This is a genomic window from Aliidiomarina shirensis, assembly GCF_003987345.1.
Lineage (GTDB): Bacteria > Pseudomonadota > Gammaproteobacteria > Enterobacterales > Alteromonadaceae > Aliidiomarina > Aliidiomarina shirensis.
This window is the reverse complement of record NZ_PIPP01000001.1, coordinates 633,090-748,432: the sequence shown is the minus strand read 5'-3', so window position 1 is coordinate 748,432 and position 115,343 is coordinate 633,090. Positions and strand designations below refer to the sequence as shown.

118 protein-coding genes, 5 tRNA genes and 2 pseudogenes (1 of these 125 only partly in view) are annotated in these 115,343 nt (G+C 46.0%); 77 read left to right on the top strand and 48 right to left on the bottom strand.

What is annotated here, in order from left to right; translation table 11 throughout:
• From mltB to CWE13_RS03450, 16 genes are all read right to left on the bottom strand, one after another.
• Positions 1-976 carry the 5' portion of a lytic murein transglycosylase B gene (gene mltB, locus CWE13_RS03525; RefSeq protein ID WP_126805946.1) on the bottom strand. The gene continues 29 nt to the left of window position 1, outside the view, so only the first 976 of its 1,005 coding nucleotides appear in the window; it begins with the start codon at positions 974-976; its stop codon lies off the left edge, out of view.
• 17 nt (positions 977-993) lie between these two features.
• Positions 994-2,115 (bottom strand): rod shape-determining protein RodA, encoded by a 1,122-nt coding sequence (rodA, locus tag CWE13_RS03520; protein WP_126805945.1) that lies wholly within the window; start codon positions 2,113-2,115, stop codon positions 994-996.
• Positions 2,102-4,015, bottom strand: a complete 1,914-nt coding sequence (mrdA, locus tag CWE13_RS03515; RefSeq protein ID WP_126805943.1) for a penicillin-binding protein 2 — start codon at positions 4,013-4,015, stop codon at positions 2,102-2,104. The genes rodA and mrdA overlap by 14 nt, the downstream gene beginning before the upstream one ends.
• A 7-nt stretch (positions 4,016-4,022) precedes the next feature.
• A complete protein-coding gene (gene rlmH / locus CWE13_RS03510) occupies positions 4,023-4,493 on the bottom strand; it encodes a 23S rRNA (pseudouridine(1915)-N(3))-methyltransferase RlmH (protein ID WP_126805941.1) in 471 nt (156 codons plus the stop codon).
• A gap of 9 nt (positions 4,494-4,502) precedes the next feature.
• Positions 4,503-4,820, bottom strand: coding sequence for a ribosome silencing factor (gene rsfS / locus CWE13_RS03505; protein ID WP_126805939.1), 318 nt, complete (start codon positions 4,818-4,820; stop codon positions 4,503-4,505).
• A gap of 71 nt (positions 4,821-4,891) precedes the next feature.
• Positions 4,892-5,533, bottom strand: a complete 642-nt coding sequence (gene nadD / locus CWE13_RS03500; protein WP_126805938.1) for a nicotinate-nucleotide adenylyltransferase — start codon at positions 5,531-5,533, stop codon at positions 4,892-4,894.
• A gap of 3 nt (positions 5,534-5,536) precedes the next feature.
• Positions 5,537-6,595: a DNA polymerase III subunit delta gene (gene holA, locus CWE13_RS03495; protein WP_157980927.1), complete on the bottom strand. Its 1,059-nt coding sequence runs from the start codon at positions 6,593-6,595 to the stop codon at positions 5,537-5,539.
• Positions 6,596-6,610: 15 nt separating this feature from the next.
• Positions 6,611-7,123 carry an LPS-assembly lipoprotein LptE gene (locus CWE13_RS03490; protein WP_126805936.1) on the bottom strand — a complete coding sequence of 171 codons (513 nt, stop codon included), beginning with the start codon at positions 7,121-7,123 and terminating at the stop codon, positions 6,611-6,613.
• A gap of 38 nt (positions 7,124-7,161) precedes the next feature.
• Complete coding sequence (leuS, locus tag CWE13_RS03485; RefSeq protein WP_126806167.1) at positions 7,162-9,741, bottom strand: leucine--tRNA ligase; 2,580 nt, start codon at positions 9,739-9,741, stop codon at positions 7,162-7,164.
• A 41-nt stretch (positions 9,742-9,782) separates the two neighbouring features.
• Positions 9,783-9,992: a hypothetical protein gene (locus tag CWE13_RS03480; RefSeq protein ID WP_126805935.1), complete on the bottom strand. Its 210-nt coding sequence runs from the start codon at positions 9,990-9,992 to the stop codon at positions 9,783-9,785.
• A gap of 72 nt (positions 9,993-10,064) precedes the next feature.
• Complete coding sequence (lnt, locus tag CWE13_RS03475) at positions 10,065-11,639, bottom strand: apolipoprotein N-acyltransferase (protein ID WP_241973619.1); 1,575 nt, start codon at positions 11,637-11,639, stop codon at positions 10,065-10,067.
• Positions 11,640-11,669: 30 nt separating this feature from the next.
• Positions 11,670-12,527, bottom strand: a complete 858-nt coding sequence (gene corC, locus CWE13_RS03470) for a CNNM family magnesium/cobalt transport protein CorC (protein ID WP_126805934.1) — start codon at positions 12,525-12,527, stop codon at positions 11,670-11,672.
• A gap of 6 nt (positions 12,528-12,533) precedes the next feature.
• Positions 12,534-13,043 carry an rRNA maturation RNase YbeY gene (gene ybeY, locus CWE13_RS03465; protein ID WP_126805933.1) on the bottom strand — a complete coding sequence of 170 codons (510 nt, stop codon included), beginning with the start codon at positions 13,041-13,043 and terminating at the stop codon, positions 12,534-12,536.
• Positions 13,044-13,047: 4 nt separating this feature from the next.
• Positions 13,048-14,121, bottom strand: a complete 1,074-nt coding sequence (locus tag CWE13_RS03460; RefSeq protein WP_126805932.1) for a PhoH family protein — start codon at positions 14,119-14,121, stop codon at positions 13,048-13,050.
• Between the two features lie 49 nt (positions 14,122-14,170).
• Positions 14,171-15,613 (bottom strand): tRNA (N6-isopentenyl adenosine(37)-C2)-methylthiotransferase MiaB, encoded by a 1,443-nt coding sequence (gene miaB, locus CWE13_RS03455; RefSeq protein WP_126805931.1) that lies wholly within the window; start codon positions 15,611-15,613, stop codon positions 14,171-14,173.
• Positions 15,614-15,760: 147 nt separating this feature from the next.
• Positions 15,761-16,681: a DMT family transporter gene (locus CWE13_RS03450; RefSeq protein ID WP_126805930.1), complete on the bottom strand. Its 921-nt coding sequence runs from the start codon at positions 16,679-16,681 to the stop codon at positions 15,761-15,763.
• A 159-nt stretch (positions 16,682-16,840) separates the two neighbouring features.
• Between CWE13_RS03450 and CWE13_RS03445 the strand changes: the two genes are divergently transcribed.
• The gene (locus CWE13_RS03445; protein ID WP_126805929.1) at positions 16,841-18,079 is read left to right on the top strand and encodes an FAD-dependent monooxygenase; all 1,239 of its coding nucleotides are present in this window, start codon (positions 16,841-16,843) and stop codon (positions 18,077-18,079) included.
• A 91-nt stretch (positions 18,080-18,170) separates the two neighbouring features.
• Here the strand turns inward: CWE13_RS03445 and CWE13_RS03440 are convergent.
• From CWE13_RS03440 to CWE13_RS03410, 7 genes are all read right to left on the bottom strand, one after another.
• Positions 18,171-18,257 (bottom strand) — tRNA-Leu (locus CWE13_RS03440).
• 21 nt (positions 18,258-18,278) lie between these two features.
• Positions 18,279-18,353 (bottom strand) — tRNA-Gln (locus CWE13_RS03435).
• A gap of 48 nt (positions 18,354-18,401) precedes the next feature.
• Positions 18,402-18,476 (bottom strand) — tRNA-Gln (locus CWE13_RS03430).
• A gap of 27 nt (positions 18,477-18,503) precedes the next feature.
• Positions 18,504-18,588 (bottom strand) — tRNA-Leu (locus tag CWE13_RS03425).
• An 11-nt stretch (positions 18,589-18,599) separates the two neighbouring features.
• Positions 18,600-18,676: transfer RNA gene (locus tag CWE13_RS03420), tRNA-Met, on the bottom strand.
• Positions 18,677-18,950: 274 nt separating this feature from the next.
• Entirely contained in the window at positions 18,951-19,619 is a 669-nt protein-coding gene (locus CWE13_RS03415; RefSeq protein WP_126805928.1) for an SDR family oxidoreductase, read from the bottom strand.
• Positions 19,616-21,001: a class II fumarate hydratase gene (locus CWE13_RS03410; protein ID WP_126805927.1), complete on the bottom strand. Its 1,386-nt coding sequence runs from the start codon at positions 20,999-21,001 to the stop codon at positions 19,616-19,618. The genes CWE13_RS03415 and CWE13_RS03410 overlap by 4 nt, the downstream gene beginning before the upstream one ends.
• A gap of 428 nt (positions 21,002-21,429) precedes the next feature.
• Here CWE13_RS03410 and CWE13_RS03405 point away from each other — a divergent pair, with 428 nt between their 5' ends.
• Genes CWE13_RS03405 through CWE13_RS03390 form a run of 4 tightly spaced genes read left to right on the top strand, consistent with a single transcriptional unit; the run spans position 21,430 to position 25,667 of the window.
• Positions 21,430-22,035 (top strand): methylamine utilization protein, encoded by a 606-nt coding sequence (locus CWE13_RS03405; protein WP_126805926.1) that lies wholly within the window; start codon positions 21,430-21,432, stop codon positions 22,033-22,035.
• Positions 22,025-24,376: a bifunctional diguanylate cyclase/phosphodiesterase gene (locus tag CWE13_RS03400; protein ID WP_126805925.1), complete on the top strand. Its 2,352-nt coding sequence runs from the start codon at positions 22,025-22,027 to the stop codon at positions 24,374-24,376. The genes CWE13_RS03405 and CWE13_RS03400 overlap by 11 nt, the downstream gene beginning before the upstream one ends.
• 10 nt (positions 24,377-24,386) lie before the next feature.
• Complete coding sequence (locus tag CWE13_RS03395; protein ID WP_126805924.1) at positions 24,387-25,226, top strand: DUF3034 family protein; 840 nt, start codon at positions 24,387-24,389, stop codon at positions 25,224-25,226.
• A gap of 12 nt (positions 25,227-25,238) precedes the next feature.
• The gene (locus tag CWE13_RS03390; RefSeq protein ID WP_126805923.1) at positions 25,239-25,667 is read left to right on the top strand and encodes a group I truncated hemoglobin; all 429 of its coding nucleotides are present in this window, start codon (positions 25,239-25,241) and stop codon (positions 25,665-25,667) included.
• A gap of 71 nt (positions 25,668-25,738) precedes the next feature.
• On the opposite strand, the gene ychF is transcribed toward CWE13_RS03390, so the two are convergent.
• The 7 genes from ychF to lolB form a co-directional block, all read right to left on the bottom strand.
• Positions 25,739-26,830, bottom strand: a complete 1,092-nt coding sequence (ychF, locus tag CWE13_RS03385) for a redox-regulated ATPase YchF (RefSeq protein ID WP_126805922.1) — start codon at positions 26,828-26,830, stop codon at positions 25,739-25,741.
• A gap of 15 nt (positions 26,831-26,845) precedes the next feature.
• A complete protein-coding gene (gene pth / locus CWE13_RS03380; RefSeq protein WP_198677887.1) occupies positions 26,846-27,436 on the bottom strand; it encodes an aminoacyl-tRNA hydrolase in 591 nt (196 codons plus the stop codon).
• Between the two features lie 18 nt (positions 27,437-27,454).
• On the bottom strand, positions 27,455-28,102 hold the full coding sequence (locus CWE13_RS03375; RefSeq protein ID WP_126805920.1) for a 50S ribosomal protein L25/general stress protein Ctc: 648 nt from the start codon (positions 28,100-28,102) through the stop codon (positions 27,455-27,457).
• A gap of 222 nt (positions 28,103-28,324) precedes the next feature.
• Positions 28,325-29,365: an alkene reductase gene (locus CWE13_RS03370; RefSeq protein ID WP_126805919.1), complete on the bottom strand. Its 1,041-nt coding sequence runs from the start codon at positions 29,363-29,365 to the stop codon at positions 28,325-28,327.
• Between the two features lie 199 nt (positions 29,366-29,564).
• The gene (locus tag CWE13_RS03365) at positions 29,565-30,512 is read right to left on the bottom strand and encodes a ribose-phosphate pyrophosphokinase (RefSeq protein WP_126805918.1); all 948 of its coding nucleotides are present in this window, start codon (positions 30,510-30,512) and stop codon (positions 29,565-29,567) included.
• Between the two features lie 69 nt (positions 30,513-30,581).
• Positions 30,582-31,466, bottom strand: coding sequence for a 4-(cytidine 5'-diphospho)-2-C-methyl-D-erythritol kinase (gene ispE, locus CWE13_RS03360; RefSeq protein WP_126805917.1), 885 nt, complete (start codon positions 31,464-31,466; stop codon positions 30,582-30,584).
• Positions 31,456-32,256 carry a lipoprotein insertase outer membrane protein LolB gene (lolB, locus tag CWE13_RS03355; protein ID WP_126805916.1) on the bottom strand — a complete coding sequence of 267 codons (801 nt, stop codon included), beginning with the start codon at positions 32,254-32,256 and terminating at the stop codon, positions 31,456-31,458. Before lolB ends, ispE begins: the two co-directional genes overlap by 11 nt.
• A gap of 296 nt (positions 32,257-32,552) precedes the next feature.
• On the opposite strand from lolB, the gene hemA reads away from it, so the two are divergent.
• The 7 genes from hemA to CWE13_RS03320 all read left to right on the top strand — a co-directional run bounded on the left by hemA (position 32,553) and on the right by CWE13_RS03320 (position 41,390).
• Entirely contained in the window at positions 32,553-33,812 is a 1,260-nt protein-coding gene (hemA, locus tag CWE13_RS03350) for a glutamyl-tRNA reductase (protein WP_126805915.1), read from the top strand.
• Between the two features lie 3 nt (positions 33,813-33,815).
• On the top strand, positions 33,816-34,910 hold the full coding sequence (prfA, locus tag CWE13_RS03345) for a peptide chain release factor 1 (protein WP_126805914.1): 1,095 nt from the start codon (positions 33,816-33,818) through the stop codon (positions 34,908-34,910).
• Positions 34,911-34,966: 56 nt separating this feature from the next.
• Positions 34,967-35,815 carry a peptide chain release factor N(5)-glutamine methyltransferase gene (gene prmC / locus CWE13_RS03340; protein WP_126805913.1) on the top strand — a complete coding sequence of 283 codons (849 nt, stop codon included), beginning with the start codon at positions 34,967-34,969 and terminating at the stop codon, positions 35,813-35,815.
• 85 nt (positions 35,816-35,900) lie between these two features.
• Positions 35,901-37,397 (top strand): DUF3369 domain-containing protein, encoded by a 1,497-nt coding sequence (locus CWE13_RS03335; RefSeq protein ID WP_126805912.1) that lies wholly within the window; start codon positions 35,901-35,903, stop codon positions 37,395-37,397.
• Positions 37,398-37,410: 13 nt separating this feature from the next.
• Complete coding sequence (kdsA, locus tag CWE13_RS03330) at positions 37,411-38,277, top strand: 3-deoxy-8-phosphooctulonate synthase (protein WP_241973618.1); 867 nt, start codon at positions 37,411-37,413, stop codon at positions 38,275-38,277.
• A gap of 102 nt (positions 38,278-38,379) precedes the next feature.
• Positions 38,380-39,027 carry a TetR/AcrR family transcriptional regulator gene (locus tag CWE13_RS03325; protein WP_126805911.1) on the top strand — a complete coding sequence of 216 codons (648 nt, stop codon included), beginning with the start codon at positions 38,380-38,382 and terminating at the stop codon, positions 39,025-39,027.
• 50 nt (positions 39,028-39,077) lie between these two features.
• The gene (locus tag CWE13_RS03320) at positions 39,078-41,390 is read left to right on the top strand and encodes an acyl-CoA dehydrogenase (RefSeq protein ID WP_126805910.1); all 2,313 of its coding nucleotides are present in this window, start codon (positions 39,078-39,080) and stop codon (positions 41,388-41,390) included.
• Between the two features lie 75 nt (positions 41,391-41,465).
• On the opposite strand, the gene CWE13_RS03315 is transcribed toward CWE13_RS03320, so the two are convergent.
• Positions 41,466-42,827, bottom strand: coding sequence for a S41 family peptidase (locus CWE13_RS03315; RefSeq protein WP_126805909.1), 1,362 nt, complete (start codon positions 42,825-42,827; stop codon positions 41,466-41,468).
• A gap of 285 nt (positions 42,828-43,112) precedes the next feature.
• On the opposite strand from CWE13_RS03315, the gene nagZ reads away from it, so the two are divergent.
• Positions 43,113-44,117, top strand: coding sequence for a beta-N-acetylhexosaminidase (gene nagZ, locus CWE13_RS03310; RefSeq protein ID WP_126805908.1), 1,005 nt, complete (start codon positions 43,113-43,115; stop codon positions 44,115-44,117).
• A 12-nt stretch (positions 44,118-44,129) separates the two neighbouring features.
• Here the strand turns inward: nagZ and queC are convergent, their stop codons facing one another.
• Complete coding sequence (gene queC / locus CWE13_RS03305) at positions 44,130-44,825, bottom strand: 7-cyano-7-deazaguanine synthase QueC (protein ID WP_126805907.1); 696 nt, start codon at positions 44,823-44,825, stop codon at positions 44,130-44,132.
• A 114-nt stretch (positions 44,826-44,939) separates the two neighbouring features.
• On the opposite strand from queC, the gene queE reads away from it, so the two are divergent.
• The 14 genes and pseudogenes from queE (at position 44,940) to CWE13_RS03240 (ending at position 56,092) form a co-directional block, all read left to right on the top strand.
• Positions 44,940-45,611, top strand: coding sequence for a 7-carboxy-7-deazaguanine synthase QueE (gene queE / locus CWE13_RS03300; RefSeq protein ID WP_126805906.1), 672 nt, complete (start codon positions 44,940-44,942; stop codon positions 45,609-45,611).
• Positions 45,612-45,717: 106 nt separating this feature from the next.
• On the top strand, positions 45,718-46,065 hold the full coding sequence (locus CWE13_RS03295) for a pilus assembly protein (protein WP_338024803.1): 348 nt from the start codon (positions 45,718-45,720) through the stop codon (positions 46,063-46,065).
• Positions 46,037-47,287 carry a hypothetical protein gene (locus tag CWE13_RS03290; RefSeq protein ID WP_126805905.1) on the top strand — a complete coding sequence of 417 codons (1,251 nt, stop codon included), beginning with the start codon at positions 46,037-46,039 and terminating at the stop codon, positions 47,285-47,287. The genes CWE13_RS03295 and CWE13_RS03290 overlap by 29 nt, the downstream gene beginning before the upstream one ends.
• Complete coding sequence (locus CWE13_RS03285; protein WP_126805904.1) at positions 47,284-47,955, top strand: hypothetical protein; 672 nt, start codon at positions 47,284-47,286, stop codon at positions 47,953-47,955. Before CWE13_RS03290 ends, CWE13_RS03285 begins: the two co-directional genes overlap by 4 nt.
• Complete coding sequence (locus CWE13_RS03280; RefSeq protein ID WP_126805903.1) at positions 47,949-48,548, top strand: hypothetical protein; 600 nt, start codon at positions 47,949-47,951, stop codon at positions 48,546-48,548. The genes CWE13_RS03285 and CWE13_RS03280 overlap by 7 nt, the downstream gene beginning before the upstream one ends.
• 24 nt (positions 48,549-48,572) lie before the next feature.
• Entirely contained in the window at positions 48,573-49,421 is an 849-nt protein-coding gene (gene cpaB, locus CWE13_RS03275) for a Flp pilus assembly protein CpaB (protein WP_126805902.1), read from the top strand.
• Positions 49,421-49,726: pseudogene (locus CWE13_RS12745) on the top strand (pilus assembly protein N-terminal domain-containing protein); the annotation flags it as partial. The gene cpaB and the pseudogene CWE13_RS12745, both read left to right, overlap by 1 nt.
• Positions 49,727-49,924: 198 nt before the next feature.
• Positions 49,925-50,767: a type II and III secretion system protein family protein gene (locus CWE13_RS12740; protein WP_420837034.1), complete on the top strand. Its 843-nt coding sequence runs from the start codon at positions 49,925-49,927 to the stop codon at positions 50,765-50,767.
• Positions 50,768-50,770: 3 nt separating this feature from the next.
• Positions 50,771-52,048: a TadA family conjugal transfer-associated ATPase gene (locus CWE13_RS03265; RefSeq protein ID WP_126805900.1), complete on the top strand. Its 1,278-nt coding sequence runs from the start codon at positions 50,771-50,773 to the stop codon at positions 52,046-52,048.
• Positions 52,049-52,112: 64 nt separating this feature from the next.
• On the top strand, positions 52,113-52,967 hold the full coding sequence (locus tag CWE13_RS03260) for a type II secretion system F family protein (RefSeq protein ID WP_126805899.1): 855 nt from the start codon (positions 52,113-52,115) through the stop codon (positions 52,965-52,967).
• On the top strand, positions 52,964-53,587 hold the full coding sequence (locus CWE13_RS03255; RefSeq protein ID WP_126805898.1) for a type II secretion system F family protein: 624 nt from the start codon (positions 52,964-52,966) through the stop codon (positions 53,585-53,587). Before CWE13_RS03260 ends, CWE13_RS03255 begins: the two co-directional genes overlap by 4 nt.
• Positions 53,588-53,614: 27 nt before the next feature.
• A complete protein-coding gene (locus tag CWE13_RS03250; RefSeq protein ID WP_126805897.1) occupies positions 53,615-53,995 on the top strand; it encodes a DUF192 domain-containing protein in 381 nt (126 codons plus the stop codon).
• Positions 53,992-54,429 carry a tetratricopeptide repeat protein gene (locus CWE13_RS03245; protein ID WP_126805896.1) on the top strand — a complete coding sequence of 146 codons (438 nt, stop codon included), beginning with the start codon at positions 53,992-53,994 and terminating at the stop codon, positions 54,427-54,429. The genes CWE13_RS03250 and CWE13_RS03245 overlap by 4 nt, the downstream gene beginning before the upstream one ends.
• Positions 54,416-56,092: a type II secretion system protein gene (locus tag CWE13_RS03240; protein WP_126805895.1), complete on the top strand. Its 1,677-nt coding sequence runs from the start codon at positions 54,416-54,418 to the stop codon at positions 56,090-56,092. The genes CWE13_RS03245 and CWE13_RS03240 overlap by 14 nt, the downstream gene beginning before the upstream one ends.
• Here CWE13_RS03240 and smpB read toward each other — a convergent pair.
• Positions 56,089-56,562 (bottom strand): SsrA-binding protein SmpB, encoded by a 474-nt coding sequence (smpB, locus tag CWE13_RS03235; RefSeq protein ID WP_126806161.1) that lies wholly within the window; start codon positions 56,560-56,562, stop codon positions 56,089-56,091. The genes CWE13_RS03240 and smpB overlap by 4 nt on opposite strands.
• 129 nt (positions 56,563-56,691) lie before the next feature.
• Between smpB and CWE13_RS03230 the strand changes: the two genes are divergently transcribed.
• From CWE13_RS03230 to sixA, 3 genes are read left to right on the top strand one after another with little or no spacing between them, the layout of a single operon-like run.
• A complete protein-coding gene (locus tag CWE13_RS03230) occupies positions 56,692-57,129 on the top strand; it encodes a type II toxin-antitoxin system RatA family toxin (RefSeq protein ID WP_126805894.1) in 438 nt (145 codons plus the stop codon).
• Positions 57,122-57,496 (top strand): RnfH family protein, encoded by a 375-nt coding sequence (locus tag CWE13_RS03225; protein WP_126805893.1) that lies wholly within the window; start codon positions 57,122-57,124, stop codon positions 57,494-57,496. Before CWE13_RS03230 ends, CWE13_RS03225 begins: the two co-directional genes overlap by 8 nt.
• Complete coding sequence (gene sixA, locus CWE13_RS03220) at positions 57,493-57,981, top strand: phosphohistidine phosphatase SixA (protein WP_126805892.1); 489 nt, start codon at positions 57,493-57,495, stop codon at positions 57,979-57,981. Before CWE13_RS03225 ends, sixA begins: the two co-directional genes overlap by 4 nt.
• Here the strand turns inward: sixA and smrB are convergent.
• Positions 57,931-58,512, bottom strand: coding sequence for an endonuclease SmrB (gene smrB, locus CWE13_RS03215; protein WP_126805891.1), 582 nt, complete (start codon positions 58,510-58,512; stop codon positions 57,931-57,933). The genes sixA and smrB overlap by 51 nt on opposite strands.
• 139 nt (positions 58,513-58,651) lie before the next feature.
• On the opposite strand from smrB, the gene prmB reads away from it, so the two are divergent.
• From prmB to CWE13_RS03185, 6 genes are all read left to right on the top strand, one after another.
• Positions 58,652-59,575 (top strand): 50S ribosomal protein L3 N(5)-glutamine methyltransferase, encoded by a 924-nt coding sequence (gene prmB, locus CWE13_RS03210; protein ID WP_126805890.1) that lies wholly within the window; start codon positions 58,652-58,654, stop codon positions 59,573-59,575.
• Positions 59,576-59,666: 91 nt separating this feature from the next.
• Positions 59,667-60,752: a chorismate synthase gene (aroC, locus tag CWE13_RS03205; RefSeq protein WP_126805889.1), complete on the top strand. Its 1,086-nt coding sequence runs from the start codon at positions 59,667-59,669 to the stop codon at positions 60,750-60,752.
• Positions 60,749-61,930, top strand: a complete 1,182-nt coding sequence (locus tag CWE13_RS03200) for an MFS transporter (RefSeq protein WP_126805888.1) — start codon at positions 60,749-60,751, stop codon at positions 61,928-61,930. The genes aroC and CWE13_RS03200 overlap by 4 nt, the downstream gene beginning before the upstream one ends.
• An 89-nt stretch (positions 61,931-62,019) precedes the next feature.
• Complete coding sequence (locus CWE13_RS03195; protein WP_126805887.1) at positions 62,020-64,833, top strand: S9 family peptidase; 2,814 nt, start codon at positions 62,020-62,022, stop codon at positions 64,831-64,833.
• Positions 64,834-64,848: 15 nt separating this feature from the next.
• On the top strand, positions 64,849-65,499 hold the full coding sequence (locus tag CWE13_RS03190) for an elongation factor P hydroxylase (protein ID WP_126805886.1): 651 nt from the start codon (positions 64,849-64,851) through the stop codon (positions 65,497-65,499).
• Complete coding sequence (locus tag CWE13_RS03185) at positions 65,486-66,667, top strand: ATP-NAD kinase family protein (RefSeq protein ID WP_126805885.1); 1,182 nt, start codon at positions 65,486-65,488, stop codon at positions 66,665-66,667. The genes CWE13_RS03190 and CWE13_RS03185 overlap by 14 nt, the downstream gene beginning before the upstream one ends.
• Before the next feature lie 7 nt (positions 66,668-66,674).
• Here CWE13_RS03185 and CWE13_RS03180 read toward each other — a convergent pair whose 3' ends face one another.
• Positions 66,675-66,995 (bottom strand): 2Fe-2S iron-sulfur cluster-binding protein, encoded by a 321-nt coding sequence (locus tag CWE13_RS03180; RefSeq protein ID WP_126805884.1) that lies wholly within the window; start codon positions 66,993-66,995, stop codon positions 66,675-66,677.
• A 128-nt stretch (positions 66,996-67,123) separates the two neighbouring features.
• Here CWE13_RS03180 and gpt point away from each other — a divergent pair, with 128 nt between their 5' ends.
• Complete coding sequence (gene gpt, locus CWE13_RS03175) at positions 67,124-67,609, top strand: xanthine phosphoribosyltransferase (protein WP_126805883.1); 486 nt, start codon at positions 67,124-67,126, stop codon at positions 67,607-67,609.
• 56 nt (positions 67,610-67,665) lie between these two features.
• Here the strand turns inward: gpt and CWE13_RS03170 are convergent, their stop codons facing one another.
• Both CWE13_RS03170 and tsaA read right to left on the bottom strand, forming a co-directional pair.
• Positions 67,666-69,417, bottom strand: a complete 1,752-nt coding sequence (locus CWE13_RS03170; protein ID WP_126805882.1) for a proline--tRNA ligase — start codon at positions 69,415-69,417, stop codon at positions 67,666-67,668.
• Positions 69,418-69,502: 85 nt separating this feature from the next.
• Positions 69,503-70,225 carry a tRNA (N6-threonylcarbamoyladenosine(37)-N6)-methyltransferase TrmO gene (gene tsaA / locus CWE13_RS03165; protein WP_126806159.1) on the bottom strand — a complete coding sequence of 241 codons (723 nt, stop codon included), beginning with the start codon at positions 70,223-70,225 and terminating at the stop codon, positions 69,503-69,505.
• Positions 70,226-70,615: 390 nt separating this feature from the next.
• On the opposite strand from tsaA, the gene CWE13_RS03160 reads away from it, so the two are divergent.
• Entirely contained in the window at positions 70,616-71,278 is a 663-nt protein-coding gene (locus tag CWE13_RS03160) for a hypothetical protein (RefSeq protein WP_126805881.1), read from the top strand.
• 69 nt (positions 71,279-71,347) lie between these two features.
• Here the strand turns inward: CWE13_RS03160 and CWE13_RS03155 are convergent, their stop codons facing one another.
• From CWE13_RS03155 to CWE13_RS03110, 10 genes are all read right to left on the bottom strand, one after another.
• Positions 71,348-71,767, bottom strand: coding sequence for an H-NS family histone-like protein (locus tag CWE13_RS03155; protein ID WP_126805880.1), 420 nt, complete (start codon positions 71,765-71,767; stop codon positions 71,348-71,350).
• A gap of 406 nt (positions 71,768-72,173) precedes the next feature.
• Positions 72,174-73,838 (bottom strand): electron transfer flavoprotein-ubiquinone oxidoreductase, encoded by a 1,665-nt coding sequence (locus CWE13_RS03150; protein ID WP_126805879.1) that lies wholly within the window; start codon positions 73,836-73,838, stop codon positions 72,174-72,176.
• Between the two features lie 148 nt (positions 73,839-73,986).
• Complete coding sequence (locus CWE13_RS03145) at positions 73,987-76,275, bottom strand: putative bifunctional diguanylate cyclase/phosphodiesterase (RefSeq protein ID WP_126805878.1); 2,289 nt, start codon at positions 76,273-76,275, stop codon at positions 73,987-73,989.
• Positions 76,276-76,390: 115 nt separating this feature from the next.
• The gene (locus tag CWE13_RS03140; RefSeq protein WP_126805877.1) at positions 76,391-78,355 is read right to left on the bottom strand and encodes an acetoacetate--CoA ligase; all 1,965 of its coding nucleotides are present in this window, start codon (positions 78,353-78,355) and stop codon (positions 76,391-76,393) included.
• A 40-nt stretch (positions 78,356-78,395) separates the two neighbouring features.
• Complete coding sequence (locus CWE13_RS03135; RefSeq protein ID WP_126805876.1) at positions 78,396-79,322, bottom strand: hydroxymethylglutaryl-CoA lyase; 927 nt, start codon at positions 79,320-79,322, stop codon at positions 78,396-78,398.
• A 56-nt stretch (positions 79,323-79,378) separates the two neighbouring features.
• A complete protein-coding gene (locus tag CWE13_RS03130; RefSeq protein WP_126805875.1) occupies positions 79,379-81,346 on the bottom strand; it encodes an acetyl/propionyl/methylcrotonyl-CoA carboxylase subunit alpha in 1,968 nt (655 codons plus the stop codon).
• Positions 81,346-82,158 (bottom strand): enoyl-CoA hydratase-related protein, encoded by an 813-nt coding sequence (locus CWE13_RS03125; RefSeq protein WP_126805874.1) that lies wholly within the window; start codon positions 82,156-82,158, stop codon positions 81,346-81,348. The genes CWE13_RS03130 and CWE13_RS03125 overlap by 1 nt, the downstream gene beginning before the upstream one ends.
• A gap of 9 nt (positions 82,159-82,167) precedes the next feature.
• On the bottom strand, positions 82,168-83,775 hold the full coding sequence (locus CWE13_RS03120) for a carboxyl transferase domain-containing protein (protein ID WP_126805873.1): 1,608 nt from the start codon (positions 83,773-83,775) through the stop codon (positions 82,168-82,170).
• A 29-nt stretch (positions 83,776-83,804) separates the two neighbouring features.
• Positions 83,805-84,977, bottom strand: a complete 1,173-nt coding sequence (locus CWE13_RS03115; RefSeq protein ID WP_126805872.1) for an isovaleryl-CoA dehydrogenase — start codon at positions 84,975-84,977, stop codon at positions 83,805-83,807.
• A complete protein-coding gene (locus CWE13_RS03110; protein ID WP_126805871.1) occupies positions 84,974-85,429 on the bottom strand; it encodes a MerR family transcriptional regulator in 456 nt (151 codons plus the stop codon). The genes CWE13_RS03115 and CWE13_RS03110 overlap by 4 nt, the downstream gene beginning before the upstream one ends.
• A 101-nt stretch (positions 85,430-85,530) precedes the next feature.
• Here CWE13_RS03110 and CWE13_RS03105 point away from each other — a divergent pair, with 101 nt between their 5' ends.
• The 34 genes from CWE13_RS03105 to CWE13_RS02940 all read left to right on the top strand — a co-directional run bounded on the left by CWE13_RS03105 (position 85,531) and on the right by CWE13_RS02940 (position 111,220).
• A complete protein-coding gene (locus CWE13_RS03105) occupies positions 85,531-86,712 on the top strand; it encodes an acetyl-CoA C-acyltransferase (protein WP_126805870.1) in 1,182 nt (393 codons plus the stop codon).
• A 418-nt stretch (positions 86,713-87,130) separates the two neighbouring features.
• Positions 87,131-87,556: an alternative ribosome rescue aminoacyl-tRNA hydrolase ArfB gene (gene arfB / locus CWE13_RS03100; protein WP_126805869.1), complete on the top strand. Its 426-nt coding sequence runs from the start codon at positions 87,131-87,133 to the stop codon at positions 87,554-87,556.
• Positions 87,557-87,828: 272 nt separating this feature from the next.
• The gene (locus tag CWE13_RS03095) at positions 87,829-88,440 is read left to right on the top strand and encodes a hypothetical protein (protein ID WP_126805868.1); all 612 of its coding nucleotides are present in this window, start codon (positions 87,829-87,831) and stop codon (positions 88,438-88,440) included.
• Complete coding sequence (locus tag CWE13_RS03090) at positions 88,437-88,775, top strand: DUF6694 family lipoprotein (protein ID WP_126805867.1); 339 nt, start codon at positions 88,437-88,439, stop codon at positions 88,773-88,775. The genes CWE13_RS03095 and CWE13_RS03090 overlap by 4 nt, the downstream gene beginning before the upstream one ends.
• Before the next feature lie 64 nt (positions 88,776-88,839).
• A complete protein-coding gene (locus CWE13_RS03085) occupies positions 88,840-89,169 on the top strand; it encodes a hypothetical protein (protein WP_126805866.1) in 330 nt (109 codons plus the stop codon).
• A gap of 31 nt (positions 89,170-89,200) precedes the next feature.
• Positions 89,201-89,623 carry a hypothetical protein gene (locus CWE13_RS03080; protein WP_126805865.1) on the top strand — a complete coding sequence of 141 codons (423 nt, stop codon included), beginning with the start codon at positions 89,201-89,203 and terminating at the stop codon, positions 89,621-89,623.
• A 142-nt stretch (positions 89,624-89,765) separates the two neighbouring features.
• A complete protein-coding gene (locus CWE13_RS03075; RefSeq protein ID WP_126805864.1) occupies positions 89,766-90,383 on the top strand; it encodes a TrmH family RNA methyltransferase in 618 nt (205 codons plus the stop codon).
• 22 nt (positions 90,384-90,405) lie between these two features.
• Complete coding sequence (locus CWE13_RS03070; RefSeq protein ID WP_126805863.1) at positions 90,406-91,026, top strand: hypothetical protein; 621 nt, start codon at positions 90,406-90,408, stop codon at positions 91,024-91,026.
• Positions 91,027-91,143: 117 nt separating this feature from the next.
• Positions 91,144-91,542, top strand: coding sequence for a FosC2 family fosfomycin resistance glutathione transferase (locus tag CWE13_RS03065; RefSeq protein WP_126805862.1), 399 nt, complete (start codon positions 91,144-91,146; stop codon positions 91,540-91,542).
• A gap of 94 nt (positions 91,543-91,636) precedes the next feature.
• Positions 91,637-92,560, top strand: a complete 924-nt coding sequence (locus CWE13_RS03060) for a hypothetical protein (RefSeq protein ID WP_126805861.1) — start codon at positions 91,637-91,639, stop codon at positions 92,558-92,560.
• 24 nt (positions 92,561-92,584) lie between these two features.
• Positions 92,585-93,004 carry a hypothetical protein gene (locus CWE13_RS03055; RefSeq protein ID WP_126805860.1) on the top strand — a complete coding sequence of 140 codons (420 nt, stop codon included), beginning with the start codon at positions 92,585-92,587 and terminating at the stop codon, positions 93,002-93,004.
• A 111-nt stretch (positions 93,005-93,115) separates the two neighbouring features.
• A complete protein-coding gene (locus tag CWE13_RS03050) occupies positions 93,116-93,415 on the top strand; it encodes a hypothetical protein (RefSeq protein ID WP_126805859.1) in 300 nt (99 codons plus the stop codon).
• A 93-nt stretch (positions 93,416-93,508) separates the two neighbouring features.
• The gene (locus CWE13_RS03045) at positions 93,509-94,111 is read left to right on the top strand and encodes a hypothetical protein (protein ID WP_126805858.1); all 603 of its coding nucleotides are present in this window, start codon (positions 93,509-93,511) and stop codon (positions 94,109-94,111) included.
• Between the two features lie 22 nt (positions 94,112-94,133).
• Positions 94,134-94,406: a hypothetical protein gene (locus tag CWE13_RS03040; RefSeq protein ID WP_126805857.1), complete on the top strand. Its 273-nt coding sequence runs from the start codon at positions 94,134-94,136 to the stop codon at positions 94,404-94,406.
• A 119-nt stretch (positions 94,407-94,525) separates the two neighbouring features.
• Positions 94,526-94,873: a hypothetical protein gene (locus CWE13_RS03035; RefSeq protein WP_126805856.1), complete on the top strand. Its 348-nt coding sequence runs from the start codon at positions 94,526-94,528 to the stop codon at positions 94,871-94,873.
• Positions 94,874-94,986: 113 nt separating this feature from the next.
• The gene (locus tag CWE13_RS03030; protein ID WP_126805855.1) at positions 94,987-95,361 is read left to right on the top strand and encodes a hypothetical protein; all 375 of its coding nucleotides are present in this window, start codon (positions 94,987-94,989) and stop codon (positions 95,359-95,361) included.
• 75 nt (positions 95,362-95,436) lie between these two features.
• Complete coding sequence (locus CWE13_RS03025) at positions 95,437-95,943, top strand: hypothetical protein (protein WP_126805854.1); 507 nt, start codon at positions 95,437-95,439, stop codon at positions 95,941-95,943.
• 16 nt (positions 95,944-95,959) lie between these two features.
• Positions 95,960-96,382 carry a hypothetical protein gene (locus CWE13_RS03020; protein WP_126805853.1) on the top strand — a complete coding sequence of 141 codons (423 nt, stop codon included), beginning with the start codon at positions 95,960-95,962 and terminating at the stop codon, positions 96,380-96,382.
• A 106-nt stretch (positions 96,383-96,488) separates the two neighbouring features.
• Positions 96,489-97,046 (top strand): type II secretion system protein GspG, encoded by a 558-nt coding sequence (locus tag CWE13_RS03015; RefSeq protein ID WP_126805852.1) that lies wholly within the window; start codon positions 96,489-96,491, stop codon positions 97,044-97,046.
• Positions 97,047-97,153: 107 nt separating this feature from the next.
• Positions 97,154-97,588, top strand: a complete 435-nt coding sequence (locus CWE13_RS03010) for a hypothetical protein (RefSeq protein WP_126805851.1) — start codon at positions 97,154-97,156, stop codon at positions 97,586-97,588.
• 171 nt (positions 97,589-97,759) lie between these two features.
• Positions 97,760-99,121 (top strand): PIN-like domain-containing protein, encoded by a 1,362-nt coding sequence (locus CWE13_RS03005; protein WP_126805850.1) that lies wholly within the window; start codon positions 97,760-97,762, stop codon positions 99,119-99,121.
• A gap of 117 nt (positions 99,122-99,238) precedes the next feature.
• Positions 99,239-102,778 (top strand): hypothetical protein, encoded by a 3,540-nt coding sequence (locus CWE13_RS03000; RefSeq protein ID WP_241973617.1) that lies wholly within the window; start codon positions 99,239-99,241, stop codon positions 102,776-102,778.
• A 106-nt stretch (positions 102,779-102,884) separates the two neighbouring features.
• Complete coding sequence (locus tag CWE13_RS02995) at positions 102,885-103,451, top strand: MltR family transcriptional regulator (RefSeq protein ID WP_157980926.1); 567 nt, start codon at positions 102,885-102,887, stop codon at positions 103,449-103,451.
• An 86-nt stretch (positions 103,452-103,537) separates the two neighbouring features.
• Positions 103,538-104,020 carry a hypothetical protein gene (locus CWE13_RS02990; protein ID WP_126805847.1) on the top strand — a complete coding sequence of 161 codons (483 nt, stop codon included), beginning with the start codon at positions 103,538-103,540 and terminating at the stop codon, positions 104,018-104,020.
• An 89-nt stretch (positions 104,021-104,109) separates the two neighbouring features.
• On the top strand, positions 104,110-105,204 hold the full coding sequence (locus CWE13_RS02985; protein WP_126805846.1) for a DUF4238 domain-containing protein: 1,095 nt from the start codon (positions 104,110-104,112) through the stop codon (positions 105,202-105,204).
• A 95-nt stretch (positions 105,205-105,299) separates the two neighbouring features.
• Positions 105,300-105,995, top strand: a complete 696-nt coding sequence (locus CWE13_RS02980) for a toll/interleukin-1 receptor domain-containing protein (protein ID WP_126805845.1) — start codon at positions 105,300-105,302, stop codon at positions 105,993-105,995.
• 420 nt (positions 105,996-106,415) lie between these two features.
• Positions 106,416-106,766 carry a hypothetical protein gene (locus CWE13_RS02975; protein WP_126805844.1) on the top strand — a complete coding sequence of 117 codons (351 nt, stop codon included), beginning with the start codon at positions 106,416-106,418 and terminating at the stop codon, positions 106,764-106,766.
• A 132-nt stretch (positions 106,767-106,898) separates the two neighbouring features.
• Positions 106,899-107,120, top strand: a complete 222-nt coding sequence (locus tag CWE13_RS02970) for a hypothetical protein (RefSeq protein ID WP_126805843.1) — start codon at positions 106,899-106,901, stop codon at positions 107,118-107,120.
• Positions 107,121-107,176: 56 nt separating this feature from the next.
• Positions 107,177-107,395, top strand: coding sequence for a hypothetical protein (locus CWE13_RS02965; protein WP_126805842.1), 219 nt, complete (start codon positions 107,177-107,179; stop codon positions 107,393-107,395).
• 126 nt (positions 107,396-107,521) lie between these two features.
• Positions 107,522-107,836: a hypothetical protein gene (locus tag CWE13_RS02960; RefSeq protein ID WP_126805841.1), complete on the top strand. Its 315-nt coding sequence runs from the start codon at positions 107,522-107,524 to the stop codon at positions 107,834-107,836.
• 518 nt (positions 107,837-108,354) lie between these two features.
• On the top strand, positions 108,355-108,642 hold the full coding sequence (locus CWE13_RS02955; protein WP_126805840.1) for a hypothetical protein: 288 nt from the start codon (positions 108,355-108,357) through the stop codon (positions 108,640-108,642).
• A gap of 96 nt (positions 108,643-108,738) precedes the next feature.
• Positions 108,739-109,236 (top strand): DoxX family protein, encoded by a 498-nt coding sequence (locus CWE13_RS02950; RefSeq protein WP_126805839.1) that lies wholly within the window; start codon positions 108,739-108,741, stop codon positions 109,234-109,236.
• A gap of 22 nt (positions 109,237-109,258) precedes the next feature.
• A complete protein-coding gene (locus CWE13_RS02945; protein ID WP_126805838.1) occupies positions 109,259-109,726 on the top strand; it encodes a hypothetical protein in 468 nt (155 codons plus the stop codon).
• 456 nt (positions 109,727-110,182) lie between these two features.
• Positions 110,183-111,220: an alpha/beta hydrolase family protein gene (locus CWE13_RS02940; RefSeq protein WP_126805837.1), complete on the top strand. Its 1,038-nt coding sequence runs from the start codon at positions 110,183-110,185 to the stop codon at positions 111,218-111,220.
• A 173-nt stretch (positions 111,221-111,393) separates the two neighbouring features.
• Here CWE13_RS02940 and CWE13_RS02935 read toward each other — a convergent pair.
• A pseudogene (locus CWE13_RS02935) lies at positions 111,394-111,669 on the bottom strand (MipA/OmpV family protein); the annotation flags it as partial.
• A gap of 415 nt (positions 111,670-112,084) precedes the next feature.
• On the opposite strand from CWE13_RS02935, the gene CWE13_RS02930 reads away from it, so the two are divergent.
• The 5 genes from CWE13_RS02930 (at position 112,085) to CWE13_RS02910 (ending at position 115,307) form a co-directional block, all read left to right on the top strand.
• The gene (locus CWE13_RS02930) at positions 112,085-112,825 is read left to right on the top strand and encodes a toll/interleukin-1 receptor domain-containing protein (protein ID WP_126805836.1); all 741 of its coding nucleotides are present in this window, start codon (positions 112,085-112,087) and stop codon (positions 112,823-112,825) included.
• Positions 112,826-112,932: 107 nt separating this feature from the next.
• Positions 112,933-113,403, top strand: coding sequence for a hypothetical protein (locus tag CWE13_RS02925; protein WP_126805835.1), 471 nt, complete (start codon positions 112,933-112,935; stop codon positions 113,401-113,403).
• A gap of 417 nt (positions 113,404-113,820) precedes the next feature.
• Positions 113,821-114,168 (top strand): energy transducer TonB family protein, encoded by a 348-nt coding sequence (locus CWE13_RS02920; RefSeq protein WP_126805834.1) that lies wholly within the window; start codon positions 113,821-113,823, stop codon positions 114,166-114,168.
• Positions 114,169-114,340: 172 nt separating this feature from the next.
• A complete protein-coding gene (locus CWE13_RS02915) occupies positions 114,341-114,562 on the top strand; it encodes a hypothetical protein (RefSeq protein WP_126805833.1) in 222 nt (73 codons plus the stop codon).
• Between the two features lie 106 nt (positions 114,563-114,668).
• Entirely contained in the window at positions 114,669-115,307 is a 639-nt protein-coding gene (locus CWE13_RS02910) for a hypothetical protein (RefSeq protein ID WP_126805832.1), read from the top strand.
• The last annotated feature ends 36 nt before the right edge of the window (positions 115,308-115,343 follow it).

Sequence of the window (115,343 nt, the reverse complement as noted above, 5' to 3'; positions counted from 1 at the left end):
ACTGTAACACAGCCATTGCATACAACGGACTATGGTTATAACGCGTAATGGCGTAAAAGTTCGGTAAACCCACCCAGTATGAATAGTTTCCACCTGGCTCTTCAAAAGCAAATAGACGAGCAGGGGTAGAATCAGGAAGCGCGGTGATAAAATGAACATGATGCTCGCGCAGTTCACCTATTGTGTGTGTTAATGCTTGCCCCGTGCCCGACGTTAATTCTTCTAGCGGTGTAGTTTCGCTAACCCAAGCCGGCACAGCGGCAGGTTGGCCTGCTTGCCAACGATGCATAGCAAAGTAATTGGCAACACTACCAATCGCATCGTCAACATTGCCCATGAGATCACGGACACCATCATTATCAAAATCGACCGCATAATGGCGATAACTCGACGAAATAAACTGACCAAACCCCATGGCACCGGCATAGGAACCAAGAATCTCAGTAGCTGGAATATTTTCTTCTTCACTTAGTTGAATGAATTGGCGTAGCTCGCCGCGGAAAAATGTCTGCCGAGGCGGGTAATGAAAGCCTAATGTATACAGTGCATCAAGTACGCGGTGATTGCCCATAATGGTGCCGTAGGATGTTTCCACCCCCATAATAGCAACAATAATTTCTGGAGCTACACCATAGGTTTCGGCTGCACGATTTAGCGTTTCTTCGTGCTCATTCCAGAATTCGATGCCTTCATCTAGGCGGCGCTGAGTAAGGAATATTTTATAGTATTCATGCCAAGGGCGAGCTTCCCAAGGGCGCGTGATTGAATCGATAATTGCTTGGCTTTTTACTGCGTCGCGCAAGAGTGCTTCGGTGCGCGCTCGAGGAATGTTGTATTCCTGCTCTAGCTCGTGAATAAACGCTTGCTCTGCCGCGCTCCAATCGTTAGCCAACGCACTTTGCCCAAGTAAACAGCCAGCGAGTGCCAAAGAAACCAACACACGAGGGCGCACTAACGAATGTAAAATACGTTGCATAAACTTTTCCTTTAAAACTATGTTGATTGGCTAATCGCTAACCGCCGATGGGTTGCGATACCCATAATAATGCCAAATCCAGCCATCATCGTAACCATCGATGTACCACCATAACTAATAAGCGGCAGAGGTACCCCAACAACCGGTAGAACGCCGGATACCATACCAATATTAACGAGCACATAGATGAAAAATGTTAAGGTGACGCTGCCTCCCAATATTCGTTGAAAGTTACTCTGGGCACGAATAGACAACAGCATGCCACGGAAAATTACAAAACCGTATAAAGCAAGTAATGCCACCACACCCACAAAGCCAAATTCTTCGCTAAACACTGAGAAAATGAAATCTGTGTGCCGTTCCGGTAAAAACTCTAGCTGCGATTGTGTACCTTGTAGCCAACCTTTACCATCGAAGCCACCAGACCCAATGGCTATTTTTGATTGGATAATATGATAGCCGGCGCCAAGTGGATCGCTTTCGGGATTTAAAAAGGTAAGCACTCGTTGCCGTTGGTATTCACGTAATAGGAAAAACCAGAAAACCGGTAATGAGGCTCCGAGTGTAATTGCTCCGGTAAACACTAAACGCCAGCTCATACCGGCAAGAAATAGGGCAAAAATTCCAGAGCTGGCTACTAACACCGACGTGCCTAAATCGGGTTGCCGAGCAATTAGTAATGTAGGCGCTAAAACTAATAACAGGCCACCTAATACGTGTAAGAAGCGAATGGGTACTGGATTTCGGGCGCAGTACCAAGCCAGCATGATGGGCACAGCAAGCTTCATTATTTCTGAGGGCTGGATTCGGGTTACGCCGATATCAAGCCAGCGTTGTGCGCCTTTCCCACTAACGCCAAAAAACATTACCGCCACGAGCATTAATACGCCAACGATATACACAGGCACGGCATAAGTACGAAATGTGTCTGGTGCAATTTGAGCCACAATGAAAAGCACACCAAATGAAATTCCCATACGGATTACTTGGCGTTGCACTAAGCCTAGATCTTGTCCACCGGCACTATAAATAACGAACAAGCTAACGCAGCAAAGGGCGATTAAGCCTAAAAATAACGGGCCATCGATATGCAATTTAGCGAGCCATGGATGGCGTTGCCGCTCTTCAGTTGTTTGCATTGGCTTCCTCGTCTTCTATCGCCTGAAGTATTGCTGCTTTTTCTGTTTCACTCGCAAAATAGTAATCCATCAAGGCGCGTGATACTGGTGCTGCATTTCGGCCACCGCCACCCACGTTTTCGAGTGCAATAGATACCACTATTTCTGGGTATTCAGCTGGCGCATATCCTATATAGGTAGCATTATCGCGAAAACGTTCCGCCACATCTTCGACATCTGGGCGTTCGTCGGTTTCGTCGCTTAAGGCAACCACTTGCGCGGTTCCGGTTTTACCCGCAGCGGTATAGGGCGCATTTAAGAATGCTAACCTCGCGGTACCACGTGGATCCGTAATGGTGGCTTGCATCGCATTTTTGATCGTTTGCCAATGTGCAGAATCACTCAATACGAGGGGAGGGTTCTCAATAATATCTGTGTATTCAATAGCGTTTTGTTCGCCAACACCGCGCAGTAATCGAGGCTGAAGGCGGCGGCCTTCGGTTGCGATAATGCTTGTTGAAGTCGCTAATTGTAACGGGGTTACCGTCCAAAAACTCTGGCCTATGCCGATGGATAAGGTTTCACCATGGTACCAAGGTTCGTTGTAGCGTGCCCGTTTCCAGCCTCTATCTGGCATGAGAGCCGTGCTCTCCTCGGATATATCGATTCCAGTGCGCTTGCCGAACCCCATTTCGCCCATAAAGCTAGAAATGTTATCGATGCCTAATTGAAAAGATAAATCGTAATAGTACGTGTTACACGATTCTGCAATTGCTTTGGTGATATCTACCCAACCATGCCCTTGCGCTCGCCAATCGCGGAAGCGCCGCTCTACGCCTTCTAATTGATACCAGCCGGGATCCCATACACGTGATTCAGCGGTAATCACACCAAGATGCAAACCGAGAACGCCTAGATGCGGTTTTATAGTAGAAGCAGGTGGGTATCGGCCTTGCGTAGCACGGTTGATGAGCGGGTTTGAGGTATTATTTAATAGGGCTCTATATTCCGTACTGGAAATACCACCAACAAATAAATTCGGGTCATAACCTGGATTCGAATACAGCGCTAAAATGCCGCCTGTGTTGGCGTCGAGCACAATAATGGCGCCGCGGCGGCCACGAAGTTGATCGCGCGCCACTTTTTGGTAGCCAATATCGAGTTCTAAATGAATATCTTTGCCAGGGGTAGGGGGATTAAAATCAAGTGTGCGCACAACACGGCCGCGGTTGTTCACTTCTACCGTTTGATAACCCACTTCGCCGTGCAGAATATTTTCGTAGTAACGCTCAATTCCAAGCTTACCAATGGTTCGTGTGGCCGCATACTGGGCATATAACTCTTGTTCGCGTAACTGCAATACATCTTGTTGGTTAATACGGCCTACATAACCTACCGCATGGGTAAGCAAATCGCGATGCGGATAAAAACGCTGCAGCCTGCCTTCGATATTGATACCTGGGAATTGGTGTTGCACGCTGGCAAACCGAGCCACTTGGCTTTCATTTAAATTATCAAATAGCGTAACTTGCGGAAAACGACGGGTTTGATTTAAGCGCGAATAAAAACTTTCAGCGGTATCGGCGGGTAACTCTAATAATGCTACCAGTTTCTCGACAACCGTTCTCATATCACCAACTTCGGCGGGTGATACCTCTAAACTATAAACCGGCGTATTGTCGGCTAAAATCTCACCATTACGATCATAAATAAGGCCGCGATTCGGTGCCACGGGTAAAACAACAATACGATTACTATTTGAGCGGGTTTGGAATTCTTGAAAACTGGTAACTTGGAGTTTATAGAGGTTGGCCAGTAGGCCAAGAAAAACAACGCCTACAATAGTTAAGCTAACAATAGCTCGGCGCCCAAATAAGGCTGATTCTGCTTGATGATTTCGAATCGGAACGCGTTTTTTCATGTTTTAATTATTCGCGATGATAAGGGTGATTACTCAGTAAACTCCAAGCTCGAAAGAGCGCCTCGGCAATAACAACACGAACCAGCGGATGAGGCAAGGTTAACGGTGATAAAGACCAACGCTCATCTGCTCTTGCTTGGCATTCGGCAGATAAACCTTCTGGCCCTCCCACTAGGAATGCAACATCGCGGCCATCAAGTTGCCATTGCTGCATGCGTTGCGAGAGTTTATGGGTATCCCAAGGCTTTCCGTTTACTTCGAGGGTAACAACATGCGTGGGGCCTTTTAGCGCCGCCAGCATCTTTTCACCTTCTTGCTGGGTAAGTTTGCCAACATCGGCTTTTTTACCGCGCTTTCCAGCTTGAATTTCAATTAAATCGAGGGGCAACTCCGGCGGCATGCGCTTGGCATATTCTTGATAGCCGGTGGCAATCCAACTTGGCATTTTGCTGCCCACTGCGATTAATTGTAAGCGCATAGGTGTGGGTTAACCCCAGAGTTTTTCGAGTTGATAAAAATCACGTGTACTATCTTGCATCACATGCGCAACAACGGGGCCGAAATCAACTAAAACCCATTCGCCATCATCTTCACCTTCCATGCCTAGAGCAACTTCACCTACATGTTTGGCTTCTAATGCAACGTGCTTTGCAATACTGCGTACGTGCGTTTTCGAGTTTCCAGAGCAGATAACTAAGAAATCGGTAACATCAGTTTTATCACGGATATCAAGAACTTGAATATCGCGGCCTTTCAGGTCTTCAATTTTGCTGAGAATAAAATCTCGTAATTGTTCGGTTTGCAACGCTCGGTTACTCCTATAGAATTTGTCAACCGCAGAGTGTACCACGAGTGCAGGGCTTGGTGCAGCTATCGCTAGCGGTAAAGATTATGTTCGCGAATATAATTCCAAACCGGTTCCGGAAGTAACTCGGGGCGCTCATTATGATTTCGCAATTGTTGGCGCAGTTCGGTTGCTGAAATATCAAGCGGTTGTGTATCTGCAATAGAGATCTTGCCGCTGCCGGTTTGCATATCCGCACTATCACATTGTCGTGCAGCTAATAAATCTTTCACATCGTCGCTTGCATCTGCCAGCGCATATCCTGGCCGCGGAATAACAATAAAGTGTGCAAAATCAAATAACCGTTGCCAATGCTGCCAATCCGGTAAATTTAATAAACTATCCATGCCAATAATGAAATATAACGTGGCATCAGCTGAAACTGTATGGAAGTGCTTTAAAGTAGGAAGCGTACGTGAAGGCAATCCTTGGCGCAGTTCCCAATCATTTACGACAAAACGGCTATCGAGCTCAGTTGCAGCATCTAACATACCAAGCCTATGAGTATTTAATACTTCGGGTTGTTGGCGATGCGGCGGAGCACAAGTGGGTAGCAGGTGAATACATTCAAAATTAAATGCATTTGCTACCTCAAGAATTGGCTTTAGATGGCCCCAATGTACCGGGTCAAAGGTGCCACCCACGATTGCAATTTGGCGCTTTGCTCGGGTCAATTTTTAGCCCTCGATATCTGCAGGGTGGGTAAAATCAGCAAGCGAATCAAGCTTACTTAACTGTGGCATAAAGAGTAACCCAATATGCGTAGCCAGAATTTGCGGGGATTCACCGGAATCTCGTTTTAACGCGTATTCGAGTCGTTCTAGTAAATGGATTCTTGCTTGACTACGGTAGGGTGTATCTTTTCGGGCTAACTGCAAATAATGGTCTTGTTGAGCCGCCCAAATATTTTCCGCTGCCCAAATTGCTTGTAAATTCTGTTTCTGGCGCAGGGCTTGGCGTAAGTTAACTAGCGTAAAATGTAAACGTTGTAATACCCAATGGATAAGTACGGGTTCCGTGCCGGTTTCTAGTAAACGTTGTAGGCAATGTAAAAAGGCTTTTGGTTTTTGTTGTACCAACGTATCGCGCAAAGAAAATACATCGAAGCGGCTAGAATCTTCATTTGCACCTTCAACAGCAGCGAGGTTAATCCGTTGCTCAGGATACAGTAACTTCAGTTTTTCCAAAGCTTGGCTGAGGGCAAGTAAGTTGCCTTCATACCAATTACATAGCTGCTGAGTTGCTTCGGGTTCTAAGGTTAGGCCAAGCCTTTCTGCGCGCTGTTGTACAAAAGCTGGTAATTTATTGCGATCGGGTGAATAAACGGGAATGAATACACCATTTTTTTGCAGTGCTTGAAACCATTTACTCTTTTGTTGATCCTTGCGCAAATGTGCACCAAACAGAATAAGTATTTGATCGGGCATTTGCGCGTTGGCGTAATCAGCTAAAGCGGCACTGCCATCGCGGCCGGGCTTTGCTTCCGGTAGCTCTAGCTCTATGATTTGTTTGCTGGTGAAAAGTGAAAGGGTATGGCTAGCGTTAAATAGGCTATCCCAAGAGAATTCCTTATCCTGAGTGAAGCGCTGGCGTTCATCAAAACCTTGTTTGCGAGCGGCTTTCCGAATCAAATCACAGCATTCACTTACCAAGTAAGGCTCATCGCCGAATACTAAGTATATCGGCGCGAGTGTTTGCTTTAAATGACTTACTAGGCGATCTGCATAGAGTTGCACGATACATCCTTTCCATTAATCGATTGTTAACTGGTTCAATAACAGCAATAGGCGATTCGCCGCTTCTGCTCGCATTTCTCCAACCAACATTTCCAGTTCGCGAGTTTTTGCCAGAGCGTAGTTTGGATCATCTTGGTAATCGCGCAATATCTGAATGTTATGGCTCGAAGTTTGCCCGCTTTGGGTGGTGATTGTAACGGGCATTACATAAATGATTTCATACTCGGCCACTTGGCCTGATGGCAACATCGAAAGAATTCGTCGATCAAGCCGATCTTCATGCACAACAACATGGGTGATCCCTTCTCCTTGGGCAACCACGTTGATATCACGTTGGGCAAAGGTTTCCTGTACTTGCTTCTCTATCTCACTGCGAGTTGGCGCCTCAAGCGATAAGTTTTCAAGCTGCGAAGTAACCTGATAATCACCCCGGAGTTGAAAACTGCAGGCACTTAAGAGCAGCATGGCTGCAACTAAAAGCAGGCCATGTTGCCACTTGCGGGTATTGATTACCCATGCACTCATCATTTAAGTATTCTCCAACCCGCTTTTTCCATTAGTATCGATTAACTAACCACGATGTTCACTAACTTACCTGGAACATAAATAACTTTGCGAACCGTTAAACCATCAGTATATTTTTGTACCTGTGGTTGTTCCAGCGCTAGTTTCTCCATACTTTCTTTATCAATATCGGCGGGTACGGTTAGTTTCGCACGCACTTTACCATTAACTTGCAGGACCACTAATTTCTCATCTTCTACCAATGCATTTGCATCTACGCTTGGCCATTGTTGGAAATTAATATCATTGTCGTGCCCAAGCGCCTGCCACATACGTTCACAAATATGTGGTGTGATAGGTGAAAGCATTAGGGTGATAGCATCCAGCGCTTCTTGCATGAGCGCTTTATCACTGGCGCTCTCAAGCGGTGCTTTTTGCAAGTGATTACTGAGCTCCATAACCGCGGCAATGGCCGTATTAAAGTTTTGGCGGCGGCCCATATCGTCGCTTACTTTGGCGATCGTTTTGTGCACTTCTCGGCGTAACGCCTTTTGCGAACCCGTAAGGCCAGCAACATCAACTTCTGCACTACCCGCAAATTCTTGGAAATCGTACACCAGCTTCCAAACGCGTTTGAGGAACCGATGCGCCCCTTCAACACCAGAATCAGACCACTCCAAAGTAAGCTCAGGCGGTGCCGCAAACATCATGAACAAGCGCACCGTATCAGCGCCGTATTTATCCACCATGATCTGTGGATCGATACCATTGTTCTTGGATTTCGACATTTTACTGATGCCTGCATGAATAACGGGCTTGCCATCTTTCGTATAAATAGCTTGGGCAACTTCGCCTTTATCGTTGCGGCTAATTTCCACATCAACCGGTGAGAACCACGATTTGCCACCGTTCTCATCTTCTCGGTAGTAGCTATCCGCAAGCACCATACCCTGGCAAAGCAAGCGTTTGAAGGGCTCGTCAGATTCTACTAAACCGGTATCGCGCATGAGTTTGTGGAAGAAACGCGCATACAATAAATGCAAAATAGCGTGTTCAATACCACCAATATATTGGTCAACCGGCAGCCAGTAGTTCGCTTTTGCCGGATCGAGCATGCCATCAGTGTGTTTTGGCGAGCAATAGCGCGCGTAATACCAACTCGATTCCATGAAGGTATCGAAGGTATCGGTTTCGTGTTCGGCAGGCATGCCGTTGTATGTTGTTTTTCGCCACTCAGGGTTATCTTTAATTGGCGAGGTAACACCGTCCATTACCACATCTTCGGGCAAACGAACGGGTAGCTCATTTTCTGGAACCGCTACAGAATCGCCATTCTCGAGATTTAACATTGGAATTGGCGTACCCCAGTAGCGTTGACGAGAAACACCCCAATCACGCAATCGGAAGTTCACTTGGCGCTCACCAATGCCCATTTCTTGCAATTTATTGGCTATGGCTTCAAAACCTTCAGCGGAACTTAATCCGTTGTAATCACCAGAATTAATTAAAGTGCCTTTCTCAACCAGCGCCGATTCGCTGTAATCATGTTCAGTACCGCTATCAATTACCGGTTTAATAGCGAGCTTATAAGCACTGGCGAATTCGAAATCCCGTTGATCATGAGCCGGAACGGCCATTACCGCACCGGTGCCGTAATCCATAAGTACGAAGTTGGCTACCCAAACTGGAACCGATTCGCCGGTTAATGGATGCTTAGCGGTAAACCCGGTAGCAATACCGCGTTTTTCCATGGTGGCTAGCTCAGCTTCGGCAACTTTCTGTTGTTTGCAGCTTTCTACAAACGCAGCAACATCAGGATTTTGCTGGGCTGCCTTTTGCGCGAGTGGATGTTGCGCGGCTACCGCCATGTAGGTAACACCAAACAGCGTATCGGGACGAGTGGTATACACACTTAGGGCCATCTCAAACTGTTCAACGTGGAAAGTGATTTGGGCACCTTCAGAGCGGCCAATCCAGTTGCGCTGCATAGCTTTTACTTGCTCAGGCCAACCTTCAAGCTGGTCTAAATCGCTTAACAGCTCATCAGCATAAGCTGTGATTTTTACAAACCATTGTGGAATTTCTTTTTGCTCTACCAATGCACCAGAACGCCAGCCACGGCCATCAATAACTTGTTCATTAGCAAGAACCGTTTGATCAACTGGATCCCAGTTCACTGTAGAGTTTTTCTTATACACCAAGCCTTTTTCATAAAGCTTTGTAAAGAACCACTGTTCCCAACGGTAATATTCAGGGTGACAAGTTGCAATTTCACGATCCCAATCATAACCAAAGCCTAAAGCTTTTAGTTGATTGCGCATATCGCCGATATTTTGGTAAGTCCATTTAGCGGGCGCGGATTTGTTTTGAATTGCCGCGTTTTCCGCAGGTAAACCAAAGGCATCCCAACCAATCGGATGAAGCACGTTTTTTCCAAGCAAACGCTGATAGCGAGCAACAACATCACTGAGGGTATAGTTGCGCACGTGGCCCATATGCAACTTACCACTAGGATACGGAAACATAGATAAGCAATAGAATTTCTCTTTGCTTTCATCTTCCGTTACCGTAAATACTTGATCGTTTTCCCAACGTTGCTGAATTTCTGGTTCCAACTGCGTTGGTTGATATTGTTCCTCGATTTTCCGCGTCATTAAGCTACTACCTGTTACCTGAATTAAACTTAGGAATTAAAAATCATTGCTAACCACATCACTAACGCAATCACGATACCGCTAACCCCAAAGAAGAAGGCTTCAATGCGGCCACGTGCTTTCGCTTCGTTATCGAGTTCCGCGGCGGCTGGTAAGCAGCCAACGATAAGGCTCGCTAAGCCAAGCCCGGCTGAGGCTACTAAAACAGTAAATAAAATGGCATCAACTAAATTGCCCATATTTTTTTCCTTTTGAAGATAAACCAAAGGGCTACAGTAGCCCTTAAGTGTATAGTTTTTCGATTAGATTGACTACGCTCGGTTACGCGTTTTCCAGCTTGTTCCCCACCTAAAACTTGGGAGCGCAATAGCAAAAGCTAACAACCACGCCAGAATCTCGCCAAAACGGGCAAACAACGTGGTGCCTGATACTAAAACAACATGGGTGCTCGCTACACCAGCGGTGAACTGGGGTAAGCGTACCAAGGTATTGCCATGTTCATCAAAAACGCCGGTAATACCATTGTTTGTAGCTCTTAATAAAGGCCTTCCGAGTTCGCGCGCACGCATTCGGGCTATTTCCAAATGTTGATGAGGCCCATGTGAATCGCCAAACCATGAATCGTTACTAATGGTTAGCAAAAGCTGAGTATCTTGCTGGAAATTAGCTCGAATTTGCCGGCTAAACGCCACTTCAAAGCATATATTCGCCGCAATACTTACCCCGTTGGCATCAAGGTTTGGCTGCACCGAGGCGCCGCGGCTAAAAGATGACATCGGTAGATTAAATAACGGCGCGAGTGGCCGCAAGATCGATTCAAACGGCACAAATTCGCCAATCGGCAGTAGGTGATGCTTTTGGTAACGATTATCATGGCCGTAAAACCATGAGCTACCGGATTGCTCACCCATCACAATCATAGAGTTATAGAAGGCATCAGTGCGCCGATCTAGATCAATAATACCGCTGATAAGGGTGCTTCCTTCCGCCACTAAGCGCTGATCTAGGGCTGCCAAATGGTGTTGCGCAAGCGGTTCAATGTAAGTAATGGCTGATTCTGGCCAAATAATTAAATCGTGATCGTAAAAGCCCTCAGTAAGCGCTAAGTAGGCTTGTAAGTTCGGCCATTGTTGGGCTGGATTCCACTTTACATCTTGTTGGACATTACCTTGTACCAAAGCTACCTGTAATGTTTCGCCGGTAGGTTCGATATTGCTCCAACGTGGCGCAAACCAAGCTAGAGAAAAAATAACAACAGGAATGAAAAGCCATTCAAAGCGTTTTCGCAAAATCAACATGGTTAAACTAATAGCAATCACGATGAGAACAACGCTAATACCGATCTCGCCAATAAATGGCGCTAGGTTGCCAAGTGTTAGTGTGGTTTGTGAATAGCCCAAGCTTAACCAAGGAAAGCCGGTCAGGAACCAGCCACGAAGAAATTCCGTAACTAGCCATATAAAAGGCAAAACGAGAAGGCTTAATCCCGATGTGAACTTACGGCTTCGAAACCAAAGCCATCCCGCAAAAGCAGGGAAGAGTGCGAGGTATAGGCACAACAATAGCATCAGGAGAATTGAGAATATTAGCGGTAACCCGCCGAATTGGTCGATACTCACAAAAACCCAGCTAACGCCGGTAGCAAACCAGCCAAACCCGAAAAAATAACTGGTAACGGCGGCTTGCTTTCCGGTTTGGCTACGAATTAAACCAAGCAACCAGACCGTTAGCAGAAGGGGTACTAACCACCCTTGTTGAAAGGGGGCATAGGCAAACACCATGGCAGCACCAGCCACAAACATAAGGCTATTGCGCCAATTAGGCTGGGTTAAAAATGGTTTGGTTTGCAGCACATGTGCGAACCAGGCACTGATACCTTGAAACATATTTGGCCAATCTCCATTGCCGCCGCTGTATTATGCTTCTGCTGGCAGCGATACCTGTAATTGCTGGATTCGGCGGCGATCGGCTGCCGTTACTTTAAAAGTAAGCTCACCGATAACTACCGATTCACCAATTTCTGGGAGATGGCCAAAGTTATGTGCAACTAGGCCGCCGATAGTATCGTATTCATCATCAGCAAATTCGGTGTGAAAGAAATCGTTGAAGTCTTCAATGGTGGTAAGTGCTTTTACCGCGAAACGAGAGTTATTAATGCGGCGAATATCACTACTAGAATCTTCATCATCGGTTTCATCTTCAATTTCACCTACGATTTCTTCAAGGATATCCTCAATGGTAACGAGGCCCGAGACACCGCCATATTCGTCAACAACGATGGCCATATGATATCGCTTTGAGCGGAATTCTTTGAGGAGGGCATCTACACGCTTGCTCTCAGGCACTATTACCGCCGGACGCATAACTTGCGTAAGCGAGAATGGTTCGTCAACCATATTAAAGCCGTAACTAAGGAGATCTTTGGCGAGTAGCACGCCTTCGATATGATCTTTATTTTCACTCACAACTGGGTAACGGGAATGTTGGGTTTGAATCACTGTCGGGAGAAACTCCTCAACCGTTTGATTCTTATCGATGGTTACCATTTGCGAACGAGGGATCATGATATCGCGAACTTTTAGCTCAGCAACATCCAGTACACCCTCAATCATTTCTTTTGTATCTAAGTCGATTAGGTCGCGGTTTTCCGCGTCCTGAATCATATCAACCAGCTCTTCTCTGCTGGTAGGCTCACCGTTAAATGCCTGTAAAAGTTTTTGTGCCCAGGTTTTACGTGGTGAACCGTTCCCAGGGTGGGGTTTATCATCGTTCATCGATGTTTACTCGCTCCTCGAGTGATTAGATAAAGCAGGCGTTTGCTGCTCATTCGCGTAAGGGTTTGGAATATTAAAAGTGGCGAGAATCTCTGCCTCTAGCGCTTCCATTTCTTCCGCTTCCGGTGTTTCTATATGGTCATAACCTAGCAGATGCAAGGTGCCATGAACAACAAGATGCGCAAAGTGATGCGCAAATGCAATATTTTGTTCGTTAGCTTCCGCCTGCAATACTGGCTCGCAAATCACAATATCGCCTAATAATGGTATATCAAGTAATACTTCATCGGGCAATTCATCACCAAACGGAAATGAAAGTACGTTCGTTGGTTTGTCTTTGCCGCGATACTCGCGATTAAGCGTTTGCACTTCTTCTGCATCAGTGATGCGAATGGTCATCTCAGCTGTTACTAACTGGTGTTGAGAAAGTACGGCACTGGCCCATTTTATAATATCGGCATCAGTAGGTAGCTCTGGTGTATTAACGGCACGCTGAATATCAATATGATAGTTCATAAAATTATTCACTCGCGCCGGATGCGTTATTTTGGTTTTCACGTTTCTCAGCTGCGGCTTTTCGATATTCTTGGGCCTTACGCTCATCTTCAGCCTTTACCGCATTCTCAAAGTTTTCGTACGCCACAACAACACGTTGAACAACTGGGTGACGAACTACATCTTTGGCGTTAAAGAAGGTAAAACTAATGCCTTCGATCTCATTCAGCACTTCAATAGCTTGGCGTAGCCCAGATTTTTGTCCGCGCGGTAAATCAATTTGGGTAATATCGCCCGTAATTACCGCACGCGAGTTAAACCCTATTCGCGTGAGGAACATTTTCATTTGTTCAGGCGTAGTGTTTTGGCTTTCATCAAGAATAATGAAGGCATCATTTAGCGTACGGCCACGCATATAGGCCAGCGGTGCGATTTCAATGATATTACGTTCAAGTAACTTCTCTACTTTCTCAAAACCCAACATTTCAAATAGGGCATCGTAGAGCGGGCGCAGGTAGGGGTCTACTTTTTGTGCTAGATCGCCAGGTAGGAAGCCTAATTTCTCGCCAGCTTCCACCGCAGGGCGCGTGAGCAAAATACGGCGTACTTCTTGCCGCTCCAGTGCATCTACCGCCGCTGCCACGGCAAGATACGTTTTGCCGGTACCGGCAGGGCCAACACCAAAATTAATATCATTAGTAACAATGGCCCGCACGTACCCCTGCTGATTTTTATTCCGTGGTTTTACCAACCCGCGCTTCGTTTTTATCAGCGTCATGGGGTCGTCTTCTGGGCCTTCATCTTGTTCGAGTGCGTTGCTTTCTTGAATGGCGAGATGCACTTGGTTCGGATCTACGGCTTTTTGCTGGCCACGAACAGGCGCGGTTTCGATATAAAGATTTTTAAGAATATCTTGGGTAGCACGCAGGGCCGCGGGTTCACCGATAATGCGGAAGTGATTATTGTTCTGAATCACTTCAACACCAAGGCGGCGCTCAATGTGCTGGATGTTGTCGTTAAATGGGCCACATAAGCCAGCTAAACGCTGGCTATCAGCCGGTTCTAAATATAAATCTACGCTTTCAACAGAATTACTCAACCAATCCTCTCAACTTCTCTTTTTAAATTAGCTCGTCGGCACGTTTAAATTAGCTCGTCGGCGCGGCTGGATTAAAGTGGGTTACCCCTAAATCATCAGGCGCTTCCGGATTACGCGCAAGAATGGCTTGCGGCGCGGTATCAATACGCAAGCCCATTTCGTGTTCTTCGCGAATTAAATCACCGCGTAACGAGTTCGGTAGGGCTTCAGTAATCAATACATCAACAAACTTACCAATCATATCGGGGCGACCTTCAAAGTTTACAACCCGGTTGTTCTCAGTACGGCCACTGAGTTCCATTGGATTTTTCTTCGAAGGGCCAATCACTAAGATACGTTGTTCAGTATTCAGCATTTGTCGGGCATGGCGTTGCGCTTGTTGATTAATACGTTGCTGTAATAGCTGTAATCGATCTTTTTTCGCTTGCTCAGTTACATCGTCAGGCAAATCAGCCGCTGGTGTGCCGGGGCGTGCGCTGTAGATGAAGCTAAAACTCAAGTCGAAATCGATAGCCTGAATTAAATCCATTGTGGCTTCGAAATCAGCATCGGTTTCACCTGGAAAACCAATAATAAAATCAGAAGACATCGCCATATTAGGGCGTACTTTCTTCAATTTGCGAATCTGTGATTTATACTCAATCGCAGTGTGGCCACGTTTCATTAGCGCGAGCACCCGATCAGAGCCGCTTTGCACAGGTAAATGCAAGTGGTTTACCAATTCAGGAATGGTTTCATAAGCGGCAATAATGTCATCGGTGAATTCCACTGGATGGGAAGTGGTGTAGCGAATTCTATCAATACCATCAATGGCGGCAATTAAATGCAATAACTCAGCGAACGTGCAGATATCACCGTCATGATGCGGACCACGGAACGCGTTTACGTTTTGACCTAGTAGGTTAACTTCACGCACACCTTGGTCGGCAAGTTGGGCTATTTCATATAAAACGTCATCTACCGGGCGGCTTACTTCTTCACCGCGGGTATACGGTACTACGCAGAACGTACAGTACTTACTGCAGCCTTCCATGATTGATACAAATGCGGTTGGGCCTTCAGCGATAGGATCAGGAAGCCGATCGAATTTTTCGATTTCTGGGAATGAAATATCAATAACTGAACCACTGCCTTCGCCAAGTTCTTTTAACATAGCGGGCAAGCGATGCAGGGTTTGTGGGCCGAATACAAGATCAACAAAGGGGGCGCGCGAACGAATAGCGGCGCCTTCTTGCGAAGCCACACAGCCACCAACACCAATAATTAAATCGGGTTTGTCTTGTTTGAGTAATTTCCAACGGCCAAGCTGATGAAACACCTTCTCTTGCGCTTTTTCGCGAATCGAGCAGGTATTTAAAAGAATTAAATCAGCATCTTCAGCTTCAGCTGTTGGCTCGTAACCGAGGTGTGCATGCAGTAGATCCGCCATTTTGCCGGAATCATACTCGTTCATTTGGCAACCCCAGGTTTTGATATAGACCTTTTTACTCATAACCTTGTTTTCATTCCACCGCTTGTACAAAAGGGAGCGTATTCTACCTTGTTCGCAATTCGTACGCTACCTTGCTAGCTTTGCCAGTATTGATTTTCCGTGGTTTTCTTTCATATACGCGAAAGAAGGTTGGTTATTTTATAAATTCTAGCTGGCTGGGGGCGTTGCTGTAGGCACTGTGCTTGGCCCTCGGCTATGGCGAATGGCGGCGTAACCTGCGGCAATGATTACCAGAGAACCTAAGAACATATTCCAAGTAAAGGCTTCACCCCACACGAGATAGCCAATTAAACCGGCGAATAACACCGAACTATAGGTGAATACACCAACCTGAGAAGGGGGAGCGATACTAAAGGCTCGGGTCATGGTGAGTTGGCCTAGCACAGCAAACAAGCCCATAGTAGCAACGCCTAACCAGAGCTTTAAACTTAAGGTTTGCCAATCGATAAGCACTGGAATAGCAGTTACTACCGTGGCAAAAAATGAGAAATAGAACACGATTTTACTTGGTGATTCGGTGCTCGCCATTTGCCGGATGATCGTTTTCGTAGAAGCTGCTAGCGCAGCGGCCAATACAGCCAAAAGCATAACCGCTGGAAGCGGTCCCGAAAGCGGATTTAGGAAAATAAGCACTCCAAAGAAACCAAGGCTAATAGCAAACCATAAACGTCCAGAAATACGTTCTTTTAGCCAAAAATAACTGATAACGGGAATCAGGAAGGGCGCCATGAGTAATACTAACGTGGCTTTCGCTAGTGAAACTTGTGAGATCACTAAGAAAAATAGGTACATGGCACCAACCCCAGCAATGCCGCGGAAGATGTGCAGCCGCAGTTGGGTTGTGCGAAATGCGGTGTGGCGCTTGCGAATTAGCCAAGGGATGAGAATTAAAAAGGCAAAAAAGTTACGAAAAAACACAAGATGGAAAAAGGGCACATCGGGCGTGAGGTGTTTTACCATTGCGCTGGTGCCTGCGAAACATAATTCAGCAAAGAGCAATAATGCGGAAGCAAGAATAACCGGATTCAGAAATACCCCCCAATGATTTGCATATGGCTGATTACACATAAAAACAATGCTTGTAATTATAACATGACACCAAAGCCGTAGGGTGAGATTTCGATTCATGTTTCCGCATATGGAAGCTTTGCGGCATAATGCCGATATAGGTATCAGAACATAGCTTAATTTATTTGTATCAGGCCTACATTAGCCAAGGAGAACTCAGTGGTAAACGATCACGTAGTAGAGCAATCAGAATCACCCTTGCCTTGGGTTGTTGTTGGTGGTGGTATGGTGGGCGCTGCGATGGCTCTGGCAATAGCTGAATCGGGCCGCAAAGTGGTTATTCTTGAGCCCTACCCAGAAACTGAATTTGATGGCAAAAGCGCTTATGATTTGCGAATTTCTGCAATTACTGCAGATAACATTGCGTTGTTAGAAGCCTTGGGTGTGTGGCAGCAGGTGGCGAGTTTGCGGGTGCAAGAATTCACTCAGTTAGCGGTGCGCGAAACGGGTGGTGAGTGGCTGCAGTTTGGCTCGGAAAAAGCGCTACCCTTAGGCTATATGGTTGAAAATAAAGCACTGCAATGGGTGCTCACGGAACGATTAAAAGCACATGCTCTCGTAGATTATCGTACAGATGGGTTCGCCAAAATTGTTGGCAGTCATTCTCTTACGGGCAATGCCGGAACTGGTGTAAATAGTGCGGCAGGCCACGGTAAATGTAGCGTGATGACCGCTAGTGGGGAAATGATTCCTTATCAATTTTTAATCGGTGCTGATGGTGTTAATTCACGAGTACGCCACGCTGCGGGCATCGGCACAGCGGGTGCAAGTTATCAAGAGCGTTGCTTACTGGCTACAGTGAATGTGGCGCAAGAAATACCCGCGGCCACTTGGCAAACATTCAGTGGACGTGAGGTGCACGCTTTGCTGCCGTTGGCTAATCAACAAGCCTGCTTGATTGTTTATGCCGATACAGCGGAAATTAACAGTTGGGCAAAAAATACGGTGGAACTCGAACTTTTCAAACGCTTTGGAGCAGAAATCGGTCCGTTCTCGTTGCAGCAATCAGCGAGTTTCCCGTTGAAACATCAACATGCATTGCGTTATTACGCGCCTTTGTTTAATACCCTGGTTGTCGGTGATGCTGCACACGGAGTGCATCCGCTCGCTGGACAAGGTGTTAATCTTGGGCTGCGCGATGTAGCCGCGCTAAGAGCGTTATTGCAGCAATTAACGGATGAAAATAAGGCGTTTACAGCGAAACTTCAAAGGGTATTAAAACAACGACAAGTGGAAAATATACTCATGGGGCAAGGGCTGGATTCTATAGCGCGAATATTTAGATCCGAACACCCGTTCTTAAGCGTTGCACGTCGTTCAGCATTCTCAATTTTGGCACGCACGGAAAAATTACGAAGCATTGCTGGCCGTTTTGCGGGTGGTCCGTTATCAAAGTAGTTTGGCAGAATCGGGTTAGAATAAGTTTGGTTAAAAAGGGTTTCGTGAATACAAAAGCGGGATAAAACGAGATATTCTGTAAGCGCTGAATTGGTGCGGAGGGAGGGACTCGAACCCTCACATCCTTTCGGACACTAGCACCTGAAGCTAGCGCGTCTACCAATTCCGCCACCACCGCAATTCAGTTCTTACAAGAAATTGGCTGGGGTACCAGGATTCGAACCTGGGAATGGCGGGATCAAAACCCGCTGCCTTACCACTTGGCTATACCCCACCAGGGATGATTCTTAAGGTATTACGTGAAGAAGTGCCGTAGGGAAGATGGCTGGGGTACCAGGATTCGAACCTGGGAATGGCGGGATCAAAACCCGCTGCCTTACCACTTGGCTATACCCCAACTGAATCTAAACAGCAAAAAACTGATTGGTGCGGAAGGAGAGACTCGAACTCTCACGCCTTGCGGCACTGGAACCTAAATCCAGCGTGTCTACCAATTCCACCACTCCCGCGGATCAGTTTTTGGTGGCTACGGCGGGATTCGAACCTGCGACCCCATCATTATGAGTGATGTGCTCTAACCAACTGAGCTACGTAGCCATATCTTTCTGATTTGCACTGTATGTGTCAGTGCGGCGCGTATTATGCGAATCCGCCCGTGTTCAGTCAACACCTTTTCGGAAAAAAACTGATATTTCTGTGCTGATTGCTCAAAAAAGCACTGAACTGGTGAAAAGTGCAGCAAATTATTAACGAAACATCTCGCTACACGCTTCACAGAAATTTAATTCCTAATTTTGAGCGGCATAATATCACGCCTTTTATTTTGTTTGAGAATCTTTAGAGCAGCGCAAACAAGTTACCAATTTTTCACTTACCAAGGCAAAACTTCGCCATTGCTGTGCCAGAATGTACCCGTGTTTTCGAGGTTAAGTTCGGCAATTCGCTGGCGCAGCCGTTCAGCTGCTTCGGTGGCGCTAATATCGCCGGTGTTATTTACCATATCCGTTTGCACATAACCGGGATGCAATAAAGCTACGGCAATACCTTCCGGTTTTAAATCACAGGCTAACGATACACCAGCCGCATTCAGTGCAGCCTTCGACATACGATAACCATAATATCCGCCGCTGCCGTTATCGCTCATCGATCCCATTCGGCTGGTAATCATAATTACTTTCGCATTATCGTTGAATTGCGATCGCAGGCCTAAGGTTAGCTGCAGGGGGGCCAAGGCATTTACATTGAATTGCTGTTGGATATCCGCTGCAGGCGCGCTTTCAAGGTTTTCCCGCGTTAGAATGCCGGCGTTGTTGATTAAAATATCAATTTTGCTGCCGCCAAGCTCGTTTTTTAGGGTTTCCGCGGCATTGCTATCGGTTACATCAATTCCAGAAATAACGGTAACTTTACTGCTGATAAGGGCTTCACTCGCTTCGCGACAGGCAGCAAAAACTTTCGCGCCTTGCTCAGCGTATTGTTTCGCGAGCTGTAAGCCAATACCACGGTTGGCACCGGTAATTAGAATATTCAGTTGGCTCATTTGTGTAATCCACCTTTAGTTAGTTCGAGGGGTGATAACAGTTCTTTTAATTCATCTTCGGTTAAGTCGGTCATTTCTTTTGCAACGTCGATAACCGGGCGGTTCTGTTGATAGGCCGCCTTAGCAATTTCCGCTGCTTTGTTGTAACCGATAACTGGATTTAATGCGGTAACTAGAATCGGGTTGCGATCAAGCGCTTCATTTAGCTTATCTTCGTTGACTTGAAAATCCGCTATGGCCTGATTAGCTAGGGCATCAGAGCTTGCCCACATAAGCTCAATACTCTGGAGTAAATTATAGGCGATGAGTGGGAGCATCACATTCAGCTGAAAATTACCGCTTTGGCCCGCAATACTAATACTGGTTTGATTGCCCATCACCTGCGCTGAAGCCATTGCAATCGCCTCTGGAATCACTGGGTTTACCTTTCCAGGCATGATGCTGGAACCGGGCTGCAGCGCGGCTAGTGTAATTTCACCGAGCCCGGCCAGAGGGCCGCTGTTCATCCAGCGTAAATCATTGGCGATTTTCATCATAATGGTGGCAACAGAAACCATACTACCCGAGGTAGCCACGGCTATATCCTGGCCGGCTATTCCGGCGAATTTATTGGCCGCTGGTGTGAAGGGTTGTTCTGTAAAATTGCTCATGCTTTCACAAAACACACGCGCAAAATCAGGATGCGCATTAATACCCGTGCCGATTGCGGTGCCTCCTTGCGGTAGCGAACGCAATTGCGGTAGCAAGGACTCTAAGCGTTGCTCTGCTTGTTCTAGTTGGGCACTCCAAGTACGCAATTCTTGGCCGAGCGTAAGTGGCATTGCATCCATTAAATGGGTGCGGCCGGTTTTTACCACATGATCTAAACGCGCTGCTTTTTCATCAATAACGTTACGCAGATTTTGCATTGCCGGAATTAGTTTACGGTGAATGCGGCGCGCAGCACTTAATTGAATGGCGGTTGGAATAACATCATTGCTGCTTTGGCCGAGATTTACATCATCGTTTGGGTGAATATCTAATCCACTCGCGCGCGCTGCTAATGTGGCTAGAACTTCGTTAACGTTCATGTTTGTGCTGGTGCCAGAGCCGGTTTGGAACACATCCACAGGGAATTGGTTTTGCCAACGGCCTTCAAAAACTTCCAGAGCCGCTTGCATGATGGCATCCGCTTTATTACTCGCAAGTAAACCAAGCTCTGCATTTGCCTCAGCGGCGCAATATTTAATAAGCGCTACTGCGCGGATAAAAGCAAAGGGAAGGGTAAGGCCGCTAATATTAAAATTATTCAATGCGCGTTGGGTCTGTGCGCCATATAGGGCATCGTCGGGAACTTCTATTTCACCCATGCTATCACGCTCAGTTCGGAATCGTTGTACCATAACCATATTCTCCGTGATCTTGAATTTAATGAATGCGATTAGTTTAACACATGAGTTGGTTTCGCCCCATGAGCCAGCTTTATACTTTCGTCTGTAATAGCTTATGAAAATTGAGGCGAGGTCGATAATAACGTTTCGCGTGTGTTTTACCAGTATGGGTGATTTAGCATTTAATTATTTTCCATCAGTAACATTAGCATCTGATGTTTTTCCGTGTTAAATGTATCTTTATATGAGTTTTTATATATGCAGTGTGTTGTTAATTAATGGTTATAGTGGTCAATCTAGAAAAGCATTGGAGACGCAATTTGACGCATCGTTATTCTAAAAAAACGTCTAATTCTATACAATTATTTGGCTCTACTCAGGCGCTTATACGCACGCTTTGCTCCCTATGTTTACTTGTTTTGATGGGAAGTTTAAACGCAATGGCTGCGATTTCTGAGAGCGAAGTTCTTGCCTTTATAGATGCTGATGAGAAGCCGCTTGAAGGTGTTGTACTGTTTCAGGTGTCTAGCGAAGAATACGTTGTCAGTGATCCGACAACGCACATTATGGATCAGGTTGATCGGCAGTTTTTACCCAATGTGTTGGTCGTTGCAACGGGCGATTTAGTAAGTTTCCCGAATAGTGATTCTATCCGACATCATGTTTACTCATTCTCCACAGCACGCTCGTTCGATATTGAGCTTTATGGTAATTCAGAAACACCCACGTTAGATTTTCCCCGTTCAGGTTTGGTTGTTGTTGGTTGTAATATCCATGATCAAATGATTGGGTATATTGTGGTCAGTGAAGAAGGGAAAGCCTTTCGTAGCGATAGTGAAGGGCAAATGATACTAACATCGGATACCGCGAACGAAGATGCGTGGTTTGCTTGGCACCCTTGGATGGCTGCTGCTGGTTTTGCTCCTGTTTCTCTTACTACAATTACACGAGATGAGCCCATGCAATTCTCAATTCGCGCACCGGAACAAAAAACCGAATCAGATTTAGAATCTCGCTTCCGTAGAAGGTTAAACCGTGGGAATTAACTTTCGAACTCGTTTATTGTTGATGGTTGGAGGCTGCATAAGTGCGGCTTTGTTGGTTGTGGTGTTAGCCATTATTATTTCAACCGAACAAAGTGTGGATGTGCACACTGAACGGGAACTTGAAGTGAGCCAGCGAGTAGTAACGCAACTGATTGATTACCGCGATAGCCAGTTGCGCCAAGCGGCTTTGGTTCTAGCCGATGATTTTGGTTTTCGGCAAGCGTTAGCAACCGCCGACGACGATACCATTATTTCCGCGCTCACGAATCAAGCACAACGTATCGATTCAGATTTGGTCATGTTACTTGAACCTAGCACCGAAATTTTAGTGTCTAGCCATGAAATATCTTCTGCTGAAATGAATGCTATGCGCAGTTTTATGGGGCTAGAAGCTGATGGTAACGATAGTGCAGGGGCGGCCATGCTGGTGGCTGAGCAAGAGCTTTTTCAGGTTGTTTTGGTACCGATTCGCGCACCGCACTTATTAGCATGGTTAGTGCTTGGCTTTACCGTAGATCGGGATTTAGCCGAGCAACTGCAACAGTTAACAAATTCATCCGTTCATTTTGTAACCGGCCGTTACACTGATAATCCTAGCGTTATTTCTTCCGCAACTGAATCTGTACAAGCAGAGCTTACCGAAGCAGTGCGCACAGAAGCGACCGACATCTGGCTTGACGGCAAAAATGAACAAGGCGTATGGCTTTCGCTGGCGATGAGTTCAGAGGCAAATCAAGCGCCAGAGCAAACATTAGAACAACAACCAGAACGCGGGGGGGTATATGTTTTTCTCACCTCGAGCCGGGAAGCAGCCGAAGAGCCCTTTGCTCCTTTGCAGCAACAGTTAATCATAATTGTGGTATTAACCCTGTTGCTCACGGTATTGATAACTTTATTTGCCAGCCGTCGATTTGTGGAGCCATTACGAACATTAGCGGTGGCTGCAGGTGATATCGCCAAAGGTAACTACAAGCAAAAAATAGTAATACGTGGAAAAGATGAAATCAGTACGCTTGCAAGAGCTTTGGATAAGATGCAAAGCGCTATTGCGGAGCGTGAATCTGAGATTTCTTACCAATCTAATCATGACTTGTTAACGGGTTTGGCGAACCAACGCGCATTTAACCGCGATGCTGAACTACGTTTAGCGGACAACGCACCGTGGACCCTTGTGGTTTTAAATTTAGATAACTTTCGTAACCTGAATGATATGTTCGGCCAAAGTGTTTGCGATGATATCTTAAGAGAATTCTCCGGAAGGCTTGCTGTGCTTGCTGAGCCAATATTTGCGGTTGCGCGCCGGCATGGTGATGAATTTGTCCTCACATATAACGGCGCCAGTGAATTGGCCGCGGTTGAGTTGAAAAAGCTGTTAGACCAAGCCTCACAACTCATTGAAATAGGTGGTGTTCACTATTCATTATCTTTGAGCGCTGGTTTAGCGGAGGCACCTTTACATGCTACCGACCGAGATGAATTAGTGCGGCTTGCGCAGTTCGCTCGCAACAAAGCAAAGCGCCAAAAACTTGGATACAGTATTTATCAAACAGGCGAAGATGAGCCTTATTTACGAACTTTATTAGTTTCCGCAGCTATTCCGGATGCCTTAAAGAACGAAGCGTTTACCTTGGTGTATCAGCCGCAACTGCGTAAAGGTGACCACGCGCTATTGAGCTGCGAAGCGCTTATTCGCTGGCAAGATTCTGAGCTAGGTTTTGTAAGCCCAGCCGAGTTTATTCCTCTGGCTGAGCAATCAGGCCAAATATTTGCCATTACGCAATGGGTACTGAAGCAGAGCTTGCTTCAGTTAGGTGAGTGGCAGCAGGTGCTCCCGAATTTGGGGCTTTCGGTAAACCTTTCGGGAGCCGATTTAGCGGAACCTGAACTACTCGATGTGATTTTTGGTGCGCTCGCAGATGCTGCAGTATCGGCTTCTTCACTTACCGTAGAAGTAACTGAAAGTGCGGTGGTTAATGATCCGAAACAAGCCATTGAGCAGTTATCTAAGTTACGAGCAGCGGGGATTCATGTTGCTATAGATGATTATGGAACGGGATATTCTTCACTTGCACAGTTGCGCGGAATGCCGGCAACCGAACTGAAGATCGATCGGAGTTTCATTATGGATCTTGCTCGTGAAGAGATCGATAAAACAATCGTGCAATCAACGATTAATATGGCACATAAGTTAGGTTTGAAGGTAGTGGCCGAAGGTGTTGAAGACGAGGAAACCGCGAATTTATTAGCGGATTATAATTGTGATGTTTTACAAGGTTATTGGTTTAGTAAGCCACTTACACCGGATGATTTCCAGCCGTGGCTGACGAAAAAGAATAATTAAAGGTATCGATATGAGAAAACTATTTACGCATAGCGCAGCGTTACTCTTGCTCGCATCGTCGGGTGCTGCCGCTGCAGAAGGGCGCTTATTGGCCACAGGTGGTGCTACCAATGTTGAAGGAGCCGCAGGTGGAGGGTTGGTGCCTTGGGCGGTGATTAGTGCTTACACGGAAGATGATGAAATTGGCGGTACGGTTGCCGTGAGCCGAGCGCAAGTTGATGATTATCGTTTAGATGTAACGGCAGCGAGTTTTTCGTTTCGCAATCGTTTAGAAGTATCGGTAGCCTCGCAGATATTTAATCTCGAAAATTTAGGCACTGAGTTGCGGCAACAGGTTTTTGGCCTGAAATATCGGGTTGCAGGGGATTTAATTTATGGTCAGTTGCCACAAATTAGCGCCGGTGTGCAGTACAAACGTAATACGCGTTATGATTTACCGAGTGCGGTGGGTTCACAACGTGATAGTGATTGGGATGCATACATTGCAGCAAGCCGTGTGTGGCTTGCAGGGCCGTTTGATAGAACTTGGTTAGCGAACGTTACCGTTCGGGCAACACGAGCTAATCAATTCGGCCTGTTAGGCTACGGTGGTGATTTGAATGATAGCCGTAAACTGCAAGTTGAAGCGGCTACAGGCATGTTTATCAATCGAGCGTTAGCTGTTGGTGTCGAATACCGGCAGAAGCCTGATAATTTGGGCTTTGCTGAGGAAGAAGATGCGATGTCGGCTTTTGTTGCTTGGTTTCCATCAAAGAATGTCGCTTTAGTGGGTGCATTTTTAGATTTAGGTAGTATTGCTGGTGCGCGTAGCCAAACGGGTTATTACCTTAGCCTGCAAGCATCGTTTTAAGAGGTTTTATTTATGAATAAATTACTAATGGTTACCGTATTGTTCGCAGCGCTTTTAATGGCGCCAAGTCAAGCTGATGCACGTGATGACCATCTATATAATGAGCTCGGTGGTACTGCTGGTATTGAGCAGATAGTGGAAGATTTGCTGTTTAATTCGATTGATGATCGCCGCATTCGCCACCATTTCGAAGGCGTTGATATGGTGCGTTTACACGAAAAGCTAAGTGAACAAATTTGTGAGCTTGCCGGTGGTCCGTGCGTTTATACCGGTGATGATATGGTGAAATCTCATACCGGCATGGGCGTTACGCGTGGCGATTTTAATGCGCTGGTTGAAGCTTTGCAGTTGGCAATGGATGATAACGAGGTATCAGTACCCGCACAAAACCGATTATTAGCTCGACTTGCATCAATGTATGATGAAATTGTCGGTTTATAAATCGTAATTCTAAAATAAAAACGCCACTTTTGAAGTGGCGTTTTTAGTAACTATTGGTTCGTAAAACAGTGCTATACGTTAAAGCGGAAGTGAATCACATCACCATCTTTAACAATATATTCCTTACCTTCTAAACGCCATTTACCAGCATCTTTCGCGCCTTGCTCACCGTTGTTATTGATGAAATCATCAAAACCAACGATTTCCGCACGAATAAAGCCTTTTTCGAAATCAGTGTGAATACGGCCAGCGGCTTGCGGTGCCGTAGAGCGTTTTTTCACTGTCCATGCGCGCACTTCTTTTACACCTGCAGTGAAGTAAGTGTGCAAATTGAGCAATTCATAGCCGGCACGAATAACCCGGTTTAGGCCCGGCTCTTCAAGCCCCATAGAATCCAAGAATTCAGCTTTCTCATCATCTTCCAGCTCTGCAATTTCTGATTCAATCGCCGCGCACACCGGCACTACAATCGCATTTTCGTTTTCAGCGAGTTTGCGCACAGTTTCTAAATGTGGGTTATCGTCAAAACCATCTTCAGCCACGTTGCAGATATACATGGTAGGCTTCAGAGTGAGCAAGTTGAACGAACGAATTACTTTTTTATCGTCATCACTAAGCTCTACTGAACGTGCCATATGGCCTTCAGCTAGCGCTGGAAGCAACTTTTCCAGTACCGCCACTTCATCTTTAGCTTGCTTATCGCCGCCTTTGGCTTTCTTGCTCAAACGGTACACGGCTTTTTCCACGGAATCTAAATCAGCAAGCGCAAGTTCGGTATTAATCGTATCGATATCTTCTAGGGGATCTACTTTGCCGGCAACGTGCACAATATTCTCATCTTCAAAACAACGCACAACATGGCCAATCGCATCAGTTTCACGAATGTTGGCTAAAAATTGATTGCCGAGGCCTTCACCTTTCGAAGCCCCCTTAACTAAACCTGCAATATCCACGAACTCCATCGTTGTCGGAATAACCTTTTGGGGTTTAACAATGGCCGATAACTGGTTTAACCGCGTGTCTGGTACTGAAACCACACCCGTGTTTGGCTCGATGGTGCAGAACGGGAAGTTAGCTGCATCAATGCCTGCTTTGGTTAACGCATTAAAAAGTGTTGATTTTCCAACGTTGGGTAAACCAACGATTCCGCATTTAAAGCCCATGAGTGATATCCGCGTTTATTCAGGTTTAATCGAATGTAAGTATTGTTTTGCAGCAGCCCAGCCATCGTTCATGGCTATTTCTACTGCACGTAATGACGCATTTATTGCATCATCCATTAAATTTTGTTCATTGCTTGGTGCTTTGCCTAACACATAACCGGTTACTTTTGAGCTATGGCCAGGATGGCCTATACCAATTCGCAAGCGATGAAAGTTGGTTTGATTCGCAAGTGCACGGGTAATATCTTTTAAACCATTATGGCCGCCGTGGCCACCACCTTGCTTAAATTTCGCAATACCTGGTGGCAAATCCAGTTCATCATGCACTACCAAAATTTGCTCTGGTAGAATTTTGAAAAAAGTTGCCATGGCGCCAACTGCTTGTCCACTTCGATTCATAAAAGTAGCAGGATTCAGTAGGCGAGTATCGCTGTAAGGGGGACCGAGTCGGGCAGTGTGCCCAAAGAACTTAGATTCAGGCGTGAGGTTTACGTTGAACTGCCGTGCAAGGGCTTCAACAAACCAGAACCCGGCATTATGCCGGGTTGCTGTATATTCGGGGCCAGGATTTCCCAGGCCCACGATTAGTTTAATGTCTGCTGACATCATTGCGTATCCGCAAAATTACTCTTTGTCGTCTTCGCCAGCTTCTTCAGGCTCTTCTGGTGCTTCTGGAGCATCATCAGATACTGTTTCAGCTTTCGGCTTGCTTACAGTAACTAGTACTGGATCGTGATCTTCACCACGAGTTAGCTCAACGAAAGTAACGCCTTTCGGTGCAGTGATTTGGCTCAAGTGAATGTTATCACCGATTTCCAAACCTTCTACGTTCACTTCAACGTACTCAGGCAGATCTTTTGGTAAGCAGCTGATTTCGATTTCATTCATTTGGTGAACAACAACACCACCAGCTTTCTTCACAGATTCTTCGCCGATGAAGTGAATTGGTAAGTTCGTGTGAAGTTCTTCTTTCGCGCTTACACGTTGGAAATCTAAGTGAGTGATCTTAGGCTTGAACGGGTGACGCTGAACGTCTTTCAAAATTGCTTGATGCTTTTTGCCATCAATGTGTAACGTTAAAATGTGGCTGTAAAAGCCTTCATGGTCAGCAGCGTTGATGATTTTGTCGTGATCTAATGTCAACGACACAGCATCAGCGTTTCCGCCATAAAGAATAGCTGGAACATTTCCTTCGTGACGAAGGCGGCGGCTCGCACCTTTACCTTTGTCCGTACGGATTTCAGCTTTGAATTCGTAGTTTGCTTTACTCATTTCGTATATCTCCGAAAATAAATGAGCTGTTTTCCGCGACCTGAAAACAGCGAATACCCTGATTTCAGGGGCCGCGCATTCTAACACCGAATAGCTAACTGTTGCAACGGCAGAAAACACATTACGCAGACTAAGCGAGGTGCGAATGATCGGGTAAAGGTAGCCGCTAGCAATAGCTCCTACGGCTTACCTTTACTCGTTCAGCGTGTGAGAATAATAAACTTACACAAGTTCAGCGAGCATCGATGCATCGTATTCCACTAATGGCTTTTGCTCGCGAACTCGGTTTACGAAATCCGGATTGGCAATAAAAGGCCGGCCAATGGCAGCAAGATCAAAAGCATTTTCTGTTATACCTTGTGCAGCCGTTTCCGGTGTTAAACCACCCACGCTGATAAATGTCCCTTGATAACGCTCACGAATATAAGTACTTGAACGGCCACCAAGATGTTCAAACGTCATGCTGTCGTCGAAAATACCTAAGTGCAAATAAGCAAGTTCCCGCTGGTTTAATTGTTCGATAAAGTAATCAAACACCTCTCTATCACGGGCATCCGGCTCAATATGCGCGTAAGCACCGGGAGTGATGCGCAGCGCAGTGCGTTCGGCACCAACCGCCGCAGTTACGGCATCAACAACTTCTAACGCAAACCGGCTCATGTTTTCTGGTGTTTCGCCGTATTCATCGGTACGTTTATTGGTATCAAAATGTAAAAACTGATCGATCAAGTAACCATTCGCACCGTGAATCTCTACGCCATCAAACCCGGCAGCCATTGCATTTTTCGCAGCCGTTACATAATCGCTTACGAGTTGTTGAATATCTTCCTTTGTCAAAGCTTTAGGCATTTCATAACTCAGATCACGCATACGCGGCAGGGTACCTTCGTGTTTTACAGCGCTCGGTGCCACCGGTTGTAAACCTGAAAAATGCGAGTGTGCTACGCGCCCTACGTGCCAAAGCTGCATAAAAATTTTACCGCCGTTCGCATGCACTTTCGCCGTCACCTTCTTCCAGCCAGCTATCTGTTCATCACTGAAAATCCCAGGAACATTTGGATAACCTTGAGCATCGGCTCGAATTATCGTGGCTTCGCTGATAATCAAACCAGCATCTGCACGTCGTGCATAATAATCGGCCATAGTATCTGTGGGTACTAAACCTGGCCCGGCCATACAACGCGTAAGTGGCGCCATTACAAAACGGTTTGCAAGCGTAAGCGCAGAATTGAGGGGGAAAGCTTCAAATAACACTGGTGACATGAATACTCCGTATGCCTAAACAAGTAGTTTTAACTTGTATAGCTATATGGGGCGCATATTTGCGGCTTTCAAGGGGAATGGATGGCTAGAAAGAAGAAATCTATTGTGTTAATTGCCGTTTAAAACATAAAAGCGGGAGGCTAGGCTCCCGCTTTTGATCACAACAACTGTAGAACAGTGTTGTATTGATATGCCAATATTAGTATTCGAACATTGCCGAAATTGATTCTTCGTTGCTTACCCGGCGCAGAGCTTCAGAAAGCATGCCGCTGAGGGTCAGTTGAGTAACCAAACCGAGTGATTTCATCTCTTCAGATAAAGGAATGGAATCAGTAACAATTACTTCGTCAATTGCAGAATTACGCAAGTTCTCAACGGCATTGCCTGAAAAAACAGGGTGGGTAGCGTAAGCAAATACGCGTTTAGCACCATTTTTCTTCAGTGCTTCTGCAGCTTTGCACAATGTACCACCGGTATCGATCATGTCGTCTACCATAATACAATCACGGCCATTCACGTCGCCGATAATATGCATTACCTGTGATTCATTCGCTTTCGGGCGGCGTTTATCGATAATAGCCAAATCTGCATCATTCATCAGTTTCGCCATTGCGCGTGCACGCACAACGCCACCGATGTCGGGTGAAACCATAACCGGTGAATCCCATTTCTGCAGCTTCATGTGCTCAAGCAACACTGGGCTACCAAACACGTTATCTACGGGAACATCAAAGAAGCCTTGAATCTGCTCAGCATGTAAATCAACCGTAAGAACACGGTCAACGCCTACACTTGAGAGAAAATCAGCTACTACTTTTGCGGTTATGGGAACCCGTGCAGAACGAACACGGCGATCTTGGCGCGCGTAACCAAAATAAGGAATAACGGCAGTAATACGGCCAGCAGAAGCACGACGAAGTGCATCGACCATAACTACAAGTTCCATTAGGCTATCGTTGGTTGGGGCGCAGGTTGATTGGATAATAAAAACATCAGAACCACGAACGTTTTCGTTGATGATGACACTGATTTCGCCGTCACTGAAGCGGCCGACATCGGCATCTCCCAGCTTGATGTATAGGCGATCAGCGATCTTGCGGGCTAGCTCGGGTATTGCATTGCCAGCAAAGAGCTTCATGTCAGGCACAGGTAACCTCGACCAATTTTATGTATTGTGAGCGGAATTCGACAGGTATCTGGTATTCCAACTGTTACCTCAGGGGAGCTGCTTCAATGCCTGGTGCAATGGCGATTGATTAACTCCTTTTGCAACAAACCCCCGAAATTCTGTCGGAAGTACTTGCAAGGCTTGTTCTGCTTCAACTGCCGAAGAGAAGCAACCAAAAACACAAGCCCCGGTCCCCGTCATTCTGGACGGAGCATATTTTAGCAACCACTGTAGTGCGCTGGCAACCTGCGGATAAAGTGAACAGACCAATTTTTCACAATCATTACGGCCTTGTTGCCATTCATTTAGTGCCGTTTTCGCAGCCGGTGTATTTCGCGGTAGCGCCGGGTGGGTAAAGATTTCGGCGGTACTTACATGAACATTTGGTTGCACAATTAAGTACCAATTTTCAGCCGGATTTGCCGGTGAAAATATTTCACCAACGCCTTGTGCAAAGGTTGCTTTTCCGTGAACAAATACGGGAACATCGGCACCTAGGCCTAAACCTATTTCAGCCAGTTCATCATTTGATAGCTGTAATCGCCATAAATGATTCAAGCCAAGTAGGGTAGTTGCGGCGTCAGAAGAGCCGCCACCAAGCCCACCACCGGCGGGTAATTGCTTGTTAAGCGTTAGCTTCACGCCTTGCTTTGAATTACTTCGGTAAGGCGCCAATAACCGTGCAGCTCGATAAACTAGATTTTCTTCTTGAGGAAAATCGAGTGTGCCCTGATCGAGCTGAATATCGCCGTCATGAGTCAATTCAAATGTTATATCATCGCTGTAATCTAAAAACTGAAATAAAGTTTCTAGTTGATGATAGCCATCGGGACGCCGGCCGGTTATGTGTAAGTATAAGTTTAGTTTTGCTGGCGCTGGCAAATCAAAGCTTATTGGCGGATTGTCTATGGTATTGTTCGGGTTAATTCGCATTCTCGCCAACCTCTAAGCGCCAACGGCTAATACGTAAATGTACGCGAATGTTATTGCGGCTAGCTTCAATACGATGCGGCAGTAGCAATGGTTGGTCCGCGTAAGGGACACTGCGATAATCGCCAAACTCCAATACCCAACGTTCTTCTGCCCATGCACCAAGCGTAAACTCAGCTTCATAGGTGGCTAATGCACCATTTGCGTACCAGCGCTTTTGCCTTAATCGAGCATCAGGTTCGGCGCCGGTAATCGCTTGGTTCAGCAATGAAAAAGGAATAACCATCCCGGTATGCTGTAATAGCAGTACGTTTAAATCAGAGCCTTCATAACGATTGCCATCACGGTCGATAAGTACACTTAGATTTTCGCTTTGCTCTAAACGCGCTAAAGTTCCGGCAAGTTGGTGATAAAGTCGAAAATTAGTTGCATCCGGTGTTTTATTCCAATTGAAGCGCGCAGCATCGCGAACATCGGCGGCATCATCAAAAAATGCAACATTCCCTTGTAAACCAAACTGTTCGAGTTGCGCAAGTGATTGCTGTTGTTGTTCTATTAGGTTCGTGTCGATTTGCCGAGCCGTATAGGTATCGCCATCAATAGCCGGGCGGGTGGCGCAGGCGGTAAGGAAGATACTCATACAGAATATAGAGAATAGTTGTAAACGCTTCATTCGTACGTTGGTTTCTTGCGGGTTGTGGTGATGCTGAGTTTTATCGATTGCAGCATTCTGAAAATAACCGCCGTTTAACCGCGCACGCAGGGATTTTAACGGTATGATAGATGACAACATGCAAATTCCTTGCGTAGAAATAACTAACAGTAACCAACGAAAGTATCAAAATGAACTTAAAGCTGAGCTTCAGCGCAAAACAACAAATGCTAGCAATGGAAAATATTATTTAGATCAAAAGTGTAGCACTTTGGCTTTCGCGAGTGCACCTCGCAAGTAAAATGTTGTTGGAATCGACGTTCAGCCACGCGGCTCTGCTTTCAATAGAGGCGCTTCTCGCATACAATACCGGCCGGAAATCGCCAGTGATTTTTGGCATAAATTTACGTTTCACAGGGCATTATTGCACAACATACATGACAATATTGGCACTTGGTATTAATCACAAAACAGCTACCGTGGATATCCGCGAGCGCGTAGCGTTTCAACCTGAGCAAATTGAACTGGCATTACAATCGCTCGTTCAACAAGGCAAAGTGAGCGAAACCGTGATCGTATCAACATGCAATCGAACCGAATTGTATTGTCATGCAGATACCAACGAGCACCACGAAATTATTAATTGGTTAGCGACATTCCATCAGATAACACCGGAAGAGTTGAGCCAATATATTTATCAGCACGAAGATACGGCGGCCGTTTCCCATTTGATGGCAGTTGCGGCGGGCTTAGATTCACTTGTGTTGGGTGAGCCACAAATATTAGGGCAGGTAAAACAGGCTTTTCAGCAAGCTCGTGATGCCGGCACCGTAGGATCAGTATTCGAGCGTTTGTTTCAATCTACCTTTGCCGCGGCGAAGGTGATTCGTACCGAAACTGAAGTTGGTCAGAATGCTGTTTCGGTAGCCTTTGCCGCTGTTAATCTGGCTCGCCATATTTTTGCTGATTTAAGAAATGCTAACGTTTTGTTAGTGGGCGCCGGCGAAACCGCAGAATTAGCAGCACGCCATTTACAAGAGCAGGGCGTGAAGAATCTACGAGTGGCTAATCGCACTGTAGCGCGCGCTGAAGAGCTCACTAAAATAGTAGGCGGCGAAGCGTATGCGTTAAATGCGTTAGAAGCGCTATTACCAATCTCAGATATTATTATCAGTTCTACGGCGAGCCCTGTGCCGGTTATTGGTAAAGGTTTGGTGGAAAGTGCTTTGCGCAAGCGTAAGCATCGGCCAATGTTGCTCATTGATTTGGCTGTGCCTCGGGATATTGAGAAACAAGTTAGTGAACTGGATGATGCATTTTTATACACCGTGGATGATTTGCAATCTATCGTGAATAAGAATCTGCAACAACGGCACCAAGCTGCCAATGAAGCGCGGGATATCATTCAAAAGTATGCTGAAGAATTTGCCGGTTGGATGGAAAGCCTTAATAGCGTGGATTTACTTCGTCGTTATCGCGCCAGCGCGGAATTAACGGCGGAGCAACAGAAAGAAAGAGCTCTAGCCGCTTTGGCCGGGGGAAAGCCCCCTGAGCAGGTAATACAAGAATTAACTCAGCGCCTCACCAATACCCTGGTGCATGCGCCTACGAAAGCGATACAAGAAGCGGGCAAGCGCAAAGATATTTCAGCGCTTGCGGCTTATCAGAAACTATTCAACGATACATCTCAGGATTAATACATGCTCAAAGCATCTTTGGTGAACAAGCTGGAAAGCTTGATCGAACGCCATGAAGAACTCGAAGTTTTGTTAGGTGATGCCGATATCATTACCAACCAAGATAAATTTCGTGCGCTCTCCCGTGAATATTCGCAACTCGAAGATGCGGTGGTGTGTTTTCGGAAATATCAGCAATCACTGGAAGATTTAGCCGCAGCGAAAGAAATGGTTGCAGAATCGGATGCTGAGATGCGTGAAATGGCGTATGAGGAAGTGCAATTAGCGGAAAGCACGTTAGAAGCATTAGCGAGTGAACTGCAGGTTTTATTATTACCGAAAGATCCGAACGACGACCGCCCTTGTTATTTAGAAATTCGAGCGGGCGCGGGTGGCGATGAAGCCGCAATTTTTGCAGGTGATTTATTCCGCATGTATAGCCGTTACGCTGAACGTAATTCTTGGCGTATGAATATTATTAGCGCGAATGAAGGCGAGCATGGCGGTTTCAAAGAAATCATCGTGCACATGATGGGCGATGGTGCCTACGGCAAAATGAAGTTTGAATCGGGCGGGCACCGCGTGCAGCGTGTGCCGGAAACTGAATCGCAAGGCCGTATCCATACATCAGCATGCACAGTGGCGGTGCTCCCGGAAATTCCTGAAGCAGAAGCCATTGATATCAACCCAGCCGATCTTCGTATTGATACCTATCGTGCATCCGGTGCGGGCGGGCAGCACGTGAACCGAACCGATTCCGCTGTGCGCTTAACCCATTTACCAACAGGTGTGGTGGTTGAGTGTCAGGAAGAGCGTTCGCAGCACAAGAACAAAGCAAAAGCGATGTCGGTATTGCAATCACGATTGCAAGCAGCTGAAGATGCTCGCCGGGCAGCGGCAGAGCAAAGCACGCGCCGCAGTTTAGTGGGCAGTGGTGATCGTTCAGAACGCATCCGCACCTACAATTACCCACAAGGCCGTGTTACCGATCATCGCATCAACCTTACGTTGCATCGTTTGAATGAAGTTATTGAGGGAAGCTTAGATCTTTTGCTTGATGCTATTATTCAGGAACATAATGCCGATCTACTTGCCTCATTATCAGAGCAGGGCGAGTAATCAGCCATTGTTTACAACCGCGCAGTGCTTCTTCAATTACATATGAGATTACGATCATGATCGAACCTCGGAACATTGCAGATACGCTGCGTTTAGCTATTGAACGATTGCAGGAAAGTGGTAGTGAAACACCGGAATTAGATGCCCAAGTGTTATTAAAAACCGTGCTGCAATGTGAGCGTAGTTATTTTTATACTTGGCCCGAGCGTGTAATAGAGCAAGTTGACGCAGAAGCTTTCGAAGCATTTCTACAAATGCGCGAGAAGGGCATACCGATTGCACACATTCTAGGCAACCGCGAATTTTGGTCGTTGGATTTGCACGTTAACGCGACAACACTTATTCCGCGTCCGGATACCGAAATACTTGTAGAAACCGCCTTAGAGTTAACGACTAAATTGTCAGCCAATGTGCTGGAACTCGGTACCGGAACTGGGGCGATTGCTTTGGCGCTTGCAAGTGAACGTGGAAATTGGAAAATCACGGCGGTAGATGTGGTGCCGGAGGCGGTTCAACTTGCAAAACAAAATGTATTGCGTCATGAAATGACGCACGTTACAGTGATGCTAAGTTCTTGGTTTACTAACATTTCTGCACAAGAGTTTGATCTAATTGTGAGTAATCCACCCTATATAGATGCAGACGATATCCATTTGCAGCAAGGCGATGTGCGCTTTGAGCCACACAGTGCTTTGGTTGCAGGTGAGCGTGGATTGGCAGATTTACGGCATATCATACGTGAATCTGTGGCTTACTTAGCAACTGGTGGGTGGCTTATCGTGGAACATGGCGCGGATCAAGCAGTGGCCGTGCAGAGCATATTTACAGAACATCACTATAATCAAATACACACCCGACAAGATTATGCTAACTTGGATAGGGTGACATGCGGGCGCCGAGGCTGAGCGGATCTTCAGCAAATTCCGGCGCTAGCTTTTTCAGGCCAAGCTAACTTCAGTATAGGCCCAGAAAGAAAGGACATAGACGCATATGAGTGACCGTTATTTATTTGCTGACGAACCTGTAGAAACGCCAGAAGCTCTCAATGAACGTTGGAAAATATTGATCGTTGATGATGAGCCCGAAGTTCATGCGGTTACTCGCTTGGCCCTCAGTGATTTTCAATTTTTAGGCCGAGGCTTAGAGTTCTATAGTGCTGAATCGGGAGAGGCGGGCTGTGCTCTCATGCGTGAGCATCCAGACGCGGCTATTATTCTGCTTGATGTCGTAATGGAAACGGATGATGCGGGCTTAAAAGTTGCGCGGTATATTCGTGAAGAGCTTGATAATCACTTTATCCGAATTATTTTGCGTACAGGTCAACCTGGGCAGGCACCTGAGCGTACGGTAATCATTAATTACGATATCAATGATTACAAATCAAAAACCGAACTTACCGCGCAGAAATTGTTTACTGCGGTAATGTCGAGCCTACGTTCTTATCGCGATATTATGTCGATCGAGCATAGCCGCCGAGGCCTCGAGAAAATCCTGCAATCATCTACTGACCTATTCTCGGAACAATCTATTGATAATTTCGTGGACGGCTTAGTGCAACAATTAAGCTGGCTTATCGGCGGTGCACGGCAAGTGTTGTATGCGGAAGTTGACCCGGATCATAATCCAGGGCAATTTACGGTACGCGCCGCCTTTGGTGAAGAAGCCGACATAATGGTTGGCCGCCCGATCAAGGCAGGGCTGCCAATTGAGGCGTTGCGCGAACTTGAGCAAGTTGTGCGCACGCGTAAACCGTTTTTTAGTGATGATATCGCCATCGTATATTCGCTCAGTGGTGCAAGGCCTCTAGGAGGCTTGTTATGCCTTAGCGGATTAGCCCGTAAATTGAATGCGCAAGAGCGGGATTTGCTAAAACTTTTTTCTGAGCAGATTCAGTTAGCGTTGAATAACGTGTTACGGGAATTAGACTCTAATCAATTTTTAGCGCAACTGAGTGAACGGCTCATGGTGTTAGAAAAGGATTCGCTATTTCAAGCTGGTAGCGCCCAACACCCAGCATCGCAAGCCAGCGCAATTCTTACGGATGTTTTAGGTCTGCCTAGTGAAGCGCAAGAGAACACGGCACTTGCCAGCACTTTAATGGCTATAATTTCGACAATTTGTGAAGTGACTTTAGAACACGAAGATGTAGAAGTTCGTGTGTGTTTTGAACGCATACATCGCATATCGCGAGGATTACAAGAACATTCAAATGACGCGGTTAAATTGCTACTGGCGAGCATTGATAAGCGCTTTGAACGTTATGATGGCAAAGGTTTTCCGGGCCTTGTGCAAGGTGATGAATTACCACTTACAACACAAATTATTAGCTTATTTAGCGTGGTATACGCAGAAATGGGCGCAGGCAACAGTGCTGAGCAAACATTGAAAAAGCTAGTTGCCGAGCCGGAAGGCCGGTTTTCTCCGAAATTAATGGATGCCTTGCGGAACCATTTTGCGGTGATAGCCGCTTGTTTTAATTCAAAGTAAAGAGAGTCAATGAATGTCTAAGCCGTTAAGTGTGAGCTCAGTTCATGTTGCTGGAATCGAAGTAGGCAACCAGCTGCCATTCGTGTTATTTGGTGGCATGAATGTATTGGAAAGCCGTGATTTGGCGATGCGCATTGCAGAGCACTATGTTGAAGTAACCACCCGGTTACAAATACCTTATGTGTTTAAAGCATCATTTGATAAAGCAAACCGCTCATCGATTCATTCATTTCGTGGGCCAGGCTTAGATAAGGGGCTGGAAATTCTCGCGGAAGTAAAAGCGCAGTTTAATGTGCCAATTATTACTGATATTCATGAGCCTCACCAAGCGGCGCCGGTTGCTGAAGTAGCGGATGTATTGCAGTTGCCAGCATTTTTAGCTCGGCAAACTGATTTGGTGGTGGCGATGGCGGCAACAGGTGCGGTGATTAATGTGAAGAAACCGCAGTTTTTGGCCCCACCTGAAATGCGCCACATCATGACCAAGTTCTCGGAAGCTGGAAACGACAAAATTATGCTCTGTGAGCGGGGGAGCTCGTTCGGCTATAACAACTTAGTGGTTGATATGCTGGGTATGGACGATATGAAGCCTATGGCGCCAGTGATTTTTGATGCAACTCATGCTTTGCAGCGTCCGGGAGGCCGAGCAGATTCTGCTGATGGCCGTAGAGCACAAGCGGCGCAATTGGCGCGTGCAGGAATGGCGTTGGGCATAGCCGGTTTGTTTATTGAAGCCCACCCAGATCCAAATAAAGCGTTATGCGATGGGCCTTGCGCTTTGCCGTTAGCAAAACTGGAAGCGTACTTGCAACAAATGCGCGATGTTGATCAATTGGTTAAATCATTTGCCCCGCTCGATACTTCCGCAAACAATCTGTAATACAAAAGCCTTCGCACTGAATTAGTGTGAAGGCTTGCTGATAGTGCCATTGTGCTGTAGATTTAACCTTAATTAAACGGTCGTTTTAAATAAGGGGCAGTTATGGCGAAAGCCCTACGCACTCAAGATAAGATTATTGTTGCCGCGGAAAAGTTATTTTCCGAACACGGATTTGAACAAACGTCGTTACGACAAATAACGAGCGAAGCTGAGGTTAATTTAGCCTCGGTGAACTATCATTTCGGCTCCAAAAAAGCACTCATTCAAGCGGTAATGGCACGCTATCAAAGCGTATTCATGCCCGCTCTCGCCGAGCAGCTTTATCAACTACAGAAGAATCCCGAACAGGTATCCACCGAAGATGTGTTGGCATGTGTAATGCAGCCGATGATTGCATTACGGCAAGTTAGAGTTGATGGGCCGGTGATTTACTTACGTTTGTTGGGTTATGCATACAGCGAAATTCAGGGGCATTTGCGTAAATTCACAATGACCAATTATGGCGAAATTGTGCATGAATTTTTTCAATTGATACAGCAAGCTAATCCCAATGTATGCCCGAAAACGCTGTTTTGGCGATTACACTTTAGCCTCGGGGCTATGCTGTTCGCGCAAACATCAAGCCAAGCGCTACGCGAAATTGCAGCAGCCGATTTTGGTGAAGAAACGCAAGCAGAAGAAACTTTACTTAAATTATTGCCTTTTGTGGCGGCTGGTATCTCTGCTGCGGAACCAGATGTTGAAAGTTAAGCTATGTTTATAAGAGCACGAATTTACGATACGGGCGTTAAGGAGTTGTCATGTCCATTATTTTGATTTTATTACTTATTATTGCGGTGATTTTGGGTGTTCCCGATATCCGCCGTAAGCTTATTTCGAAGCCTGCGTTCAAGTTTTTTAAACGCGTGCTACCGCCGATGTCGAACACGGAGCGTGAAGCTATGGAAGCCGGCGATGTATGGTGGGATGGCGAATTATTCTCTGGGCAGCCGGATTGGTTTTCGTTATTAAAAACTAAGGTGCCAACCTTCACTGCTGAAGAACAAGCCTTCATTGATGGGCCCTTAGAAGAACTGTTGGCGGCGCTCGATGACTTTGATATCAATGCTCATCAGCGCGATCTGCCAGAAGAGGTGTGGGCATTAATTAAGAAACACCGCTTCTTCGCCATGATTATTGGTAAGGAGTACGGCGGTTTAGATTTTTCCGCCGCGGCGAATTCACATATCGTTTCTCGTATTGCTACGCGTTCACTAACCGCTGCCGTTACCATTATGGTTCCTAACTCTCTAGGGCCAGGCGAGCTACTTACCCATTATGGCACCATGGAGCAAAAACAATATTGGCTACCTGGTTTAGCCAAGGGCGATGAAATTCCATGCTTTGCACTTACCGGGCCTGAAGCAGGCTCTGATGCGGGCAGCATTCCGGATACAGGCGTTATTTGCAAGGGCGAGTTTAATGGCGAAGAAGTGGTAGGTATTCGTCTGAATTGGAGCAAACGGTATATTACCTTGGCACCGGTAGCTACGGTGCTGGGCTTGGCGTTTAAGCTTTATGATCCTGAGCATTTGCTTGGTGACAAGGAGGAGTTAGGGATTACTTGCGCTCTTATTCCGACTAAACATGAAGGTGTTGAAATTGGCGATCGCCATTATCCGTTAACGCAAGCGTTCATGAACGGAACCACCTACGGCAAAGACGTGTTTATCCCTATCGATTGGATTATTGGTGGCCAAAAATATGCCGGGAAAGGTTGGCAAATGTTGATGGAATGCTTATCTGCGGGCCGTGGCATCTCGTTGCCGGCATTGGCTACGGCAACAGGCCACAACGCGCAACGCTTTACCGGGGCGTACGCTTTTGTGCGTCATCAATTCGGCTTGCCAATTGGTAAGTTTGAGGGTGTACAAGAAGCGATGGGCCGCATCGGTGGCTTAAACTACAGCATAGAATCTATGCGGCGGTTAACGGTAACCGCTCTATGTGAGGGTTACAGCCCCTCTGTTATCACAGCAATGACAAAGTACCACATGACGGAGATGGGGCGGCAGGTGATGAATGACGCCCTCGATGTGCATGCGGGGAAGGGCATCCAAATGGGGCCATTAAATTACTTGGCTTCTACTTATATGGGAACGCCAATTTCTATTACGGTAGAAGGCGCGAATATTCTTACGCGGAATTTGATGATATTCGGTCAGGGAGCCACGCGCTGCCATCCTTATGTTTTGGCGGAGATGGAAGCGGCAGCGAATGAAGATGAAGATGCAGGGTTACGTGCATTTGATCATCTTTTGATTAAACACATCGGTTTTGCTGCTGGGAATACGTTTAGTGCTTTCTGGCATGGGTTAACGGGCGCACGTTTTGCAAATGCGCCGGTGAGCGGTGAAACCACCAAATATTATCAGCAACTATCACGCATGAGCAGAGGCCTTGCGCTTTGCGCCGATGTATCGATGCTTACGATGGGCGGCGATTTGAAGCGTAAGGAAATGATTTCAGCTCGTTTGGGCGATGTATTAAGCCACTTGTATATGGCCTCAGCAGTGCTTAAGCGCTTTGAAGATGATGGCCGTCAGGTAGCGGATCTACCCTTTGTACATTATGCTCTGGCCAACCACTTACATGCCATTGGTGTGGCGTTTTCCGGGTTTTTCCAAAACTTCCCAAATGGCTTCGTGGGCGGATTATTGAAATTCCTAGTGTTCCCATTTGGTATTCGTTACCAAAAACCAGATGATAGCTATGCACAAGCAATAGCAGACGCCATGATGCAGCCTGGCGTTGCTCGTGAGCGCCACACATTCTTGAGTTATTGGAAAGACGACGCTGAGGATGTAACCGGCCACATGGAACTTGCGTTTGTACGTATGCATGAACTGCAAGACGTGTATAAGCGAGTACAAAAAGCGCAGAAGAAAGGTACCATCAGTAGTAATTTACTCGGTGCCGAGCTTGCCGAGGCAGCACTGGCCAATGATGTGTTAAACGCTGAAGAAGCAGAACAATTCGGCGAATGTGAAGTGCTGCGGATGCGCGCTATAGCTGTAGATAGTTTTGCAAACGATGAAATGAAAGAAGGCAAATTTAACGCGAAGCCAATTTAATTCGATAGGAATATTTATCGGAAATAAAAAAACCGGCACTCAGTGCCGGTTTTTTTATGTTCAGGAAACGCGATTTTAAAACTCTTTGCGCCACTTGGTTAAGATTGGATCTTCAGTAAGTGGTTCCCGCTCAGCTTCTATACTCCGCAATGAACCTACAGCTCCTGCTGCGCTGCATTGCCCGTTAGTAAGATGATAGGCAGCTTCTGCCAGCATTGGATCTGCTGGGTCACCCCAATCACCAACGATAAGATCGCTTGCACTACAAGTAACTGGAAGACCATCGAAGTAATCACCAGCGCCTTCGGCGTTTACAGTTTGGAAAGTAATAGCATACACAATTTTATCGCAAATCTGATCTGGCTGCTGGCCCACGGGTTTGCCGCAAGTAGGTGATCCAATGGTTACCACTTCTACAAACGGGCTGAGTGAATTAATAACCAGTTCCGAGGATGAACAACTAGCACTGGTGGTAAGTACGTACACCCGATCAAGGTTTAAGCGCTCTATGCCAGGGCCTAAATCAAAAAGGTAATCTTCATCTTCGTAATTTTCGTTATATTGGAAGGTTAAAAATATTTCATTCTCAACATTATTCCAAGCCGCTTGCGATGAAAGTTGATTGGCTACGCGAACGAGCCCGCCACTGTTGTAACGTAAATCGATTATGAGCTCATCAACACCGATTAACTGATCGTAAGCGTTATTTAAATCTGTTTCTGAACGATTCACAAAGCTATCAAATACGAAATATCCTACATCTTTGTTATCAATTTCAAATCGTTCGGTAGCCATTATTGTATTCGCTTCAACCGTTCCTTTGCGCAAGGTTTCCGTAAACAAGCTACCGTCTGGTTTACGGAAGGTTATGCTGCGCTCTACACCCTCGCTATTTTCACCAAATATATCAACCCATGTAGCTTGGCCACTGGCAATGCGGTTATACCAAGTTTCCATAGATACGCCATCCACCTCGATAATTACATCGCCGCGGCGCATTCCCACCTCATGAGCAGCTGAATCTTGGTATACATATCGAAGTTCGATTAAGCCTAAATCGGTTCTATCACGAAGGCCAAAACCAAAGCCAAAGAATTCTGCATCAACAAAACGTGCCTGATACTCTTCTTCGGTCATAATAAAAGAGAAGTTGTCTTGAGGCGCAACAATGGCATCAAGCATGGCGTAAATAGAATCATAATTCGCAGGATTAACGTTCGCGTTCATATCCTCTTTCCAGAGGTAACGATCGTTCATGAAGTTTAACAATTGCTGATTCTGACCAGTGGTAGAACATTGCGCGTTATCAATGAGCGGTGGTTCACCGGTAAATACGTCTTCACTGCCACAGGCAGTAAGGAACAGTGGAATAGTAGCAGCCCATAATATGTTACGGCTGAACGGCGAGCGTTTGCGGTTTAATTTGCTGGCACACATAATTTCTCTCTACTTCAAGTAGCTGGCTTCGGCCACACAAGCCAAAATTCGCAGCTAAACAGTGTTTTAGATTACTGATTTGGCATCATATTCCCTATATTTCTAGCATAGTTATATTTTTGTTAATTTGGAATGCTTTCCATGAAATCATTCACCGAGTTTTACACTTCGAGTGTTTTCCTTGCTATTTACCCGTTAATTATCTGTTTAGGGAGCAGAAATTCGATATACAATACGGTATCGTCATTACTTGATACTCACCTTTAAAACAGGAAAATGCGTTTTATGTCTGGATTAATTCTCGATTTCTCAGGTACCCATTTAACCGAGCAAGATCGGGAGCTGTTGGCGCATCCAGCAGTTGCTGGCGTTATTCTTTTTACCCGAAATTATGAAAACCCAGAACAATTAGCTGAGCTTACTGCCGATATAAGAGATACGGCGAAACGCGACATTCTGATCACCGTAGACCACGAAGGTGGCCGTGTGCAGCGCTTCCGGCCGGGATTTTCTGCCATTCCAGCCATGGGCCATATTCAAGAAATCGCAAAAACCGAAGCACAGCAAGCTGCGCTGGCACGGGAAATGGGCTGGTTAATGGCGAGTGAGTTGTTAGCCTGTGGGGTAGACCATAGTTTCGCACCGGTTTTAGATATCCATGGCCCGAGCCAAGTCATTGGCGATCGCGCATTCGCAGATAATCCTAGTGCTATCGTTTGGTTAGCGAACGCGTTTATTCGTGGTATGCATGAAGCGGGTATGCGGGCAACAGGTAAACATTTTCCAGGGCACGGTACCGTGGTTGCTGATTCACATGTTGATATTCCGGTAGATGATCGCTCGCTTGCTGATATTCTTGAACATGATGGCTCGGTGTTCGCACAATTAGCGCAGAATATTCAAGCGGTTATGCCAGCACATGTCATTTATCCGCAAGTAGCGCCAGAGCCTGCAGGGTTTTCAGAGTTTTGGTTGCAAACCGTATTACGTGATCGATTTGAATTCCAAGGCGTGATTATTAGCGATGATTTGCTGATGGCTGGCGCAACCGTAGCAGGAACAGTGCAAGAACGTGCAGAAAAAGCGATTGCCGCTGGTTGTGATCTATTACTGGTTTGCAATGATCAAAGTGCCGCACGCGCGGTTTTGGCTGATGTAACATTTCCAGAACCCAGCCGCGATTCGATTAAGATTCTGCAAGGCAAAAGCCACTTCGGTACCCTTGACGATGTAAAAGGCAGCCAACGTTGGAAAAATGCGCAGAAGTTGCTGGAAATGTTTTTAGCTTAATCCGTAATGATTTTAGACTTCGTAGTTGATCGGATCGGTTAATCCGTGCGCAGCAAAAGCAGCTAAGCGTTCACGGCACGCACTGCATTTGCCGCAGGCACGTTCGCGGCCGTTGTAACATGTCCAAGTATTCGCGTAATCGAGATTCATGCGCATACCATCGGCTAGAATATCGCCTTTACTGCTGTGTAAATAAGGTGAGCGCACTGGAATCGCTTTGTAGTTCGCCAGTTGGCTCACCGTGTTCATTGCTTCGACGAATTCCGGGCGACAATCAGGATAGATATCATGATCGCCGGCGTGGGCGCCGTAGTAAACTTCATCCGCGTTAATTGAAACGGCATAACCAATGGCGAGCGAAAGCAAGATCATATTGCGGTTCGGTACCACGGTAGATTGCATGTTTGCTTCTGCATATTCGGCATCTGGTACATCAATGTCTGACGTAAGCGACGAGCCAGCGAGAAGTGAGTTTATCGCACGAATATCAACGATTTTATGCGGAATTCCCAGCTTTTCACATACATTGGCAGCATAATCGAGTTCTTTGCTGTGACGTTGACCATAGTTGAATGAAAGTGCGTGTACATTAAAACCATCAACAATAGCGCGATTTAATACGGTGAAAGAATCCATACCGCCAGAATAAATGACCACGGCAATGTTGCTCGCGGTTGGCTGTTCATTGTTCGCTGCTGGTTGCTTCATGATGTTTCCAAACTCCAATCACTATTTCGTTTGTGGTTTTGCTATAATGCGCCTAATGCAATGATCTTACCTTAATCTCCGCTGATACAGAAGCAACACAGGAAGCCCAATTCAATGCTATACCCGGTAAATGAGCTGTTCGAAACAATCCAAGGTGAAGGTTTATACACTGGCGTGCCGGCGATATTTTTGCGTTTGCAAGGTTGCCCAGTAGGTTGCCCTTGGTGCGATACCCAGCATACATGGAGCAAAACAGCAGAAAATGCCGTTGATTTTGGCGAGGTTATTGCGAAAACTGGGCCGGATGAGCGCTATGGTGAATTATCCGCTGCAGCTATCTTAGAACAGATACAACATCTTGGATTCACGGCGAAGCATATTGTAATTACCGGCGGTGAGCCGTGTATGTATGATTTACGGCCGTTGGCTGAAGTATTTGAACCGCTTGGCTATCAACTGCAAATCGAAACTAGTGGCACATTTGAAGTGCTTACGAGTGACGCTACTTGGGTCACGGTATCGCCAAAGGTTGATATGCCCGGTGGTTACCCTGTGCTTGCTAGCGCAATGCAGCGAGCAAATGAATTAAAATATCCGATAGCAATGGAGAAACACATTGAAGCGTTTGATGCGTTGCTAGCGGAAAAACCTGCGAAAGCCAACGCAGTTATTTGTTTACAGCCCATAAGCCAACGCCCGCGGGCAACTGAACTGGCAATTAAAGTGTGCCGTGAACGTAATTGGCGCTTATCTGTTCAATTACATAAATATTTGGCAATAGAGTAAAAACACCCTAACTACTTTTCTGGTGCAATTCTTGTAGCTATGCTTCTTATATCTAAACAGCCTGTGTTGCTGAAGATAAGGAAGCATCATGCTCAAGGAGGGCACTATGTTCAAAGCCAATATCGTTTCAAAATCCCCATACCGGCATAATTTTTACTGCCAACAAACCCGTCAACTTGGGCGTAAAACGCTGCGTGTGCGCCGGCAACGAGGGCAAGGCATGACAGAATATATTGTTGTGCTCGCGTTAGTTGTGGTTGCTGCCATTGGTGTGTACTCGTTTTTCGGTAAGACTGTGCGTAATCAAATGGCGGGAGTTGCGCAAGAAATTTCAGGCCAATCAAGTACTACACAAGTTCGTGATGCGGGCACTGCCGCTGATAATGCAGCGGAACGTGCGAACCAAGATTACAGTTTAAGTAACTATGATGAAGCAACCAATTCTGGCGGCTAAGAAACGCTCAAAGGGAATTTACTTGGTGCTTGCGGCATTGGTAGTGGTGGGGCTTGCTTTTGCATTGTTGCAAATTGTAGCAGTGGCGCAACAGGCTCAGAAGCGAACCGAAATTGAGCAGGTGGCTCAGTATGCAGCGGAAGCACTCGGTACCATAGCAGCTCGCGATATGAACTTAAAAGCGATTAGCAACCGGGCGATGATAGCGAACGAAATGGCTATCGGCCAAATCATTGGCTTCCACACCTGGTATGAAATGACGCGCCAGACAAGCACGAATATCGCCATGGTGTCTGCTTGGATACCCTATGTGAATGGCGTAACGATGCATATTGCGCGCTTGTTGAACCAACTGCGGCAACCCATGCGCACCGGTATTACTAGCGCGATTGCGTTGCAACAAATGGTGATTCGAGGGCTTTCGGGATTCCAGTGGGCATTTCACCAGGCTGCTTGGCTTAGTAGCATTGCAACGGCAGTAGATATTGTTGAGGGGAGTGAGAAAGATCTAGAAATACGCTTCTTAAATCACCAAACCTTGCTAGATGCGGAGAATCTTTGGTTGCGCATGCAAACGTATAGCCGTAACCGAAATGATCAAAAAGATTACATACGAATGGTAAGTGATTCTCGCGATCCGTTTAGTCAGCGCAGAACATATCGTTGGGTTGATTTCCTTAATGCTGAGGTATACCGGGCGGGTGGTTCAGAAGTGAGCTTACACCGGAGTGGAAACGTGGTGTGGCAATCGTTAGATACGCATCAATTACATCTGGATCTGTGGGTTACCAACGCCTACCTGCCTTTGGGTGGTGGCGCCAGTTATCTAACGGAACCTTTACCTACGCGCCGGAATACACAAGGGTTTGGTGATAGTTACCAGCAAAACTGGACAACCTCGCGAGCAACAACCAGGCGAAGCTATAGGTTTCCGTTACAGCATCGTGCGCCTGCGTATTTTCGTTTGCAAGAAAATGGCAAGCCACCGCAGATTACGCTTGTTGTTCAAGAAAAAGTAGTTGCCGACGAGGACACGCAAACAGCAAGCGCGGGCCCGCTCTGGGGAGTAGGCCGGGTTGAATTGTATTTCCAGAGGCCAAAGCGATTTTGGCCGCGGTCCGATGAACAATTAGAGCAGGCAAATTTACATAATGCGTTATGGCAAGTTCGGCCAAAAAATATCACCGAAATTGAGCGTGAATTAATTGGAGCACAGTTATGAGCAGAGCTTATGGAAGAGCGTGTGGGCAAGCTTTAATCGAGCTTGCATTGTTAGTGAGTGTGTTAGGTGCGGTTTTGCTTTGGGCCATTCCTGAATTACATCAGCGATTGCAGCAACGTTACGCTGGGCAGCAATTGCTAGCCTTGCACCTGCAGCAATCGCCTTTGCGCGAACAAGTGGGATTAGAGCCCTGGGAGCTAGAACATTATCAAACGGAATTGGGGCTAAGCATCGGTGAAGGTTATACGTTAGAAACGAGTAAAACCGATGATTATTCCTTTGCTCAAGGTATGCAGCCTTTGTGGTCATTACTCGATTGGCAGGATGGCTTTTCTTTACCTTTGAAGAACCTGCATGCCGCAAGTCTAGTTGCTTCGGAGGATGACTCAGCATCCATGCCATGGTTAAGTTATTTGCGTTTAAGTGATGGGTGGGCGCCGAAGCATTTGCATGAGCTTATTGGTCGTCCGCAGGCGTTAACAACATCACACTACTTGCAGAAAATTGGCTTTGAGCATGTGCAATCTTTAGTTGCTGTTTTGCCGTTCGCCCGCGAATTTGCACCTTCGCAACTACGTTTAGGCTTTGTAGATGTCGATGTGGTTCCGAGTGGCGCAGTATCGGTGAATACAAATTCCTGTAGTTCTGGTGAGTACTGCTCATGGTGACCATGATCTTTGCCCACGCTCTTATGGTATCAATGGCCGATACCAATCCTGCGATGGCGCCTCGTTTTCTTGACGCTCAGCATGTGCTGTTAGAAGCGCGCAGTAAACTACAGTTCGCCAGCTATAACCTACATATTTGGCCGGCTAGATTACCTTATTCAAAGCTAAGGGAGTTATTACGCAACCTCGATGGATGTACTGTATTTCAAATAGAACAGCAGCAAACGAGTTGTATCGGTGCAGATTATATTGTGTCTACATACGCTTCCGACTCGCGTGTGCTTTGGTCGGAGGCCTACATTGAAGAGCAAGTTAGGGAAGAAACAGCGAGTTCGTTAACTCCGGTTTCAGTTTACCAAGCAACTGATCATAGCATTCATACTTGGGTTACTCGCGATAGCATACGAAGTATTTATCGACAGGCGTTAGATGATGCTCAAGCAAGTAATTGGCAAATCGTGCTGCATGATATTTATGCAGGAAGTTTTGTCCTTGCCAAAGAGAATAAAACGGAGAGCGTGTCGATTGCTGGCTGGCAACAAGACGACGGTAGGGTGTTTATTACCCGGCTTAGTAAAATGATAGATAGATAACCATCAACAGCAGAGGGAACTGCAGTGATTAAGGGAAAGCTACTAAAAGGGCTGTTATTGCCATTTCTGATCGGCGTGATTTGTTCAGTGGTTTCAGCGGTGTTGCTTTATCGTTACGTTCAAGAGGTTAAAGAAAGCCAGCAACTAACGCACGTTGAAAGCACCGCAGTTCGTGTTCCGGTTGTGGTATCTACACTGCCATTGAATGCGGGTATGCGTATCGATTCTGAATATTTGCGAGTTCGCGAACTTGATGAAGTGAGTTTGCCTAGCGATGTTATTCACCCAACTGATGCTGAGTTGCTCATTGGTGAAATAGTGCGCGCCGATTTGCAAACGCCAATTGCAGCTGGCAAACCAATTCAATGGCTACACCTGCAAGCTGATGCCAAGCTTGGCTTTGCTGATACGTTAACGCAAGGAATGGTTCCGTTTTCCATGTCAATAACGTCGTTACAACAGCATGCTGGCTTATTGCAGCCAGGCGATGTACTTGATCTCTACGCCGGAATACATGGAAACGCTAATCTCATTCTTGAACGCGTAGAAGTTTTGGCAACGGGGAACGTTACTAAAGCGGAATTTCAGTTGCAAAATCGGTCTCAAAAACCTGTGCAGCCTTCGCAACAAACGTCGGTTGCGGAGCGGAATCGAGCACGTAAGCACGATTATCAGCAGATTACCCTTGCCGTACCTCTCGATAAATACTTCATGCTCCGCCAACTTGCAGATAGTCAGGGGCTTTGGCCCATTTTACGAAAAGCGAATGATTCTTCGCGCTTAAGTAAGCTAAAAGGCGCCGCGGAAGTTGAAATTATCATACCGGGGCAATTCACAACCCTTCAGGGCCTGAGATCACGGGAGTTTCAATAATGCTAAGGGTATCGACTACACACCTCGCATTTGTGCTCCTGTTAATGGTGCGCTTACCTACGGCTCATGGTGAGGTGTTGAACGTTAAAGAAACAAAGCATAGTCGAGTGGTGGAAGATGTTGTTTTGGCCGAAGGCACAACAGATGTTATCAGCACGGCGCATGCGATAAGCCGAGTCGCTCTTGCAAAACCGGACGTTGCCGAAGCTCGGCTGATAAATGACCGCGAACTGATGATTATGGCGCTGCAAGCTGGCCAAACCGACGTTATTTGGTGGTTGGAGGATGGTAGCCGACAACGAATTCGTGTTCAGGTGTATACCGAACCGGAACCGGTTCTAAAAGCACTGTTAGCTGAGTTAGAAAATACCAGTGCAACCATTGAAGTACTCTGGCAGTTGGGAAAACCAATCGTCCTAGGGCAAGTGGATGATCTGGTGTTCGCTAAATTACAGCAGTTAAAGGAAGCGTTTCCGGTTCTCAATATTACCCAAGTGCAGGTCATGGCAACGGAGGTGGCCACGCTAGAGTTAGAAGTGAAAGTATATGAAATCAATCGGCGCTCATTACGACAACTTGGGTTGCGTTGGCAGCAGAGTATGGCTGGCCCGGCGTTAGGCGTTGTGAGCGATTGGCAAGGGGGCGCTAGGTTTCGAGCGATTGGCGAAGGCAGTATGAACGCGATTCCTGGGCAAGAATCGTTGTTAAGTGCGCTGCCGGCTGGCCAGTATGGATATGTGGGCTGGGCCAGCAGTTTTGCTAGCACGCTGCAAATGATGCAAGAGCGGGGTGAGGGTCGTGTGCTTGCCACCCCAAAACTCCGAGTGGAGAGTGGGCAAAGTGCTGAGTTTTTAGCTGGTGGCGAAATTCCTATTCCACAGATTACATTGCAGGGAGCAACTGAAGTGGATTTTAAAAACTATGGCATTTATCTGCGAGTTGAACCGGTGAAACTCGCTGATGGCCGTATTCGAACGCAAGTGGTCAGTGAATTGAGTCAGCCGGATCAAGGTGTAGCGGTTCAGGGTGTGCCCGGATTAAGAACGCGCCGAGCTGAAACTATGGTTACTGTTGCGGAGGGGGAAACCTTAGTGATCGCGGGGCTCGTTAGCCAAGAAAATAGTGAAATGCACTCAGGTTTACCTGGCGTTGGTAATGGACTCGGACGCCTATTATCGAATCGCGATCAGCAATCGCAAGAAACCGAGCTTGTGGTGTTTATAACGCCGCGTGATTTGCAGGCGCAAAATATTCGTAGTGAAAAGATACTCGCTGAACAGGAACAGTTATGGCGTGCATTCGCTGCCATCGGATGCACCGGCATGCGTGAGTTCACGGAGAACTAAAATATGAACTTTACCGATTTCGCTGAGCAAGAACAAAGCCGATATAACCGTTTGCTCGAGAACACTCTGAACTCCCTAAACATACATCATACCGATATCGATTTGCTATCCGATGCTGAATTGCGAGAGCTGGTTGCCAACGCGATTCGTTCTGAGCTGCAGCGCGAAGCGATAGAAATTCAAAGCGTGGATGAGGAAGCGCTCATACAGCGTGCTATTGATGATTTGGTCGGTTTAGGGCCGTTAGAAAGTTTGTTGCGCGATCCAGAGGTTACCGAAATTATGCTGAATCGCTTTAACCAACTGTTTGTGGAGCGCGGTGGTAGCCTCGAAGAAAGTAAATATCGTTTTCGCGATGAACAAGCGGTACGTCGGGTGATAGAACGAATTGTTACGCCTCTGGGTAGGCGTATCGATGATAGTGCGCCGATGGTAGACGCGCGATTAGCGAACGGCTCCCGCGTGAATGCGGTGATACCGCCGTTGGCGGTGGACGGTGCATGTTTAACGATTCGTAAGTTTGCGATTAACCGGCTAACCATGGCGGATTTGAAAACCTCGGGGAGTGTAAGTAACGCATTAGCTAAATTACTTGAAGCTGCGGTAACCAGCCGGCAAAACATGATTATTTGCGGAGGTACGGGCAGTGGAAAAACCACATTACTCAATATTCTTGCTGATTTTATTCCTGAACATGAACGTATTATTACGATTGAAGATGCTGCCGAGCTGCAACTTCAACACGCTAATTTAGTAAGGCTAGAGGCGCGCCCTGCGAATCAGGAGGGCGAAGGTTTGGTGAGTATTCGTCAGCTTGTAGTTAATGCGCTGCGTATGCGGCCAGATCGCATTGTTGTTGGGGAATGTAGGGCGGGAGAAAGCTTAGATATGTTACAGGCGATGAATACCGGACACGATGGATCGTTAACTACACTGCATGCGAATACTCCACGAGATGCTTTGCGGCGGTTGGAAACTATGGTGTTAATGGCAGGAATTGAAATACCCATGAGCGCAATTCGTCAACAAATCTTGGGTGCGGTTAAGCTCTTAGTGCAAATAACGCGATTGGCGAACGGTAAACGCGTCGTTACTAGTTTGGCGGAACTACAAGGGAGTGATGGCGATGTGTTGCAACTTGCGGAATTAGTTCGCTTTAACGTGAACACTCAAACCCACGAAGTTACCGGGCAAATTCCTAAATTTATCGAGCATCTAGCAACAAGTGAGCGCGAGCAAATACTAGCGCAATTGAATCAAGAGAGTGCTCTGATGTTCTGATGCATGTTTTATATAAGTTAATTAAGAAACACGGAAAGAAAACTCAACGTAAGTGAGCAAATATATGGACATATTTGTAGTGCTATTTTTTATTGGAATTAGCAGTGCAGCATTCTCTTATTTCTTGAGTATGGCGCTTTCTAAGGTGGCAGCTAGCTACCAAGATACTTATGAGCACCGGATGCAACAAAGCCTAACTGAGCTGTTTTTGTTCGTTCCTGTACGCCAATTGCTGGCTATTTGGTTAGTTGTTCTCCTCGCTACTTTCGTATTGCTTTGGCTGTTCGCAATAACGTGGATCTGGCTGCTTCTCATAATAACTGCGCTGATTATCGGGCCTTGGCGATTTTACCAATACCTGAAGCGTAAGCGATTAAAAACGTTTCAACGACAACTTCCAGACGCTCTATTGCTGTTGGCGAACATATTGCGCTCAGGTGGCAGTATGCAAGCAGGGCTTCAGTTTTTAGCGCGCGAAATGCCAGTGCCCTTGGCGCAAGAAATGACATTAGTTACCCGCCAGCTAAGGCTCGGTAAATCCTTCGCCGATGCATTATCGGACCTACAACAACGGGTTCCTTCGATTGAGCTCGATAGAACTGTGGTGGCGCTTAAGCTCGGTTATGAAACGGGTGGCCAGCAAGCGCCGTTATTGGAGCGATTGGCGGCAAGCATGCGTAAGAAGTTACAACTCCAGCAACGCATTTTAAGCCTGAGCGCACAAGGCAGAATTCAGGGGAGGGTGATGACGGCACTGCCTGTTTTTCTATGCATAGTGCTTTGGGGAATGGAAAAGCAAGTGATGCAACAGCTCAGTACCCAACATATTGGCTGGGCTTTAGCGGTGATAATGCTATGTATGCTCACGGCGGGTCATTGGTTGATTAATCGCATGCTAAAAATAGAGGTTCCGCTATGAATGAACCAACATTGCTGATCGCCATTTTTGCTCTTGGTTTTGGAACGTGCGTGGCGTTAATTTTGCGCGCTCGGGGAATGTTTAGCGCAAAAGCAGACCAATACTCGAGTTCAGTATCGAATGCATTACGCAAAATTTGGCTACTGCGTTCGAAGCAAGCATACCGGCAACAAGCACGCTATGCATTACCTGCGTTTATGGAAACCTTAGCCATGTTGTTATCGGCGGGATACCCATTACAAAGTGCATTACAACGCATCGTGAGCACGGCGAATGGCGTTGGCAATCCGCTGATGCTTGAGATGCGCGAGTTATTGCGCCGCACTCGCACCGGTGAAACGCTGTCTGAAAGCCTTAAAAAGCTAAAACTAGCGCTTCCAGGGCCGGAAATGGCTATGTTTGTAAGTTTATTAGTTCAAGCAAATCAGCATGGAGGTCGACTTGCTGATTTATTAAATTACCAAGCTGAAGTTCGGCGTCAGCAAGTAGCCGAAGAGATAGAAACCCGTGCTCAAGAAGCACCGGTTCGTTTGTTGCTACCGTTGGTTGTATTCGTTTTTCCGGCAACGATGTTGCCTTTCATCGGTGTGATCATCGGTAAATTAATGTGGCCAACATAATGTATCGAGAGCAAGGAGGGCAAGCACATGGTGCAATGGAGTGTTCGAATTCAATGTCACGGTCAATTCGCATCGTTGATATGTGTCTGGCAGGAAAACCGACAGTTTCTTGGCCAGTTAAAGGTAGCGAAAAATGGCTGGAATAGGCTGCTGGGCTGGGGGGCAAGAGGCAATGCTTTAGGCGTTTGGCTAAACCCTTGCCGAAGTATTCATACATTTGCCATGGCCACGGATATCGATTTGATTTGGTTAAACAAACGCAAAGAAATCGTTCATGTTGAAACCAACGTTAAGCCTTCGTCTTGGCGCTATCGCGCCGATGCGCAAAGCGTGATTGAATTACCAGCCGGAGTGTTAGCTAAGCATGGATTTTGGCAGCAAGAACGGGATAAGGAGCTCCTGCAATGAGAAATTTAAGAATTGTTTTGTCGGCATGTATTATATGTTTCCTTACGGCTTGTTCAGCAACCCCGCGTTTGCAGTTTGATGAACAAATTCAATGGGAAAATCAAGCTATTGCCAGTTATCGGAATGGCGATCTCTTGGGCGCTGAAAGTGCGTTACGCCAATTGTTGCGGGCGAATGAAAAGGATGCTCAGAGCTGGTTCTTACTCGGCAATGTGCATCTACGCGAACAGCGCATTGAAGCAGCGAAGAACGCCTATCAACAAGCTTTAAAGCACCAACCTGATATGCGAGAAGCGCGGCATAACCTAGCCGTTACTCATCTCCGGCTCGCCACGTTAACACTCATCGAAGGGCAACAATTTTATCCTGATGATAATTTAGATCTTATCAATGCGTTATTAGGTTTACAGGGGCAAAGCCGTGTCTCGCTTTAGTGCTCAATCCGGATACGGGTTGATCATGTTGCTGGTGTTATTGATTGCGATAGCGGGTTCGGCGCTGGGAGTACAAATTTATAATCAAAGTAAAGCTTATGCATTGCAAGATGAGCTAATTGTGGAAACACTGCATCAAACCCGTATGGCGATCATGCACTATTACCAAAAAAATGGGCACTGGCCGTTGCCTCCTTTCGCAGGGAGCGTAAACGACTACGTAGAATCTATTGAGTTGGTTCCAAGTGCGTCGCCCTCGGAAACCCCGCATGCATTGCGTATCAAGTTGTATGGCCGAAACCGGGTAGAGCGGGTACAACCATATTTAGCGGCTAGTTGGGTAAGTGGTAGTGAACTGTGGTTACAGCTCGCAACGGAGCCTGCAAATACGAATGATCATGCTGGGAGTTCTGGTTGGTTAAAACGCAGTGGTGAAACACCCTCTGCCATGAATACGAACTTAGGCATGTCTAGTTCTGCAATCGTCAATATTGAAGAATTGTTGGCTGAAACAATAAATAGCAATGAATTGACTAGTGATGAATTAACCACCTCGCAATTAAATACCGCAGTGTTAGAGAGTGAGCGCGTAACGGCCACTAGCCTAACGGCGAATACGTTAGCGAGTGAAGTTTTTAATACCGCTTCAATGTCAGGCCAAGAGGGAGATGTAGGTTTACTGCGCTTAACTTCGAATAGCTTTATTAATGTTTGGCAGCAAGAACAAATGCAGATGCAAGATACCTACGCTGCCAATGCACACTTTCAAAACGTGGCGGTGATAAACGCGCAGGCAACGCGCATATCGTCGAATAGATTTAATGCGAATCAGTTGCAGGCAACCAGCGGCAGTGCGGCCCAGGCAGAAATAGCACGCATAGAGAGCAACGTTGCTAATATAAATCACGGGCAGGCGAATACACTAAGTGTTCAACATGGGAATATGAATAGCATTACGGCCAACTTCGTAAGCGCTGGTGATGTGGTTGTAGACGCGCCGGTAGAACTGCGTGGATATCCGGCAGAATCCCTCGATGAGCTGCACGCGGAGCTGGATATTTTATATAAGAATTTATACAACTGTATGTACGAATATCGTTGGTGTGAGGCACCTACATCACCGGCGCTATCACTGCAAAGCTGCCAAGGGTGTAACCGTGAGCAAGGTGAGCAACAATTCGTAGCAAATATTGGCATTGGTGGCGGTGAGTGCGTGCATGGGTGTGAGTTTGAGGTTTTAGTACCGGGTGCCTCGGGGCAATGCACGCCGGAGATCGTTGCACCACTGCAAGCTGGCAATACCACTTGTTCCGTAAGTAAGGATTTAGCGCCTGGTGAATCATGGCAAGAAATGGTGCGAATAAGGGCTCGGAATCGGAAAAACACCAATGTCTGGCGTGATATTGTAGCGATGATCAACTGGCAACGAACCGAGGCAAACTGCCCGGGCTTTCTCGTTCAGGAGCCCATTCAAGGTACCGAGCCACTCACATTTACTACATTGAACTTTCCTGAAACCGCAGCGGGCAGCTCAGCTCAGGTTACTCAAAGTGGATTGGGCTGCGCAACGATGGGAAGTGAATGGCACTGCACTGGAACGGCGCAATGCAGCGCTTCTGGACAATGGCAAAACGTACAAACCTACTGTGGTTGTGGGTTTTAACGTACGCTGTGCTTCATCATACGTTCTTTTTCGCGGGCCCAATCGCGGTCTTTCACGGTGTCGCGCTTATCATGGGATTTTTTACCCTTGGCTAAGTAAATTTCTAGCTTTATCCACGGGCCTTTCCAATACATCGCGGTGGCTACAATGGCGTAGCCATCACGCTCAACTTTGCTAAATAAAACGCTCAGCTGTTTTTTCTTCAGAAGTAATTTACGGGTCCGATCTGGATCACAGACTACATGGCTTGATGCTTGATGCAGCGGCTGAATTTGAGAACCCAGCAAATAAGCTTCACCGTTTTTTAAGATCACGTAACTATCGGCAATATTTACTTTGCCGTTGCGGATGCTTTTTACTTCCCAACCCTCTAATTCAAGGCCCGCTTCGAACTTATCTTCAAGAAAATATTCGTGGCGTGCTTTTTTATTCAGGGCTATTGTAGGTACAGATTTATTTTTCGATTTCATGGCGCGTATTATACGCATCATACGGGCGCTGAAAAGAGAAATCACAAAAGATGCATCAGTTTCAAAGAAGGAGTAGAATGCGCACGTTTATTTCTACTCACCGCAATCGATGGAAGGCAGGTATTTGTAATGCCACAAATTGAACGCAGCGCTTTAGTTCATTACAGCTGCCGTCAAATGTATGATCTAGTGAATGATGTTGCCGCCTATCCGGAATTTGTTCCGGGCTGTGTTGGTGCAGAAATCCTTGAGCAAACGGTTGATAGTATGGTGGCCGAGCTTGCTATCAGTAAGGCCGGTATTAGCCAAGCATTCACAACCCGCAATACCTTAGTCAGCGAGCAACTTATTCGGCTTGAGCTAGTAAAAGGTCCGTTCCGTGATTTACATGGGGGCTGGGAATTTAAGCCACTTGCCGAAGATGCCTGCAAGGTAACGCTGAAGCTTGAGTTTGAATTTTCTAACAAGCTGTTACACTTCGCCTTCGCAAAAGTATTCAATGAAGTAACAAGCCGCATGGTCGATGCGTTCGCGATGCGTGCGCGGCAGGTGTATGGTCATGGCTGAAAACCTTATCAGTATAGAAGTAGTGTTCGCTACGCCAGAAAAACAAAAAATTGTTTCGCTATCGATAGCGCAAGGCGCAACGGTAGAAGAAGCGATTGAGCAATCAGGCATAAAACGGTTTTTTCCAGAAATTGATCTCAGCCAGCACGCGGTAGGGATTTGGAATAAAACATGTAAGCTCAGTGATACACCCCGTTCTGGCGATCGTATAGAGATATATCGGCCGCTGGTGGCAGATCCGAAAGAGATTCGCCGTCGTCGTGCAGAGCAAGCAAAAGAAGATGGCCGTGCCGATAAAGTAACGGGCGGCCGCGTAGATCAGAAACGCGGTAAACATGCAGAGCAGCAAGCGGAGCAAGATTCATGAAAGTGTTTGTAATGCGGCATGGCGAAGCAAAAGCACCTACCATGCAGTTGGGGAAAGTAGAGCCTGATGCATCACGCGAGCTTACCGAGCGTGGTCATGATGAGGCACGTACCGCAGCCGAATGGTTAGCCGAACAAACGCCGAAAATTGATTTAGTTATTGTCAGCCCTTATGTGCGAGCGCAGCAAACCTACGCGGAAGTTGCCAAACTCGTGGGCGCAGAGGTAGTTGAGGTATCAACCGATATCACCCCTGAAGGCGACCCGGAAATGTTTGCCAGTGCGCTCATGGCGCGCTTGCAAATTGAACCGGCAGAAACCGTACTTTTAGTTTCGCACATGCCCTTTGTTTGTTATCTAACCAGTTATCTGGATCAGCGTGTACAACCGCCGTTATTTCCCACCGCGGGTATCGCTGTCATTGATGTTGAACCCTTAGCGATGGAAGGTATCTTGCAAGGGGTGCGCGCTCCGGAGCAGCACTAACAACGCACCGTGGCCACCCCATTCTAAAGGGGCTTGGTGAAACGCTCGAACTTCTGGATGCTGCGCCAACCAAAGCGGAACTTGCTGGCGCAAAATGCCGTGGCCAATGCCATGAATTACACACAAACAGCTTAACGAATCGCGCACACAGAGTTTAATCGCAGCCGCTAAATCACGCTTGGCTTGTAACTTTGTGTAGCCATGTAAATCGAGTGTCATCTCTGGCGCGAAATTTCCGCGCCGCAGCTGCTTGGCCAAGTATGGCTGATCGCCATCGGCCACCCAGCTCATGGTTCCTTCTGGTAATAACGGCTCATAATGATCAGAGAAGGGATCGCTGGCGTTATCACGCTGAGTTTCCAAAGCGAGATTTTTTAGTTTTACTTTCTTTCTGCTCACCGGCACTACCGGTAACTCGGCTCTATCTTGTGTAAGAGGTGTGATACCCTCAACTTCAGCACGAAAAAGCTCGCGATCTTGTACAGAAATAAGTGCTTTATTGGGTGTTTTCTTTGCTTTTTTCGCTGCCATTGGCTGGAAATACTCATTTACTACAAATTCGTGGGTATAATAGGCGCCATAAGCTATCAATTACAACCGAAAGCGGCCGATGTGCCGCGGGTAAAATGCAGCTAATGGCGAGAGCCTAACTGCAAAGGGAGAATTAACGGTGACACACGAGTACACACAACTAACCGACGATTTGTTCAGTATAGCCGATTGGCAACGGTATATTACCTCTGCATTGAATGGCGCCGATGTATATTTTGGCCATGGTGCAGCAGATGGTTGGGAAGAAGGGTTGTTGATGTTATCAGCGGTTACGTCGTTAAGCTTTCAAGAGTTAAATGAGTGCCGCAACTGCCGTTTAACCACGGATGAGAAACTACAATTGGTGGCCTTAGTTAACCGCCGCATTCGCGATAAAATTCCAGCCGCATACTTAGTGCACAAGGCCTGGTTTGCTGATTTACCATTTTATGTTGATGAGCGTGTGTTGGTGCCGCGTTCACCTATTGCTGAACTAATTCAGCAACACTTTGCGCCGTGGATAAGTGAAGAACCTGCGCGCATTCTTGATTTATGCACCGGCTCTGGCTGTATTGCCATAGCCTGTGCTTACGCTTTTGCTGATGCCGAAGTTGATGCGGTAGATATTAGCACTGATGCGCTCGAAGTGGCGCGCATGAATATCGAAGAGCATGGGCTGAGCGAGCGCGTTACCGCAATCGAATCGGATGGGCTCGATGCACTTACTGGCAACGTATATGATTTAATTGTTACCAATCCACCGTATGTTGATGCTGAAGATATGTCGGATTTACCCGATGAATATCATCACGAACCGGAACTGGGTTTAGCGGCAGGGCATGATGGCTTAGATTTAGTGCGGCGTATCCTGCGTGATGCGCCTGAGCATTTATCGGGGGATGGCATTCTGGTGTGCGAAGTGGGCAATAGCATGGTGCATATGATGCAAGAATGGCCAGATGTACCCTTTATCTGGCTAGACTTTGAAAATGGTGGCGCTGGTGTGTTTGTCATTAATCGTGAGCAATTGATTGCGCACGCGGCAGAGTTCGCCGATAAGTAAATCAGGCCGATAATTTTTTTGCCGCATACCACGGGCAAAATGAACAACATACGTAGCAAAAAGTAATAAAAAAATTCAGCAAGGGGCAGGCATGAGCGCAAATACGTTTGGTGAACTATTTCGAGTAACAACCTTTGGCGAAAGCCATGGGCCAGCCCTAGGTGCGGTGATTGATGGTTGCCCACCCGGTATTGACATTGATGAAGCGTATATTCAAGCGCAATTAGATCGCCGTAAGCCAGGCAATAATCGCTATACCACGCCACGCCGCGAAGCCGACCAAGTAAAGATACTTTCGGGCGTATTTGAGGGGAAAACTACCGGCACACCCATTGGATTAGTGATTGAAAACACCGATCAGCGCAGCCGTGATTATTCCGATATCAAAGATTTATTCCGCCCAGGCCACGCTGATTACACTTATGCGCATAAATATGGCCACCGCGATTATCGTGGGGGTGGGCGTTCATCGGCTCGGGAAACAGCCATGCGCGTAGCCGCGGGCGCTATTGCGCAGCAGTTTTTGCAACAGCAAGGCATTCAAATTCGTGCGGCAATGACACAAATGGGCGGCGTAGCCGCAAGCCAGCTAGACTGGCAAGAAGTGCACAATAACCCCTTTTTCTTCCCTGATGCCAGCAAGATCGACGATCTTGATGCACTGATTCGCGAACTAAAGAAAGCGGGTGATTCTGTGGGCGCAAAAATCCGCGTGGAAGCCTCAGGGGTTCCAGCAGGCTTAGGCGAACCAGTTTTTGATCGCTTAGATGCCGATTTGGCCAAGGCGTTGATGTCGATTAATGCAGTAAAAGCGGTCAGCATTGGTGATGGTTTTGCGGTTGTTGAGCAACGCGGCTCAGAGCATCGTGATGAAATGACCCCAGAAGGCTTTTGTTCGAATCACGCCGGTGGGGTTTTAGGTGGCATTAGCAGTGGGCAAACGGTTACCGCTGAAATAGCGCTGAAACCAACCTCGAGCATTAAGCTGGAAGGCAAAACCATAGATCAATTTGGTAATGCACAAACTATCAGCACTCATGGCCGCCATGATCCGTGCGTGGGTATTCGTGCGGTACCGATAGCGGAAGCTATGATGGCGCTTACTCTCATTGATCATTGGCTGCGTCAACGCGCGCAAAATGGCCATGTAACGACTAATGTTCCGCATTTGAAATGAACCCAATTGCTTTCCAAAGCCAATGCCGGCGTTTGAGCTGGTCCTATTTTGGCTATTTCGCCGTACTGGCATTACTCGTACCTTACCTTGGCTTTTATCTAGATGCCTTAGGCTTTAGCTCGCGCGAAATTGGCGAGCTGATTGCGATTTCCACTATTTGTCGGGTAATAGGGCCGCCACTTTGGGCCGCTGTGGCTGATCGTTTGGGTAAGCTAGTGCCGCTCATCCGTTTTGGTGTATTGAGTTCGCTGGTAATGTTGGTGTTGCTGGCGCAAGTGAATAGCTACCTTGCGGTAGCCTCGTTACTCGGATTAGTTAGTTTGTTTTGGTCTGCCATTTTGCCACAACTTGAAGTGGTTACCCTGGCAAGCTTAGGTGCTGAAAACCATCGCTATAGCCGTATCCGTATGGCCGGTAGCTTTGGCTTTATCCTGGTGGCACTCATTACCGCCGAATTACTCGATTTAGCAGGCACAGAGAGCTTTCCAATACTCGGGGCAATATTATTGCTTCCGTTACTCGTTGCAGTAAGCAAATTAGAGGAACCTGAACGAGCCTACCAAGATCCGAATCAACCGCTACCGGAAGGGTTTTGGCGGCGAATTCGGCGGCGGCCTTTTGTGATGTTTATTATCTCTACCATGTTGCTGCAAATGAGCTTTGCGCCGTTTTATGCGTTCTTCGCGCTGTATTTAACTCAGTTAGGGTATGCACCAATTGCTGTGGGCGCACTGATTTCATTGGGTGTGGCCGCCGAGGTCGCGATGTTCTTCATTGCTGGCCGTTTAGTGGTTCAGTTTACCGTGCGGCGCTTACTCATGTTTTGTTTAGCACTTACCAGTTTGCGTTGGTTGGCGTTAGCAAACTTCGCCGATGTGCTGTGGTGGCTGATTCCAATTCAACTGGTTCACGCCTTTAGTTTCGCGTTGCATCACAGTGCTGCAATGCGTTATGTGCATAGCTATTTTCCGGCTGATCAACACAGCCGCGGTCAAGCGTTCTATTTGAGTGTAGGTTTCGCCGGTGGGGGCGCTCTAGGTGCCTGGCTTGCTGGCTTTTTGTGGCAACAGGGCGAGGGCGCAGAATTCACCTTCACTGCGGCAGCAATCGCCGCGTTACTTGGCTTGATTGCGGCCATGTTTATTCGTGAGCGAGTTAATTTAAGCGCAAATCGGTGAGCTTTAGCCGTGGCGCGATTAGTGGGGTAGTTATTCGCAACTGAGTTAGTGATAATAGGAGGATAATTAAAAACGCTAACGAGGTTGCCATGAAACAACTCACCACCTATTTTGCATTACTTGTGCTGGTTTTCAGCATGCTGCAATTCCCTACCGCGAGTGCGCAAACTGCAGAAACTCGCCCCCTAGAACTCACTGATATTATGCAGTTTCGGGAAATTGAGCAGCGCCAACAAAGCGAGAATCTAGAAACCATCGCTTTTTCTGCAAATCCTGATTACGGCGATCGCGAAGGTATCGTGGTGCGTAGCCAAGATGGTGAAACATTCTCCGTTCCTCGTGGCCATGCACCAAAAGTAAGCCAAGATGGCGCGTTCGTAGTGTTCATGCAGGAGCCTACGTTGTTGGAGCGTGAGCAAGCGAGTTCGCGTGAAGAGCGGGCAAAGCTAGTGAGCAATGCTGTGTTAGTGAATGTGAGCAGCGGTGAACAACAAAGCTTTAGCCATGCCAGCTCGGCGGCTTTTAGCGGCGATGGCAATTACTTGTTAGTTCTGCATGTAAAAGAATTTAGCAAAGAGAATGGTAGCCCAGAAGGGCAAATTCTAACGCTGGTGAGCTTAAGTTCGGGTGAGCAACAGCAAGTTAATAATGTTAGCGACTATGCGGTAGCCGAGGAAGGTAGCCGGGTGGTGTGGGTTGAGCACACTAAACATGAAGAAGCAGTGCAAGAAGAAACTGCAGATTCGGAAACGGCCAATAGCGATAACGAAAGCGCGAAAGAAGAAGCACAAGTAGAAGCTGCGGTAGTGATGTTTAACACTGGGAACAGCCAACGCTATATTCTCGATCGCTCTACTGAACTGAAATATAGCAAGCTTACGTTTGCGCCGAATGCCGAATTTTTTGCCTTTTTGTCCGGTGAAAAAGAAACCAAGTTAACGGAAACACCGCAAACACTGTGGTTATGGCAGCAGGGCCAAGCAAGTGCGCGGCCAGCCGATGTTGCTCGTGATGGCATGATTCTTTCTGAGCATAGTGCAATGCGTTTCAGCGATGATAGCCAACGTTTGTTTATTGGTCATCGGCCAACGCCAGAAGAAAAACAGGAAACTGATTTAAAGCCAAAGTCGGCGGAAGATCTCTACAATCTTGATCGCCTTCTTGGGGATCGTCGTTTGCAAGTTTGGCACGGCGATGATGGCATGATTCAACCCCAACAGCGGCAAACCTATAGCCGCATGCAACGCGCAACCGCAGCTGCAGTTTTTTATCCAGCTGCTGGCAACATGGTGGCACTAAGTAATGAGCCACTCGAATCGATTAGTCTAAATGATCATCCATTTGCAGCGTTAGCGTGGAACAGTGAACCGTACCAGCGCGAAGTAACTTGGAATGGCTTTCATCATGATCTTTACTGGGTGGATTTAGCCACCGGCGAACGCAAGTTAGTCGCTGAGAAATTGCGCTCAAGTGAACGGGGTAGCCTATCGCCAAACGGCCGTTATGTTGTGTTTGTGCAAGATAATGTTCTGAAACGTTTTGATAGCGAAAGCGGGCGCAGCCAAGTAGTTGGCACGAATGCGAACGTTTCTTGGGTAGATGAAGAAAACGATGTGCCAGCCGAGCCGCGTAGTTACGGTGTAGCAGGTTGGGCCGCCGATAGCAGCGCATTTTGGGTATATGATCGTTTTGATATCTGGCAAATCGATAACAACGGTAATGCGGTTAACTTAACGCAAGTTGGCCGTGAGAGCGATCGCCAATTCCGTGTGGTGTTTACCGATGATCACAATGTAATTAACGCGGAAGAGCCGGTGTTACTGCGTGCGTATCATGAGCGCTTGAAAACCAGTGGTTTCTACCACTTTGAGGTGGCAGAAGGTGAATTAACAGAACTTATTGAAGGCGAGAAAACCTATAGTTTCTTGGCGCACAGTGAAGATAAGCAACAAGTGTTGTTTACCGAGCAAGACTTCCGCCAGTTTCCAGATTTAATGATTGCCGACCGTGATTTCTCAGCACCAAAACAACTAACGAATGTAAACCCACAGCAGAGTGAGTTTGTGTGGGGTAATGCCGAGTTAGTGGAGTGGGAATCAACGCGTGGTGAGCCACTGCAAGGCGTTTTGATCAAGCCTGATAACTACGATGCGAATAAGCGTTATCCAGTGATGGTGTATTTCTACGAGAAATTCTCGCAGCGTTTATACCAGTGGAACCAAATGAAAGTGAATCATCGCCCGAACTTCCCATATTTCTTGGGTCAAGATTATGTGGTGTTTTTGCCAGATGTTCATTTCCGCCATGGTGCCCCGGGGCCAAGTGCAACCGAATCATTAGTACCGGCAATGGAAAAAATCATTGAAATGGGTGTTGCAGACCCTGATGCTATTGGCCTGCACGGGCACAGTTGGTCGGGCTACCAAGCAGCATTCTTGGTCGCTGAAACCGATATTTTTGCAGCGGTAGTTTCCGGCGCACCTGTATCAAACATGACAAGCGCATACAGCGGTATTCGTTGGGGATCAGGTTTAGCTCGCCAATTCCAATACGAAACTGGGCAAAGCCGTATTGGTGATAGTATGTATGATAATCTAGAACCATACTTGAAGAACTCACCGGTATTTGTGGCGGATAAAATTAATACGCCGATGTTAATTCAGTTTGGTGATAAAGATGAGGCCGTTCCATGGGAGCAGGGAATCGAGTATTATCTTGCCCTGCGCCGTTTAGATAAACCGGTAGTTATGTTGCAATACGAAGGTGAACCGCACCACTTGCAGCGTTATGCCAACAAGATTGATTACACGTTGAAAATGCTTGAATTCTTTGATTACTACCTGAAAGGTGAAGAAGCACCGGAATGGTGGGTTGAAGGCTTGGAGTATCAACATTACGAATAGGTTTTATAGCTGAGTATGGCCATAATTCTTGAAGCGCAGGCGGATCAATTGATCCGCCTGTTTAATAATACCTTCCAAGAAAGTGAGCAAACTGTTTTGCTCGCGGGCGAGCACGAACCTGTGTATTTGCCTAGCTCTAACAAGCACCCGTTCAATCGTGTTGTGTTTGCGCACGGTTATGCTCGTTCAGCGTTACATGAAATAGCGCATTGGTGTTTGGCCGGCAAAGTGCGGCGGCACTTGCCCGATTTCGGCTATTGGTATGCCCCCGATGGCCGCTCGCCAGAATTACAAGCGCGCTTTGAGCAAGCGGAAGTACACCCGCAAGCTATTGAGTGGTATTTGAGTTTAGCTGCAGGTATTCAGTTTGAGATTAGTGTGGATAATCTCAGTGGTGCAGAGCCACCCAATCGGCTCGAGTTTGCTGCTGCGGTAGTGGGAAAGGCGCTTTACCGAGCAAAAACGGGCTGGCCCCCTCGGGCGCAACGCTTTGCTGCGGTATTGCAAGCGCAGTGGGGCACTCCAGCAGTTACCTACACGCTGATAGAACAACAGGGCTTGCAGATGCTCGCTCGCGAGCAGCAGCGTCAACGAGAAAGCCAACAAGAGAGCCAAATGAGCAGCTCACAAGCACCAGAAGAGGCAGTTTTCCATGTATCCGTATAGTTTTGGTTTGGTGATTAACCCGTTTGCGGGTATTGGCGGCGCGGTAGCGTTAAAAGGTAGTGATGGCGCAGAAACCCGCAGCGAAGCACTGGCTCGGGGGGCAGAGCAAAAAGCGGAAAAGCGGGTAGCACAAGCACTATCCGTGTTATTGCCATACCGTGAGCACATAAAATTCATTACGGCCGCCGGGAATATGGGGGCTGATGTATTAACTGAGCTTGGTTTTCATCATGAAGTGGCTTACCACGCGGCAAGCGTACAAACAGAAGCCAGCGATACACAACAAGCGGTTACCGCTATCGCCACGCAGAAACCTGATTTATTAGTATTTGCGGGCGGCGATGGCACCGCACGCGATGTTGCCTTGGCCTTGCAGCAATGCGCACGGGCTGCGAATAATGAAAATGGCAATGGGAGCCTAGAAGAACTTCCAGTAGTAGGTATACCCGCGGGCGTTAAAATTCATTCCGGGGTATATGCGATAACGCCCTTGGGCGCTGGCAAAGTGCTAGAGCAGTTGATTTCCGGCAAGCTCACTACACTAAGAGCGGCTGATGTTATGGATATTGATGAAGATGCGTTTCGCAATGGCACGGTACGCGCACGGCGTTATGCTGAGTTGCAAGTACCGGGTGAATTGGAATATATGCAGGCGGTAAAGATAGGTGGTAAGGAGAGTGATGAACTAGTGCTCGCCGATATCGCCGCTGATGTGATCGAAAGTATGGACGATAATACCCTATATATTATGGGTTCGGGCTCCACCGTTGATTTCTTAATGAGTGAACTAAGCCATAAAAATACCTTGCTGGGCGTTGATGTGGTGTATCAGGGCAAAGTAGAAAAAGCTGATATTACCGGCGCTGAGCTCGAGCAACGGGTGTTGCAAGCGCAGCAAAATAGAACACCAATGGCTTTGGTGATTACCTTAATCGGCGGCCAAGGGCACATTTTTGGCCGTGGCAATCAGCAACTTACGCCAGCTGTAATTCGCGCTGTGGGTAAAGATAATATTCAAGTAATTGCTACCAAAGCCAAGCTGCAGGCATTAAATGGACGACCTTTGCGGGTCGATACTGGCGATGCCGAACTTGATGCCGAGCTCAGTGGTTTTATTGCAGTAACCACCGGCTACCACGATAGAACCATGGTAGCTGTGCAGGGTTAAATGGCCCTTAGAATTGTGCCACTGGCATGTGTACCACAATACCATCGAGCTCATCGCTCATGGTGATTTGGCAGCTTAAACGGCTGTTTTCTTGTGGGTCACGAGCAACATCAATCATGCTTTCTTCGATATCGTCGGCTGGGGTGAGTTTTTCAATCCATTCTGGAGCCACATATACATGACAAGTGGCACACGACATCACACCACCACACTCGCCTATAATACCATCCAGCATATTATCCGTAGCGGCTTCCATCAGGGTTTGCCCATTTTCAACATCGAGTTCGTATTGGCCGCCTTTGGCATCAATGAAAATCGCTTTTGGCATTTTGCTATCCTATTTAAATAAAATTCAGAAAATAAAGTGTGAATGCATCTGGGTACGTATCTTCGCCCAACATGGTGTTATAATCGTTTGCAATCTGAATACGAATGCTAGCATAAAAAGGAGCACCCATGGGATTGCACAGTAACCAAGAATATTTTGTTTCTTGGGAAGAACTTCATCGCGCTACCCGCGAATTAGCTCGCCGCCAACTGCCTGCAGAACAATGGCAAGGTATTATTGCAGTAAGCCGGGGTGGTTTAGTGCCGGCCGCTATTCTTGCTCGTGAATTGAATATTCGTTTGGTAGAAAGCGTTTGCGTGCGTAGTTACGCGCATCAAAGCCAAGCCGCTGAACCAGAAATGCTCAAAGATATTAGTTGCACCGACGATGGTGCGGGCTTTTTAGTGGTGGATGATTTAGTAGATACTGGCAATACCTTACGCTTTTTGCGCAAGCGATTGCCAAAAGCTAAGTTTATTACCGTGTATGCTAAACCTGAAGGCTTGCCCCTGGTTGATGAATACGAAGCGGATATTGAACAAAGCACGTGGATTCATTTTCCGTGGGATGTGCATTTGCACTACGTGGATCCGCTAGCAGGTGAAGATAAGTAAACGTTAACTTTGGCGTTGCTAAACTCGAGTTCAGCAACGCCAATGAAATCCTCTAATTACTCGCCTTGAACGCGCGCTAATACGTCAGCAATTTTCAAGGTTTCTTTCTCGCCGCTGCGGCGGTTTTTATATTCAACTGCTTGTTCATCAAGGTTTCGTTCACCGATAACTATGGTGTGTGGAATACCAATCAATTCCATATCGGCAAACATTACGCCAGGGCGCTCTTTGCGATCATCGAACAACACTTCGATACCAGCGGCCTTGAGTTCTGCGTATAGGTTTTCCGCAACTTCTTGTACCCGTGCCGATTTATGCATATTCATGGGCAAAATACACACTTGGTAAGGCGCCATAGCCGCAGGCCAAATAATGCCATTGGCATCGTTGTTCTGTTCAATCGCAGCAGCCACAATGCGCGAAACGCCGATACCGTAACAACCCATGATCAACGCTTGGTTTTTACCTTCTTCGTTTAATACACCGGCTTTCATGGCCTCGCTGTACTTGGTACCAAGCTGGAATATATGGCCAACTTCAATACCGCGTGCAATATTTAAAGTGCCTTTGCCATCAGGGCTAGCATCACCCGCTTGAACGTTGCGTAAATCAGCCACTTCTGGCAAATCAACATCGCGGTTCCAATTAATACCAAAGAAATGGAAGCCTTCTTCGTTCGCACCAGCCGCAAAATCGCTCATGCTGGCTACCGCGCGATCAACAATTACTGGCATACTCAGATTTACGGGGCCAAGCGACCCTGGGCCTGCACCAACGGCTGTTTTGATTTCTTCATCGCTAGCAAACACCAATGGTGAAGCTACGGCAGGGTGTTTTGCTGCCTTGATTTCGTTGAGCTCATGGTCGCCACGAATAATTAAGGCGACTAGTTTTGCTTTTTTGCCGGTGGCTGCTTCTGTTGCTTTCTTATCGCTTGCGTCAGTAGCTTCTGCCGCATGCACAATAAGTGTTTTAACTGTGTTTTCGATGTTTACATCAAATTGTTCAACCAACGCTTTAATGGTTTTCGCTTCCGGCGTGGCAATCTTTTCCATGGCCTGGGTAGCGGCTAATGGTTCATCGGCGATTGCCACCGCTTCAGCAAGTTCAACGTTCGCAGCGTAATCTGAGCTATCAGAAAACGCGATATCATCTTCACCTGAACTGGCGAGCACATGAAACTCGTGGCTCATGTTGCCGCCAATAGAACCGGTATCGGCAATTACTGGGCGGAAATCGAGGCCCAAGCGGGTGAAGATATTGCAATACGCATCAAACATGGTTTTGTAGGTTTCTTCCAAACTTTCTTGCGTAGTATGGAACGAATACGCATCTTTCATAATAAATTCGCGCGAACGCATTACGCCAAAACGCGGGCGAATTTCATCACGGAATTTTGTTTGAATTTGGAATAGATTGAGTGGCAGCTGCTTATAACTGTTTACTTCTTTGCGCACTAATTCGCTGATGACTTCTTCATGGGTAGGGCCCAATACGAAATCACGGTTGTGGCGATCTTTAATGCGTAGCAGCTCAGGGCCATAATCTTGCCAGCGGCCAGATTCTTCCCATAAATCGGCAGGCTGCACCATGGGCATTAGCACTTCGATAGCGCCTGCTTTTTCCATTTCTTCGCGTACCACATGTTCAACTTTGCGCAATACCCGCAGGCCTGTTGGAGTCCATGTATAAAGCCCAGATGCTACTTTACGCACCATACCGGCACGCAGCATTAGCTGATGGCTTATTACTTCTGCATCAGCAGGGGTTTCTTTCATTGTTCCAAGCAGGTATTGGCTAGTGCGCATATTGGTTTATCTCGTGCTAGAAATGGCAAGTTAAATTAGCTAATTAAGGCAGCATTCTAACAGCCTAGGCGCATGCAACAAAGGCTTAACTGATGCTTATTACATGATTATCGTTTGCTATTACACGCCACTTAATATTGAAATCATATAAATGCATACCGTATTCCTTATCCCAGCTTTGTTCGCGCTGATAGCCGGGGCGGGGATCTTGTTGCAACACTTCACTAATCAACTGCCGTAGCTCAGGATATTCGTGCTGATGCTGCAATATTGCGGCCTCGGCTGCTGGGGTAAAGGAAACACTCATACCCGTGGTTGGGTTCGCATCGGCATAGCCACCCAGTGCGCCGCTTACGCTATCGGAATAGGGTAGGTAAGGTTTGATGTCCAAAATTGGCGTGCCGTGAAGTAGATCGAGCCCACGCACGATAAGCTTGTTAGCCTCTACGGCAACCAGTTCAACGACCGAGAGGCCAATCGGATTAGGGCGAAAGGTAGAGCGCGTGGCAAACACGCCTTTGCGCATATTGCCACCAAGGCGCGGAGGCCGCACTAACGGCTTCCAACCTTGCGCTGCGGTTTCATGGAACACAAATGTGAGCCAGAGATGGCTAAAGGCTTCTATACCACGCACACAATCAGAATGAGCAAACTCTTCGGTGAAATGGATTATGCCGCGAGCGCTGGGCACTAAACCAGGTTGCCGGGGAATGGCGAATTTCTGCCGGTAGGGCGATTCAATAAACCCGATGGGTTTGAAGCGATACTCAGAATTTTCACTATTCTTGCTACTTTCAGTTTTCGGCATATTCACGTTTGCGCTCGTTCGCGGAATAATTTCCGCCATCTTGTTCATTAGGTTGCTGGCGTAAGGTACAGGTTGGGCTATCGTTAAAATGGTTGATACCACAAAGGAATCTATATATTTCACCACATTTTGTGGAATATCACTAAGTTAGATTTTATTTAAAATAAATAACTCATTTAAAACAAGGGTTTATAATTTTGGCCTAATAATTGCTTATGTATATATGTAGGTGCAATTTTTTAGAACCTACTTGTGCGGATATTAAAAGATACAGGCACGAAGCATTCAAAGCCAAAGGGCTTGAATCAGGAAAAGCTAGCGGCATTCAGTTTGGCAGATAACACCCATATTCAATGAATGTATTTATGTAGTAAAAATAAAAAGGAACACATGATGAGTAAAGCAATGAAAACAACTATGCAGAAAATGAGCTGGATCGTGATCGCATTCGTAGCATCGCTAAGCGTGCTTACATTAAGCACGGCAGCATCTGCAAGCGATGAAGTTGAGCGTTACCATGAAGTTTCGGTAGCTGATGTGAACCACGTTATATTGAAAAACGGGGTAGGCTCGGTATACGTAGAGCAGGGTGAAGGCTCTGAACTTACTATTCGCGCACTTTTCGAAGGCAAGCGTTCAGGCATTATGCGCCGCACCAAAGATGTGAGCGATATGGATGTTGCTATACGCGAACGTAATGGTGTGCTCAGCATTTCTTTTTCAGAGAACAATGTTGAATCTACGTGGCATGTAACCTTACCGGCAGTAGAGAAGCTTGATGTTGATTTAGGTGTTGGCTTGGTTGATGTAAAAGTAGGTGCAACAGCGGTAAATATCGATCTCGGTGTTGGTGATGCCAAAGTTGAAGGTTTATTAAGTGAAGCCGGCGCGATTAGCGCAGATGTAGGCGTAGGTTCTGCCAGTATTCGCGGTGGCCACGATGTGAAAACGAAGCGCGCAATTGTTGCGGAAACTACTAGCGGCAGAGGCGATGGCGAGTTTTCAATAAACATTGATATTGGCGTGGGTGATGCAGGTATACGTTTACGCTAAAGCGGTTAGCCAACAAAAAAGGGTGTTTCGTTTATTCGAAACACCCTTTTTTCGTAGCTGAAGTTCTGTTTAGATTAAGAAATCGTTTAACGAACGGCCAGCGTTTAATGCTTCTTGAATAGGTTTTGGTGTGCGGCCTTGGCCGGTCCACGTTTTACTTTCGCCATTGGCATCAATGTACTTATATTTGGCAGGCTTCGGCGCCCGTTTTTTATAAGGCTTACGCTTTGATTTACCTTTACTTACGCCTGCCTCAGTACCAAGTACTTCTTCTGGGTTTAAACCAGCATCGGCTATTTGTTTACGAATCCGTTCGATTTCTAACTGTTTGGCAGCCTGCTGGCGTTGTTGCTCAGCTTCGTCGTCCTTGCGCTGCTCAATAATATTTGCCAATTTCGCGGCCACATCGTTTAGTTCAGCAACGGTTAATTCTTTTGTTGCTGCGTTGAGGCGGCGGGCATGGGTTAGAATATCTGTAAACTCGCTCATGTATTATCCTATGTTACTTTTAGTTGTTAATCAGGTAGTTGTTAATCAGAGACTTCTAATTGATTTCACTTGCTTGCAAATAAATGAAGCCTAGTTTTCGTAGATATAATATTCGATGATAAAAATCGAAAGCATCGAAATAGAAAGCGCTGCAAATACGCATGTTTGCGATGGAACTTTAATATGAAAATAACGCGCAAACAATTGCAATGCTATTTGTTCAGCGAAAACTTACGAAGAATTGACATTCACAGTATATTTTAGAACATAATTGCGTAAATAGTATATGCCGTTCTTGCTAATATAACTTCTTATTTCATAACAAAAAAAAGCCCATCAAAAGTGCGGGTATTTTTGCACTGTTTGATGGGCTTTCTATTTACGAACTATTCGTTTATTTGCAAGCCTACATATTGGGATATGTTGGGCCGCCGGTACCTTCAGGGGTTACCCAGCGAATATTTTGGCTCGGATCTTTGATATCGCACGTTTTACAGTGAATGCAGTTTTGCGCATTAATCTGGAAACGCTGTTCACCGGAATCGGCGGTAACTACTTCATATACACCTGCAGGGCAGTAGCGTTGTGCTGGCTCATCAAACTTCGGTAAATTAACTTGAATCGGAATATCTTTATCAGCTAACTGTAAATGACACGGCTGATCTTCTTCGTGATTCGTATTGGATAAATAAACCGAAGAATTGCGATCAAACGATATTTTGTTATCCGGCTTCGGGTAATCAATAGTTTTTGCATCTTTTGCAAGTTGCATACCTTCATGATCAGCTTTTGTATCTTTAATGGTAAAGGGAAGTTTCCCACCAAAAAAGTTTTGATCTAAGGTGTTATACGCACCGCCTAACCATGTACCCCATTTGTGAACAACTGGGCCAAAGTTACGTGAACGATATAATTCATCATATAGCCACGAATCTTTAAAAGCTTCGGTATATTCTTTTAAATCAGCGCCGTAATTTTCGCCACTAAGTGCCGCGAAAACAGTTTCTGCGGCCAACATACCGCTCTTCATTGCGGTGTGATTTCCTTTAATTTTGGCAAAATTAAGTGTACCCGCATCACAACCTACCAATACAGCACCGGGCATGGTCATTTTCGGTAATGAATAGAAACCACCTTTGGCAATCGCTCGCGCACCATAACTTACGCGCTTACCATTTTCCAAAACCTTGCGAATTTGTGGATGCTGTTTGAATTTTTGGAATTCTGCAAATGGATTCAAATGCGGGTTGGTATAATTCAAATCAATAATTAAACCCAAGAACACTTGGCCATTTTCGGCATGATATAAATAACCACCACCGCTTGCTTCGTCTTTTAGTGGATAGCCCGTTGAATGCACCACTACACCTTCTTCGTGCTGCTCTACTGGAATATCCCAAATTTCTTTAAAGCCAATAGCGTAGTGTTGCACCGTGCTATCTTTATCTAACTGATAGTGCTCAATAAGCTCTTTGCCCAAGTGGCCGCGGCAACCTTCCGCAAAAATAGTATATTTCGCGCGCAGCTCCATACCAGGCATATAGCCATCTTTTGGCTCGCCATCGGCCCCTACGCCCATATCGCCTGTAAGTACGCCACATACTTCGTTATTGTCGCCGTAAATCACACTTGCGGCGGCAAACCCGGGGAAAACTTCAACTCCCAGCTCTTCTGCTTGGCTCGCTAACCAGCGGCACACGTTACCCATACTTACAATGTAGTTACCCTCATTGTGGAAGGTTTTAGGCACCATAAAGTTAGGTAACTTTGAGGCTTTCTCGGCATTCCCGAACATGAAAATATCATCGCGCGTTACCGGCGTGTTTAGTGGGGCACCGCGTTCTTTCCAATCTGGGAATAATTCAGTAAGTGCACGCGGCTCAAATACAGCCCCCGAAAGAATGTGTGCACCAACCTCAGAACCTTTCTCAATAACGCAAATCTGCAAATCTTTGCCTTGTTCTTGGTTCAACTGGGCAAGCTTGCATGCAGTGCTGAGGCCTGCAGGGCCTGCGCCCACAATCAGTACATCAAACTCCATACTCTCGCGTTCTACATCATGTGTAGCCATTGTGGGTACTCCTCACATTTCGAATTTTAAATTCTGTAATCTGTGCTTTCATTCTTTAGCTTTTCGCTAACGCCAATAAAAGGGCGAACACAGTAGCAACCGAAATATTAACTGTTGAAATAGTTCGGGGCTTATGAAAATGAATTATCTAGGATATTTTAACAGGAATTACACTATTTGGCGCGGTTAACAGTGCCGTTGCTTCATCGGCAGGAACAGGGCGGCTGTAGAAATAGCCTTGGCCAATCGTACACCCACGCTCAATTAAGAAATCAGCTTGCGCCTGATTTTCTACACCCTCAGCAACGATACCGATATCAAGGTTACGCGCTAAACTTACAATGGTTTGGGTAATAGTGGCATCGTCTTTATCGTCGGGTAAATCTTTCACGAACGAGCGATCTATTTTCAACGCGTTGATAGGGAAGTGTTTTAAGTATGAAAGTGAAGAATAACCAACACCGAAATCATCAATAGCGAGGGTTATGCCGTTATCCCGCATGTCCTGCATAAACTGCGTGTGCGATTTACTATTTTCAATTAACACTTGCTCAGTGAGCTCGAGTTCTAGGAATGCAGTTGGAATGCCTGCACTGCGAACCGCGTATAGGATCTGATCGGTTAAATCCGGCACTTGGAACTGACGACCCGATAAATTCACCGAAACGCGAATATCGTTCAAACCCATATCGCGCCAACGGGCTAATTGCCGACAGGCAGTTTGCAGCACGAAATCGGAAATTGGTAGGATAAGGCCGGAATCTTCAGCAATTGGAATAAAGCGATCGGGGCCGATAATGGTGCCATCGTCCTCGATCCAGCGCACAAGTGCTTCTAAACCAATTATTTTGCGCGTAGTCATATCAACTTGCGGCTGATAGAACACAGCAAGTTTATTCTGCTCAATGGCATAGCGTAGTTTTTTCGATAAATCGAGCCTATCGGCCAGTTCATCATGAAGTTCTTGGCTGTATACGTGCCAGGTATTTCGGCCACGCTCTTTTGCCCGGTAAAGCGCGGTATCGGCGTGGCGCATTAGTGTTTCAGCATCTTCTTGACCGGTTTGGGTAAGGGCAATACCAATACTACCGGTAACAAAAATTTCGTAGCCTTCTACATTAAAGTGCTTATCGAGCGCTTCAATAATTTCACCAGCATAGGATTCTAAATCTTCTTGTTCACGAACGTTGGTGAGCATTACCGCAAACTCATCGCCCCCTAAACGCGCTAACATAGATTTGCCGCCATGCAATTCAGAAAGGCGCGTTGATACCTGTTTAAGTAGGGCATCACCAATATTGTGGCCAAGGGTATCGTTTACTTCTTTAAAGTGGTCGAGATCCAGAATCATAACACCTACGCGCAAGCTCTGTTCCCGCAGAATATCAAGTTCATTGCCGAGTTGCGCAATAATGGCGTTGCGGTTAGCTAAGCCGGTAAGTGAATCATGCTCCGCTAAATAGGCAACCCGCTGCTCTACTTTTTCACGCTCTTCAATTTCATCGTAAAGCTCACGGTTCGCCTCTTGCAGCATGGTTTCCCGTACGCGGCTTACGCCTAGCAAATATAAAACAAAGGTAAGCAAACCGGTTACCAATGAACCGGCAAGTAACACTAACAATGGCAATTTACTGCGCATTTCTTGCAGGCGCTCTGGCGTTGGCCAAAGCTCTAAAATCCATGTTTCACCAAAAATCTGGAATACTCGATGGTTACCCCATTCCGCTTTCAGGCGATCGTTTGGCGCTAGGTTAAACATAACTTCAGAATCAGATTGGCGAACAACGTGAAAGGCAGTGTTATCTTTTAAATGGCTGGCCACGGTTAAGTGAAGTAGCCGGTTCATATCAATAATGCCAGCATAAAAGCCATTGTGGCTCTCACCGTTGAAAGGCACCACCAACAATAAATCGGCGGGATGTTCGGCAAGCTCTTCGGCACTGATTAAGTAGCGCGCTCCTGGGTTGAATCGGCTAAGCCATACCGCAATAGATTCAGGTACGGTGGCAGGAGGGTTCCAACTATTGGGGTAATGACGAATAACTTCACCATCCGCGGTTACCCAAAAAAGGCTGCGGAATTGGCGGTAATAGGAGGTAATTAGTTCGCCTTCATCAACCCAAGCAGGACCAACTTCACCTTGTCGGCTCACCCAAGTGAAACCAAACATATGTGATTGTAATTCGCGGCGAATTTCTAGTTGGAGATCATATAACTCAGAGTCGAGTGTATCGCGGATTGAATTGCTATCCGAAATGCGGAGTGAGAATGTAAGCACTAGTGTTACCACTAATCCTATTACACCGGCAAATATAGCCTGTTTATGTCTTTTTAAATTGCGCATTTCATCATATGGATGGCTATTCTTATTATATTTCCAAGGCCGCTCACTAAAGTTGCTTACTACACCGAAATCCATTTCTCTAAATCGCAGCACGAAAATTACGGATTGCGCGAAGCAAGTAGTTATTTTTACACGTTTAAATTTTTCGCGTCTAGTGGCGTCGCATTATAAACGTGTAAATTCACATAAAAACTGTAGAAAACCGAATTTACTGGCTAAGTTCTGCACGATCACGGAAGTAATCTAACGCTTCGGGATTCGCGAGCGCGTCGGTGTTCTTTACTTTTTCACCATGAACTACTTGGCGCACCGCTAGCTCCACGATTTTTCCGCTAATGGTTCTAGGTATATCGGCCACTTGTAAAATAACTGAAGGAACATGACGAGGTGTTGCATTGGCACGAATGATTTTTTTTATCTCATTGCGCAATTCATCGGTAAGTTCAATACCATCACGCAGCTTCACAAACAGCACAATGCGCTCATCGTCTTGCCATTGCTGGCCAACGGCGATGCTTTCGAGAACCGCATCAACCTTTTCAACTTGCCGATAAATTTCAGCGGTGCCAATTCGCACGCCACCTGGGTTTAACACGGCATCAGAACGGCCATAAATAATCACACCGCCTTCGGTGGTGAGTTCGGCGTAATCGCCATGTGCCCAAATATTATCGAAACGCTCGAAGTAGGCACCGTGATAACGGCTGCCATCGGTATCGTTCCAAAAGCCTATGGGCATGCATGGAAAGCTCTGTTCACAAACAAGTTCGCCTTTTTCGCCTTGCACCGGCTCACCCGCATCGTTGTAAACATTCACTGCTAAGCCTAGCCCACGACACTGTAACTGCCCGCGATATACCGGAAGAATTGGGTTGCCTAAAGCAAAACAAGAAACAATATCGGTACCACCAGAAATTGAACTTAAGCACACATCGGCTTTGATATCGCGATAAACATAATCAAAACTCTCCGGCGCTAATACCGAGCCAGTAGTAAGAATCGCCCGTAAACCGCTTAACTTGTGGCTTTCTCGCGGTTTTTCTCCAGCTTTTTCTAATGCAGCGAGGTATTTGGCACTGGTGCCAAATACAGTAATACCTTCTTTATCAATTAAATCAGGCATTGCGGCAGGGCTAGGATAGAACGGAGAACCATCAAATAGCGCTAAACGCGCGCCAATAGCAAGGCCTGAAACGAGCCAGTTCCACATCATCCAACCACAGGTAGTGAAGTAGAAAAGGGTATCTTCGCGGCGTAAATCAGTGTGTAGGGCATGTTCTTTGATGTGCTGCAGTAAAGTGCCGCCAATGCCGTGAACAATACATTTCGGCACCCCAGTAGTGCCTGAGCTGAACATAATGTAGAGCGGGTCGTTAAATTTGCGTGGTACGAAGGCAAGTTCAGTGGCCTGAACATCCCGATAATCATTCCATGCTACGGCGTTGTTAATGCTGTGCTGAATCCCCGCAAATGGGATAGCTACCAAAGCTTCCACTGAAGGCAAATTCGCTGCGATTTCATTTACTTTATCACTGATATCAAGCGTTTTACCGTTATAAAAATAACCATCTACCGTGAACAGCACTTTCGGTGCAACTTGGCCAAAACGGTCAAGAACACCTTGCACGCCAAAATCAGGGCTACAGCTCGACCAAACCGCACCTAAGCTTGTTGTTGCGAGCATGGCGATAATGGTTTCAATACAGTTGGGCAACATACCCGCTACCCGATCACCGGCCTGTACACCTTGTTGCTTCAATTTTGCAGCAAGTTGAGCGGTGGCTAGATAGAGTTCGGCGTAAGTAATTTCAGTACGTTCGCCGTGCTCATTAGTAAAAACTAAGGCGGGGCGGTTATCACGAAAACGCAATAAGTTTTCAGCGAAGTTAATCTCGGCATCTGGGAACCATTCAGCGCCAGGCATTTTATCGCCATCAATAAGAACGCGTTCGCCCTTATGGCCAATTACCGAAAATTCGTCCCAAAGTAAGCTCCAAAATTTCTCTTTCTCAGCAACCGACCAAGCATGCAGCGCCGCATATGCGTCGGCAGAATTATCAGTAGAAAAATCGAGCTCGAATTTATCTTCAACGGTCCGCAAAAATGCCATCATTTGTGTGCGTTCACGTTGTTCCGGAGTAGGTTGCCACAAAAGATTATTCGCTGGGTTCATAACTTCGCCTTTATTAGTGCGTTTTTATTCTAGTTTTTTATTAACTTGCGCTGCGGGCAATGCTTACATTTGAGCGCGGGGTAGTGCCCAGTGCTTTGCAAATGGCGCGCCCTGCAATAATCGCTTTATCTAAATTCACGCCGGCTTCAATGCCCATGCCATCAAGCATGTAAAGTACATCTTCACTCGCCACATTGCCGCTTGCGCCTTTAGCGTATGGGCAGCCACCTAAGCCTGCTATCGCGCTATCAATCACACTCACACCCATAGGCAAACACGCAGCCAAATTTGCCAGTGCCTGGCCGTAGGTATTATGAAAATGCAACGCTAATTGTTCCATAGGCACATGATCAGCGACAGCACCGAGCATGCGCTGCGCGTGAATAGGGGTGCCGACACCTATGGTATCGCCTAACGAAATTTCATAGCAGCCCATGCGATAAAGCTGGCGAGCTACACGCACAACCTCGCTAATTGGAACTTCGCCTTGATAAGGGCAACCGAGAACACAGGAAACATAACCGCGAACACGAATGCCTTCTGCTTTCGCAGCTTCCATCACCGGGGCAAAGCGATCTAACGATTCCTCAATGGAGCAGTTAATATTCTTTCTGCTGAATGCTTCTGATGCAGCGCCAAACACGGCTACCTCATCGGATCCGGCCGCCATTGCCAACTCAAAGCCTTTTAGGTTGGGTGTAAGTGCCGAATAGGTAACGCCTTTCTTCCGCTTAATTTGCTGCAACACATCGGCACTATCCGCCATTTGCGGTACCCATTTCGGGCTCACAAAACTAGCTGACTCGATGGTTTTAAAACCGGCATCGGCGAGATTGTGAATCAGTGCTACTTTATCTGCCGTCGTTACCGCTTGCTCGTTTTGTAGGCCATCACGCGGGCCAACTTCAACGATGCGTACAGAGCTGGGTAGTTTGCTCGCGATGCTGTTTGGCAATTTATTCGGCATTTGTGCGTTCCTTTTTTTTCGGCTACTTACCTTAGGGTGGTATGGCGCTCTAGCGCTTAATCTGTAGCTAAACTAATCAGTTCGGCGCCATCAGAAACCAGCTCACCAGCGTTGAAGAACACTTGTTCTACGGTAGCATCGAATGGCGCGCGAATGGTGTATTCCATTTTCATCGCCTCCATAACTACTAACGCTTGGCCTTCGCTTACAGTATCGCCTGCCGCAACATTTACCGCCACAATCGTACCGTTCATTGGTGCGGTAAGGGTGCCGGCTTCTTCTTCATGAATTAGCTCCGATACCGCATCATATACGCTAGCATCAAATCGACCATAGTGGCTAAACAGCGTGAAACGACCGTTATCTTCTGCTATTTCACAATGGAAGCGCAAACCATCTACTAATACCGCACCATCGTTGGCGAAGTTCATAGAAAGTTCGTGTTCAGGCCAATAAATACCTGCTTCTGTTTCTTCTAAGTTTAGAACCGTTTCGCTTTCAGAACCGGCAGTTTTTAAACACAGACGATGTTTTGCCGCCGCATTAACGCGCCAGCCGTTGGCACGTGACCATGGATCTTGATTAGCGGCCTGTTGGCGGTTGCGAATAATTGAAGCCGCAATGGTAAGCAAGTTAATTGCTTCCGGTAAGCCTTTCTCACGCTGGTGCAACGCTTCACCATATTGCTCGATAAAACGGGTAGTAAGTTCGGCTTTCTGGAATGCTTCATGGCTTACAATGCGGTGTAAATAATCGGTATTGGTGGTGACCCCAGCAATGCGGGTTTCGCGCAATGCGTTGGTTAAACGGCGCAATGCCGATTCCCGGTCGATATCCCACACGATTAACTTGGCGATCATTGGATCGTAGAAGGTGGTTACTTCATCGCCCTCAACAATACCTGAATCCCAGCGCACATAAGGTGAAACTTCAGGGTGACGCAAGTAGGCTAGGGTGCCGGTACTCGGCATAAAGTTATCATCAGCATTTTCGGCATAAATGCGCGCTTCAAAAGCATGGCCATCGAGCACAATTTCATCTTGCTGCATCGGTAGTTCTTCACCCGCCGCAACGCGCAATTGCCATTCTACTAAATCAACGCCGGTAATCATTTCAGTAACCGGATGCTCTACTTGCAAGCGGGTGTTCATTTCCATGAAGTAGAAGCTTTCATCTTCATCGAATAAGAACTCAACGGTGCCAGCACCCACATAATCAATTGCTTGCGCTGCACGTACCGCGGCATCACCCATAGCTTTGCGGGTTTCTTCACTGAGGCCAGGTGCTGGTGCTTCTTCAACCACTTTTTGGTGGCGGCGTTGCACCGAGCAATCGCGCTCAGCAAGATACACAGCGTTGCCATGCTGATCACAAAACACTTGAATTTCAACGTGGCGCGGGCGCGTAATAAATTTCTCTACCAGCATTTTATCGTTGCTAAAGCCAGCTTTCGCTTCACGTCTTGCAGAAGCTAGGGCTTCCGCAAATTCGCTGGCTTTTTCTACGATACGCATCCCTTTACCGCCGCCGCCGTATGCTGCTTTCAACAGCACCGGGTAGCCAATTTTTTCAGCTTCTGCGGCAAGCAGATCATCACTTTGATCATCGCCGTGATAACCGGGCACTAAAGGCACGCCGGCTTCGGCCATAATATTCTTGGCGGCGCTTTTTGAACCCATAGCGGCAATTGCTTTTACCGGTGGGCCAATGAAAATAAGGCCGGCATCTTGCAATGCCTCAGCAAAGGATTCGTTTTCCGATAAAAAACCATAGCCCGGGTGAATCGCTTGGGCACCGGTGCGTTTCGCAGCCGCAATTACTTTATCGGCACATAAATACGATTCACTGCTTTGTGAGCCACCAATATGCACAGCTTCATCGGCTAGTAACACGTGTTGCGCATTGGTATCGGCATCGGAGTATACCGCAACCGTTTTAATACCCATTTCGCGCGCGGTACGAATTACTCGACAAGCAATTTCACCACGGTTGGCGATTAGAATTTTTGATAATTGTTGAGCCATTATTTTTTTCCATCCGTTTGCGCTTTAGCCGTTTGCCAAGCCGGTGTGCGTTTCTCAAGGAACGAGCTCAGGCCTTCTTGGCCTTCAGCAGACACGCGAATTTCTGCAATACGGCGTGCTGTTTCAGCTACCAATTCTTGGTTCAGCGGCAAGTTGCTCACGTGTTGAATTAGATTTTTACAGGCTTTTACTGCAGCGGGGCTATTGGCCAAGAGTGCAGTTAAGAGCGGCTCGAGCGCTTCTTCTAAATCGCCATCGGTAACTTCATCTAGCAAGCCCAAGCGGTGCGCTTCAGCCGCAAAAAAACGTTCGGCCGTAAGCATATAGCGGCGTGCTGCTGGCTCGCCAAGGGCGCGCACAACATAGGGGCTAATAACCGCTGGAATGAGGCCAATTTTTACTTCCGAGAGGCAAAAGCTTGCGCGGCTTTGGCCAATGGCCATATCGCAACAGGCTACCAGGCCCACCGCGCCACCAAAAGCCGCACCGTTTACCAAGGCGATGGTAGGAATTGGTAATTGATCCAGTTCCCACATCAGAGCGCCGAGTTCACCTGCGTCTTCTACGTTCTCCTGATAATTTTTATCAGCCATAGAACGCATCCAATTTAAATCAGCACCCGCCGAGAAGTTTTTACCCGCCGATTGCAGCACTAATACCCGTGCATCGGCGTTTTCACGCACTTCATCAAGGGCAGCGCGTAGTTGGGCAATAATCACATCATCAAAGGCGTTGTGAACTTCTGGGCGATTCATGGTAAGCCGGGCCACGCCACGGCTATCAATCTCTAAAACTACATGGTCAGCAGACATAAACACCCCTTACATGCGGAACACGCCAAAGCGTGTATCTTCAATCGGTGCATTTAATGCCGCAGAGATACTTAAACCGAGCACCGTGCGCGTTTGCGCGGGATCGATAATGCCATCGTCCCATAACCGCGCCGAAGCGTAGTAAGGGTGGCCTTGGTGCTCGTAGGTATCAATAATCGGCTGCTTGAATTTGGCTTCATCTTCCGCGCTCCAGCTTTCGCCTTTGCGTTCTTTACCATCACGGGTAACTTGCGCCATAACGCCAGCGGCTTGCTCGCCACCCATTACGGAGATGCGCGCATTTGGCCACATAAACATCAGCGTTGGATCATAAGCACGGCCACACATACCGTAGTTACCAGCACCATAGCTACCGCCAATTAACACGGTAAACTTCGGCACTTTTGCACAACTTACCGCAGTAACCATTTTCGCACCGTGCTTAGCAATACCTTCCGCTTCATATTTCTTACCCACCATAAAGCCGGTGATATTTTGCAAGAACACTAAAGGGATTTTGCGCTGGGCACATAGCTCAATAAAGTGTGCGCCTTTTTGCGCCGATTCGGAAAAAAGAATGCCGTTGTTCGCCACAATACCCACTAAGAAGCCGTGAATACGGGCAAAACCAGTAACTAAAGTATTGCCGTAGTTTTGTTTAAATTCATCAAAATCAGAATCATCAACGATACGGGCAATTACTTCACGCACATCGTAAGGCTTGCGCAGATCAGTGCCGACAATGCCGTAAATTTCTTCTTGCGGATAACGCGGCGGTTTTACAGGCTCTACATCAAGCTGCGCTTTCGCAGGGCGGTTTAAACGGGAAACCGAACGGCGGGCGATATCTAACGCATGTTCATCGTTCACGGCAAAGTGATCAGCCACACCAGAAACGCGGGTGTGCACATCGGCACCACCAAGCTCTTCAGCACTTACTTCTTCACCGGTGGCCGCTTTTACCAACGGCGGGCCCGCTAAGAAAATAGTGCCTTGTTCTTTTACGATAATGGATTCATCAGCCATAGCGGGCACATACGCACCACCTGCGGTACAAAGGCCCATTACCACAGCAATTTGTGGAATGCCTTTCGCCGACATATTCGCTTGATTAAAGAAAATGCGGCCGAAGTGATCCCGATCTGGGAACACTTCATCTTGTCGTGGCAGGTTAGCGCCACCGGAATCAACCAAATAGATGCAGGGGAGGTGGCAGCGCTCGGCAATTTCTTGTGCACGTAAATGCTTTTTCACGGTGAGGGGGTAGTAAGTACCACCTTTAACCGTGGCATCGTTTGCCACAATCATGCACTCAACACCTTCAACCCGGCCAATACCGGCAACAACACCAGCTGCAGGCACGTAATCATCGTAAACATCCCATGCGGCAAATTGACCCAGCTCTAAAAATGGTGAGCCGGCATCAAGTAAACGCTGAATACGATCACGGGCTAACAGCTTGCCACGCGATTCATGCCGTTCTTGGTAGCTTTTACCGCCACCTTGCTTAATTTGTGCCGCTTTTTCCTGCAAATCGGCCATTACGGCCTGCATCGATTCTTTATTCGCTAAAAATGTTTCATCGCGCGAATTCACTTTACTGGTGATAATAGCCACAACGAGGTTCCTTATCGGTTAGCGCTTAGTTACTTCGATTCCGAAAATAACTCACGGCCAATTAACATACGGCGAATTTCCGAGGTGCCAGCTCCAATTTCATATAGCTTAGCATCGCGTAATAAGCGGCCCGCAGGGTATTCGTTAATGTAACCATTGCCGCCCAATAACTGAATGGCATCAAGGGCCATTTTAGTTGCAAGCTCAGCTGCGTAAAGAATAGCACCGGCGGCATCTTTTCGTGTGGTTTCACCACGATCACAAGCCTTCGCCACAGCATATACATAAGCACGAGCCGCGTTCATTTGGGTATACATATCAGCAATCTTGCCTTGCACCAATTGGAATTCACCAATGGCTTGGCCAAATTGGCTACGCTCGTGAATATAAGGTACAACAACGTCCATGCACGCTTGCATAATGCCCAGCGGGCCAGCCGCTAAAACTGCACGCTCGTAATCAAGGCCGCTCATCAGTACCTTAACGCCTTGGTTTAATTCGCCAAGAATGTTCTCTGCCGGAACCCGGGCATCTTCAAACACTAGCTCACAAGTGTTTGAGCCGCGCATGCCAAGTTTATCGAGCTTTTGTGCAGTACTAAAACCTGGAGTGTTTGCTTTTTCAATAATGAATGCGGTAATACCTTTTGACCCTGCACTCGGTTCAGTTTTCGCGTACACCACGAGAACATCAGCATCAGGGCCGTTGGTAATCCACATTTTATTACCGTTCAAAATGTAATGATCGCCATCTTTTTTAGCGTGCAGCTTCATGCTTACCACATCGGAACCGGCGTTTGGCTCACTCATAGCTAAAGCACCTACGTGCTCGCCACTTACAAGTTTCGGTAAATACTTCTCTTTTTGCGCTTGGCTACCGTTAATTTTTAATTGGTTTACGCACAGGTTTGAATGTGCACCGTAGCTCAAGCCTACAGAGGCCGAGGCACGGCTAATTTCTTCCATGGCAATAACATGTTCTAAATAACCGAGCTCTGAACCACCAAATTCTTCAGGAACAGTAATGCCAAGCAGGCCCATATCACCAAATTTGCGCCACAAATCGGCAGGAAACTCATTGGCTTCATCAATTTCGGCAGCACGCGGTGCGATTTCATCACGAGCGAACGAATTTACTTGCTCACGAATCATATCGGCAGTTTCACCGAGATCGAAATTGAAAGTTTTATAGGCGCTAATCATGGGTTCTCCTTGGTTTTTTCAATGAGCTCTGCGCGGCATCCGCTCTCAACGGCGGTTAACTCGTGCAAAACAACTTTAATATCTTCGAGTTGCTGGCGCAGGGCCAACTTTTTGTCATCTATTAAACGCAACATGGTTTGCAGTTGGTTCACACTGCTGCCATCACGTTCATACATATCGAATAGGGTTTTAGTTTCCGCAAGCGTAAAGCCTAGGCGTTTGCCGCGTAAGATCAGCTTTAAACGCACGCGATCTTTTTGCGTGTAAATGCGGGTTTGGCCACGCCGCTCAGGCAGAATCAAGCCCTGATCTTCGTAAAAACGAATGCTTCGGGTAGTGATATCGAATTCTTTCGATAAATCACCAATACTGAACGAATCCTGGGTGCGGCGAACGCGCTCAGGGCTAGTTTCAAATTCTGCTTCCACTGCTGAAACTCTAGTATTCTGCATGTTACTATTCCCACTTACTTGCCATACGGCACTTATACACGATAAGCTAACATGAAGTTTACGTTAACGTAAAGTTTTACAACCTTCAGGAGATAAGTTTCATGAGCTCAGATTCAGTAGTCATTGTTTCCGCCGCGCGCACGCCAATGGGCGGTTTCATGGGTGAATTAAGCCCTGTAAGCGCACCCGATTTAGGCGCAGCCGCGATTAAAGCCGCCGTAAGCCGTGCTGGCATTGCCGGTGACGATGTGAGTGAAGTAATTATGGGCTGTGTGCTTCCTGCGGGTTTAAAGCAAGCACCTGCACGCCAAGCCATGATCGGCGCAGGCTTGCCACTTGGCACCGGTGCTACCACGATTAATAAAGTATGTGGTTCAGGCTTAAAAACCGTTATGTTCGGCCACGATTTAATTAAAGCAGGCTCGGCCAAGGTAGTAGTGGCGGGCGGCATGGAAAGCATGTCGAATGCGCCGTATTTGTTAGATAAAGCACGTGGCGGCTACCGCATGGGCCATGGCCAAGTTATTGACCACATGATGTTCGATGGCCTGCAAGATGCCTATGAAGGCAAAGCCATGGGTTGTTACGCGCAAGATACAGCCGATAGCTATGGTTTTACTCGCGAAGATATGGACGATTTCGCCATTCGTTCACTAACGCGGGCGCAGAACGCTATTAATGAAGGCTTATTTGCTGATGAAATTGAGCCGTTAACCTACAGCGATCGCAAAGGCGATGTTACGGTAAGTATTGATGAGCAACCCGGTAAAGCGCGCATTGATAAAATTCCAAGCCTACGCCCAGCGTTCGCGAAAGATGGCACCGTAACAGCAGCGAATTCTTCCTCAATTTCTGATGGTGCCGCTGCACTCGTATTAATGCGTGAAAGCGATTCCATAGCAAGTGGTTTAACACCGTTGGCGCGTATCGTTTCTCATGCTACCCATTCGCAAAAGCCTTCAGAGTTCACCATGGCGCCAGTTGGCGCAATGAACAAAGCGCTAGAGCAAGCAGGGTGGATCAAAGATGACGTAGATCTTTGGGAAATCAACGAAGCCTTCGCTATGGTAACTATGATTGCCATTAAAGATATGCAGCTTGATGATGCGAAAGTTAACGTGAACGGCGGTGCTTGTGCACTTGGCCATCCAATTGGTGCTTCTGGCGCGCGTTTATTAGTTACTTTGTTGCACGCACTGAAGCAGCACGGCAAAAGCAAAGGCGTAACCTCGCTGTGCATTGGTGGCGGTGAAGCGGTAGCTTTAGCAGTAGAAATGATTTAATACGTTGTTCTAAATACGTATAGAAAAAGGCCCTACGGCGGGTTGGGAATCGCTGTAGGGCCTTTGTTTTTGGTGTAAGCTACATGCTTTATGTAAGCTTTTAGGATTTATTGAAGCGCGTTAAAGCACATACGCGTATAAGTAAGCCGATGCAGCAATGATGCCGAGCACTGCGATTACTCCAGGAATCATTACGTTATAAAGTAAGTTATTACGGATTTCTTCAATCATAGGTTACTCCTCGGTCAATAAAATAATTAACTCGAAGCGGGTAGTGCTGTCTGTGCGCTTCAATCTCCAGACGCAACGTATTATATACTTTGCAATGGCTTATTGGAGATTATTCGAATGAAATCGAGTAATGGATGTTAAGAGTTTAAGTAGGGATACATAAGCGCGGAGAAGGATTAGAAAAAGTATGGCAGATATACAGATTTCAGCACGGGTAAGTATTCCTGATAGCGAAGTTGAGTGGCAATTTATTCGCTCAAGCGGAGCGGGTGGGCAAAACGTAAACAAAGTGGCTACCGCCGCACAGCTTATTTTTGATATTCGCGCATCAAGCTTGCCCGAGTTCTACAAAGAAAAACTCCTCAATAAAAGTGATCACCGCATTACCCAAAGCGGCAAAATCATTATCAAATGCCAAGAAAGCCGCAGCCAACTCGCCAACCGCGAACAAGCACTAGCTGATTTCATTCAACTGGTTGCCAGCGTAGCCATTGTGCAGAAAAAGCGTATCGCCACCAGACCGAGCAAATCGGCTAAAGCTCGCCGCGTTACTGCGAAAAAACAACGAGGCGGCATAAAAGCTGCCCGAAAAAAGCCCGGAACTGAGGGATAACCCCGTGGGAATTAATTCTTGCTGGTATTTGCAAAGTTGGGTATTGTTGATTTTTAGTTAAGGGAGTATTTGAGGCCGGAAGCCACGTTTAATGTTGCGCTACCGTGCGGTAGCGTACCCATCGAAATATTTCCCCCGCTATCTTCGCCTCTGTATCCATCTCTTCCGCGTGAGTTTATTCCGGAGATTCAAAAATAAATAAACTACAAAAGATTTTTATACAGCAAATCCGGTTTCTGTTCTTTAAGCCTATTAAAATTGATACTTCAATTTTGCATTGGTATTTGGGGTTTGGGATTGCAGCGGCTTGGCTGTGTGGGATTGGTAGATATTGGGATAACCCCAGAGCAGAATTATGGCAATACTTAGGGTTAGGCTCAGTAGCTTATATTTTTGTACTCGCATTTATTTTATGGGCACTCCTGTATCCGCTTAAACCGCAGCGATGGAGCTACAAAAGTGTATTGCTTTTCGTTTCTTTCACGTCGCTTCCCGCGTTGTTCTATGCCATTCCGGTAGAACGTTTTATGAGTTTCGAAGCTGCTCAGAGCGCCAATATTTGGTTTCTCATTATTGTAGCAAGCTGGCGTGTAGCGCTATTAGTGCATTATTTAATAAAAGTATCAGGCTTATCAGGGAAAAGCGTGCTGGTAGGCACTTTATTACCTCTGTCGTTGATTGTAAGTACTCTTACGATGCTCAATCTAGAGCATGTAGTTTTTAATATCATGGCAGGTATAGGTGATAGCGAGAAATCTGCGAATGATGCTGCGTATGGCATCCTGGTTCTGATAACTACGTTTTCAGTAGTTACGCTACCGTTTTTACTCGTGGCGTACGCAGGTTTAGTTTACAAGGCCCGAAAAAAGGAGAAAAAACCGTGAGAATTTTAGTGTGTGCGTTCCTCATTATTTTTATTAGTGGCTGCGCGAGCGTCAAAGATAGTTATGTATTCGATGGTTCAAGTGCCGAATCAACAAGGCAAGGTATTTCTGAAGTAAATCAGAACTTAAATCAACGAGAGCGGCAAGAGTTTGTTGTAGCTTTGCTAGCAATTCAGCTCTCGGAGGTAAAAACAGCGTATGAAGTAGTGATTAATCCGAAGCTCGTCTCTGAGCTGAATTACGGCATGCTCGGCGAACACATCGATGGGCTGAATTATTACGAGATTTTGGAATATTCCGAATCGTTGCCGAACCAAGCGACCATAACTCGATAAGGTTCGCACTCATAGTGCTATGTTATCTGCGTAAAGTTGTTGTTTATACTCAAAAGGAATGTTCATGAAATTTTATCCATACTCGAATTTGAAATCAGAGAACTTAAAACCTCTACTATTCTCAAGCCGCTTGATTTGCTTATTAGCTTATCTCTTGTTTGCCGTTACCATTTTCTTAATTATTTCGATTCCATTTCTCGGCGGCGAAACGATAACACGAGATATGGGCGGCGCTACAATGTCGTTTAATACGCCCGATCGCAGCGGTGTGGCAATATTGGGAAGTATTTGGAGTGTAGTTGGGGCTCTCTCGCTTCTTGCTTTTAGTGGTTTATGTGCTGCCGTTGTATCGTTTGAATACAAGTACACAAAATCGGACGTTCAAGCAGATTAATGAACCAGAGCATTGTAGGTGCGGCTTTGATATGCGGCTAATTTTGTTGTTCGTCAGCTTAGTATTGCTCTCTGGCTGCGCGAACAGTTGGTATCTCGGCGAGTGGAAAGTAACTGATGTTGAGTTTCCAGCTGTGAGCGCGCTAGGCGCTGAAGAAGCACAAGAGTGGTTCGGTGAAGAAGCTATATATGCTGAATCGCTGTTTTCGTTTCGCGAAAATACATGTGAAGCACCTCAATATGCACCGCAAGAACTCAGTGAGGCTGATTTTCGAATCGCCTACCGCGCACCTTTTTCACAGTTAAATATTGATGGTGAAGCTACCGAGATTCTGCGTGTAAGCTGCGCAGAATTATCATCGTTTCCCGGAGTGACCTTAATAAAAGGCATGGAAGATATAGTGTATCTTCCGTGGGATGGCGCATTTTTTAAACTCGAACGAAGTGCTCGATAGGGTAGGTAGAGATATAAAGGTTTTGCTTTCCCAGATTGTTGGCAGCGCGTAGCCACGCAATCGAATTTCGGCACTGAGCATTTCCATAAAAGGGCTTCTATCCTTAGCATCGTTCCTTTATCTATCAATGTTTGGAAACTTTATGGAAGAGCTGAAAAGCGACATACGCAAACGGGCTGATGAAATAAAGCCATATCGTTGCAAGAATTTGATAGCGGTACTTGAGTACCCAATGGACATAAAGAACATTGGAACAGTGATCCGTAATGTTAATGCCTTAGGTGTTGAAAAGACGTATATCGTAGACCCACGAAACGCTCTTCCTGAAGGTTGGGAGGAGATGAGAGAAAGGAAATCTTTGTTTAAGACATCCGTTTCTGCCATCAATTGGAGTTTTGTAAAGAGGTTTGATAGCACTGAGCTGTGCTTGGAACACCTAGCTAAAAATAGGTTTACATCCGTGGTCACCTCGCCTCATGTAAAAGGCAAAGAGAATTTTGTTCTTCACGAAGCTGACTATACGCATCCCAAACTAGCCGTATGGTTCGGGAACGAATCCAGAGGAATCAGTGATTTGGCGGTTGAAAACAGTGCTTTTTGCGTCTCGATACCGATGTTTGGAATGATTGAAAGCCTCAATCTTGGAACAACAACAGGCATAGTTCTGTACGAAATCACTAAGCAGCGTCGCGAATATCAAGAGAAATACAAGCGAGCTAACCGAGGACCTAACAAAGCGTTGCACCGGACAAGCCGGTGAACGCGGCGTTAGGCTAAAAAATATGACAGACTCATCGAAAAAACGCGATTTACTAATTCAGGCGAGCATTGAAGCAATTCCCTATATTGGCGGCCCTTTGTCAACAATGTACTTCGGGGCAAAACAAGAAAAACGATTTGAAAGGTTGGAGTCATTTTATACAGAAATAAAAGAGGAAATAGAAAGATTGAAAGATGTTGACCTCTGTATAGACGGACAAAACACGGATGAATTAGTGAGCCTTATCGAAGACCTTAATGAAAAAGTTGAGCAAGAGAGCAGAGAACAAAAAATCACTTATCTCAAAAACTTCCTCATAAGTACATTGCAAAACACGTTAACTGGTGATTTTGATCAAAGAAAACATTATCTAGATACCTTGTCATCAATGTCAGTGCTTGAATGTGAAATATTGGCATGCCTTTTCAATCAAGAGCAACCTGTGCAAATAAGGCAAATTAGCAAGCCTGGCGTTAGCCAATATGTCGTATACAGTGCTATAAGCAAAATACGATCTTGTGGCTATCTTGCATCAAGGAGAGGTAGCTATCAAATGAATGGTCAGCAAGATGAATATTTAGATGATCTGGTTTTTTTATCAGATTTTGGCAAAGAGTTTTGTCAGTATGTCAAAATCGCCTAACAAGTGGCTCCTGCGGATTGGTTATAGTTGGCACCTTTTCGGCATCGCTGCGCTGGCCAAAAGTCGCCAGCTGTAACCAACCGCAGAGCCATGCGTTATGTTCGCTGAGGAGAGTCAGTGTTACGAGGAATAAATCATATTACTATTGCAGTAAGTGACCTTGAACGGTCCTTGGAGTTCTATACGCGTATACTAGGAATGAAGGCACATGTCCGCTGGGATAGTGGGGCATATCTGAGCTTGGGGGCTACATGGATTTGCTTGTCTTGTGACGAAGTGCATCCGAGCCAAGATTACTGTCACATCGCGTTTGATGTTTCCGAAGAGAATTTCGAACCAGTTACTAAAAAGCTTCGCGAAGCACATGTCGTTGAATGGAAACAAAATAGAAGCGAAGGACTTTCTTTATACTTGCTCGATCCTGACGGCCATAAATTGGAAATCCATAGCGGTAGCCTACAAAGTCGTTTGGAATCGTTAAAGTCTAAACCCTATCAAGGGTTAGTATGGCTATAAGCAAACATAACAAGTCAATTAACTGCGCGCGTGCGGCGCCGGACGTGCGAGCGCACGCCGGTTATTTCGGGCGTTAAATTTCTCGTATTATTATATGGAAAGTAGTTCGTTAGTTGGAAGCTTAACTAATGCAGTAAGGGAGCACTCTAGGGCGTTTGGCATTACCGGCGCAGTTATTGGTGCAATACTGGTAATTTATTACTGTGGCAGTATCAACTTTTACCCATCAGGCATGACCGTAGCCGACACACTCTTCTTTTTATGGGTTGTTGTGGTATTTGGCTTCTATTATTCAGTCGTCGCGTTTGCTTTTTTTATTGCCAGTATTTTTTGGGTCGCAGTTTTTGCCAAACCCATAAACTTTATTCTGAAATTAACAAAGAATAAGGTTGATATCGTTGTTCCGTTACCAAAATCCGATTGGCTCATGGTTTTTGGGGGAGGCTCTATCGCCAACCTTTTTATCTTGGGCACTAGCTATTCTGAGGGGCATCCCCTCCTAGCGATATTTGGAGCACTATTTCTGATTGGCTTTCTTTATACGCTAATCGAAAACGTATCAAAGCGCAGCAGCACGAATGACAAGCTATTAGACTCCAATGGGAAGCCAATAAATACAAGCCCTATCAGTCCTCGGATAGTAAAAAATGTTTTTTACGTACTTATATACATCTCCCCATTATTATTTGGTCAGGTGGGTGGTGGTGTAACACGAACAACATTTGAAACCATGGGGGTGAGGCAAGAGGGCATTACGCTGCACGTAGAAGCGAAAGAATATAAAGCTATACTGGAGAGTTATAAAAGTGAAGGCTTGATCTCTGATTTGGTCTGTAATGAATTATGTAGTATTCAAGAAGCTAATATATTGTTCACAAATATTGGGACAAACACCAAGCTCAAACTAAGCGGAAGTGATGGCGATTTACTGCTTGTGTTACCAACTAATGCCATAAAATTAATAGCACAACCCAACTTTAACAAGTCAATCCAACCGACCGCTGACGCGGCTGATTGAAGCGTTAGATACTCAAGGATAGACATGGTCGTATACAACCCAATTTGGATTCAATTCATTTTATACGTCGCAATCGTGAGCTTTCCTTGCTTGTCAGGCTATATGTTTTATTTAGCTTATGAAGCATTACCTAAGTCCGGGCTTAGTGGGGCGGGAATTTTTATTTTCCTTGGCGCGGGTGTAGCGTATATCTCTTATATCGGGTTGCTTTTAGCAAAGTTTGTTCCTGCGAAAGTTGTGTTTGATGATTCACAGTTTACAGTGGAAATTAAAGGTACTAAAAATTCGTATGCTTGGTCAGATATTGCCGAAGTAAAAAACTATGAAATTTCGCAAATACTGAAATTAGTAGATTCTAGTGGGGTAACAATTTACGTTGTAGACCATATGACTCCGGGTTATAAATCTTTCGCAGAAAAAGTAAGTGAATCAGTTGGTATCTAACAATTTGCTTAATTTCGTTCCGGCCACAAATGGCGTGGCCTCTAAGGGGCTGCCTACGCTACGCTGCGGCAGCCCCTTAGCAACGCGTTAGTTTTATAAGTGAATTAGGCTATGGAAAAATCAATCATCTACAGTCGTAATGTTGTTTTTCACGCAGCTGTAGCTTGCTATTCAAATATGATGTGGATTTATTCTGTTGTTGGAGCGCCATCCATATACTTTGGGCTAAATGGCAGTGTTTTCACAAAAGTTGCCTTCTTTTTTTGCGGATCGTTGATACTTTGGCTGCCTCTTTTCTTAGCTTGTATTTTCTTTCATGGTCGCTCACTGAAATCAAATGGCGACATAGATAGCTTCAACGCTTTAACTGACAAGGAGAAGGGGCTGGCCATTGGTGAATATATCTCCTAGTTCAGACCCGAAACTAACAAGGCAAGTCAGCATCGCACCTGTGGTGCTGGACTCGCTACCGCTCGCCGCTGCTTGCGGCGTTATGTAACTCCTATGGATGATCGAGATCAGATGTTCAAATGGATGATGGAAACGAACTTGAGCCTAACCGCTCAATTTCACAACCACGTCAATGTAATCCTTGGTGAAATAGATTCGGTGGAGGAACTGGAAAAAACGGATAAGGCTTATTGGAAGCAAAATTATGAGAATCATTTCCCCAAGAAGCTCAGAGAAATGACCTTTCTCTTGATGTTTGGGCACCTAGAAGAAATGCTCTTTCTGCTTTCACAATCATTCAACCCCCATAAAGTGGAGCTCGGCAAAGGAATGGGCATATCAAAGTTTAAGCCCTACATTCAATCTTTGCTCAAAGAAGACCTTGCCTCCTCAACCGATTACCAAACGATTACGGACGCACAGCTCGTCAGGAACTCATTAATGCATATTGCGGGTCGTGTTTCGTTGTCGAAAAATCGATCTGATCTTGAAAGATTGGTTCGAGCATTTCCTGCTTCGTACAAAGTAGAAAACGATAGAATTATCGTAACAGTCGCAGGGCTTAAGGTATTCCAAACGTCCGTCCGTGGTTTAACAAACACGTTACTTAGCAAGTCAAGTCAGCAGGACGCCAGCAAAGCTGGCGCCTCTGCTTGAAGCGTTATACTTTCAGGTAAGTATGGAAACAATTGAAATTATTTTTGGCACTTTATTAATTCTCTTTTTGAGCTTTTGTGGTGTGTTTGCTCCGATGCTGATGCCATTGTTTGTAAAAGAAGAATTTAAAGGTAAATTTCCTCGGTACATGGATGCCATTCAACCACCGTACGTTTACCAATCAAAGTGGTTTAAGCCTATAGGCGTAATACTGCAAAGGTTGGCGCTTTTAGTTTGGATACCCGCATTAACGTACGGTTTGTTTTTGGCATTTACCGGGCAGTTGAAAATGTAACAAGCCACTCAAGGCTCTCTCTTCGCTCGCTGGGACGCTAACATATGGGCTGCGTCACTTTGTTCCTAACTTTAGCCCATGTGTTATCGCCCCTTAGTGGGGAGTTATGCGTGAAATAGATGAATAGAGTAGAAGAATTTAGATTAAAGCATCCAGAATACTTTCCTACTTTAAAGAGGGAAGGCAGTTACCTGTTAATCGCGGCACTGATAACGGGTGTTTCAGTAATGTTAGATTATTCATCCTTTGGGACTGGTGTGTCTTGGTTTCAACGTTCTGGCTCGATACTTGTAATTTTAGGTGTACTTTGTGAAGGGAAGTATATAGCCAAAATAATTCAGGAAGATTACGTCACCATGGGTACTGTGTCTTTACAGCAAAAGCTAGCAATGCACTCTGGCTTAGCCATTGCACTAATTGGAACTTTAATTTGGGGCTACGGTGATTTCATCAGCAATCATGCATAACCAAGCGTACCAGTTTGACGTTGCAAGCGGCGGCAAGATGCTCGCAAGCTTGCGCCTATGTACGCGGCGTTATACGGCATTCGAAGTCTGGATGCACATGCCCTGGGGTCAAGATGAATAGCGCTATTTTAAAGAGATTATTAGTCCTGATTGGGATGCTAGCTTTGTCAGTGGTGTTATTTCCACTCTTGGCGTTCGCTATACCGGTTTTTAGTAATTTTTTATTTTTTTGGCCGCAATGTCTGCTGCTACCGTATGGCTTTGTGAATATAGATATCGGAGCTTCACAGGCGTTCTTTGTGGACAGCGCTATTTTCGGTGCAATTCTATTTTGGTTTGTTTTCGCGGCAGTATTTGGCTACGTGCTTAGAGATAAACGGATAAGATATGTGGCTATATTGTCCTATCCGCTAGCGTTTGCGGTCATGTTTATTTTTTACGGAATTTTGCTTATTTTCGGCTATTCCGTGTATCTGGAGGGGCTGTGACAGTGACTCGACCGTATAACAAAAAATTCAAAACAGACACCTACGGCGCAGTTTAATAAAAGCGTTAGAAGAACTATGAAATATTTAATGATGATCCCAATGCTTGGATTGGGTTTAATACAAGTTATAACTTGGTTTGGAATTTTACCTCCTACATATTTAACTATTTCATTGTCTGTCGCATGTATAGTTGTTTTTCTTGTTGGGCTAATTTCTGTAAAAAGGTACGCCGGTCGCACTGGTGCGAGTTTCGGGGAAGAAATTCTCGGAAATTTGAACCTCAAGCCCTTTTTGTGTGGCTTAATTCTATTGGCATATTTCTTTTTTAATTTTTTCTATAGTGTATCAATGGGTGGGAACACGAAGGTTGAGAATGGTAAGTATTTCGCCTTGAGAGAGCGGCCTAAAGAGTTTTACGAAATTAGTGAGTTGGAATACAACGAAAGGCAACCTCATCAAGTACGCGCTCTAACTGGTCACACTCTACTTGTTGGTGTGGTTGGCTTTGTTATGTTTTGTGCAAGCCGTTCTTCTAACAAGTCAAGCAAGAAGGACGCGCAAAATACGCGCGCCTCTTCTTGAAGCGTTAGGCATTTCCATGAACAAAAAGATTAGTTTAGATAGCAAATACCTTGTTGAAATTCGTCTTGGGGAAAACCATGAGAAGGTTCATGCTGCTTGGCAAGACGATACTAATGAAGGTTTTCTGATTTGTTATGACATTAATTTAGTATTTGATGATCAAACGATATTCCAAGTCAAACCATGTGAAGTGGAGATTATTGGTCGGTATCCTGGGATGGCGTTATCACTTGAAAAAATTGAGTCAGTGAATTGTCAGTCGTCGTTCAATACTTTGCGTCTTCCGATGAAAGTTGAGGAAGTGATTCAAAATGATTACTTGGGAGAGGGGGCTGTAAATGAAATTACCCTCGGCCTAGTGAACAAAAGCAGAATTATAATCAGGCATGTTTTTCCCCCCATGACAATGGGGGTAAAACTGGAGCAAAAAAATGCCTAACAAACCGCTTAAATTCGTTCCGGCCACTAAAAGCGTGGCCTCCACCGGACTCGCTAACGCTCGCCGTTTAGCGGGGCGTTATAAACCAGAAGAAGTGTAGGTGTGTATGGAAAATGAACAGGGAAATGCAAAGGAAGCTGGATGTCTGGGCTACGTTATTGGTGGGATGTCATTCATTCCGCTAATTGGTGTTTTATTCGGAATCATAGCCATTATTTGGGGCTTTGCTATAAAGCACACAAAATTAAAAATAGTTGGTGTATGCGGCATTGGATTTACAGTGATTCTTTATAGTGCGCTAGGGTACTTTGGCTTTGTACAAGAGGGAGGTATTTATGACGAGTTGCGTGGTGAATTTGCTAAAACTCAGCTAAATAGTGCTGTACAAGCCATTGAGTTTTACAAAGTACAGAATGGTCATTACCCAGAATCATTAGAAATCTTGCAAAAATCTCTACCAGAGAACTCTATGGTTTTCCTTCTTGATGCAGCTCAAGTAAACACAGGAGGCAAACTTTACTATTACGAGTTAATTGATGAGGGTTCATACCATATTCGCTCCTATGGTCGGGATGGCGTAATCAATACTGCAGATGATATTTTGCCCTCACCTATCAAGAATGTAGGGTTAGTTGCTGATTATCAGGTGCCAAGTGGTTCATAACAAGTTGCTTAATTTCGTTCCGGCCACACACAACGTGGCCTCCACTGGACTGCCTGCGCTACGGCAGCCGATTAGCAAAGCGTTAGGGTTCAATCGAGTTGGGAGCCATGAAAAGTTTCGGTCCACCTGAAAAGGTTTACGTAGAAAATGAGTGGTATGACGGTCCTCGATTGGGGGTTGCAGATGTGAATGGTGTTCCTCATCGTTTTAAATCTCTGTTTGACGAAGAAGAAGACGAATACCTCAGCACGTATCTTGTTTGGCCGATAGAAGATCAATATCTTGAGCTAGAAATAGAGCAATGGAATATATTTGTTAAGTGGAATTCGATGTATGAGTCAGGAACAGTGGGTGCAGATTCACATCCTGGTCATGGTGGTATCGACAAGAGATATGATGAAATCCAGAGCTATCTAATGGCGAGTCGGGATACATTGCCACCTACCGCTAAGCGAGCAAAGGCGAAGTTTGAACACAATGATACCGTAACCCGCTATAGCTCCAGCGGTCCTGGATATTCGTTGCGGTGGCGGCTTTTATGAATCACATTGGTCAGCGCCCTAACAATCCAATCCACGCGGAGCCAGCTACGTTGCGCAATTTTGTGGTGTCGCTGCGCTCCTTTTTACCACAAAATTGCTCCACTGCGCCGGCCCGGTGATTTGGGGCGTTAGGCTATTAAAATAGTTAACATCAATTTTTAAGGATATTTTGTGTCAAAATTCAACTTATTAGGAGAGGTGTTCCCTGATGCAAAGAGCATCTTCGCTAAGGAGAGCTCAAGCTTAGAAAACTCACTAAAAAACGGCATTATTGTATTAGACACAAACACTTTATTATTCCCATTTAATGTCAACAAACAAAAGCTTGATGAGATAGTATCCGCGTATAGAAAGCTGGCTGAAGAAAATAGACTTTATGTCCCTAGTCATGCGTCAAGAGAGTTCGCAAAAAATAGAGCCGTCAGGCTGGGAGATATTTACTCTAGTGTAAGTAAAATGTCCGGCTCTCAGCGAGATTTAAAAAGATATCCAATTTTGTCAGATATTGCTGAGTATCAAGAGCTTGTTGAATTACAAAAGTCTGTCTTTGAGAAAGAAAAACAGATTAAAGATAAAGTAAAATCTGTCCTAAATGTTATATCAAATTTTGAGAGAAGTGATCCAGTTAGCATGGCTTACTCGGAAATATTCAATGAAGATGTTATATATGATCATTCTATAGGTGACACTGATCTAGAGAAGAGTTTCAAGTTTAGACTGGATAATAGACTCCCGCCTGGCTACAAAGATGGAAACAAACCACTTAACGCTGAAGGTGATTTAATTATTTGGCATACGATCCTAGAAATAGGTCAAGAGTTTAAAAATGATTTGGTTTTTATATCATCAGACGGAAAGCCTGATTGGCAAAATAACGTTGATAAAAAACCATTCCAACCTAGGTATGAATTAATAGATGAATACCGGAGAGCATCAGGCGGAAAGTCATTTCATATAGCACCACTTTCTCAATTACTTGAGATATTAGATACGCCTGAGGAGACTGTACAACGAGTTGAGTGGTTAGAGCACTTTAGACCAGAAAAAGCGTTCCATGAACACCCATATAAAACGAACTCTATAGATTCGACTATACAGGAAATGAAGGACTGGTTTCTTTCTAACTATGAGCCACCTGAAAATAGTTTGCCGTATGAATCCAGAGAAGGCGGTTATTTCTATATATGGGGAGGTCCATATGAACTTGAGGAAGTCATGTTTGACGAGTACGGAACTGATGTCTCTGAGCACGTTATTAGACTATGCATTGAAGAGATTGAAGATGAGTATGGAGTGGTAGAGTGGTCGGGAGTTCCACAAAATGACAGTATTTGGGTATCCATACATCCTGACTATGAAACTTGTAACGATATTGGTTCATCTGGCATGTTTCAAGTAGTGGGTATTAACGACGACAACGGTAATGATCTTTCTCAGTACATTGATACCGGTCAACATTACAGCAGCTTGAAAGAAGTTCTAAAAGATCTAACTAAAGCATTGGGGATCACTGTAGATGGAGAGTTGGTATAGCCTAACAAATCAATCAACTTCGTGCCTGCGGACCGCTAAAAGCGTGGCTTCGCCACAACGCGGTCGGTTATTGAGGCGTTAGGCATCCAAGTTACCTATGAGGAGCGGCCATAGATCGTGAAGAAGAAAAATCTAAGCAATCCCTTTTCTACAGGCGGTGGCGGTGTTCATTTTGAAGCGCACGTCCAGGCGTCTTTTGTTGCGCTGATGCTCACTGGCGGTCACGCCCCGTGTATTCCCTGCTGGCCAATTGTGGAAATCAAACTTCAGGGCAAGATCGACGGCTTTAATACAGACGACCTCGTTGTTGTTGTAGAAAACTTGAACAGCAATGAAAGGCGGAAACTCCTCGGGCAGATCAAGCATTCCATTGCCATCACTCAGGGCAGCACCGTGTTTGGGGAGGTGATGCAGGCCGCCTGGAATGATTTCAAAAATCCTAAGGTGTTTTCTAGGGATAAAGATATTATTGCCCTGATCACAGGGCCGCTCAGCATGACCGATGCACACAATGTGCAATGGTTGCTGAACCAGGCGAGACACACCAAAGACGTTGATGAGTTTTTCAGAAACGTCCAGCAGGCAAATTTCAGCCCACCCAAGAGTGCCGAGAAACTGGAGGTCATTCAGCATCACCTGAAGGCAGCAAATGGCGGCAACGATGTTTCACGGGACGAATTCTATGACTTTCTGAACCACTTTCATCTACTCGGCTACGATCTTGGTAACGAGTTCGGTGTTGTCCTGTCTCTGTTGCATTCCCACATTTCTCAATTCCAGCAGCAGTCTCCGCAGTGGGTCTGGTCACGGGCTGTCGATATCGTACAAACCTGGAATCAGGATGCCGGAACCATCACGCTTAGCAAGATTCCAGACGATCTTTTGGATGCCTTTAAACAAAAGGTTGTGACGGAGATGCCTGAGGAATTTAAGGCGGGAAAGGAGAAATCTAAAACCGATTGGTCCAAGCACCCGGACGCCACCTATTTGGCCCTAGCGGTCCTGATTGGGAGCTGGAACGAAAAAAGTGAATGTGACCTTGAGGCGATAACCCAACTGCTTGGCATCAGTTACGACGAATGGTTGAAGAAGGCACGGGAAATATTACATTGTCCTGACAGCCCGTTGTCTCTCAGAAACGGCATCTGGAAAGTTACTAATCGAGCCGAGCTTTGGAGTCTGCTAGGATCGCGCATCCTTGATCAGAACCTCGACACGTTCAAGTCTCTTGCTATTTCCGTACTGAAGGAGCTAGACCCCACATTTGAACTGCCCGCTGAAGAGCGATACGCGGCGAGCATTCATGGCAAGACTATGAAATGTTCACACGTGTTGCGAAAAGGCATTGCTGAGGGGTTGGCTATTCTGGGCAGCCAACAGGAGGCGTGCGATAACTGCTCGCAAGGGCAAGCTGAAGCAACCTGCGTATTGGTGATAGGTGAACTCCTGACTGATGCTGACTGGGTTTTGTGGGGTAGCCTGAATGGTTTGCTGCCCATTCTGGCCGAAGCTGACCCGGGTGAACTTTTGGATGTGGTCGAAAAGGCAATGCGTCTGACGCCCTGTCCTTTTGATGAGCTTTTTTCTCAGGAAGGCAGCGGCATCACTGGCGGTAATTATTTAACCGGCCTGCTCTGGGCATTGGAAGGACTGGCTTGGGATGAGCAATACCTAGTTCGCGTCTGTGTTGCGCTTAGTGAACTTGCCAGCCATGACCCTGGCGGCCAGTGGGCTAATCGCCCAGAAAATTCTCTTGCAACCATTTTGCTACCCTGGCTTCCGCAAACACTGGCATCTGTTGACAAGCGCAAGGTGGCGGTGCGTGCGATCCTGCGAGAATGGCCGGATATCGCTTGGAATCTGATCATTCAGCTTCTGCCCGGACAACACCAGACCTCTTCTGGATCGCACAAACCAACCTGGCGAAAGATCATCCCTAATGATTGGGAAAAAGGTGTCACACACGAGGAATACTGGCAGCAGGTATCTTTTTACGCGGAACTTGCGGTGACTGCCGCTGGTCAAGATACCGGTCGGCTTTCCGCATTGATCGATCATTTTGATAACCTGCCTGAACCTGCTTTTGATCGACTGCTCCAGGTTCTTGCCTCCAAACCCATTTCAAAACTCCCCGAAGAGCAACGACTTTCGATTTGGGACCATCTTACGAAATTTACAAGTAAACACCGACGGTTCTCCGATGCGAAATGGGCAATGCCCGACGAACTGATTACCAGAATTGAACACGTTGCCGAGCAACTCGCCCCCACCAACCCTTTCAATTTATATCAGCATCTTTTTACAGGTCGTGACTTTGACCTCTACGAAGAGAACGGCGATTGGGAGGAGCAACGAAAGAAACTCGTTACGCGGCGTGAAACGGCTGTTTTAGAAATCTTTCATCAAGATGGTGTTGATGGTGTGATCCGATTTGCTGAATCGGTTTCCTCGTCCGGACAGGTAGGGCAAGCGCTAGGGGTTATTGTCGATTCAGTCGTTGAGCGCACCCTTTTGCCTTCCTTTCTAGACTCACCGGACAACAAACGCAAGGCCTTGGTGAGCGGTTTTATCTGGAGACGTTATCATCTCAAAGGCTGGGAGTGGTGCGACGATCTCGATAAATCTGGTTGGACGCCCGAGCAAATAGGACAATTTCTGGCTTATGTACCATTTACCAAAGAAACATGGGAACGTGCCTCTGAATGGCTTCAGGCGCAAGAGTATGAATACTGGATCCGCACCGGCGCGAATGCCTATCAGGCCGATGGTGACCTTGCCGATGCGATTGAGAGACTGATTGAATATGGCAGACCACATGCGGCAATCGACTGTCTGGACAGGATGCGCCATGCCAAGCGGCCTATCGATAGTAGCCAATGTGTTCGAGCGTTGCTTGCAGCACCGTCCTCCAGTGAGCCTAGCTACGTCATGGACGGTTACCACATCGTCGAATTGATCAAGTATCTTCAGGCAGAACCTTCGGTTAACGAGGACGATCTCTTTAGGGTTGAGTGGGCATATGTTCCTATGCTCGTCCGTGATAAAGACGCCGCTCCCCAACTCCTTGAAAGCCGATTGGCCAATGACCCCGAGTTCTTTTGCGAAATAATTCGACTTATCTACCGATCCAAGAAAGAGGAGCAGCCGCCAAGAGAACTAGCCGAGGAATCAAAAACAATTGCAACAAATGCCTGGCGGCTATTGCATGAGTGGAAGACACCGCCTGGAACACAACAAGATGAAACATTCAGCGAAGAGCGCTTTACTGAATGGCTCCAAAGGGTAAAGGAAGCCTGTACGGAGTCCGGCCACCTGGAAGTTGCACTCATCAATATTGGCGAAGTATTGATTCATACCCCACCCGATCCAGACGGCTTATGGATACGCCGCGTGGTCGCGGCCGCACTGAATGACCGTGAAGCTGATGACATGCGAGACGGTTACAGCACGGGGACATACAACTCGCGCGGAGTTCACTGGGTTGACCCAACTGGAAAACCGGAGCGAGAATTGGCTGACCAGTTCCGAAACAAAGCCGAGGATATAGAGAACGCAGGTTTTCAGCGATTTGCCGTTACCTTGCGAGTTTTGGCGGACGGCTATGACCGAGAGGCAAAACGAATAATTGACAATCATAAAGACCCGGATGATGACTAATGGCAATGCCTAACAAGGCTGTAAACGCGGACGTATTTTTCGCTCGCTGCGCTCACCAAAAAAACACCGGTTACTGCTGGCGTTAGGCATCTTACAGGGAGATATCGTGAAGCCAGAAGAGTTCATTAATAAGAGAAGTCAGGAGGTTTTGGCCTTTAGAAAGGCTCTTACTAAAGAAACGGACAGAGGGTGTGCTTTGTTCGCTACTTCATACCTCGACAAGGCTCTATCTGACCTTCTTTATTGTGCCTTGGCTCATGACAAAAAGATTAAGAATGATCTTTTTGAAGGTAATGCACCACTCGCTTCATTTTCCTCTCGCATAAAGTTGGCATTTTATTTGGGGAAAATATCTAAGATTGAACGGCGTGATTTAGATTTGTTGAGAAAAATTCGAAACGAGTTTGCGCATAACGCAGATGCAATTGACTTTGAAGTAGAGAAAATCAAAAGTCAGTGCGGAGAACTGTCCTTCTCATATCATGAGAAGGATCATCGTCCAAGAGGCCATTTCACCGCAGCTTGTCTTGGGATTTTAGCGAATATTCATAACGAAACGCTTCTATGCCAAGCTCCAGAAATTAAGGCGGACAACGCACCCAGCGAAGAACGGAAAAAGAAGGCAAGAGATGATGCTCAAAGAAAGTACGAAGAGGCAAAGAAAAATGCCTAACAATCGCAGTCAAAGCGACGGCTTTTTCGTTCCGGCTACGCCTGCACTAAAAAGCCGCGCTTGCTGCGGGCGTTAGAAGGAGGGGCATGGATACGGCATTCCGACATCTTCATATGCCAAGCGAACTGGCGTGCGAGTTTCTGGCGGTGTTCGCCCGGATGGAATACGCGCTGAAAGCGACAAGGTTTGCGGTTGGGAATCGACGCGAAGTTTCTGCTTCTTGGGATCGATTTGCCAATGTAGCTAATGAACGGTTCTACGCTGAATCCAGTGAAGATTTGAAGGTGGCGGTTGAGTATCTTTGGAATTCGCCTCCCCGCAAGCAGTTTCTTTCTGAGGGTGGTCGAGTTCGCTTTCGGGACTTTGAAATTGACCCAGACCAAAGCCAATTGCACCAATTGATACTCATGGTTCGAACAGTTCGAAACAATCTATTCCACGGTGGGAAACACATCCCAGATGGTGAGGTTGAGCCAGGGCGGAACCAAAGTCTCGTGCACTATTCGTTGATCTTACTTCGGGAATGCACTCAGCTTGTAGATGACGTGCGAGATGCTTATGAGCTATAACCCTTCTAACAAAGTAATTAAATTAGCTCCCTGCGGTCGCCGGACGCTCGTTCCTCGCGCCGTTTATTGCGGGCGTTAGAGTGCAGAACATGTCGCAAATAACGAAAAATCAACACTTTGTTCCTCAATCGCTAATTAAGCATTTTTCTGAAGGTGACGAAGTTGTAAATGTGTATGACTCTAAGCGGATTATATCAAGGCCTCCAACCTCTGTTGCGCGTGTGCTATCAGAAAACTATTTTTATGGCAGAGACAATTTAGTTGAAAACTTTTTAGCGCAGAATGTTGAGGGGCCAGCAGCCTCTATATTTCAAAATATTGTAGATAATCCGACAGCACCAATCATCTGCAATAGAATTGACTTGCTCAGATTTATAACTGTGCAGCTGAATAGAACACCAAGTGCTTTATCTGCCTCTTTGAAAAATATTGACAACTTTACGAGTTCTCTAATCAGAGAGCTTGGTGAATTAAATGGGTTTGATAAAGAAACAATAGAAAATGTTAAATTCGTTTTGAATGACCCAAAAGCTGTTTTGGGGCAGCAAACATTAGAAGGCGCATTAAACTGGCCACTATTAGATGACCTTGAGTGGCATATACTAATTAATAAAACAGATACAAGTTTTGTCATTTCTGATCATCCTGTAGTTCACTATAACTGGCATCTGAGAAATTCCAATAACATAGCCTATACATCTTTGACATCTTGCGGCCTACAGGTATTTCTTCCTATTTCACGCTCAATTACGCTTTGCCTGTATGATAAGAAAGTATATAAGTTTGGTGATAAGAAATATCACTTCAGCTATGTAGATAAAATCACTGACATTCTTTTGTTAAATGAATTGCAATTTAGGAGCAGAGAGTCCTTTGTTGTTTATGATTCAAAAAATTTAACTGATTATGTGATTAAGTCATGTGAAAAATTTCCCGGAAGCAGTCTGCACCAAAATCGATCATGGGCATCAAAACCCGAACCATCTGGAAATGATGAACTTAAATCAACTCATGTGAACTACAGAACGCAGTTAAATTTTAATCGTTGGTTGTCGATGAGTCAGGTGAAACGACGAATAAGAAAAAAGACAGTAGAGTGTTACGATAGAAATCCAATGATCGTCCAAGGCCATAGGGAGTTCATTGAAAAATCTAGAGATCGTGCCAAACAAAAAGCACTCTAACAAATCAATCAACTACGCGCCTTCGGCGCCGGACGCAGCATAGCTGCGCCGGTTAGTGAAGCGTTAGAACTATATTCAAGTAAGGAGAAAACATCATGGCAAGATGTACTGCACCAGTGAGAGGGCACAGTTCTGCTGCAGCTGCGGCAAATTGTCCAGCGTGTCGTTATAAGAGTCGTGGGTACAGTGGCTATAGCGGTTACAGTTCTTCATATCCATCGTATTCTGGTTCGAGTAAGTATTCTAGTAGTGGAGGGAGCAGCTCTAGAAGCGCAAAACCCCGCTGGTCTAAGTCGAGTTCGTCAGTCTCGTATACTTCTTCTCAAATTCAATCGTTAACACCTATAAGAGAGGCAGTAGAAGTTAAAGCAGCTGCCCAGCCAGATATTCGAGATGCTTTTTTATGCCATGCATGGGCTGATCGTAAAGAGTCTGCCAAGGAACTGCATGATTTACTTGAAACCGCCGGTGTGAAAGTTTGGTTCAGTGAAAAAGATCTTGGTCTGGGTGTACCGATGATGCGAGCCATCGACAAGGGCTTGGTAAATTCCAAAGTAGGGCTTGTTCTGGTAACTCCCGCAATGTTAGAGCGTCTTCCAAAGGAAAGCGTTGCTGATAAAGAGCTATCTGCTTTATTAGCAGGTAACCGGCTCGTCCCTATAGTCCACAATACGACATATGACGCTCTTCGTAATGTAAGCCCTTTGCTTGCATCAAGAACTGGTTTAGACACCTCGGAAGATTCAATGGCTGAGATTGCCGAAAAAATCGCTGAGTTGGTGGCGATATAATTCAGTGCGGGCGTTAGGCGGAACATTTCAAATCGGGAGAGATGATGAAACGGATATTTTTAACCTTGGCGATATTATTCAGTACGGTTTATTTGACTGGGTGCAGTAAAGGGCCTGGAGAATTAGAAGGAACTTGGCGTTTACAGGGAGGAATGCCAATGAACGTCACGTACCGCCAAAACGAAGAAGAGGCCATGGGGATAATTAGTAAAGTCTCATACAAACACGATGGAAACGATATTCTTGTTATCTACAAAAGCGGGATGGCGGAAGGGCATACCATTCGTTTCACCAGGGTGGATGGGGATACTTATAGATCAGAACTCGGCACTCTGAAGAGAGTTCGTTGATTCTGCCTAACAAATCGTTCAAACCGACGCCGCTTTGCGTCGAGGTTTAACTCAAGCGTTAGGCGCCCAAATGGAAGAGCTCGAACGCGCGGACTTAGACGACTGCAGTGTGGTTGGCGTCCACAGAAACCCTGACTGGTTGCTCATCGAGCTCGAGTGGGGATCCGAGAACTCGCCTTGCAAGATCATAGTGATCGCTCACAATGTGACCAACGAAAAGATCGAGCATTTCGTGGGTCATGGAGTTACAGCTCCTCACCCTGATCCGGACCTTCCTCTCGATTGGGTGCAGTACTCTGGGACCAAGCAGGGAGTCTTGGAGCTTGGCGGTCAGCTAAGGGGGGATGCTTGGTTCTCTTGGCAAATTTTTGCAGAGAAGATCGAGATACGTCGTGACTATGTCGCCAATGTCCTGTCCTGACGCCGCACACTACTACCGATTGCCGGCTTCTGCCCCACAGCGGAAGGGGCTCGCAGCGCCTAACTTTGCGTTTCAGCGGAAACCGTTGCGCGGTTCCGTTGAACTTGGGCGTTACACAGGCAAGAGGTGCAAGTGAGTAGCATCAAAGACGAATTAACTTTGGCGCCAAGGATGATAGAAGATGCCTATAAATTTTGTAGAGCGGCTGAGATTTTAGTGTCTGAACGAAACATGATGAAAATCTCTCAAATTAATGCTGCATTATCGATTGAAATTCTCCTCAAAAGCTTTTTCTCTAGTGTTGTAGATCACCCTGGAAAGGTTTATGCAACCTACAAATTTGAAAAAAACTAGCTCCAAAAGTTACTGACAAACATAATCTAATGCAGCTTGCAGAGGCTCTGCCTCCGATGACAAAAGCAAGGCTAATTACTCGCTCTGTTGAATGGCAACTAAATGAGTACCAAACAACCTTTGTTAAAGACCGGTATGGCTATGAATCGGATGCAAATCGTGGCGTTAGTAAAATAGTACAAGAGCTTGCCAAGCACTTGGTTGAAGAGGTTGTTTATATTTATAAAGAAGTTGGCTGCAATGATCCTTGGATTCAACACTATCCAAATGTGTAACAAAGCAATCAAACGCATGGATTTTAAGTTGCACTTTTGCCATTCCGTTTCGCTCTATTTTATGGCAAAAGCGCAACTTAAAAACCACCGTTTATCGCGGCGCTAACACTACAATAATGAGGTTGCATGAGATACGTAACAATTGAGCTGACACAAGGAAATATAAATAACAATCATCTTTATTTGTCGTCGGCCATGAAGATGTTCCCAACTAGCTCCGTCGGCGGTGCAAACTCGGATTCTATGGCCGATGTTCTGTTAGAGGTCCACAGCGGTATTGGTGATCCGATAAAAACTGATATTGCCGGCGACAAAAAGATATTTCGCAAGCGTTCATGGGTGGGCGAGTTTTTTCGAGCACACGCTTTGAAAGCTGGGGATAAAGTGGTCGTCCAAAGCACTGGTGAGAATCGCTATCATGTATATCCCTCGCGCGGCTGAGGGTGTTAACAAAGTAAAGCAGTTCGCAGCTGTCACTGCCGGACTCGCTTACGCTCGCCGCTGTTTACGACGTTAGTTGCCTTAGGTACTTATGAACTTTAGTGAAGATAGAATTTTAAAAAACAGAATTTATGCTTACATTGCGTTTAGTTTTGTTGTCTTCTTCGGTGCAATACGCCTTCTGGAACCCTATGAAGAGCGATTTGTAGACTTATCTGGCATTTGGCTTGTGTTAGGTGTTCTTTTTCTTTACTGCATTTCACTTTTATTGGAATATTTGACTTATAAAGTACTTAATAAATACTTATACAAAAGGTAAACGGCAACTAACAAGCGCATAAACTCGCTCGCAAGCTCGCTGGGACAATGATACTTGGGCTCAGTAGTTTCGCTCCAATTTTAGCCTACGTGTCATTGCCCGTTATGCGGGCGTTAGCTTTGCGGAGGCATTTATCGACACTTTGCTATTTTTGATTGGCTCCGTATTGTTTTTTGTATTGGTTATAAAGTTGGAATCAATGATTCCTGTTAACTATTTGGATAAAGTAGAAAGAACATTTAGTGATTTAGGTACAACCGTGCAGGTAAGACCAAATTCTTACTCTCGTTTTTATAACACCAAAGGACGATTGATAAAAAAGTCAGACATATCAAAAATCCAAATGGCTGGCTGTCTTACACTTTTTACGTTATCAGATAACGCAATAGATATTACAGTTCATCCAGCTAATAGAGATATCGTGTTTGAAAAAGCTAAAAGTATATTTACAGAGGCTCAAGTTGTTGAAATTGATATGCAAAGCTAACAATACGCATCACTTGCTCCCTGCGGTCGCTGGGACGCCAACCCGCTGCGCGGCTCGTCGCCCGTGTGCTTTGCGTTATGACATCATGGAGGTTTTATGCTGACGCCGATCATAATCTTATCGATATTGATATTTCCTCTATTAGTGGCTTTTGTAATTTCAAAGATAACTAGACGTAAGCTGGATGCCCACAAGTTTGCCTGTTGGGGGCTTGGTGTTGCTTTCATATACTTTTTCATTGGTCACTTGGTCCAAACGGATGGAATGGTAGATATGCTGCCGGTTTGGCTGCCAATGCGCTTAGAACTTGTTTATCTTACTGGAGTGCTTGAGCTTGCGATTGGTATTGCACTTTTTATTCCTAAATATCAACAGATTGCTGCAAAACTAGCTATTGTGGTGTTTGTGGTCTTTTTTCCTGCGAACATTTATGCTGCGCTGAACAGTGTTGGCATGGGAGGACATCAATGGGGGCCTGTGTACTTGTTGATAAGGGCACCGCTCCAATTAGTGCTAATCGCATGGGCATATTATATGTGCCTAAAAAGTCATAACAAATCAATGCAGCCGACCGCTGACGCGGCGTCTGATTGAAGCGTTACGAATAGGGAGAACCGTGCCAAAAGTTACGTTCGATGCCATCAAAGCTGCCGCCGATGAATTTTTCCATCGACATTGGCCTTCCTCGGAAGCCGAAGTGCCAAGTTGGAATATTCCGTGGGATTTGGTCGGAACACTGCCTGGGCACAACAAACAAGGTATATATCTGCTTTTGGGAGAGCATGACGAAGTCCTATATATTGGTGTTGGCGCCTCTTTAGGCGGTGGTAAATATACAGGGTATGGCCTTGGTAGAAGGACGAATCAATATTTCCGCATGGCAGAAGGTCAACGAGGTGTTCGTGTAAAGAATAGACAGTACGCCCCTAAGAAAAAATGGGCCGATCGGGGCGTGTCGCAGGTGGTTACTCTGGGGTTTCACCAGGACTATGCATACTTGGCTTATGGGTTAGAGGCCTTTCTGTTGCGGGAAATAGAAACTCCCTACAACAAAGTACGCTCTGCCAGAGCATCAAATTCTTAACAATTCGCTGTACCGGATACTCCTCACGTCGCAACGGTAAGCTCAGCGTTATGCGTACTAAATCTAAATCCGAGGTTGTCGATTAAAACCATGATGGAATCATTAAACTAGCCGCTAAGCTAATTTGCAAAGTGGTTTATCTTTATAAACAACAAGGGTGTAATGATCCATTCATTGAGAATTTTGATGTAGAAAATCTGTGTTTTACCCATGTACAAAGGTTTCTAATAGTAAATCCATAAGAACCGGCTGTTATCGACCCACCGGGGCAGGAACGACCTTTTCGTCTTTGCGCGGCTGCAAGCTAGTCCCAAAGCCGAGTGTTATGACTAAGAAAGCTCTAATGATCTTTAAGTCGGTGATACGACTATGCGAAAAACTATATGTGCTATTTTGCTTTTGTGGCACGTAAAACCTAGTAACACTTAATATATAAAACGTTGATGGTAACTTAATATGAAGATATTCATAACATTAGTCATGCTAACTCTGTCTATCACCAAGTGTATAGCTCAAACGGAAAATGAAATCTTCGAATTTGAGTTTGAAGGCTATACCCTAAATGGTGTTTTGAATTTGCCAGATGAGCCTGAACCTAAGGGGATCGTACTTATTGTTCACGGTTCTGGGGAAACAAATGCGGTTGAACAAAACTGGTATTCTGATGTAAGGCAAACGATTCTGAGTGCCGGTTATGGAACTTACATGTGGGATAAAATGGGGTGTGGTAACAGCGAAGGAACGTTTAACTATAACCAGTCAGTTGAGAACAGCGCGTTGGAAGTGATTGCAGCCATCAATGAGTTAAAGAGAAAGATGATACCGGGTTCTGATAAAATTGGTCTTTGGGGGATTAGCAGAGCGGGATGGATAAACCCATTAGTGATTAATAACTATAGTGATATTGAGTTCTGGATTTCTGTTAGTGGTGTTGATGGAAAAGAGAACTTTAAATATTTGCTCGAGCAGAATTTGCGAATCAGCGGCCATCCGGAGGACTATGTTGAACTAATAGTTAATGAATGGGTTGAAGGAATGAGAATTACTCATTTGGGAGAGAGTTTTGAGGCTTATCAAAATGCAACTTCAAATCTCGGGAAAAATCAATTTTGGTTAAGATTTACAGATGGAGGAATTACAGAAGAGGGTTACAACCTTTATCAAGCCACCTTTATGGAAGAAGAATTTGAAGAGAGTATGGGATTGCAAGTATATATTCCAAATTTTGACAAGATTTTATCTAATATTGAGATCCCTGTTTTGGCATTATTTGGAGAGCAGGATATGAATGTGGATTGGAAGGAAACCAAATTGTTGTATCAGAGCGCACTTAAAAACAGCGCAGATCTGACTATAGAATCATTCCCTAATTGTAACCATAATTTGTTTCAATCTGATACAGGCGGCTTTTTTGAGTTTCAAGATAGGAGCCTTACTCGGACTAGATGTGATGGATTCTTAGATGCTATGGCTGACTGGCTTGATAAAAGGTAATGAATTTCTAGGCTGAGGTTATGAGCTAAGGGTATTGGAAGCGACATAACAAACAAAAAACCGCGGAAAATCTTACGCTTCGCAGCTTTCCGGTGTTTTGGGCTTCATGCCCAGCCAGTATTTTAATGCGTCATATCAACGTCTAGGTTGCAAAAACATATGGCTAGAGTGGTTTAGAATACGTAGATAAACCCAATGTTTACTTCGGCTTCATAGTTGTTGCGCGCTATTGGGCTATCGGAAATGTCGCTGCTATATTGTTCATAAAATACCTCACCGAAGATCTGTTAATTAGGGGTGATGTAATTACGATAATTATAATGAACCCCTATCGAGCGAAACTCTCCGCTTAAGTTGGTTTCGACCAACCCTGATGCAGCAGCCTGCATTGCGTTTACGCCAAACTCGGTGTTAGCAAGTTTGTTATCGTGAAAAACTGTAACGACAGCGAATTCAAAAGCCTCATTTCGGTATTACCATTTGTACTTGTCTAGCTCTTTACTATCGTATAAGTTAATTAAATAAGAAATAACGCATGCCGACGGATGATGGCGAAGCGAACACAGTTGCAAAAGCAACTGAACATGAGCCTGCTCACGTTGTCTCCTCAGGGAAGAGCCCTCCTCATACATCGCTAATCCATACCTAAGTCATGCTCTATTCTAACCGTGCGGTACCGATTGTTTGCGCGCGTTCACAAACAGCATCGGACGCTAGAATAAAGCTTTGTATAACATTGAAAACATTAATGCGCACGCACGCTTTGTTTGTTATCGCGCATGCATGGTGTATCGGAGATATGAGGCGTGCTTGGTAATACAATGTTATGCCCTCAAAGCATCGAGTTCATATTAAGGAATAATAATGTCGATACCTAAAATATTTATTTCGTATTCTCACGATAGCCAAGATCACAAAAAATGGGTTCTTGATCTCGCAACAAGACTTCGGGGCAGCGGTATAGATGCAATTATTGATCAGTGGGAATTGCGTCCAGGAGACGATTTGCCACATTTTATGGAAACACACCTAGCTGATTCAGATTACGTAATAATGGTCTGCTCTGATACTTATGTAGAAAAAGCGAATAAAGGTGTTGGTGGTGTTGGCTATGAAAAGATGATCATAACTGCAGATCTCCTTACAAATATAGATTCTAATAAAATCATCCCTATTATTAAACAAAGTGGGACGCATAGTGTTCCAACATTTTTAAAAACTAAGCTTTTCATTGATTTCTCTAAGAGTGGTGACTATGAGTTTAGTTTCGATGAATTAGTAAGAACATTTCACGGTGCTCCGCTATTTGAAAAACCGGAAATAGGTAACAACCCTTTCACTCCAGTTGAAGAAATCAGACCGGAGAAAACTGGAGATGCGCTTCGCGAGCTAATGGCTATTGTTGTTTATGACTTCGAAAGTGGAGAGGATTGGTCAAGTTATAGAGGAATAGTAGGAAGAGTAGGGATTTCTCGAATCATGCTTGACTCACTTATTGAGGAGGCAAAGGAAAAAGGATTGGTCACACAAGATTCAGACAAAGATCTTAGGCTTGCTCAGCGTGGTAAATTTTATGCTGTTGAACACAAGTTAGTTCAGGCATAACAAGCACTTTAAACGGAACAAAAACAGTTGGTTGGTTTCGCTTCGCTACACATTTTAACCAGCTATTTTTGTCCGCTAAAGTGGGCGTTATATTTTCGGAGAGTACGATGAGTTTTCAAATTTATTCGAGTGATTTTCTCCCCGGTCACGGCATCCCGATATTGGTAGTAACTGAGCCTGTGCTTTCTGGAAGCGGGGCGGGGTTTGTGGCTGAGTGCCATGCTTTCTTTTGCGGGGCACCAGAGTCATATGCTTTGTTCACTGTTAGCTTCAAGCAGGAAGACAAGTCATATATTGACGGTGAGGAAGTGAGTGCGGCTGCGAAGCAAAGAGGCGAGTTCCATCTAAACGATTATCTTGCAGAGAAAAGCAGCGTTCGGTACCAAGCCATTCTCGCCGGATTCGGTGGAAGATTTTCTCCGTCCGAGAACAAACTATTATTACAGCTTCATCTGAGGAACTTTCTTTCATCAGATGTCGAATCAAAAATTGAGAGTCACACGAGCGATAGTGAGCTCAAAAGCCATATTCAAATGGTATCTAGGCTTTCTCGAGTAACCACTGAGAAGAAAATATAACAAAGCAATTAAATTCGCTCCCTGCGGTCGCCGGACGCTCGTTCCTCGCGCCGTTTATTGCGGGCGTTATAAGCCAATATGAATCGAAACAGACTTCTGCTTAAGTACCTCATCCTTTATCCGCTGTTAAATGTGGTAGGAATGGCTATTGGTACATTTGCTTTGTATTTTTCATTTTCATGGACAGTCGAATATGCGCGAGCATTTTTTTATGTAGGTGCTGTATTTTTAATTGTCATATTCTATCTGTTAAATTTTCGCATCATATTTCAGGCGTTTTTTTCAGGTAATAAAGGTGTCGTAAAGTAATGGCTTATAACAAGTTGCTAAATTTCGTTCCGACCACAAAAAGCGTGGCCTCCATGGTTCTGCCTAGGCTGTGCCGCGGCAGCCCGTTAGTAAAGCGCTAGGTGCTTCATGGTACAGCAAACATTTTCGTTTTTATTATTGTTATTTGCATTTGGCGGTAATGCCGAACTTACTTTAAACAAATGCAGCGAAGACATAGTTCCCTCGGACTCATTAGAACTGATGTGGCCGGGGTTACCTGCTGGGGGCGTGGAAGAGCGCGTCATCTCCGAATCAGTGGCACTAAAGTTTATTGTTAATGCTGAAGGCGTAACAGAGAATATCGAAGTAGTGAATTCTACTTCTAGAGGTTACGAGCTAAGTGCTAGGCGTACCATTTTTAAAACGCGCTTTATCCCCCCAAAGGTGAAGTGCATTAAATATATGGCTGTTCAATATGAACATACATTTACCTAACAAACTGTTGAAAGTGGAATGCATGTCTAAAAAGGACTGGTTCCTGTCTGTTGAAACTTATATGGTTACAAGGTAAGCCACATAACAAGCAAAATCAGCGGGAATTTTACTCGCTGAAAACCGTTCCTAAAATCCCCTGCGCGGGGCGTTATAAACTATAAGGAGAGTTCATTTGGACATCAATGTTACGCTTATTGTCCCTATTATGTTTCTACTGATGCTGTTCGTAGGCGTACCAAGCTATTACCTCGGTCGCCGTAAAACACAAACGCCAGTTTTAGCGGGGTTACTTGGTGTTGTGCTATGTATTATTCCACCACTCGCATTTCTTTATCTGATCGTTTTAGTGATTAAACAAGACGTACCCTCAAAATTACCGGAAGTAAATGGATAAGTTGATTTATAACAAAGCCAAGCGCGGCGACAGCTTTTCCGCTGCAGCTTTGCCTCCACTGCAAAGCCGCGCGTGATGAGCGGCGTTAGATGGTCATGGAGTAGACATGAAACGCATAACAGCATTGAGTTTTTTTATTTTTCTCGCTGGTTGCACCACCCAACACAATATTGAGAGGGAAGCTGAGGCAGCAGAGCAATGCATTAGCGAAGCAGAGAGACTGACTTTACTCAATCTTGATGAAGAGGCGTTTGACCAAGACCCTCCTAGCGGCGGTTGGAGAGGCATCGCTGAAAAAAGTGGATGCGAAATTGCGGCAGCTGATCTAATTCGAGACTATCGCGAGCGCCATAATTCGACAAATACAATTATTTATTGGCACGAGGGCCAAATGCGGGCAATGGCAAATGACTATGCCGAGGCTATTGCTTTGTTTGAAAAATCGAAAAAAACCAAAGAAAAAGATCTTGCGGGTTGGAATGAGTACGTTGATGCGTCAATTGCGTTCTTGCGAAAAGATCAACAAGCTCTCATTGAAGCTCGCGAAGCATTAGCTGCGGTAGCGGTTCCTCCCGGACTTGATGTAAAAGACGGCCTTCTTGTAATAACTGATAACTCAGGCAAACCGTTCAAGATGCGATGGCCTTTGAATATTGACGTTGTTGATGGCTTTATCAGGTGCTTTGAAAAAGATTACCGTGATGCATATGGAGATTCTGCGTGCAGGCAAACGCCACCAAATTAATGGAAAGAGCATCTAACAAGTCGCATCAGTACGCGC

What these genes read in the sequence shown, in the direction of transcription:
- rodA (WP_126805945.1), bottom strand. Translation starts at nt 2,115, where the DNA reads ATGCAAACAACTGAAGAGCGGCAACGCCATCCATGGCTCGCTAAATTG.
- mrdA (WP_126805943.1), bottom strand. Translation starts at nt 4,015, where the DNA reads ATGAAAAAACGCGTTCCGATTCGAAATCATCAAGCAGAATCAGCCTTA.
- rlmH (WP_126805941.1), bottom strand. Translation starts at nt 4,493, where the DNA reads ATGCGCTTACAATTAATCGCAGTGGGCAGCAAAATGCCAAGTTGGATT.
- CWE13_RS03490 (WP_126805936.1), bottom strand. Translation starts at nt 7,123, where the DNA reads ATGATGAGTGCATGGGTAATCAATACCCGCAAGTGGCAACATGGCCTG.
- CWE13_RS03480 (WP_126805935.1), bottom strand. Translation starts at nt 9,992, where the DNA reads ATGGGCAATTTAGTTGATGCCATTTTATTTACTGTTTTAGTAGCCTCA.
- lnt (WP_241973619.1), bottom strand. Translation starts at nt 11,639, where the DNA reads ATGTTTCAAGGTATCAGTGCCTGGTTCGCACATGTGCTGCAAACCAAA.
- corC (WP_126805934.1), bottom strand. Translation starts at nt 12,527, where the DNA reads ATGAACGATGATAAACCCCACCCTGGGAACGGTTCACCACGTAAAACC.
- ybeY (WP_126805933.1), bottom strand. Translation starts at nt 13,043, where the DNA reads ATGAACTATCATATTGATATTCAGCGTGCCGTTAATACACCAGAGCTA.
- miaB (WP_126805931.1), bottom strand. Translation starts at nt 15,613, where the DNA reads ATGAGTAAAAAGGTCTATATCAAAACCTGGGGTTGCCAAATGAACGAG.
- CWE13_RS03450 (WP_126805930.1), bottom strand. Translation starts at nt 16,681, where the DNA reads ATGTGTAATCAGCCATATGCAAATCATTGGGGGGTATTTCTGAATCCG.
- CWE13_RS03415 (WP_126805928.1), bottom strand. Translation starts at nt 19,619, where the DNA reads ATGAGCCAACTGAATATTCTAATTACCGGTGCCAACCGTGGTATTGGC.
- CWE13_RS03410 (WP_126805927.1), bottom strand. Translation starts at nt 21,001, where the DNA reads ATGGTACAACGATTCCGAACTGAGCGTGATAGCATGGGTGAAATAGAA.
- CWE13_RS03405 (WP_126805926.1), top strand. Translation starts at nt 21,430, where the DNA reads ATGGCTGCGATTTCTGAGAGCGAAGTTCTTGCCTTTATAGATGCTGAT.
- CWE13_RS03395 (WP_126805924.1), top strand. Translation starts at nt 24,387, where the DNA reads ATGAGAAAACTATTTACGCATAGCGCAGCGTTACTCTTGCTCGCATCG.
- CWE13_RS03390 (WP_126805923.1), top strand. Translation starts at nt 25,239, where the DNA reads ATGAATAAATTACTAATGGTTACCGTATTGTTCGCAGCGCTTTTAATG.
- ychF (WP_126805922.1), bottom strand. Translation starts at nt 26,830, where the DNA reads ATGGGCTTTAAATGCGGAATCGTTGGTTTACCCAACGTTGGAAAATCA.
- pth (WP_198677887.1), bottom strand. Translation starts at nt 27,436, where the DNA reads ATGTCAGCAGACATTAAACTAATCGTGGGCCTGGGAAATCCTGGCCCC.
- CWE13_RS03375 (WP_126805920.1), bottom strand. Translation starts at nt 28,102, where the DNA reads ATGAGTAAAGCAAACTACGAATTCAAAGCTGAAATCCGTACGGACAAA.
- CWE13_RS03370 (WP_126805919.1), bottom strand. Translation starts at nt 29,365, where the DNA reads ATGTCACCAGTGTTATTTGAAGCTTTCCCCCTCAATTCTGCGCTTACG.
- ispE (WP_126805917.1), bottom strand. Translation starts at nt 31,466, where the DNA reads ATGCGAATTAACCCGAACAATACCATAGACAATCCGCCAATAAGCTTT.
- lolB (WP_126805916.1), bottom strand. Translation starts at nt 32,256, where the DNA reads ATGTTGTCATCTATCATACCGTTAAAATCCCTGCGTGCGCGGTTAAAC.
- hemA (WP_126805915.1), top strand. Translation starts at nt 32,553, where the DNA reads ATGACAATATTGGCACTTGGTATTAATCACAAAACAGCTACCGTGGAT.
- prfA (WP_126805914.1), top strand. Translation starts at nt 33,816, where the DNA reads ATGCTCAAAGCATCTTTGGTGAACAAGCTGGAAAGCTTGATCGAACGC.
- prmC (WP_126805913.1), top strand. Translation starts at nt 34,967, where the DNA reads ATGATCGAACCTCGGAACATTGCAGATACGCTGCGTTTAGCTATTGAA.
- CWE13_RS03335 (WP_126805912.1), top strand. Translation starts at nt 35,901, where the DNA reads ATGAGTGACCGTTATTTATTTGCTGACGAACCTGTAGAAACGCCAGAA.
- kdsA (WP_241973618.1), top strand. Translation starts at nt 37,411, where the DNA reads ATGTCTAAGCCGTTAAGTGTGAGCTCAGTTCATGTTGCTGGAATCGAA.
- CWE13_RS03325 (WP_126805911.1), top strand. Translation starts at nt 38,380, where the DNA reads ATGGCGAAAGCCCTACGCACTCAAGATAAGATTATTGTTGCCGCGGAA.
- CWE13_RS03320 (WP_126805910.1), top strand. Translation starts at nt 39,078, where the DNA reads ATGTCCATTATTTTGATTTTATTACTTATTATTGCGGTGATTTTGGGT.
- CWE13_RS03315 (WP_126805909.1), bottom strand. Translation starts at nt 42,827, where the DNA reads ATGTGTGCCAGCAAATTAAACCGCAAACGCTCGCCGTTCAGCCGTAAC.
- nagZ (WP_126805908.1), top strand. Translation starts at nt 43,113, where the DNA reads ATGTCTGGATTAATTCTCGATTTCTCAGGTACCCATTTAACCGAGCAA.
- queC (WP_126805907.1), bottom strand. Translation starts at nt 44,825, where the DNA reads ATGAAGCAACCAGCAGCGAACAATGAACAGCCAACCGCGAGCAACATT.
- queE (WP_126805906.1), top strand. Translation starts at nt 44,940, where the DNA reads ATGCTATACCCGGTAAATGAGCTGTTCGAAACAATCCAAGGTGAAGGT.
- CWE13_RS03295 (WP_338024803.1), top strand. Translation starts at nt 45,718, where the DNA reads ATGTTCAAAGCCAATATCGTTTCAAAATCCCCATACCGGCATAATTTT.
- CWE13_RS03290 (WP_126805905.1), top strand. Translation starts at nt 46,037, where the DNA reads ATGATGAAGCAACCAATTCTGGCGGCTAAGAAACGCTCAAAGGGAATT.
- CWE13_RS03285 (WP_126805904.1), top strand. Translation starts at nt 47,284, where the DNA reads ATGAGCAGAGCTTATGGAAGAGCGTGTGGGCAAGCTTTAATCGAGCTT.
- CWE13_RS03280 (WP_126805903.1), top strand. Translation starts at nt 47,949, where the DNA reads ATGGTGACCATGATCTTTGCCCACGCTCTTATGGTATCAATGGCCGAT.
- CWE13_RS12740 (WP_420837034.1), top strand. Translation starts at nt 49,925, where the DNA reads ATGGCAACGGAGGTGGCCACGCTAGAGTTAGAAGTGAAAGTATATGAA.
- CWE13_RS03265 (WP_126805900.1), top strand. Translation starts at nt 50,771, where the DNA reads ATGAACTTTACCGATTTCGCTGAGCAAGAACAAAGCCGATATAACCGT.
- CWE13_RS03260 (WP_126805899.1), top strand. Translation starts at nt 52,113, where the DNA reads ATGGACATATTTGTAGTGCTATTTTTTATTGGAATTAGCAGTGCAGCA.
- CWE13_RS03255 (WP_126805898.1), top strand. Translation starts at nt 52,964, where the DNA reads ATGAATGAACCAACATTGCTGATCGCCATTTTTGCTCTTGGTTTTGGA.
- CWE13_RS03250 (WP_126805897.1), top strand. Translation starts at nt 53,615, where the DNA reads ATGGTGCAATGGAGTGTTCGAATTCAATGTCACGGTCAATTCGCATCG.
- CWE13_RS03245 (WP_126805896.1), top strand. Translation starts at nt 53,992, where the DNA reads ATGAGAAATTTAAGAATTGTTTTGTCGGCATGTATTATATGTTTCCTT.
- smpB (WP_126806161.1), bottom strand. Translation starts at nt 56,562, where the DNA reads ATGAAATCGAAAAATAAATCTGTACCTACAATAGCCCTGAATAAAAAA.
- CWE13_RS03230 (WP_126805894.1), top strand. Translation starts at nt 56,692, where the DNA reads ATGCCACAAATTGAACGCAGCGCTTTAGTTCATTACAGCTGCCGTCAA.
- CWE13_RS03225 (WP_126805893.1), top strand. Translation starts at nt 57,122, where the DNA reads ATGGCTGAAAACCTTATCAGTATAGAAGTAGTGTTCGCTACGCCAGAA.
- sixA (WP_126805892.1), top strand. Translation starts at nt 57,493, where the DNA reads ATGAAAGTGTTTGTAATGCGGCATGGCGAAGCAAAAGCACCTACCATG.
- smrB (WP_126805891.1), bottom strand. Translation starts at nt 58,512, where the DNA reads ATGGCAGCGAAAAAAGCAAAGAAAACACCCAATAAAGCACTTATTTCT.
- aroC (WP_126805889.1), top strand. Translation starts at nt 59,667, where the DNA reads ATGAGCGCAAATACGTTTGGTGAACTATTTCGAGTAACAACCTTTGGC.
- CWE13_RS03200 (WP_126805888.1), top strand. Translation starts at nt 60,749, where the DNA reads ATGAACCCAATTGCTTTCCAAAGCCAATGCCGGCGTTTGAGCTGGTCC.
- CWE13_RS03195 (WP_126805887.1), top strand. Translation starts at nt 62,020, where the DNA reads ATGAAACAACTCACCACCTATTTTGCATTACTTGTGCTGGTTTTCAGC.
- CWE13_RS03190 (WP_126805886.1), top strand. Translation starts at nt 64,849, where the DNA reads ATGGCCATAATTCTTGAAGCGCAGGCGGATCAATTGATCCGCCTGTTT.
- CWE13_RS03185 (WP_126805885.1), top strand. Translation starts at nt 65,486, where the DNA reads ATGTATCCGTATAGTTTTGGTTTGGTGATTAACCCGTTTGCGGGTATT.
- CWE13_RS03180 (WP_126805884.1), bottom strand. Translation starts at nt 66,995, where the DNA reads ATGCCAAAAGCGATTTTCATTGATGCCAAAGGCGGCCAATACGAACTC.
- gpt (WP_126805883.1), top strand. Translation starts at nt 67,124, where the DNA reads ATGGGATTGCACAGTAACCAAGAATATTTTGTTTCTTGGGAAGAACTT.
- CWE13_RS03170 (WP_126805882.1), bottom strand. Translation starts at nt 69,417, where the DNA reads ATGCGCACTAGCCAATACCTGCTTGGAACAATGAAAGAAACCCCTGCT.
- tsaA (WP_126806159.1), bottom strand. Translation starts at nt 70,225, where the DNA reads ATGCCGAAAACTGAAAGTAGCAAGAATAGTGAAAATTCTGAGTATCGC.
- CWE13_RS03160 (WP_126805881.1), top strand. Translation starts at nt 70,616, where the DNA reads ATGATGAGTAAAGCAATGAAAACAACTATGCAGAAAATGAGCTGGATC.
- CWE13_RS03155 (WP_126805880.1), bottom strand. Translation starts at nt 71,767, where the DNA reads ATGAGCGAGTTTACAGATATTCTAACCCATGCCCGCCGCCTCAACGCA.
- CWE13_RS03150 (WP_126805879.1), bottom strand. Translation starts at nt 73,838, where the DNA reads ATGGCTACACATGATGTAGAACGCGAGAGTATGGAGTTTGATGTACTG.
- CWE13_RS03140 (WP_126805877.1), bottom strand. Translation starts at nt 78,355, where the DNA reads ATGAACCCAGCGAATAATCTTTTGTGGCAACCTACTCCGGAACAACGT.
- CWE13_RS03135 (WP_126805876.1), bottom strand. Translation starts at nt 79,322, where the DNA reads ATGCCGAATAAATTGCCAAACAGCATCGCGAGCAAACTACCCAGCTCT.
- CWE13_RS03130 (WP_126805875.1), bottom strand. Translation starts at nt 81,346, where the DNA reads ATGGCTCAACAATTATCAAAAATTCTAATCGCCAACCGTGGTGAAATT.
- CWE13_RS03125 (WP_126805874.1), bottom strand. Translation starts at nt 82,158, where the DNA reads ATGTCTGCTGACCATGTAGTTTTAGAGATTGATAGCCGTGGCGTGGCC.
- CWE13_RS03115 (WP_126805872.1), bottom strand. Translation starts at nt 84,977, where the DNA reads ATGATTAGCGCCTATAAAACTTTCAATTTCGATCTCGGTGAAACTGCC.
- CWE13_RS03110 (WP_126805871.1), bottom strand. Translation starts at nt 85,429, where the DNA reads ATGCAGAATACTAGAGTTTCAGCAGTGGAAGCAGAATTTGAAACTAGC.
- CWE13_RS03105 (WP_126805870.1), top strand. Translation starts at nt 85,531, where the DNA reads ATGAGCTCAGATTCAGTAGTCATTGTTTCCGCCGCGCGCACGCCAATG.
- arfB (WP_126805869.1), top strand. Translation starts at nt 87,131, where the DNA reads ATGGCAGATATACAGATTTCAGCACGGGTAAGTATTCCTGATAGCGAA.
- CWE13_RS03085 (WP_126805866.1), top strand. Translation starts at nt 88,840, where the DNA reads ATGAAATTTTATCCATACTCGAATTTGAAATCAGAGAACTTAAAACCT.
- CWE13_RS03080 (WP_126805865.1), top strand. Translation starts at nt 89,201, where the DNA reads ATGCGGCTAATTTTGTTGTTCGTCAGCTTAGTATTGCTCTCTGGCTGC.
- CWE13_RS03075 (WP_126805864.1), top strand. Translation starts at nt 89,766, where the DNA reads ATGGAAGAGCTGAAAAGCGACATACGCAAACGGGCTGATGAAATAAAG.
- CWE13_RS03070 (WP_126805863.1), top strand. Translation starts at nt 90,406, where the DNA reads ATGACAGACTCATCGAAAAAACGCGATTTACTAATTCAGGCGAGCATT.
- CWE13_RS03060 (WP_126805861.1), top strand. Translation starts at nt 91,637, where the DNA reads ATGGAAAGTAGTTCGTTAGTTGGAAGCTTAACTAATGCAGTAAGGGAG.
- CWE13_RS03055 (WP_126805860.1), top strand. Translation starts at nt 92,585, where the DNA reads ATGGTCGTATACAACCCAATTTGGATTCAATTCATTTTATACGTCGCA.
- CWE13_RS03050 (WP_126805859.1), top strand. Translation starts at nt 93,116, where the DNA reads ATGGAAAAATCAATCATCTACAGTCGTAATGTTGTTTTTCACGCAGCT.
- CWE13_RS03045 (WP_126805858.1), top strand. Translation starts at nt 93,509, where the DNA reads ATGGATGATCGAGATCAGATGTTCAAATGGATGATGGAAACGAACTTG.
- CWE13_RS03040 (WP_126805857.1), top strand. Translation starts at nt 94,134, where the DNA reads ATGGAAACAATTGAAATTATTTTTGGCACTTTATTAATTCTCTTTTTG.
- CWE13_RS03035 (WP_126805856.1), top strand. Translation starts at nt 94,526, where the DNA reads ATGAATAGAGTAGAAGAATTTAGATTAAAGCATCCAGAATACTTTCCT.
- CWE13_RS03030 (WP_126805855.1), top strand. Translation starts at nt 94,987, where the DNA reads ATGAATAGCGCTATTTTAAAGAGATTATTAGTCCTGATTGGGATGCTA.
- CWE13_RS03025 (WP_126805854.1), top strand. Translation starts at nt 95,437, where the DNA reads ATGAAATATTTAATGATGATCCCAATGCTTGGATTGGGTTTAATACAA.
- CWE13_RS03020 (WP_126805853.1), top strand. Translation starts at nt 95,960, where the DNA reads ATGAACAAAAAGATTAGTTTAGATAGCAAATACCTTGTTGAAATTCGT.
- CWE13_RS03015 (WP_126805852.1), top strand. Translation starts at nt 96,489, where the DNA reads ATGGAAAATGAACAGGGAAATGCAAAGGAAGCTGGATGTCTGGGCTAC.
- CWE13_RS03010 (WP_126805851.1), top strand. Translation starts at nt 97,154, where the DNA reads ATGAAAAGTTTCGGTCCACCTGAAAAGGTTTACGTAGAAAATGAGTGG.
- CWE13_RS02990 (WP_126805847.1), top strand. Translation starts at nt 103,538, where the DNA reads ATGGATACGGCATTCCGACATCTTCATATGCCAAGCGAACTGGCGTGC.
- CWE13_RS02985 (WP_126805846.1), top strand. Translation starts at nt 104,110, where the DNA reads ATGTCGCAAATAACGAAAAATCAACACTTTGTTCCTCAATCGCTAATT.
- CWE13_RS02980 (WP_126805845.1), top strand. Translation starts at nt 105,300, where the DNA reads ATGGCAAGATGTACTGCACCAGTGAGAGGGCACAGTTCTGCTGCAGCT.
- CWE13_RS02975 (WP_126805844.1), top strand. Translation starts at nt 106,416, where the DNA reads ATGGAAGAGCTCGAACGCGCGGACTTAGACGACTGCAGTGTGGTTGGC.
- CWE13_RS02965 (WP_126805842.1), top strand. Translation starts at nt 107,177, where the DNA reads ATGACAAAAGCAAGGCTAATTACTCGCTCTGTTGAATGGCAACTAAAT.
- CWE13_RS02960 (WP_126805841.1), top strand. Translation starts at nt 107,522, where the DNA reads ATGAGATACGTAACAATTGAGCTGACACAAGGAAATATAAATAACAAT.
- CWE13_RS02955 (WP_126805840.1), top strand. Translation starts at nt 108,355, where the DNA reads ATGATTCCTGTTAACTATTTGGATAAAGTAGAAAGAACATTTAGTGAT.
- CWE13_RS02950 (WP_126805839.1), top strand. Translation starts at nt 108,739, where the DNA reads ATGCTGACGCCGATCATAATCTTATCGATATTGATATTTCCTCTATTA.
- CWE13_RS02940 (WP_126805837.1), top strand. Translation starts at nt 110,183, where the DNA reads ATGAAGATATTCATAACATTAGTCATGCTAACTCTGTCTATCACCAAG.
- CWE13_RS02930 (WP_126805836.1), top strand. Translation starts at nt 112,085, where the DNA reads ATGTCGATACCTAAAATATTTATTTCGTATTCTCACGATAGCCAAGAT.
- CWE13_RS02925 (WP_126805835.1), top strand. Translation starts at nt 112,933, where the DNA reads ATGAGTTTTCAAATTTATTCGAGTGATTTTCTCCCCGGTCACGGCATC.
- CWE13_RS02920 (WP_126805834.1), top strand. Translation starts at nt 113,821, where the DNA reads ATGGTACAGCAAACATTTTCGTTTTTATTATTGTTATTTGCATTTGGC.
- CWE13_RS02910 (WP_126805832.1), top strand. Translation starts at nt 114,669, where the DNA reads ATGAAACGCATAACAGCATTGAGTTTTTTTATTTTTCTCGCTGGTTGC.